The organism is Blautia sp. 1033sp1_1033st1_G9_1033SCRN_220408, from assembly GCF_040929965.1.
Taxonomy (GTDB): domain Bacteria; phylum Bacillota; class Clostridia; order Lachnospirales; family Lachnospiraceae; genus Blautia_A; species Blautia_A ammoniilytica.
Genome location: NZ_JBFKZO010000001.1, coordinates 57,672 through 173,014, shown reverse-complemented (window position 1 = coordinate 173,014; position 115,343 = coordinate 57,672). Strand labels below are relative to the sequence as shown.

The window sequence follows — 115,343 nt, the reverse complement described above, 5'->3', positions numbered from 1 at the left end:
ACCTTACTCTGGCTCATCCCAGGAGCATTCCTGGCAATCTGGGGAACCAGTTCCTTAATGGCCTTAAGCTGCAGTCCTCTTTTCTTAAGTTCCTGAATATTCATAAACAACTGAATATCATATCCGGTGTAGTATCTGTGTCCAAGCTCATTTCTTCCGATCCTCAGATCCAGTTCTTCTTCCCAGTATCGAAGAACATATGGCTTTAAGCCTGTGATCTGGACGGTCTGTGCTACCGTATATCGCTTATCCACGCTACCCCTCCTTTTTGTAATGCACCTGTGTCCAATATGGTTTGTATCGCACACCTGCATCTTGTTTTAATTATAACAAAGGGGTAATAGATTGCAAGAAAAAGCGATTGACAAAATCCGCCTTACTTTTTCATATTTACAAACTGTGTATATCTTGGCAGCCATACCAGTTCAACCGTACCAATAGGGCCATTTCTCTGCTTGGCAATAATGATCTCAGCAATATCCTTTTTCTCTGTATCTTTGTGATAATAGTCATCTCTGTAAATAAACATTACCACATCCGCATCCTGCTCAATGGCTCCCGACTCACGCAGGTCAGAAAGCATTGGTCTGTGGTCAGGTCTTTGCTCTACTGCACGGCTTAGCTGTGACAATGCGATCACAGGCACTGACAGCTCCCTGGCAAGAGCCTTCAAGGATCTGGAAATATCTGAAATCTCCTGCTGTCTGGAATCTGTTTTGCCGGATCCGCTCATCAGCTGAAGGTAGTCGATCATAACAATCCCAAGATTATGCTCCAGTTTATATTTCCTGCACTTGGAACGAAGCTCTGCAATGGAAATACCAGGCGTATCATCAATGATCAAGTTGGATCGTCCGATAATGTCTGCGCCTTCCACAAGCTTTGTCCAATCCTCATCTTTCAGATTACCTGTGCGCAGATTCTGTGAATCCACATGAGATTCCATGGCAAGCAGACGGTTCACCAGCTGTTCCTTTGACATCTCAAGGCTGAAAATAGCTACTGTTACATCCTTGCGAAATGCCATATACTGGGCAATATTCAATACAAAAGCAGTCTTTCCCATAGAAGGCCTAGCAGCGATCAGTACCAGATCTGACCCATGCATGCCAGAGGTCTTGTAATCCAGGTCTACAAAGCCGGTAGGAATACCGGTAACAGTACCTTTCAGCTTAGACGCCTTCTCAATATTGCTGATAGAATTAAGCACTACCTGCTGGATAGGCACAAATTCTTCACTGGTACGCCGCTGCAAAATATTGAACAGCTTTTTCTCTGCTTCCTCCAGAATAGTCTGTGTGCTGTCTTTTTCCAGATAGCAGGCATTCTCCACCTCTTCATTGGCTTTGATCAGACGTCTGAGAACCGCTTTCTCACTGACGATATTTGCATAATATTTAATATTCGCAGAGGTAGGTACTGCAGTCAGAAGATCACGCACATATTCCATGCTGCTGATATCCGGCGGCAGTTCTTTTTCCTTGAGACGATTCTGCAGGGTGATCAGATCTACCGGCTTTCCTTCATTGCAAAGTTCTACCATTGCATCAAAAATAATCCCGTACTGCTTCTGATAAAAATCATCGCTTGTCAGGATCTCAGAGGCAACCAGGATCGCATCCCTGTCAAGGATCATGGAGCCAATCACTGACTGCTCTGCCTCAATACTGTGCGGAAGTATCCGTTTGATCAATGCTTCTTCCATGAAATACTTACTGCTCCTCTTTTACCCATACTTTCAGGCTTCCTGTTACCTTTGGATGAAGGCGCACCGGAACATTGGTAACGCCAAGGTTACGAATGGGGGACGAAAGCTGCAGTTTCTTTTTATCGATTTCAAGATTCAGCTGCTTCTTAGCCGCTTCAGAAATCTCTTTACCAGAAATAGAACCAAAGGTTCTTCCACCTTCTCCTACTTTCAAAGTAAGAATGATCTCTTTTGTTTCAAGCTCCTTTGCAAAAGCCTGTGCTGCCTCGAAATTTTCCTGTGCAACCTTTTCTGCATTGGCTTTCTGAAGCTTCAGGTCATTCAGATTCTTAGGTGTCGCTTCTACTCCAAGCTTCTTTGGAAGGATCATATTTCTTGCATATCCGTCACTTACATTTACGATTTCGCCCTTTTTCCCAAGGGACTTTACATCTTCCAGTAAAATTACTTTCATGATTCCTTAAATTCTCCTTCTTCGTATAATTGATCTATGATTGCTTTCAGCATCAGCTCCGCCTCGTCAAGACTTTCCTTCAGCTGTGCGCCGGCAATATTCAGATGACCGCCTCCGCCCATCCGCTCCATCATGATCTGTACATTCACTTCATCAATGGCACGGGCACTTACATATACTTCTTTGTTGTATGGAGTAAGTACGAAAGAAGCCTTTACTCCTGCAATATTCAGAAGCTCATTAGCAGCCTGTGCCCCTACAACGGTAGGGCTTTCCAAGCCTTCGCTTGGGCATTTTGCAATGGCAAAGCATTTCCTATAAATGCTGGCAGTACGCACAACCTCTGCCCTTGCCTTGTAAGAATCAATATCATCCCGCAGCATCTTACGCACTCTGGTAATATCTGCTCCATTCCTTCTAAGAAACGCTGCTGCTTCAAAGGTACGTACACCTGCTCTGGTGGTAAAATTGTTGGTATCGATCACAATTCCGGCATACAAGCAGTCTGCCTCCATGCTCCGCAGGCGAAGATCGTCTGAAAAATATTGAAGGATCTCAGCTACCATCTCACAGGTAGAAGAAGCATACGGCTCCACATAAGAGAGTACTGCATTCTGTATTACTTCACTGCCCCTTCTGTGATGATCCAGTACCACAATGGTCTTTGTAAGGTATAAAAGATCCTCACACTCTGTATAACTTGGCTTGTTGGTATCTACAACAACCACAACTGTGTTATTATCCACAAGATCCTTGGCCTGATCTGCATCTACAAACATAGATGGCTCATAATCCGGACTTCCCACATAACCTGCCATCAAAGGACGAATGGATGTGGTAGGATCATTCACCACAATATGCACCGGCTTTCCAAGTGTCTTCCCGGCACGGTATATACCAATGGCTGCCCCTAATGCATCCACATCTGTGATCTTATGTCCCATAACCACAACACGGTCCTTGGTACTCATAAATTCCTTAAGGGCCTGTGCCTTTACCCGTGCCTTCACTCTAGTTGCCTTTTCCATCTGTTGTGCCTTACCGCCAAAGTATGTGATGGTATTGCCATTCTTGATCACCACCTGATCGCCTCCACGGCCAAGTGCCATTTCAATGGCAATCCTGGAATACTCATAATTCTGCAGATAAGTAGATCCGTTCAATCCAATACCGATACTTAAGGTAACAGCCATTTCATTACCGATATTAACCGTTTTTACCTCATCCAGAATATGGAATCTCTGTTCCTTTAATGCTTCGAGGGAACTCTGACGCATGATCAGGAAATATTTGTCTTTTTCCAGCTTACGAACAACGCCATCAAAATTTGAAAAATACTTGGTGATCTTCCTGTCGATCAACGCGATCAAAAGAGAACGGCGTACATCCTCCACGCTATCCAGCGCTTCTTCATAATTATCCAGATACGCCAAGGCTACAACCAGCTTGTCATCTTCATTCTTCTGGATATATTCCTGCAATTCTGTCTCGTCATAAAGATACAGGGCAATCAGACTCAAATCATTCTGCAGCTTCTCCAGAATATCTGTATGCTCAACCACATCCTTCATGGTGATACACTGCATAGATACCCTGTAGATCTCGTTCCCTAAGCCGGTGGTTACTTCTGTTATGTCCTTCTGTCCCGGCACTGGCAGCTTCTCCTGAGTAATATCCGGAAGAAGGGTAGCTATATTCTTATTGTACAACTGGTCTTTCCCCATCAGGCTTGCAAACAGCCGATTGGACCAGACCATCCTGCCGTTGGTATCCATAATGGCAAAGGGCAGTGCCAGATCCTCCAGCATACGTTTCTCCAGGGCATTGTATTGTGTGGTAAATGCAACCAGGGCGTTGAGGATCATTGGCTTGTGGTGAATATAGATCAGCAGAACGATCAGTAAGTACACAGCCAGTCCCAGGGATACTAAAAGTCCTGCCCTGATATTAACCATATATACCAGAATATTCAGTCCAAGAAGCAGAATTGCCAGGTACATAGGGGTCCGCATATATTGTTTCAATGGCCCTCTGAATTTTAATTTTTCTTTCATGATTTTTCCCATTCTATTACATAGATAAAACCAATTTTACGTGGATCTATATATTATACCAGATTCATGGAAATATTTCCATACCCAAGTAAAATAAGAAAAAGCCCTCAAATGCTCATAAAATAAGCATTTGAAGGCTTCCAAACATCTGCATTGCTGCATTCAGGAAATTAGTCCTGGATGTATGGCATTAATGCCAAATGACGTGCTCTCTTAACTGCTACAGTAAGAGCTCTCTGATGCTTTGCACAGTTACCTGTAATTCTTCTTGGAAGGATCTTTCCTCTTTCAGAAACATACTTTCTTAACTTTGCTACATCTTTGTAATCGATCTCGTTATTCTCTTTACCACAGAATACACAAACTTTTTTTCTTCTGCGTCCGCCTCTTCTCTTCATGGGAGAATCCGGTCTTTCGCCTCTATTGCTGTAAGCCATGATTAGCTTCCTCCTATCTTCTTGTTATCATCCGTTTGTTCATCTGAGAAATACCTAATTAAAAGGCAGTTCCTCGTCAATTCCATCAGGGATGTTCATAAATCCGTCTGCACTTGCCGCACTTGGTGTAGGCATAGATGGTGCCGCAGCACTGTTCTGAGGATGAGATGCTGCATAGGAATCGCTGGAAGATTTACTCTCTGCAAACTCCTGCTCCTCAACTACAACCTCTGTTGTATAAACCTTCTGGCCGTCACGGTTGGTATAACTGCCGGTCTGAATACGGCCTGTAACCGCAATCTTCAGTCCCTGTCTGAAATACTTCTCAGCAAACTCTGCTGTACGTCCAAAAGATACACAGCTGATAAAATCAGCGGATGCCTCGCCATCACGGCGAAACCTCCTGTCTACTGCCAATGTATATCTGGCAATTGCCAGTGCATTCTCCCCTGCGGAATATCTTACTTCAGGGTCTCTTGTTAAGCGTCCCATTAAAATTACTTTGTTCATTCTATTTACCTCTTTCGATGATCGGTTGAACGGGTTCTTAATGGTGCTTTCTGATTAATTGCCAAAAGCTTATGCGTCTTTTCTGACAACTAAGTATCTTAATACATTGTCCATGATACGCATATGTCTTTCTACTTCTGCCGGACACTGAGCATCTGCTTCAAACTGAATGAAGTAGTAGAAGCCTTCATGCATTTTCTGAATCTCGTAAGCTAATTTCTTCTTACCCCATTCTTCAACTTCTGTGATTGTGCCATTGTAACGTGTGATGTAGCCTTTAGCTTTCTCAACAACTGCATCACGTACTTCGTCCTCAACTTTTGCACTCACAACTAATGCTAACTCGTACTTGTTCATGCCTGTCTTACCTCCTTATGGTCTATTGGCCCTTTGCCTGTCAAAGAGCAAGGATATGAATATATCACGATTGTTGATTTTAACACATTTTCCCGGCTATGTAAAGCCCTATTTTTCTTTTTCTAATGATTTTTATTCTCTTTATAATTATTCTTATGCTTTTTATGCTTTATGCTATTTTAGTTTTCCCTGTGTCATTGATCTTGTGATTTTTTCTGCAGATTCCTGGTATTTTTCTCCACCATCTTCCGCGGCACCATGATCTGGTGGCCGCATCCTGTACATTTCAGCCTGAAATCCGCCCCTACACGAAGGATCTCCCAGTCTTTGCTGCCACAGGGATGTGTTTTTTTCAGCGTGACAATATCTCCCACTTCATAAAGAAGTCCCATGACTATGCTCCTTTACCTGTAATTGTGAAAACACCTGCCCAATCGGCTCCTGGATCAGAAGATCTGCATACCGGTCTCTCGGTGTAGGTGACTTGTTGATCACTACCAGATGATCTCCCTGAAAATAATCAATCAGTCCTGCTGCCGGATATACAGCCAGAGACGTCCCGCCGATAATCAGTACCTGTGCCTGGGAAATAGCCTTCACTGCCTCTTCAATGGTATGTGTATCCAGCCCTTCCTCATAGAGGACAACGTCTGGCTTAATAATCCCGCCACAGCTGCATCTAGGCACTCCTTCTGAATGTTTCATATAAGAAAAATCATAAAACTTCCGGCATTTCATGCAGTAATTCCTATATACACTGCCATGAAGTTCCAGCACATTCCGGCTTCCAGCCATCTGGTGAAGATTATCAATATTCTGGGTGATCACAGCCTTAAGCCTGCCAGCCCTTTCCAGCTCTGCCAGCTTCTGGTGAGCTGCATTTGGCTTTGCAGTATCACACAGCATCTTATCTCTGTAAAACCTGAAAAACTCTTCCGGCTTTCTCATAAAAAAAGTATGGCTTAAGATCGTCTCCGGCGGATAATCATAGGTCTGATTATACAGCCCGTCCTGGCTTCTGAAATCCGGGATCCCGCTTTCTGTGGAAACACCCGCTCCGCCAAAGAATACAATATTATCATACTGATCCACAAGCTCCTGCAGTTTCGCTATCCCATTCTCCATCACTACAGCCTCCTCATACTAATTATCCTTTTCTACATCCAAAGTATCAACTCTTTTACCCTGTACCACATATCTGGTGGATTCGTTGCCTGTACAGGTAGAAAGTGTAACGATCTTGTCCTGTATGGTAAGCGTACCTGGTGTGGTCTGGATCTCTGAAAGAGTTGGCATTTTGTCCAGATAATCCTGAAATTCCTTACCAGGTCCTTTAAACAATGTATATGTATCACTATTTACCGCTGTAACATAAGCGGAAATAATCTCATACCGATAATCCTCATCAGGTGTAAAAATCCAGAAATATTTGCTTTTCTTGTATGTTTCCGGGTCTTTACTGAATTTTTTCAGCTGTCCGAACATAGAACCATTCTTCATATTGTGTCCGTATACCAGTGTATTACAATCGTTAAAATCTCCGGAATTCTCATAGTCAATAAAAATCGTGCCTGCAAAATTGTAATTCTTCTCATAGGTCATGTGAAGATAAGTACTGTTATCCTTTCCCTTCACAATAGGATAACTCACATTATCCAGTGCTTCCACATAAATCCATCCAATCACGTCCGTATTCACACTGCGAAGAGTATCAAAATCAATCTTCATAGGTGCTTTCAGATCAGATTTCTTTTCATCGTCTGTCTCCATGTCGATTGGATCCTCATCAGGATCACGCTCTGTCACTGCCATCTGTGCGATCTGGTTATATTCGTCAGAGCCCTTTTTGTACTCTGTGTAAATGTGGTACAAATTAAAGGCTGCATAACAAAAAACGCCCACAGCCAGAAGCAGTACCAGAGTAAGCACCACATCACCGGCGGTTTTCTTTTTTTTCTTTTTATTATCCTTCATAGCGCGCCTCCTCTATAATTATAGTAATCCCTCCCGGAAGTTGCAAGTATTATCTTGACTCCAAAGCCTGCTCACAGGCCTGTAAAAGCTGCTGCTGTTTTCCCGGCAGAAGCTTGTCACTGTACTTAAAATAGGGTGCACAGCCATGCTCTGCAATAAAGGCAGACGCCAGCGGATTCCCAGTAAGCCTGGTTACCATAAGCATCATCTCTGCTCCATCCCCAAAGGCCTTTTCCATAAAGTCAAAAGCTCTTAAAAGGGCATGTCCTGTCTGGGTACAAAGAACTTCTGTTTTCTGCTTCTCTTCCTGAAAGAATATCTTTATTCTCTCAAATTGCTCTTCTCTTTTGGTAATATGAAGTTTCCTCAGTTCCAGATCATATCTTTCCATGCATGCAATCGTCTGTCTCTCCAGCAACGCTTCCTCCATGGAAAGAAGACCTGACGTTTTTCGTACTTCAAAGCTTTTCTTCTGATCCTTTATATACTGTCCAAACCAGCTATCTGCTTCGGACTTTGCGTTCTTATCTGTTATGGGGTTATTTTTCAGTGCATACAGTTTATCATAAAGAAGAGACAGCCGCTTTTTGCCTGTATCTGCACACATCAGCCTTTCATTCAGATCTTGCAGAAAAAGCCCGGTAACAGTAAGCCGTTCTTCTGCCGATCCATTCCCGGCCATATCCAGCTTTTCTTCCTCCATGTGCTTTGAAAGGCTTCCGTCCAGAATCTGGTGGATTCCATAATCTGTGCCATACTTTTGATAAATCTGGTAATAAGAAGCGAAATCCCTGCCAATTTCCTTTTCCTGAATGAACTGACAGATCAGATTCTCAGTCACTTGGATATCCAGATCTTCGTAACTTTTCAGGATCCTGGACAAATCCTCCCATCCTCTTGCTGTAACAAAGGCTTTTTCCTCCCGGCTGCTCCTTATGTAGTAAAAACTGTCCCTATGGATATTAAGATAAGAAAGCACTGCTCCATGGATCTTATTTTGCCAGGCATATTCCATCCAAGCCTCCAAATCCGGCTGGATCTCCATCTTCCGGACCCGGTCCAAAGTTACAATATCAAACTCCCGGACAGACTTGTTATATCCTGGTGGATTACCTGCTGCTACGATCAGCCACCCTGCCGGTACCTTATGTCCGCCAAAGGTCTTATTCTGAAGAAACTGAAGCATGGCTGGTGCAAGTGTCTCAGACACACAATTGATCTCATCCAGAAACAGAATTCCTTCCTTCTTTCCTGTACTTTCCATCTTGGCATATACAGCTGCAATGATCTCACTCATGGTATATTCCGTAACATCCATGGAAATGCCCTCATATTCCCTGGAAACGATTTTTGGAAGTCCTACTGCGCTCTGACGGGTATGATGTGTCATTGTATAAGAAACAAGACCTATATTTTCTTCCTTCGCTACCTGCTCCATAATAGCGGTTTTACCAATGCCAGGTGCCCCTATCAGGAATAAAGGTCGTTGATGTACCAACGGATATGTATAATTCCCTTCTTCATCCTTTTTCAAATATGCATGCAGTGTATTCACAATTTCTTGTTTTGCCTCTTTAATATTCATCATCTTTGCTCCCTGCAGACAGCTGCTTGCCGTTTTCCCGATTATTCTCTGTTAAGTCCACACCTTTAATACGTAAGCCCAAGATGGAACCATTTTCAAGGAATCTGTATCCTTCAAAAATACAAAGGCTGTATCATAGTCCGGCCTTTCTTCCGGATAGACTCCGTCCCCATCTGTAAAATAGATCAAAGCCCCCAGATCCTTAAGCTGACCTTCCTTCCGAAGCTGATCCACATAGCGGAAAACCGGACAAAAATCTGTTCCTCCACGTCCCTGGATCTCTATTTTGTCTTCCAGTTTTCTCCAGTCCTCTTCTCTGCGGATCACATCTATTTTTTGGATACAGCAGTCACACTGGATCAGATATACCTCCATCTCACTAAAAAAGTTTTCTTTGCTGCTTAAAATACTATATGTTTCCTCCAGAAACCTTTGTACGACAGCAGCTGAACAGGAGCCTGAGGTATCAATGGCAATCACCAGCTGGGAAAGCCGGCTGGCTTCCTGATATTCCAATGGTTCGATCAGTGGAACATCCCCATAGTACTCCATACCATAGTTATAAAATATATAATCAAAGCTTTCCGTATCCAGCTTTACTTCTTCCCGTATATGAAAATATTTCTGAAGAAAATCCCGGTAGTCATAATCCTTCCTGCCTGCAAGCCTTATTTCCTCCTGGCGCATGCCTGGAGACATACCAGCCCACAGTTTCTTTTTCTCTTTTCCTCTGGACATGGACAAAAGAATCTCTTCCCATTTCTTCCAGATTGCCTTAGCACCTGTCTGCTTTTCTCTCCATAAGCTGTGATCATCTATTCTTATACTTTTTTCCAGTTTTAACTGCTCTTCTTTCTTAAGACAGCACAATGTGTCATAGATCCGATAAGGAGAAAGCTCCTGCTCTTGATGTCCCCCAGCCTCATTCCCGGTAATGGATGTGCAAATCCTTTCTACGAACATGTCACAGGCAAGATCCCACAGATTTTCCTGCTCCTTCCCTGCCAAAAAGGGATGCAGATAAATACAGTGCAGGATCATATGCAGATAAGCCTTTGTAACAGTCCCTGGATCCTCCTGATATTTCTGTAGAAGCCATACAGGGGAAAATAATATTTTTACTCCATCCGTCCCTATCCCGGCAATTCTGTCATCTGCTTCCCACTGTAAAATAAACAGTGCCTGTTCAAAAGAGGGATACGATAAAAACAACTGATTCCGACAATATTCAAGAATCTGTATGCCGATCTGTGCCTGGCTGCTATCATAAGCACGCTTCCAGGGAGCTGTCTTATAAATCATATTCTCTGTCTTCATATCCGTATCTGTCATTTTTCTCCTTCATCAGCCAGACCAGGGCTTGTAATCTGCCTTCTTCCCTGGCAGTCCGTATGAAAGTCTCCAGTTCCTTTTTGCCATACCAGCCCTGTTCAGCCAGTATTTCCATCTGTTCAATCTGCTGGCTCCTGATCAGCGCTTCCATTGCCGGACGGATCCTTTTTTTCAGGTAAATACCATATTCCTCCTGCCGTTCATCTTCTCCATCAAAAGCAAAAAAGCCGTCCAGTGCTGCCTGCAGCCGGACCGGCTCTTGCCTGGCACTTCGGAACCTGTGGTATGTTTCATCTTCCATAACCAGCGTCCTTTCCTGTCCCTTTGAGAGTACCATAACCTATAATGTCTGTCATCAATATCTATACCGTTTCCTGTATTTCAAAAGAAAAGCCACAGCCATCACAGCTCCCATCCCTTCTGCAACTACAACTGCGCCCCAGATACCATTCAATCCAAATAGCAAAGGCATCAGGATCACCAGACCACCACGTAGAAGGAAAGATCTTGTGAAAGAAAGCAATGCAGAAACCATTCCATTACATAGTGCAGTAAAAAAAGAAGAAGCATAAATATTGATCCCGCAAAACAGGTAGCCCAATGCAAAAATACGAAAGCCTCCAACCGTCATGTCAAGCAGCTGCTGATTGTATCCTACAAAAGCAACAGACAGCGGATGACTGACGCCTTCTGAAACAGCCACCATTGCCACAGAAGTAATGCCGATCACAGTCAGGCTTTTCCTGAAAATATTGTGAAGTTCCTGATGATTTTCTGCCCCATACTGATAGCTGACAATCGGTGCGCTGCCAGCCGAAAAACCCAGAAATGCTGCTACAAATACAAAATCCACGTACATCATAACCGAATAAGCAGCCACACCACTCTCGCCGATGATCCGCATCAGCTGGATATTATATAAAATACCGATCACAGATGCTGAAATATTACTTAAAAGCTCAGAAGAACCATTGGAACAGGCCAGAAGCAGCTGTCTTGGATAGAAGCGAGTCTTCGTAAGGTGAAGGGCACGTTCCCTTTTCTTAAGGAAAAAGAAAAGAGGCAAAATACCGCCTACCACATAGCCCATCACTGTAGCAAGGCCTGCACCAGTGATCCCCAGGCCCAAAACTGCAATAAATACATAATCCAGAACCATATTGGTGATCCCGGACAGTATGGAAAGCACCAGTCCTAGCATTGGCCGTTCGCTGACCACAAAAAAATTCTGGAAACTGGTCTGAAGCATAAAGGGAACACTTCCTGCAAGTAGAACTGCTCCATAGCTGATACAGTCATCAATCAGAAGTTCACTGGCACCGGCAGCCCACATAATAGGCTCAACAAGCAATACTGTGATAATGGAAAGCAGACCTCCCACAATCATGATCGTATAGATGATCATGGAAAAATACCTGTCTGCCAGTTCTTTATTGCCTTCCCCTAAGGTTCTGGCTACCAAAGCGCTGCCGCCGGTACCCAGCATAAAGCCTATGGCTCCTATGATCATGGCAATGGGAAAAGCAATATTTACTGCAGAAAGTGCCATATCTCCAACAAGATTAGACACAAACAGTCCGTCTACCACACTGTATAACGATGCTATTACCATTGTCACTATAGAAGGAAGTGTAAATCTTAACAGTCTTCCATAACTAAAATGATCGGATAATCTGATCTTCATAAACAAAAGCCTTTCTTATTTTCTATATGCGAAAAGAGGAAGGCCATTATCATCCAATGGGAGGGAAACCACTCCCTGGATCAAAGGCATTGCATACTGTATAAAGTCATCTGTCATATCATTGCCTGATTCTGAAATCCATGAAACAGGAACCGGCTTTTCTTTATTGCAGATCTCATTTACATCTTCCAAACCATAATTCAGTACATATTCATCTTTTTCGCTGTTTCGTATAAAGGACACCATCTTTCCTGTTTCACCCTGTACAGCAGCCTTTACGCCAAATGCTCCGGCCTCCATAGCCTCTTTCTGGTCTGCAGCAGAGAGCATAGCTGTAGAGCATCTCTGATTTACATTCAGTTCTACAGACCTTACCTTTACCTGAAGACGGCTGCGTACCAGATTTTCAAGATACTTTCCGCAGCCTGTAAGCATTTTGTGTCCAAAATTATCAGTGCATACATCATTCTCATATTCGCAGATAAAGGTTCCTTTTTCATCCCTGATCCCTTCGGATACACATACCACCACATTACAGTTCTTATCAAAAGCATGCTCCACATCCATCAGGAATTTTTCTGTGTCAAAAGCCTTTTCCGGCAAATATACTAGAAGCGGATTATCTCCTGAATATTTCCTGGCAAGCACGGAAGCAGCAGTCAGCCAGCCTGCATGACGGCCCATGATTTCAACAATTGTAACAGATTTTTTCTCATAAACATTAGCATCAATAACAATCTCCCGCACTGTGGATGCCACATATCTGGCAGCACTTCCATATCCTGGTGTATGGTCTGTCTTCACCAGGTCATTATCAATGGTCTTTGGAATCCCCAGGATCCGCACATCACTGCCGATTCTTTCTCCATACCGTGACAGCTTACTTACTGTATCCATGGAATCATTGCCGCCTATATATACAAAGTAGCCAATATTCATATCATGAAAGCTGGCAAAGATCTGCTTATATGCCAGATCATCCAGATTTTCAGGAAGCTTATGTCTGCAGGAGCCAAGATATGCCCCTGGTGTATATTTCAATGTTTCCAAATCTTCCCCCGGAAGCGCCACGTCAAAATCCATTACCTGCCCCTTCAGAAATCCCTCAATTCCATTTACCATTCCATAAATACGGTCAACTTCAGCCTGATCTCTTCCCCCTTTAACAATGCCATAAAGACTGCTGTTGATTACAGCTGTCGGTCCTCCTGACTGTCCTACGATCAGATTTTTTCTGTCCATATCATAGCCCTCCTTCTTAAGATCTGTAAATCAGTCCTCTCATTATATATGAAAATCTCTAAAAAGTAAATGTGATATAGCCATTCATTGCTTTACTATATCCTTTTTATCCCTTATAATTGAAATAATGATACGCATTACACAATAACATAAAAAGAAGGTTTTACATATGGACAACAAACTTAATCTCCCTTTTCTGGATACACCGGATCCAGAAAGATTTATCAAAAATGCTGCTAAGTTCAGTGATCTTATGATGATGTACCGCTGCACCATCCGGGAACTCCAGACCAAACTGGAAGTACTGAATGATGAATTTTCCATTGAAAATAAAAGGAATCCTATTTCTTTTATTAAGACAAGAGTAAAAAAACCTGAAAGTATTTACCGGAAGCTTCAAAAGCTTGGCTATGAATTTTCTGCAGAGAATATTCAGGAACAATTGAATGATGTAGCTGGTATCCGGGTGGTCTGTGCATTCATTGACGATATTTATACGGTTGCAGATCTGCTGGCCAGCCAGGATGATATCAAGATACTGAAGATCAAGGATTATATAAAGAATCCCAAACCCAATGGCTATCGCAGTTATCATATGATCGTTGAGGTCCCTGTTTTCTTTTCCCGTGGAAAAACACCTATGCGGGCGGAAATCCAGATTCGTACCAATGGCATGGATTTTTGGGCTACTCTGGAGCATCAGCTGCGTTACAAAAAGGGCATCGAAGAGATGGAAGGCTATGATCAGATCAGTGCAGAGCTTTTAGAATCTGCTCATGCCATGATCGAGATGGATAATGAAATGCAGCATATCAAAGACATGATCGGACAATTTCACGATTTATAAGGCTTTCATTTTATCAAAAAGAGTGTGCTGCACATTTCTGTATCAGCACACTCTTTCTTAATTCGTATTTAGTTTTTACTTTTATTCACCGAATTCTTTGTGATCTTCATCCAGCTTATGTTTGATTTCAATCTTTTGTTGTACCTCTTCCTTCTCTTCTTCCCGTGTCTTTGGAAGGATAATGTTCATGATCACCGCTATAATCGTTGCCAGCACCACCGGGGATTTCCCAAAAATGGTGGTAACCCACGCCGGAAAGCCAGCCAGTGCTGCAGTTGCCTGAGACACTCCCATTCCCAGTGCTGCTGCAAGACCAACGATGGATGAATTCCGGTAATCCATTTCTGCTGAAGCTACCAGCTTCATACCTGTCATAGCAATGGATGCAAATACAGAAACTGTAGCACCTCCAAGAACACACTGGGGAATCGTAGTAAGAATGGCCGAAAACTTGGGAACAATCCCTGCAATACCAAGGATCACAGCCGCCAGTCCCAGTACCCACCGGTTAATTACCTTTGTAGTAGTAACAATTCCCACATTCTGACTGTATGTGGCAGTGGGCAAACCTCCAGCCAAGGCTCCCACAATATTAGAAATACCGTAGCCGATAATTCCTTTCTGCAATTCCTCATCCTTCGGAGTTCTGTCCATAGCACCGATGGTCGTTGCTGAATAATCACCAATGGCCTGGATGGAATTGATAGCAAACAAGATACCGATGGCAATACAAGAAGATGGCTCAAACTCAATGCCAAAATGAAGCAGAGACGGAAGCTGGCAGACTCCTGCTTCTCCTATACTTGAAAAATCAACCATTCCAAAAGGAATCGCCACCAGGTATCCTGCAATGATGCCGATCAGAATAGATGCCAGCTTCCAGATCCCTTTCCCGAAATGATTCAGCACGGTTACTACGATCAATGTAAAGAATGCAATCGCCCAGTTCTGCCAGGAGCCATAGTCCGGACTACTGACCCCGCCAGCCATGTAGTTAATGGCAGTAGGATATAATGACAGACCAATGGTAAATACAACCGTTCCAGTGATCAATGGTGGAAAAAAGACCCTGATCTTCTTTACCAACAATCCCATTACCACAGCCACAAAACCGCCTGCCAGTTCTGCTCCCATAATAGCTGCAATCCCATAAGACTCTGCGATTGCCTGCATACTGGGAACATAAGCAAAGCTTACTCCCATGATGATGGGCAATCCTGATCCAATAGCAAACCTGGCTTTTCCTCCAATTGGAAAAAGCTGCAGCAGCGTAGACAACGCTGCCATCACCAATGCAGACTGAATCAGAATTACCTGTTCTTCTCTGGAAAGACCCCCAGGAATTGCTCCGGAAATAATAATTGCCGGCGTAACGCAGCCTACGATCATAGCTACTACATGCTGCATAGCAAGCGGAAACGCTTCCGTAAGACGTGGAATCCCATCTGTTTCAAAAATACTGCCCCTCTTCATCACAACCTCCCAATGTGTTTTTGAATACTTTCAGCATTCTTGATTCAATCATACCATCTCATGTACAAAAAAGCAATTCTTCTTCCTTTTCTGATGCTGCTACGTCCTAAGCCAAGTAACTAAGCCAATTCTTCTATTCTGATACAGATTCATCCTGAGCTAATTCTTCTTCATCCTGGATCTCGTCCAGCATCAGGTCATCTCCCTCACCGATCTCCTCATCTGTAGCTTCAGCCTCTTCAGCGGGGGCTTCTGTAGATGGTTTCTCAGTGATCCTTGCAGAATCATATAACAATTCTTTTACCTTTTCATCATACAGATTCTCTACCAGATATTCTCTGGTATAACCGACCTCAAAAGAAGCCGCATCCTCTCCGTAATAGTCTGCATTCTTTGTTACATAATCCTTGTATTCCTCTCCGTCTGCAGTAATGTCATTGGCTTTACAGTATGCACTGATAAACAGATATCTGTTTACAAGCTTCTCTGTTTCTGACTGTACATCCTCATCAGTAATGCCAAACATCTCCAGCACATCATCAATAGTATTATCCTCTCCTACAAACATGGAATAGCTGGAAAGGATCTCTTCTTTGCACTGATCATACAGCTCCTGTGGATATCCGTCGAATGTAGCATTTGCCATCGCTGTCTCCAACAGGGACTCTGTTACATCATAATAGCTTCTGCTGGTATATTCCTCCTCCAGATATTCCCTAATGGACTGCTCATACTCTTCAAGAGTTGTATATTCTGTATTTTCTTTTACATAATCCAGGTTGTACTCAGGTACTTCTACCTGTACCACATCAGAAATCTCAATGGAAAAATATACCGTCTGTCCGGCCCATTCCTCCATCCACATATCTTCATCATAGGAAATGGAAAAGTCCAGCTTATCCCCCGCGGATACGCCTGTAAGCTTCTCATCGAATTCAGCGCCATAATCCTCCTGACCAAGGATCACTGAAGAATCCTCTTCCTCACCATCCTGAGAATCATCCCCTTCTACTTTATAAGTCATTGTAAAGTATACGGTATCTCCCTCTACAGAAGGCTTGTCTGTGGAGATCTCCTCAGATGCCTCGGAAAGTTCAGAATCAATCTCATCCTGTACCATATCATCGGTGATCTCATATGTGTACTGAACAGCCTCCAGATCCTTGGTTTCCCCAAGAGTCACATACTTGTCCGCATCCTGGACCAGATAATCTGCCGGAACTACCTTAGAAAGATCTTCCTCCTCCAGTCCGGTATCCTCATCTTCCTCCGTATCTGTCAGATCCTGTTCGTCCTCATCTGTACTATCATCTGCTTCACCACTATCATCTGCTGCAGTTTCATCCTGTGCATCCTCCTCAGAAGCAGACTCCTGATCTGGTGCATCTGTTGCTTCTGCTGTCTTTGTCTCTTCTGTTGTTTCTGTTGTTTCTTTCTTTTCTGCACTGTTACTGCCACAGCCGGCCACAAAAAGGGCTGCCACAAGGCATGCCGCAAGATATTTACGCTTAATCATTCACAGAATTCCTTTCTTGAATACACATAAAAGCATGTAATTCACTAAATCCATCAATTTCTTTGTTACTGTACTACTACCGTATGGTTACTATAGCATAAAAAAAAGGAGAATGTAAACATTCCCCCTTTAAAAGTCACAAAGATTTCACGTTTATCGTTCTTCGCGGAAATAAGAAAGTCCAAGACTTTCCGGCGGCTGATTCTCCTTCTTCTTCCGAAAACTTACAACCACCAACACAATAATGGTCACTACATAAGGCACCATTTGTACAAGATCCGTCACATATCCGGCCACCTTCACTCCCAGCATATTGGGAAGGAACTGATACAGCCAGTACAGCATACCGAAAAGATAAGCTCCCCAAATACCATTTAAAGGCTTCCATGTAGTAAAGATAACAAGTGCTACTGCCAGCCATCCAAGAGCCTCAATCTGCCCGGTAGTTGCCCAGATCCCCTGATTGTAATCCAGCACATAATAAAGACCGCCGATACCAGACAAACCTGCCCCGACACAGGTAGCCAGATATTTGTATTTTGTTACATTAATACCTGCTGCATCTGCAGTTCCCGGATTCTCGCCAACTGCACGCAGATTCAGTCCTATCCTGGTCTTATTCAGAAAATAATGAAGCACAATGGCAACAATGATAGCTGCATATGCAAGGAATCCATAAGGAAATACTACCTTGCTTACGATCCCAAGCTTGGAAGAAAGGAAGGGGATCTTCTTTGAAAATGCAGAATAGGCAAGAGGTGCAGCTGTATAGCTGGCTCCATTTAAAATAAATACGCCAAAGAAATTGGCAACTCCCATACCAAAGGTAGTAAGAGCAAGACCTGTCACATTCTGGTTGGCACGCAGGGTGATGGTCAGGAAGCTGAAAATCAATCCTCCAAATGCAGAAGCAGCAATGGCTGCAAACAGGGCAATGATCACGCAGATCCAGCCCTTTGGATCTGAGGATAATTTCTCATAGTAATAAGAACTTGCAAATCCGGCAAAGCCTCCCAGATACATGATCCCAGGTACACCTAAGTTAAGATTTCCTGATTTTTCTGTGATTGTCTCACCCATAGATCCAAACATAATGATCGTTCCAAAAGGAATCGCCCGGATGATCCATGCAATTAACGTACTCATTCCTGCACCTCCTTCTGTTTTGAACCACGAAATACCATTTTGTAATTAATGAAAAACTCACTTCCCAGGATAAAGAACAAAATAACACCTTCGATAATACTTGCAGCATAATCATTCAGGCTGTAAGCAGAAGCGATCTCAGCAGCTCCTCTGGAAAGAAAAACAAGAAGGAAAGAAATCAATGCCATGTAAAAGGTATTAAACTTAGCCAACCATGCAACAATAATAGCAGTAAATCCCTGTCCTCCGGCAGAGGATGTTGAAATCGTCTGATCCCTTCCTGCCACAACCAAAAAACCTGCAAGTCCGCAGATTGCACCGGATATCAGCATGGTACGGATCGTTACCCGTTTAACATTAATACCAGCATATCTGGCTGTATTTTCAGACTCTCCAACAACAGTGATCTCATATCCCTGCTTGGAATATTTCAGATAAAAATACATTACAATCATCAGGATAAACACAACCAGGATATTAATGTTGTAACGCTGTCCGAAAAACTGGGGAAACCAGCCTGCCTGAGTAGACATATTCAGTTTTCCAAGGCTGGATGCCTTTCCACGCATAATGTTGGTCATACAGGCAACGATACTGGTTGCCACATAGTTCATCATCAAAGTAAACAAAGTCTCATTTGTATTCCAATATGCCTTAAAAACTGCAGGGATCAGTCCCCAGATACCTCCTGCAATAATGCTTGCAAGAAACATAACCAGAAGCAATGCAGGTGTTGGAAGACTCTGTCCGCATTTTACCATAACCAGTGCTGTGGCAAGACCGCCTGCAAGAACCTGTCCTTCTGCACCAATATTCCAAAATTTCATTTTAAATGCTGGTGCCAGTGCAATACCAATACAAAGCAGGGTTACCAGATCACGAAGTGCCCATGAAAAACGAATGGATGTCATAAAAGTTCCGTTAAACATAACCCCGTATACGGAAATGGGATTCAGCCCTGTAACAGCAAAGATAAAAATTGCATCCACTACAAGTGCGAGCACAATGGCAAGCGCACGGATCAGCACTTTATTCCCTATAGAAGCGCCATCCCGCTTGATGATACGTACAAAAGGCTCTTTTATTTTCTTAGTTTCACTGCTCATTCCTGTGCACCAGCCTTTCTCAGATTTGTCATAAGAAGACCTACTTCTTCCTTTGTGATTGTACGTGCATCTACCATTCCGTTTACTTTTCCATCACACAGAACAAGGATCCTGTCACACAGGTCGATCAGTACGTCCAGATCCTCACCTACGTATACCACTGCCACACCATGGCGTTTTTCTTCATCCAACAGATTGTAAATAGTATAAGAAGTATTTATGTCAAGTCCACGCACTGCATAAGCGGTCATAAGGACTGTAGGCTCTTCTGCAATCTCACGGCCGACAAGAACCTTCTGCACATTACCACCGGACAGTCTGGATACCGGAGTATTGATGCTTGGTGTAACTACTTCCAGCTCTTCACGGACCTTCTCAGCCATCTTCTTAGGTCCTTTCATCTCTGTAAGGAATGAACGGCCTGCACCATAGGTCTTCAAAAGCATGTTTCCGGTCATGCCCATAGAGCCAACCAGTCCCATTCCCAGACGATCCTCCGGAACAAAAGCAAGATGAACTCCTGCATCACGGATCTTCTTTGGTGTTTTGCCGATCAGCTGCAGCGGCTTATCTTCTTTTCCTTTTTCGTAGAACTTTATGCTGCTTCCCTCGGCAGTGACCTGAAGACCTGCAATGGACTCCAACAGCTCTTTCTGTCCATTCCCGGAAATACCGGCAATGCCAAGGATCTCACCGCCATAAGCATCAAAGCTTACATCATCCAATACCTTTACGCCTTCCCGGTTATAAACAGTAAGATTAGAAACAGAAAGACGTTTTACTGTATCCTTCGGCTGGGTACGTTCAATATTCAGCTCTACCTTTTTTCCTACCATCATCTCCGTAAGAGACCCTTCAGTAGCGTCTTTTGTCTCAACTGTATCCACATATTCCCCTTTTCTCAGGATCGCCACCCGGTCTGAGATAGCCAGCACTTCATGCAGCTTATGTGTAATAATGATCACAGACTTGTGATCCTTCTTCATATTGCGGATCACAGCGAACAATCTTTCTGTTTCCTGTGGGGTAAGTACTGCAGTAGGCTCATCCAGGATCAGGATCTCTGCACCTCTGTACAGAACCTTGACGATCTCCAGGGTCTGCTTCTGAGATACACTCATCTCATATACTTTCTGGTCCAGATCCAGATCAAAGTGATACTTTTCACAGATGGCCTTTGCCTTGGCCCTGATAACTTTCATATCAAATTTTTCTTTTTTCTCAAGTCCAAGGGCAATATTCTCAACTGCTGAGAACACATCGATCAGCTTAAAATGCTGATGGATCATTCCGATGCCAAGATCGTAGGCATCCTTGGGAGAACGTATCTCCACAGGTGTTCCGTTCACACGGATCTCTCCTGAATCCGGGAAATAAATACCTGCGATCATATTCATAAGTGTGGTCTTCCCGCTTCCGTTCTCGCCCAGCAGGGACAGGATCTCACGCTTCCTTACGTTCAGTGTTACGCCTTTATTGGCAATCACCTTACCGAATGTTTTAGTAACATTCGTCAACTGAATTGCATATTCCAAACTCCTATGCCTCCCTTCTGTATATCTGTCTGTATGCGGGGGCTTTTGCATCCCAGACAAATAAAGAGGGCTGCCGCATGAACCTTGCAGTCTATGCAGCAACCCCTTTGTATACCAGCTAAATTACTCTACTGCTTCTGCGTCCTCTGTGATTCCATCAATACGAAGTGTGAAATATGGTGCGCTTCTGAAGGTAGACTCTGCAAAATGTCCATCCTCAATGGCTTCCACTGTATCTCCCTGGTAAATAACAGATGCCGGATCTGTGGAGAAATCCATGAATGAAAGATCACAAGGTGCACTTGTAACTTCTTCACCGTCAACTGTAAACGTAGATGTATCAAATATCTGAAGAGAACCATCTTTGATCTTATTCTCAACATCCTCTACGTACTCTGCCGTGCCTTCTGCACAGGACTCACCAAGATCTGTAATGCCTACAGCATTATCTGCAAATCCCTTGGACCAATCCTGCTCAAGATCGCCGCCACTCATAACGGTAGCAATTGCATATTTGTAATATGCTTCCCAGTTATTGGTTGCAGATGTAAGAGCCGCTGTAGGAGCAGTTGCGATCATGTCGATGTTATAACCAACAGAATAGCAGATCTTACCACTGTCAAGAAGCTTCTGGGTAGCCGCCGGAGCACCTGTGGAATCTGCATGCTGTCCGATGATCACAGAACCATTTGCGATGAGTGCCTCTGCTGCTGCACCCTCTTTGTCAATATCAAACCAGGAGTTAGTGTATTTTACTTCCATTACCACATTAGGAACTACACTGCGAACTCCGAGGAAGAATGCTGTATAACCAGATACAACCTCTGCATAGCTGAATGCACCTACGTAACCGATCTTAACATTGCCATCTGCATCAAAGCTGTCCGGCTGTGTCTCTTCTGTAAGTGTTCCGTCGTCCAGAAGCTGCTGCAGCTTCAGACCGGCAACAACGCCAGACACATAACGTGCTTCATAAATGTTTGTGAATGCATTCTTTAAGTTCTCGCATCCGCTGATGGCTGCGAAATCACCTGTCATGGAAACAAATGTAACGTCCGGATATTCCTGTGCTGCCTGTGCCATGAATGTCTGATGTCCATAGCTGTTTGCAACTACCATGCTGCATCCCTGCCCTACAAGGTCAACTGCGGAATCATAACAGGTCTGGTCTTCCGGTACTTTGTACTTCCAGATAATCTGGCTGTCATCAAGACCAAGCTCTTTGGCTGCTGCCTTGATACCTGCGATGTGAGCTGCGGAATAACCCTCTGTCTCATCACCGATGAGGATCACACCCATCTTAAAGTCCGGATCCACTTCTACGCTGTCGTCAGCGGCATAAACAACAGAAGTAAAGGCGATCATAGAAATGACCATTACTGCTGCAGGAAGAAGGCTGACAACTTTTTTCATGCTTTTTTTCATAAAATCTTCCTCCTTTTTAAGTGGTTTGGTAAATTTCAACTTTATTTTATTTTTTTTATTTCTGAATGTCAACTATTTCTACCAAAAAATAAGTTTGAATTTTCACCAATTTTACAGCCTTATCCAACCATTTTTTTGATTTTTTGTTCTGAATTCCTTCGGTGTCATACAATATCTATTTTTGAAAACCCTGTGAAAATAGCTGCTATTTTCATATCCCACTGCTGCAATAATATCGCTTACAGACAGGTCTGTATCACACAAAAGCTCTGCTGCCTTATTCAGCCGCTTTCTCTGAAGCAGATCCTTGAAATTAAAGCCTGTAGTCTTCTTGATCATTTTGCTCAAAACATGAATGGGAAGCTTCAGCATTTCACACAGCTCAGTAAGAGTAGCTGTCCTATACTGTTGCTCTATATAATTCAGGGTAGTCATGAAGATCATATTTTCATAAGGATTTGGGATCCGCATCTCCACATACTGGACAGAATCCAAAAGATACAGGAAAATCAGTCCCATGGTGGTCTGGTTGATCCGGTTGTCCTCCCCTTTCCCGGTAACAATGGAGTATATCATATTTTCCAGAAGATTCTGGATCTGCAGATTTTCTGCCACCTTAAAATGAAGATATTCTCCTCTTTCCTCATCACGACGCAGCACATTTACAAGAAAATCAGCAAGAAAATTTCCTGCTCCTGCCATAGAATATGCCACATCAAAAAACTGGGGCAAAACCATAAAATTGATCACGATGTCATCCACCCCTGCTGGAAGAATCTCATGACTAGTATACTGATTCAGAAAAAGAAGCTCTCCTGTTTTAAGTACTACTTCCCTGCCGTCAATAATATTGGTCACAGATCCCATGCATACATACAGCACCTCCACATAATTATGCTTATGAGGCGGGAAGTGCACAAACCTTGTATGGGTCCTTACAGTGATCAATTTACCTTCTTCAAGCATTTTTCTGCTGTCTACAATAAAATCCCTGCCTGAAGTATACAGATCCTTGTCTACTTCCTGTCCTTCAAGAATCTTCTTCTCTTCTTCTGTGATCTTTCGCAGCTGTTCCAGCAATTCCTTTTGCATGTTTTCTCCTTATAGTTGTTTACGAAATCTTTTTCTTCTGAAATGTGCACCGCCCAGGCACGCATATAAAACAGCAGGCTGCTGCAAAATATCTTTTTAAGATATTCCATGCAGCAGCCTGCTGTTTTATATTATCATTCTTTCTTATGGATAGCAACCGTTTCTATAGATTAGTACAGTTTAGCCATTTCTTCGATGTTATCAGAGTTGAACTCCAGAGGCTGTCCAAGGAAAAGCTGGATACCATCCTGACTGGGACAGGCTTTTTCTATGTGAATATATGTAAAACAAAATCAGAAGCTTAATTAATTTCTACTGGAAAGAACTTCCTTTTCATACTTCTCAACTTCGGTAAACCAGTCAAATCCAACCGGCACACCACAGCTTTCGCAGAAATAATCCCATACATCTCCAAATGGGAAAGTTTTCATTTCTTCCTGTACAGTCATAAGTTTTGTCAGGTTATTAGTATCCTGAAGTTCTTTTAGCTGTGCATTAGGCTGAAGAAGAGCAAACAGCAAAGACTTGGACATATTGCGAAGTCCTGTGGTCCATGCTGAAATACGATTGATGCTTGCATCAAAGTAATCCAGTGCAATATATACACGGTCAAGTGCATCATTACGGACGATCTCTTTTGCGATCTCTCTTGTTTCATCATCAAACAGTACAACATGGTCAGAATCCCAACGTACAGGTCTTGTTACATGCAATGCGATCTCAGGAAAGAAGCAAAGCAGTGACGAGATCTTATCAGATACCACTTCTGTAGGATGATAGTGTCCGTTATCCATCAGCGGCAGGCATTTATCCTTATGCTCTGCTGCAAAGGACAGTGTAAACTCTGCACTTCCTGCTGTATAGGATTCCACACCGATACCAAATACTTTAGACTCTACACAGGGTTTTACCAGATTGAAATCGTATGGCTCGGAAAGGATTTCCTCGATAGATTCTTTATAACGCATTCTTGGTCCAAGACGGTCTCCAGGAATATCCTTATATCCGTCACCTGTCCATATGTTCATAACACATGGGATGCCTGTTTCTTCAGCAAAATACTGAGAAATACGGATACATGCTTTGCCGTGGCGGATCCAGAATTTTCTGGTTTCTTCATCCGGACTGCTTAAGGTAAGTCCATCTTTCACTTTCGGACTTGAGAAAAATGTTGGATTGAAATCAATGCCCACACCTTTGGCTTTTGCAAAATCTACCCATTTTTTGAAGTGCTTTGGCTCCAGCTGATCTCTATCTACCCACTGGCCTTCTTCAAAAATCGCATAGGATGCATGTATATTGATTTTTTTCTTACCAGGAGCCAGTAACATAACCTTTTCCATATCTGCCATCAGTTCTTCCGGTGTCATTGCTTTTCCAGGATAATTTCCTGTTGTCTGGATACCACCTGTTAATGGACCGTCCTGATCAAATCCTTTTACATCATCCCCCTGCCAGCAATGAAGAGAAATAGCCACATTTTTCAGAATCTGGATGGCTTTGTCTGTGTCTACTCCAACCTTGGCATATCTGGCTTTTGCAGATTCGTATCTTTCCTTTGTGGACACTGTTGATTCCTCCTTTAAATAATCTCTTCCCAATGGATTTTGATTACATCATTTATATATTTTAATATCAAAAGACTGGTGGATCGCAGTTCTTGCTTCCTCTACAGATCTAAACTCTCCAGCCTCCAGCATCTGTGCTGTAATATTTCCAATAGCTGTAGCTTCTGTGGGACCTGCATGAACTTCTTTTCCTGTTGCTTTCGCTGTCAGTTCATTTAAGTATCCTGCATTTGCGCCACCACCTACAATGTGGATCCTACTGTAGGTTCTGCCTGTCATTTCTTCCAAGCTCTTTGCTGTACGTGCATAGCATTCTGCAAGGCTTGTATAGATCACAGTTGCGATCTGGCCTAAGGTTTCCGGAACCTGCTGACCTGTCCGTCTGCAGTAATCCTGGATTTCTTTCGTCATGTTCTCCGGAGAAAGGAAGCACTGTGCATTTGCATCCACCCGGGACGGGAAATCTTTCGCCTCTTCTGCCATCTGGCAGATCTCGCCAAATCCGTATTTATCCTGGAATTCATGGCGTACAGACTGGATCATCCAAAGTCCCATAATATTTTTCAGATAGCGGAATCTTCCTCCGTATCCTCCTTCATTTGTCAGGTTCATACCGCAGCTTTTCAGTGAACAGTCTGCTTCTTTTCTTTCCAGTCCCATCAAAGACCATGTACCGGAGCTGATATAAATAAAGTCATCATCATTTGCCGGTACTGCCAGAACAGCAGAGCCTGTGTCATGAGTCGCGGGAGCTACAACTTCCAGATCAAATCCTACCTCTTCCTGTACTTCTTTTGTGAGATGGCCGATGGGTGTGCCTGGCATGATCAGCTTCTGGAACATTTTTCTTGGATATCCCAGCATATCGATCAATTCATAATCCCAGTCCTTTGTCAACGGACTTACAAGCTGTCCTGTGGTTGCTTCTGTGTACTCGCAGGTTTTCTTTCCTGTGAGAAGGTAATGAAAATAATCCGGTACATGAAGCAGAGTGTCTGCCTTTTCCAAATATTCTGGATGTTTTTTCTTTACCGCCATCAGCTGGTATATGGTATTAAAGATCTCTTTCTGGATACCTGTACGCTCATACAGCTTCTCCTGTGGAATGATCTTATATACTTCTTCATCCATACCCTCTGTGCGATGATCTCTGTAGCCAACGGTATTGCCAAGAACCTGTCCAGCTTCATCCAGAAGGACATAATCAACTCCCCATGTATCTACTCCCATGCTTACCGGGATCTTGCCCAGCTCTTTACATTTTTTCAGTCCGTCCTTGATTTCTACGAAAAGCCTGTCAAATTCCCAGCAAAGCTCTCCGTCCTTTTTTACCATCCCATTTTCAAAACGGTGCACTTCTTCCAGCACCATCTTTCCATTTTCCAGATGTCCCAGGATCAGTCTTCCGCTGGATGCCCCAATGTCTACTGCCAGATAATACTTTGTCATTTTTAAAACCTCCTCAATATTTGTACGTTTCCTCGTATTTTGTCTGAATCTATGTAGGAATACCTTCATATTGATGATACCATATTACTACATAAATCAGTAATGCATAAGAACCTGGTTTGCCATAAAAAAGGTTCTTATTTGCAAACTGTGCATAGTTTCTAAAAAGAAAACCGGAGGGTAGCCTCCGGTTTTCCTGATAAGTTTCGTTAGTACATTATCGCGAATGCCATCTCAAGATCTTCGGTCTTTCGATGTTCGCTGCACTCATATGAATCTTTCCGTCTGCAAGCAGCCGAAAGCTTCATATTTCGAGTCTGCATTCGCTTTAGTCGTACAGGTTCTGTGCGATTTCTTCGTCGTTCATGTTCTCAGCTGTGTACCACTGGCATCCACTGTCAACGTCTTCTACAGTCTCACCTTTTGCTGCTTTGCAAGCAAGTTCAACTACAGATGCACCCATTGCTACAGGAGCCTGTGTGATAGCGCCGATGAATGTACCGTCAGCAACTGCTGCTTTGATGTTTGCGCCGGAGTCAAATCCAACACCAACAACCTGATCATCACCAGAGCCAAGTTTCTGAAGGTTCTCATTACCTGTGATCATAGCCTCTGCAGAGTGCTGGTTGGAGCCGTATACGCAGATTGTATCATCTTTATTTAACAGTGTCTGGCAGTCGATTGCGGACAGCTCAGATGTTACCTGTGAAGGAACAAGGATCTCGATTACAACATCACCGTCGTCTGTAGCTTCAACCTTAGAATCTCCAACGTATCTGTCATTTCCTTCAAGAGAAACTGTTTTGCCGTCTGCGATGATCAGCTCGCCCATCTTATCGATAAATCCAAGACCTCTGTTTACGATAGACTCGGAAGTAGCATCCTGGCCCATAACACCGATTCTTACTTTGCCATCAGCATTTGCGATTCTGTCCTTTAATACTTCATATGTTTTCTCTGCTGCAAGAGCACCTGCTGCATAGTTGTCTGTAGAAGCGTTTGCAACTACTGCGCCTTCCGGAGCATCCGGAACACCAGAGTCAAAACCGATGATCGGGATACCTGCATCCTGAGCCTGTCCGATTGCATCCAAGCATGCGCTTGTATCAAGAGCAGCAAGTCCGATAGCATCTGGTTTCTGGTTGATTGCGGAGTTCAGTTCCTGAACCTGCTCTGCAATATCAGACTCGGAGTTTGGTCCTACGAAATTGATGGAGCATCCTAATTCTTCTGCTTTTTCCTCAGCGCCCTTTAAAACTGCCTGCCAATACTGATGCTGGAAGCCTTTAGATACGATCTCAATCTTCAGTCCTGCATAATCAGACTCAGCATGAACTGTAACTGCACCAACCATAGTTCCAACCATTGCAGCACATAATGCAACGCTCATTAATTTCTTTCCTGCCATTTTTAAATCCTCCTTGATTTGAATTATATAGTTTGTAGTTTCTGCATACCCCTTATGCAGTTTTTTTATTTTTCAGTACATCTATGAAGATTGCCAGAACCAATACCAGACCTGTAAAGATCTGCTGCCAGTTTGCCTGCAGTCCGATGTACGGAAAACCTGTTTTCAGCAGTGACATTACGAAAACACCTAACAGAGTTCCTGTAACTGTCCCTACTCCACCATTCATGGATGTTCCACCAATGATCGCTCCGGCGATAGCATCCAGTTCCAGTCCTGCTCCGGTTCCTGGCGGAATCGCCTGGAATGTAGCCGCATAGGCGATACCTGCAAGTCCTGCGAAAAAGCCGGAGATCAGATAAGCCAGAGACTGATATTTTACTACATTTACACCTGATAATCTTGTTGCTTCTTTGTTGCTTCCAATAGCGATAATATATCGTCCTGCTCTTGTTTTATTCAGGAAGATGGACATCAGGATCACACAGATCAGTACCAGAATAAATCCTACCGGGATCATCTTTCCGTTCATTTTCAGCTTGAAAATGCTGCGGAACCAGCCGTTTTCAGCTGCAGCCGGAGGCCAGGTAACACTCATGGCTCCAGTAAGAAGAGAACCAAGACCTCTGGTGATCATCATAGTGCCAAGTGTTGCGATAAAGGGAGGCAGATCCATCACTGCAACCAGTAATGCGTTTAACAGACCGATCAAAACTCCCAGTGCAATGGCTGCCAGCATACCAACCACTACAGGCATTCCTACCTTTGTGATCAGATGACCGCCAAACAATGCGTAACAGATCATTCCTGTTCCTATGGAAAGGTCTACACCACCTGTGATCAGGCAGAAGGTAACACCAATTGCCATGAAGCTGATGTAATATGAATAATCAAAAATACTAACTAATGTAGAATACTGTCTGAAAGCCGGACTTCCCACTGAAAACATGATCGCCAGGAAAATAATTACCAGCACAACCACGATTTTCTGGGTTCCAATAGCTTTTACAATAGGGTTATTGGTAAAAGCATTCCCCTTTTTTTCTCTATCTGCCATTTTTCCTTCCTCCTCTTATTCTCTTCTGGTAGCCGCATGCATGATATTTTCCTGTGTTGCCTCTGAGATATCAATCTCACCGGTCTTCTTGCCTTCACACATTACCACGATACGGTCACTCATTCTCAGAATCTCTGTCATTTCAGAGGAAATCATAATGATCGACTTTCCTTCTGCCACCAGCTCATTCATCAGGTGATAGATCTCACTTTTAGCACCTACATCAATACCTCTGGTAGGCTCATCAAAGATCAGGATGTCACAGTTTCTTACCAGCCATTTAGCAATAACTACTTTCTGCTGGTTTCCACCGGAAAGATTTACTACCAGCTGATCTACGCCTGGTGTTTTTGTTTTCAGGTCATTTACATATTTCTTTGCAATCTCATTTTCTTTTTTCTTGTTAATGAAGATTCCATTCATGAAATTCTCCATGCTTGCCATGGTAGAATTCTCTGCCACACTTTTGGCTACAACAATTCCGTAACGCTTTCTGTCCTCTGACAAATAACCGATTCCACATTTTACAGCATCCATAGGGCTCTTGATATCTACTTTTTTACCATTTACGTAAATATCACCGCTTTCTTTAGGATCTGCTCCAAAAAGTGCTCTTGCAGTCTCTGTACGTCCTGCACCCATCAGGCCGGAAAAACCAAGGATTTCTCCTTTGTGAAGTTCAAAGCTTACATCCTGTACCATCTTCCCTGCATTCAGGTGTTCTACCTTCAGAACAACCGGTGCGTCTGGCGCCACATTGCTTTCTGTCTTCGGATCTTCATAGATCACACGGCCAACCATCATATTGATGATATCATCTTTTGTACAATCCTTTGTGATCAGTGTTCCTACATAACTTCCATCACGCATAACTGTTACACGGTCTGTGATCACCTTGATCTCATCCATACGATGGGAAATATAAACGATTCCCAGCTGCTTATCCCTCAGATCACGGATGATCTTGAACAGTTCTTCGATCTCTGCTTCTGTAAGAGCTGCAGAAGGCTCATCAAAAATGATAACCTTTGCCTCATGAGAAATCGCTTTGGCGATCTCACACATCTGCTGCTTGCCAACAGTAAGATTTCCCATTTTTTCCTTTGGATCAATATCAATGTTCAGCTGTCTGAAAAGCTTTGCTGCTTCCTCATTCATCTTCGCATCGTTGATCAGCTTGCCATTCATGATCTCACGGCCGATAAAAATGTTCTGAGCCACTGTAAGATGATTCAGCATGTTCAGCTCCTGGTGCACGATCACAATACCTGCATCCTGTGCATCCCTTGGGCTTGTAAACTCTACTTCTTTTCCTTCATATGTAATCGAACCGGAATCCTTGGAATAAATACCTGTCAGAACTTTCATCAGAGTGGATTTACCGGCTCCGTTCTCTCCCATCAGAGCGTGAACTTCACCTTTTCTGATCTCCAGGTCAACATGGTCCAGTGCATGAACACCGGGGAAAGACTTATCTATACCCTTCATTGTTAAAATGACTTCACCCATATCTCTATCCTTTCTCTCTACTTTATTGTAGTCACACATCAGTTCTTTCTCTTCTTACTCCGAACATCTGCATACACAGCCAGAAGAACGATGATACCGGTAATTACATACTGATAATCTTTCTGGAAGCCCATTGCAAGGATACCTTCCTGAAGAAGTGATACGATCAGAACACCAATAATACTTCCTCCGATAGAGGCCACTCCACCTGCCATGGAAGTTCCTCCCATAACGCAGCTTGCAATAGCATCATTGTTGAATGTATCACCAAGTCCCGGCTGAACTGTTGTATAGGAACCAACATAGGCGATTGCTGCAATTCCTGCCAATGTTCCGCAGATCACATATGCCAGCATTTCCCATTTCTTAACATTAACACCGGATAAGCGGACTGCTTCTTTGTTGCTGCCCAGGCACAGGATATATCTTCCTGCTTTTGTATTATTCAGGATGATTGCGCAGATCACTGCGATCACAAGCAGGATCAGAAGACCAGTTGGAACATCTGTGTTTCCGATCTTCATCCTTACCAGGCTTCTGTACCAGCCGGATGCATCACTTGACTGTGGCCAGCTGATGGTCTGTGTCTGTGTAAATACAGAACCGATTCCCTTTGCCAGCATCATGGAAGCCATGGAAGAGATAAATGACGGAAGTCCCATGTAGGCTACCAGGAATCCATTCCAGATACCAAACACAAGGCCTACCAGAACACATACCAGAAGAGCTGCTCCTGTAGGTATACCGTCTTTTGTTAAGAGTCTTCCTGCGATCAGTGCTGCACAGAACATTACCGGACCGATTGAGAAATCAATACCGCCGGTGGCGATCACAAAGGTAACTCCCAATGCCAGGAATCCTAGAAAGTACGCATAGTTCAATGCACTCAGGATTCGGGAATAGCTTAAAAACGTAGGGCTGATGATCGCAAATGCAATGTACATAACAAGAAGCACACCACATAATACAATCCTGTTAAATCCAACCTTTTTTACAAATGGGCTGTTTTTGAAATTTTCCATTTCCGTTCCTCCTCATTTCATTTCCCTTCAACTGTGATTATTATATCCTGTGGCCATCTGGATTTTAATGGAATATATTCTTGAAAAAGGTTAAAAATTTACGGTAAGGAATTTTTTTACCTTTTTTTCCCAAATGCAAAAAGAGAACGGATCACTCCGCTCCCTTTTTTGATATTTATGTATTCTTTTTTGTATTAAATGGAAATAACAGCTTTTCCATCTCACTGTTGTACATGTTTTCCGGAGTGATCAGTTCACAGCCAGAATCAATGTTCTTTTCCTCCTTTTTCCCTTCCAAGTGAAGAACCGTTTCTTTTACTCCAAGATATCCCATCTTAAAAGCTTTCTGTACAACAAATGCTTTAAATACACCCTGTTCCATCAGCTGCACTGCTTCCTGGGAACTGTCAATGCCAACTGTGGCGATCCGGTCCTTTGCTTCCGCCTCCTTCACCGCCCTGGCTGCACCTACAGAAGAATACTCATTCATGCCTGCGATCATCTTCAGATCCGGATACTTTTCCATCAGTTCCTTTGCCAGATTGTAAGATCTGTCAAAAAGAGAATTGCAGTACACCACTTCCACAATATTCTTCTCATAATCTCCCAGGCCTTCGCGGAATCCCTGCTCACGTTCCACAGCTGTGGAAACCCCTTTCACATGACTGATCACTGCAATCTTATCATCCTTGCCTACGATCGTCCTTGCATATTCCCCAAGCCTGCGCCCTGCTTCCACATTGTCTGTGGCTACAGTCAGATCCTGCAATTCCTCTGTGGTACAGGAATCAATATAGGTAATGCAAATGCCTTTTTCTTTTGCTTTTTTCAGATCTTTATTGGCTGCGCTGTTACTGGATGTAGAAAAAAGGATCCCATCCGGATTTTGTTCGATTGCTTTTTTAAGAAGACTGACCTGGCCTTTAACATCCTGTTCATTTTTCGGTGCCATCACTTTCAGCTGAACTCCATATTCACTGGCAGCCATCCTGGCTCCGGAAATAAGAGAAGACCAGAAATCACTGGTTCCGTCTTCGGTTTTAGGAATATAGATCAAAGACAATGGTGTGCTGCTCTTCTGCTTCTGCAGGATATAGCCTGTAAAAAAGCCAAGAAATATCAGGAAGCCGATCACACCCATAGCGATCCATTTTTTATATTTTTTCATGATCTGCCTCCTGTTTCATGGGAATCACATTCATAGGAATTACAATAGAAGCAGTGGTTCCTTCTCCTTGCTTACTGCTGTATGTAATGCCGTAATCCATTCCGTAATACAACTGAAGTCTTTTCTGTACATTATAGACTCCCACTCCGTTTGACCGATAATTCACTTTGTGTTTTTCAAAAATATGAGACAGCGTCTGTTCATCCATGCCTGCTCCGTTGTCCTTGATCTGGAGCACCGCATTTTCCCCTTCCCTGTATCCTCTCACAATGAGAAGGCCTTTGCCTTCTTTATATTTCAGTCCATGGTAGATCGCATTCTCAATCAACGGCTGAAGCACCAGCTTAATGATGGGCACTCTCATGATCTGGGCATCAACTTGGATCTGAAACTCCAGCTTATCCTTATAACGCATTTTCTGGATCGTCAGGTAGCTTCTTGCATATTCCACTTCCTGGCCAATAGGCACCTGTTCCTCTTCATTGCTGATGCTCTGTCTGAGAAGCCTTGCCAACGAAGCAGTCATAACCACTACTTCTTCATTTTTCTTCCCTTCTGCCATCCAGATGATAGAGTCCAGGGTATTGTACAGAAAATGCGGGTTGATCTGGGACTGCAATGCCTTCAGTTCACTTTTTCTTTTCTGTTGCTGCTCATAAATATTCTGCTTCATCAATTCCTGAATCCTGCTGGTCATCACATTGAAGGATCTGGTCAGGCTGCCCACCTCATTCCGAGATGTCACTTCTACTTCCGCTGCCCCGAAATCTCCTTCCTGTACCCTTGCCATAGAATCCCGAAGCTGCTGAAGCGGCCGTGTAATATTCCTTGCAATAAAATTGGAAAGAACTAATGCTACAACCACCAGGATTGCCGCTACCAACACATAAATGCTTCTGGCCTTTTTGCTGTCTTTCAAAAGCTCTGCTACATTCGTACAGCCAACTACCGTCCAGCCGGTTTTCTCAGACCGGGAAATCGTATAGATCCTGGCATTGTCCCCACTTCCATCCATCAGCGTTTCCTTGTCTGTATTCATGACAAGATCGATATTTTCGGTCTGAAGTTCATTATAAAGCTGCTGCTGTTGGGGATGATAAACAACATTTCCATCCTGGTCAAGAAGGAAAACGTATCCCTTGGAACCAATACTGTTCTGGTCACACAATTCGCTGATGGCACTGTAATTCAGGTCAATAAATACAACCCCTTCTCTGTTGCCGCTTCCTGTGAAATTACGCACTCCACGGCTTACTGTGATCACCCAGGGGCGTTCTCCCCTTATCACATGCTGCACATGAGACGAAGTAAGTACGGAACGGTTACTGGTTATAGCATTTTTATACCATGCCTGTGTGTCAAGATCCAGATAAGCATTCTTCTGCTGACCTCCATTATTAAAAAGCCGGTTCCCATCTTTTTGGATCAATCCAATGTTACGAATATCGTTACGGCTTTTCAGGATCGTGCGAAACTGCTCTACCAGACGCTGTCTGCATTCCGAAACCTGAAGTGTTTCTTCATCCTTATTATACAGAAATGTCTGTGTGTCCCGGCTGCCTGACACCATAGTTGCAATATTGTCCATGTAATCAATATAGGAATCGATATTCTGGTTGGTCTGGCGCACAATCGTCCTGGTATAAACCACAGCATTATCAAATACAGAAGTTCTGGTAAAGCGCAGGGAAATTGCTACCACAATAACTACAGCGCACAGCACCATTACAGATATAGCAGCAAAAAGTGCACTCCTTACACTTTTAAAATGCCGGAGCACGTCCCTGTTTTTCTTCTTCTCTCTCATCTGCGTTTCTCCCGGGCATATTCGGTAGGCGTTTTCCCAGTCATTTTCTTAAAACAGATCCCGAAATAATGGGGATCTGCAAATCCTACCTTTTCTGCAATCTCATAGTTTTTCAAGGTCGTACTCTCCAGAAGCTCCATTGCCTTTTCAATCCGCAGCCGTCCCAATACTTCGATAAATGTCTCACCTGTCAATTCTTTAAAAATAGTGGAAAAATAGCTGGTACTGATATTCAGATAAGAACATATCTGATTCAGATTCAGATCCGGCTGCATATAACGGGTCTTTATGTAGTCCATAGCCAGGGCCGCCTGTCTGTGTCCGCTGGAGCTATTCATCATCTGAAGTTCCTCAAAGGACTTTTTTGCATATTCTTCTACCAGTGTCACCGCTTCCTGGAAGGTGCGCTGTTCTGGTATTTTTGCCTGCAGTGACTCTCTTTGCTTTAATTCTTTTTTATGATCCCCGGTAACAGATCCAAGACAAAGGCCAATGGTACGTATGATCTGCTGCAAATAGCCGCATGCCCGGGTTTTCCCCACCCTTGCCTTCTGAATAAGTTGTACAATCTGATCCAGATTGCTTTGTACCAGGTTCCATTCTCCTGTTTTCATGCCTTCTGCCAGATCCTCCAGAAACACCTGAATGGAAAGTCCGCTTTCCTGTTCTTTTTCATCTTCCATATTAATAAGAAGATTACCTCCAAGAAGATATCTGCACTCAATCCCTTTCTGTGCCTGCTCATGGGAAAAATGCAATTCTGTCAGACTTCTCACCCAGCCACCGATGCCAACGGATACTCCCATGCCGATGGCCTCTCCGGCTTTCTCCTGGATTTCTTTACATACTGCCTGGATCCGGCTTTCAAATTCTTTATTCTTTTCACCAGCAAAAAGAACACAGACCCGGCTGCTGCCTTCCTGGTATGCAATGCCTGCATTCTCACGGCTTACGATCTCATCACTGATATTGAAAAGCACAAAGGTCATCAGCTGGCTTTCCTGTCTCTGGTCTGCTTCAATCTGGAAGAGCTGGGAATAGGCATCCAGGTCAATGATCGCTACCCTGTAGGACTGGGCATCCAGATGAATCCCCAGCCTTTCCAACTGATAAAGGCTTTCCTGAATATCCCTGGTGCAGGACACAAGCCCCTCGATAGCTCCGGACCGGATCATCAGTGCGTTGTCCCGATAATCCTCAGAGGTACGAAGCAACGAATCCATCTGCTCCCTGGCCCCACGCTTCTCATCAATCTTCTCTTTTACTCTGCCGATCACTTCCCGCAGTTCCATAGCAGTAACAGGCTTAAGAAGATATTCACTCACACCATACTGGATAGCCTTCTGGGCATATTCAAATTCTCCAAACCCGCTAAAAATCACAATAAAAATATCCGGATATTTTTCATGAAGAAACTTACTTAATTCCATGCCATCCATATAGGGCATACAAATATCTGTAAGAACAATATCCACCGGATGCTCTGTTACAAATTCCATAGCCTGCCTGCCATTCTCGCAATCCCCCACCAGCTGGCAGTCCATGGCTCCCCAATCAATATTCTCCCGAATAGCGTCTCTTACCAAGATCTCATCATCTACTAATAAAATACGATACATTATTTTTCCTGTTTGTAAAAGCACCTTATACATTCCCCAGTCTTCTGCCCGCCGGTACTTTTTACGATCTCCCTCTCCAATTCTTTTCTAATATAGTATCATATTCGCCCCTTTATTACAACGGAACTCCTGAATTTTGCACAAAAAGCATTCCTATTTTCAGCTGTGGGTGGTATAATCTGAATAGTCAAATATCATTTTCAAGGGAGGAAATTAGTTTGAAAAGAAAAAACATTGCCATCCTTCTGGCTGCTGCCATGGTCTGCACTCCTGCAGGTCCGGTCTGGGGTACAGAAGAAGCTTATACAGATGATGCCAGTCTTTTTGAAGAAGCTTCCAATAATTTTTCTAATAGCATTTCCGATGACATGTTTCAGGATGTAACAGATGAATCTTTAGACAATACAGATGCTTCTGACGAATCAGAAAATGCAGACTTCCAGGATGTGGCTTCTGCAGACTCCACGGACCTGGATACACCGATAGATATAGCCCATGAATCTTCCGTGGAAACAGATGTTTTCGGTGCAGATGCAGACGATGTTTCACTTTTTTCGGATGGGGACCCATCTCTTAAGAATGAGGATGTGACAGCAAGTACCAGTATCCAGGCTGCTTTTGACATAGATACAGGGATCCTGACTCTTTCCGGTACAGGCAGTACAGGAGACTTCAGCCAGAATGTACGTCCTTCCTGGGACTGCTATCGTGACCAGGCTACACAGATCCAGATCACTTCAGGGATCACCCAGATTGGATCCGCTGCCTTTTACGGATTTTCTAAAGTAACTTCTGTATCCCTTCCGGATACATTGGAAGGGATCAGTGATGGTGCCTTTGCAGAATGTACCTCCCTGACTTCTGTTTCTTTGCCAGATTCAGTTTCAAGGATTGGTAATTTTGCTTTTCAGGCAACCCAGATCACTTCCCTGACTCTTCCGGCTTCTCTGGCCACGCTTTCTGACAAAATGCTTTTTGGCTGCGAATGGCTGCAGGAGCTGCTTGTTTCCCCGGAGAATCCTTCTTACCAGAGCGTGGACGGTGTTGTTTTCACAAAAGACATGACCACTTTATGTCTTTACCCACCTGCCCGCTCAGCGCAAAGCTACCAGGTACCTGATTCGGTAAAGACCATTGGCGTGTATGCTTTTTATGCAGCCAATCTGCAGACTGTGGATCTGAACCAGGTATCCAGGCTTGGACTTGCCAGCTTTTATAAAAGCCGCCTGACCTCCATCAGGATCCCTGACACCGTAACGGAAATGGGAACCAGTGCTTTTTCCAGCTGCGGACAGCTGGCAGATGTTACCATCGGCAACGGATTGACCCAGATTCCTACCCAGTGCTTCCAATATTGCGGCAGTCTTTCCAGCATAATATTCGGTACAGGGATCCGCGAATTTGGCAACAACAGTTTCAGCTATTGCAACTCCCTGGAACGGATCCAGATCCCGGAAGGTGTTACCTTGATCCCTAACGGATGCTTCGGACAATCTGCTTCCCTGAAAGAAGTGGTATTTCCTTCTTCTCTGAAGGAGATCCGGTATCAGGCATTTATGGGTTGCCCTTCTCTTACTCAGATTACGCTTCCGGAGGGCCTGATTTCTATTGGTAGATATGCATTTTATAATACAGGCATCACCTCCGTAGTTCTGCCCTATGCCTCTGTAACAGTAGGCGACCATGCTTTTCCGGATACAGCCTCTGTATCTATTCGTCCAGATACCCGGGTGAACCCTGCAGATGAGCTTCTGAAAACAGCCAGCAGGATTCCCATTAATATTACTTATGATTATGAAAGTGCGTCCCAGCTGGTTGCCCTTGTAAATCAGCAGCGTTCAGCCAAAGGCCTTTCCCCGCTTACCATGGACACAACTCTGTTGGATGCAGCCATGAAGCGTGCCGGTGAGCTTTCGGTGCTTTATTCCCATACACGGCCTATTGGTGTTTCCGGACTTACAGCCTGCCTGGATGCTTCTTACGAAAGCATTTCTGCAGGACAGGGAACCGCTTCTGAAGCATTGGCAGTGTGGATGAACGGAGATGATCAGGCAGGTATTTTTAATGCCGATTACACGGCTGCAGGTGTTGGAGCCATCACTGCCGGAGGTGTAAGCTATTGGGTACTCCTTTACGGAAAGCAGGTTACCACTCCCGCTGATATGAACGCTTATACCAGCAGTACTGTTTCTGCAGAAATACCCTTTATTTCTTCATCCGGTATCCCGTTTAAATTTTATGCAACCGGCAATATGAAGCTTGGCCTTAGCGAAAGAAAAGAAGTTGAGTTTTTTATTGACAATGGCTTTTCCCATGTACAGATCTCTCCATCTGCCCTTACTTTCGCAAGCGCCAGCCCCTCTGTGTGCAGAGTATCCTCCAGCGGGATCCTGACCCCGAAGCGTGCCGGAAAAGCCAGGATCACCATAACCCTGAAGGGGGACTCCCAGGTCACCACTGCTTTGACCGTTACAGTGGATTCGCGTCTGCGTACCCCGAAGATCCATACTGTGAAGGCTACCAGTTCCCGTTCCCTTCGGATCATGTGGGACAAGATTCCTGGTGCCGCTTCTTATACTCTCTATTACAAAGAGGGCAATGCCAAATCATGGAAAGTCCTTCAAAAAGGCATCAAACGAAATGGTTACAATCACCGTTATTTAACGCCTGGAACCACTTATACCTACACAGTACGTGCTGTTTCCAAAACAGGAACCAGCCGATATGATTCAAAGGGAAAGAAAGGAATCCCAAAAGCCATTGCACCAGCCTTAAAAAAAGTATCTTCTCTTTCTGCAAACAGGAATCTGATTTCCTGGAAAAAGGTAGCCGATGCAGATGGATACCGTATTTACATTAAAAAAGGAAAACGCTGGAAATTATTGGGTTCCACAGATGCCAGCACCACTTCCTTTATCCATATAAGCTCACGCTCCTTCCCGGTTGCTCCCGGAAAAATAAACACGTATACAGTAAGAGCTTTTACAAACACAGGCAACCGACAGGTGCTTGGCTCCTATCTTACCTCCGGCATCACGGCTGCCACTCCTCTGCCCAGAGTAACACTGAGAATCCCCCAGTCTGTTTCCCAGAGGATCCGCCTCAGCTGGAAACGGTGCAGCGGTGCTACAGGCTATGTGATCTACCGCTATGAAAATGAAGGCTGGAAAAAGGTGGGAGTAAGCCGCAGTCTTACCTATACAGATACAAAAGCTGTAAAAGGCAGCACTTATCGTTACAGGGTACGTGCTTACAGCCGTTCCGGTCAAAATGTTGTATACGGCCGCAGCTCCAGCACCAAATCCATAAAACATATATAAGATATCACCTCACATCTCTTCTAAGAATATCTCGTCATTTTGGCTATCTGATGTGGGGCATGTAACATATGACAAAATTGAAATGCGAAAGGAGATTTATAACATGCAAATCAAAGATTATGCTACCGGTATTCAGCACATCGGCATTCCTACAACCGACATGGCAGAAACCCTTTTATTCTACTCAGAGCTTGGATTTGAAATTGCCTTTTCCACAACAATGGAGGATACCGGTAAGTCTGTAAACTTTTTAAAACTTGGTGATCTTGTAATTGAAGCCTATGAGTGTGATTCTACGTCTATGTCTTACGGTGCTATAGAGCATATTGCCATTAATGTTACAGATATTGAAGCTGTATACAACCTGGTATGCAGACATGACCTTAACACCTTAAATGACCAGATCCATTTCCTGCCTTTCTGGGACAATGGAGTGAAGTTTTTTACCATTGAAGGCCCTAATAAAGAAAAAGTTGAGTTCAGCCAATTTCTTTAAATAAGCTGCGAATATTTCCAATGTTACGGTTGCTTGTGTTTTTTGCAGATTTTCCGTACAGCTGTTCACAGTAACTTTTCCGTAACTATTTCATCTTTTTCAGTAAAATATTGCCTTGCAATCTCTCCTGTCTCCATGTACTCTATAAAAAAAGAACAGAAGGGAGAGCAAACAATGTTATTGGGAGTTCCTGAAATTTTATCACCTGAATTATTAAAAGTATTATGTGAAATGGGTCATAGCGACCGTCTTGTAATTGCAGACGGTAATTTTCCTGTAGAATCTATGGGTAAAAATGCAGTGATCGTACGGTGCGATGGCCATGGTGTACCTGAGATCCTGGATGCCATTCTTACTATGATCCCACTGGATACTTATGTAGATCATCCGGTTAATCTGATGGAAGTCATGCCAGGAGATCAGGTGGCTACACCTATCTGGGATACTTATAAAGAAATTGTTACCAAGCATGATTCCCGTGGTGCTTCTGCTGTGGGCAATATTGAACGGTTTGCATTTTATGAAGAAGCCAAAACTGCTTATTGCATTATTGCAACAAGTGAAAAGGCTGTATATGCCAACGTAATGCTTCAGAAAGGCGTTGTAATCAACAAATAATCTTTCATTACAAAGTTATTTCATAGTACATAAAAAACGGCCATATATCCTCCTGTTTCATCAGAAAGATATATGGCCGTTCTTTTTGTATTCTGATTTAATTCTTCTTGTTCTTTTTCATAAGAACCACTACTATGATCAACCCTATCACTACAGCTGCCAAAAGTATCCATAAAGCCAAATTACCAATCCCTTTTTCAGCCTTTGTTTCCTGGGAAGAAGCTTCCTTTGCCATTGCATCCTTCTCAGCAGAAGCTTTATCCGTTGGCGTAACTGCCTCCTCTGTAGGTGTCACCGCCTCTTCGGTAGGTGTTACCGCTTCCTCTGTAGGTGTTACTGTCTCTGGTTCCTTTGTTGGCGTAGCTTCAGGCCTCTTAGTAGGTGTTGCCTCTGGTTCCTTTGTTGGTGTAGCTTCAGGCTTCTTAGTAGGTGTTGCCTCTGGTTCCTTTGTTGGTGTAGCTTCCGGCTTCTTAGTCGGTGTAGCCTCTGGCTTCTTAGTAGGTGTTGCTTCCGGCTTCTTAGTCGGTGTAGCCTCTGGTTCCTTTGTTGGTGTGACTTCCGGCTTCTTAGTAGGTGTAGCCTGTGCCTTCTTTGCAGGTGCAGCTTTCGACTTCTTTACAGAAGCTGCCTCCGGCTCCTTTGTTGGTGTAGCTTTCTCAGTTGGATTTACAGTCTCAATAATCTCTATCCCATCTGCGTCCTCTCCCTTGGAGTCTTCGCCTTTGGCCTGATGAATATTTACCCAACCTTCCAATCCTTCATAGTCCGTCTTTCCCCACAGGCCATCCTCGCCTGTATCTGCCTCTGCTGTAATATGCAGCACCTGTCCATTTGGTATCTGGTCTGCGCCGGACACTGTGTCATACTTCTCTCCAGGGCCATGGTACAAAGCAACGCTGCCATCTTTTGCTGCAACCGTAAGGTCATAATCTGCATCCTTACCACCATACAAATAATACTCAGACTGTACAGCCTGTGAACGGGTAACCGGCTTCAGATCATCTGTAGGAACAAATCCATACATGCCATGATATTTGGTATAACCCCATATACGCTTATCTTCTGTTTGCTTTTCACCTTCTATATGAAGGGCTGTCCCATTAGGAATCAGCTGATCATTCAGCTTCTGGCTAGAAAGATCCGGCTCAGCATATATATCAATACCGCCTTCTTTACTTTCCACGATCATATAATAATCTGTGGGATAATCTATACTCTGTGTATTACCTGCATCTGCCCATACTGTAATGGTAAACAGAACAGTAAACACAGCTCCCAAAAATCCTTTTAGAATATTCTTCATATGGTTCTTCCATTCCCTTTCTTTCTGCTAATGCAACTGTCCATTTCCCTCATAAGATACATTGATTGGAAAATTGTCTATTATTTTTTATTCTATCATTTCCATGGAAAGTTTCAATCTTTTTTTGTCATTTTTTGCAGAAAAAACGCCTGACCATCCATTCAGACGGTCAGGCAGGTGAATACTACTATTTATAAAGTCAGGATACAGGATGCAGTCTACGATACCTGCAAATTACTTCTTGTCTGTACTCCCACACTCATCCCATTATTTGTATAATGGTCCGTAATTCTTGCATGCACGGTAATCAGCGCCTTCTTTATCCATACCGAAAGCATTCCATGCTGCCGGACGGAAGATCTGATCTTCAGATACATTGTGCATACATACAGGAATACGAAGCATGGAGCACATAGTGATCAGGTCTGCACCAATATGTCCATAGGAAATCGCACCATGGTTAGCACCCCAGTTGTTCATAACGTCGTATGCAGATTTGAATGCGCCCTCTTTGCCATCGCATCTTGGTACGAACCAAGTACATGGCCATGTATAATCTGTACGTTTCCAAAGAGTATCAGATACATCCTCAGGAAGCTCTACAGTCCATCCCTCTGCAATCTGAAGAACCGGTCCAAGACCCTTTACAAGGTTCAGGCGGATCATTGTTGCAGGCATGGTTGCCTTTGTAACAAATCTGGATGAGAATCCGCCTCCACGGAAATATCCGTTATCAGCTGCATTCCATGTAGTAGCAGCCATGATTGCTTTCTGATCTTCCTCAGTAACATTCCACCACTCTTTCATGACTGGTGTGCCGTTCTCATCTTTTGCCTCTCCGCTTGCATCCAGACAGCATGCACCGGAATTGATCAGGTGGATCAGACCGCCATTTTCTTTAACCAGGCCTTCTGCATCATAACCTGTCACACGCTTGATCGCGCTTGGGCTCCAGAAAGTACGTACATCCGCAAACATCTGTGCACGTCCTGTCAAAAGTTTCATAAACATCATTCCAAGACCATTCAGAACATCATTCTCTGTAGCAAGGATGTATGGCTCTCTTGCTCCATTCCAGTCAAAAGATGTATTAAGGACTGCCTCTGCAAAGTCTCCATTGGGGTAGAAGTCTGTCCACTGTCTCTGTCCCTGGAATCCAGCTCCAAGTGCATTATGGCCAATCGCTTCTTCAGAGAATTTCGGATCCAGCTTATCGCATCCGTTCATCAGCTCCTGAACGATAACTGCCATCTTAACAACAAATTCAAACTGCTCTTCTTTCTGTTCTTCTGTCATCTGCAGTTCCGGTGGGTTCTTATCAAATCCGATGGTACATGTTTCTTTTGCCCATTTCAGAGCCTTCTCAAACTCTTCGTGATCATAAATGCCTTCTGTCATACGACGGATGATCTCTACCTCATCCACAGACTCTACACGCATTCCAAGGTAGGACTCGATGAAATCAGAGTCAATAATGGAACCGCCGATACCCATACAGATAGAACCGATCTGCAGCCAGGATTTACCTCTCATAGAAGCAACTGCAACTGCTGCACGTCCGAATCTAAGCATTTTTTCTTTAACATCTTCAGGCATCTCCATGTCATCTGCATCCAGAACCTCATGTCCGTAAATACCAAATGCAGGAAGTCCTTTCTGTGCATGTGTAGCAAGAACAGATGCCAGATATACAGCTCCCGGTCTTTCTGTTGCATTAAAGCCCCAGACTGCCTTAATAGTCTGTGGATCCATATCCATTGTCTCAGAACCGTAGCACCAGCATGGAGTAACAGTAAGGGTAATGTCTACGCCCTCTCTTCTGAATTTATCAGCACATGCTGCTGATTCACCAACTCGTCCGATGGTAGAATCTGCGATTACAACCTTTACCGGCTCGCCATTGGAATATTTCAGATTTTCTTCAAATAATTTTGCAGCAGCCTTTGCCATTCCCATGGTCTGTTCTTCCAGAGAACCTCTTACGTCCAGAGTGCCTCGTCTGCCGTCAATCGTAGGACGGATACCGATTACTGGATATTCACCGATCAGTCTGCTCTTTGCCATAATATTAAATACCTCCCATAATAAAATTTAGAATGTGTATCTGTCTTAGTCAATCCCCTGACAGATACATATGTACAACCTTCTCTGATTTTCATTATACCGTTGTGTGCACATTATTACTTGTGTTATAATAGCAAATAATAGCATAATATTCACTTTTTCTATTTTAATGAAAGGAGATGTATTTTTTGCACGGATTGGATCAGAATGAAGACCGGCCAAGAGGTACGTATCAGTTTCCTTTTGAATTTCATCACATTGACAGCAGCCACCCACGCTATGAAATGTCTTATCATTGGCATGTAGAATACGAGATCATGCGAATCCTGCGCGGAAGCCTTACTGTCACTTTAGATGAAAAAAGCTTTACTGCACAAGCAGGTGATGTTATTTTTGTCAACAGTGGTATTCTTCACAGTGGCATACCAGACAATGACTGTGTATATGAGTGTATTGTTTTTGACATTAATACATTTATCAAGCAAAACACCCTGTGTGGAGAATACATCCAGAAGATTGCCCATCAGGAATTAATGGTATATCATCATTTTACAGGAAAATACCCGGATATTGTAGATACTGTGAACGATATCTTTCAGGCTATCCTGGAAAAAAGCATAGGATATGAAATGACAGTTATTGGACAATTTTATCATTTTTTCGGACTTGTTTTTGGTAAACAATTATATCTTGACCGGATTTCCAAAACAAGACGTGACTATAAGAGACTTCAGCAGCTGAAGCAGGTGGTCGAATTTATTGAACAGAATTATTCCAGTCCTCTAACCCTGCAGCAGCTTTCTGCCTCTGTTTCCATGTCCCCAAAATATTTCTGCAGATTTTTTTCCGAAATGACCCACCAGACCCCGATGGACTACCTGAACAGACAACGGATTGAGGAGGCCTGCTACCAGCTTTCTACCACAGATGACTCCATTACTGAGATTGCCTATCGGACAGGCTTTAATGATTTAAGCTATTTTATCCGTACCTTCCGTAAATACAAAGGTACCACGCCAGGAAAATATAAAAAATTATAGACAAAACCGGAAGTCTTCACTGTTTATCAGCCTGACTTCCGGTTTTTAGACAAAAAAATAAAAAGATGGGAGATTTTCGCTGTTCAGAACTGACAGCAGACATGTTTTTTACTTATTCCCTCTTTCGTTTCCTCCATTCTATCAAAGCATCTGCCAGAATACAACCAAAAGAAAACCCTCTCATTTTGCATATTTTGACAGGTTACACCTGTTTTCCCTTCTGATCCTGTCTTTTTTTCCAACATAAAGATATATTTCACCGAAAGTTTGCAGGATGTTTATATCCACCCTATTTTCATTTTCATCAAAAAAAGACATCTTACATGAAAAAAAACGCAGGTCTGTTTCCTTCATAAAATAAAATGTCTTTTCTAAAATTTCAAGTCGAACGCACGTGAGACTTGATGCACAGTTCTAAAGATGGCTGCCCAAAACTGCACCATCACAACTTTATCATAGTACCTGATCCAGAATGCTCAGTCCATACTCTGCCAGAGAATGGTCTTCCTCTCCGGTGCCGCCGCTAACACCCAATCCTCCGATAATAGTATCCCCTACTTTCAGGGGTACACCACCACCAAAGATCACAATCTTCCCATTGTCCATTTTATCCAGTCCATAGAAAGTCCCTCCTGGCTGGGCAAGTGCTGAGAGTTCCATTGTTGTCATTTTAACAGCTACAGAAGTATATGCCTTTTTGATAGCTACATCAAAGCTTACCAGAAATGCGCCATCCATCACATGAACTGCAATGGGATTCCCATCCGGACCGCAGACGGCGATCACAGCCTTCTTTCCTCTTCGCTGTGCCTCCTGCTCTATGGCTTCGATCAGCCTTTTGGCACTGTCCAAAGTGATCTTTCCCTGTATTCCCATTCTTTTCAAAACTTCCTGTATCACAGCCTCACTGACTGGCATTTCCTTCTGTCCCATAATACTTCCTCTGTTCTGCAGATTTTTCTTATCTGCAAATTCTTCTTTTCCTGATGCACTATCTTTTGAATGTCCCATTTCTCTGGCATCTATATACCTTGCCAGTACATAAAGATAATCTGCCAGACGATTCATATATTTTTTTGCACCATTGTCTGCCCCGAATTTCACACTGACAGCAGCCAACACCCGTTCTCCCCGCCTGGCCACAGTACGTGCCACATCCGTCTCTGCTGACAGACGGCTGGCACCTGGAAGAATAAACTCCTTTGGTCTGTCAAACAAACCTTCCAGCCGATCAATTTCTGCTTCCAGAAAACTGGTTTCCTCATCACTGATCCGATAATCCCGTTTATAAGGATCGGCGATCCCAGCCATTAAAGTGATCAGTGTAGACTGGATCTTTTCCAGATTCTGTATCATATCCGGATCCGTTAACATGGATTTTACCAGACCAATGTGACTGGTCAGCTCATCAATGGTGCCAACCAGCTGAATCCTGTCATCTGACTTTGACACATTTTTTGTATGTACAAGACTTGTTGTCCCTTTGTCTCCGCCTTTCGTATAAATATTCATAACAGTGATTCCTCCATTTTTCCGGTTATTACAGATTTAAAGGGCATCTTCTTTACAGCCCTTGCGCTATTGGCTCCCAAATTACGACACTGCCAGAATCTGGGACAATTCAATTCAAAAACATTTTTTCCTTTAGGAAGATGCTGCATCTGCATGGCAAGCTTGCTACCTGTGATCCCGATCCCACAGCCTAGCATAGAGACAGCTGCTGCTTCAAAAGCCAGTGTATCCAGATCTCCCTGACGGCTGTATATACGATATAATACGCCTTCTTCTTCGATCCCGGCACAGACTTCCTTCAGATAATCCTCATCCGGCCTGCAGGTATACAAGATGATCTCCGGCCTGTTCACAACCATTGCCTCTTCTCCTTCCTATTCTTACTTTACCCTTGGTGTTTCTCCCCAAGATAGGACATCAAAAGCCCTGTTGCTACTGCATTTCTTGGACCTTCTGTCCCTCTGATATTTCCTCGTCCGCATACGATCCTATATTCCGAAAGAGCCGCCATCAGCATCTCTGGTATCTCAAAATCCTCTGCTGAACCGCCAACTAAAACCACATTGGGTATATTTTTAAGGTCATTCCCCGGTGCTATTGTCCTAAGTGCACGAATCGCATTTCTCACAAATACCTTTTTCTTGGCATCCTGCCGCACCTCTAGGATACGTTCCATAGGAATGTCTTCTTCAATCTTCAGCATCTCGCCTGGTGCAAGCAAAACCACATGACCAAAATATCTTGGATCTATGGATTCCGGGAAGAACTGCATAGCTCCATTTTCCAAACGCATATGAAACAGACTTTCCACCTTTCCCATAGGATACTTCTTGATCTGTTCTGCTGTAACCCGGCTGCCAAGACCAAGTTCTGTCTGTATCAGCATGGAAACCAGTTCACCGGCACCTGCCTGATGGGTAGTCCTTACAGAACCATCCGGTTCAAGGACAGCTGCATCTGTAGATCCTCCTCCCATATCCAGAATTGCCAGCGGAAGCCTGGTACCAGGTGTAGTCATTGCACCAAGGGAAGCCATCACTGCCTCCACCCCGGCAACTGATGCCTTTACGTGGAGCTCTTCCTCTAATCTGTCTGCGATCTGCTGCATAGGCAGATGCTGGGTCTTTACCATAGCTGCAATGCCAACCGCCTTCTCCATACAGGTTTCTCCAGCCAGAGATCCGCTGATCTCTACAGGCGCCAGGGTGTCCACAGCCAGGATGTCTGTGATCCGTATCTCATCTCCTTTGCTGCCAGCTACCTCAGCCATACCATTCTTGATCCGTTTCAACATATTTCCCACATTGGTATTATCCTGTCCTGTAATATCCTGGATCTCCCCTGCCTGGGCAACTGCTTCCATGATCACATCTGCACCTGCATCAATATTCACCTGCAGATCTTTCTCCCCTTTTAAATGGATCTCCCCTGCCGGCAGAATATTCTCTCTCATATTTCCATGAGGTGTGCGGATCACTACTGCACTTCTTTTTCCCACAAGACTTTTGGCAATAGGAGTAATGGCTTTTGTTTCCTGTGCATCCAGCCCGAGAAGGGTTGCGATCCCATAAGGGTTGGAAAGCATCCTGACAGATGTACCTGGCAAGGCAACCTCAATAGCAGCCAGCTTTCCTTCTGGAATCCTGGTGATATGTTTCACTTCATCCACAATGGGCATCTTGCGGTTCAATCTATTTTCCACAAGTACAGCCTCATCTGCCTGAAGGATCAGTCCTCGGATATCCAGTTCCGGCAGAAACTGGTTCAGCCTGGCGGCTGCTTCTTCATATGAAAATCTGTTAGACACAGCTACTATATAGGCTGCTCCTGCCTCGCCCTTCCATAAATTCTCAAGAAATATCAGACGGCCGACCGCCTCTCCTGCACCTGCTGGTGTAGAAGGATTATGTCCAATCATGGAAGACTCTGTAATGATCGTCTCTGTAATGGTTTCCATTGCAGTATCCCCGATCACAGGTGCAGCCTCATTCAAACGAATAAGGGCAAGCCGCTCCACAGGCTCATGGATCCGCTCCATTGCTTCTGTAAGAGCTGCCTTGATCCCGTGAACATTAGGCAATGTTCCCTTGGTACCCGTGGTCATCCTGGAAGCACTGGAAAGAAAGCGGAATCTGCCATTGTCTTCTATCGCCCCAATACATACTTCAGTTGTGGAATTTCCTATATCAACACCAGCAATCAGTTTCAAAGAAGAATTCCCCTTTTTTCATATATTTCTGCTGCTTCCAGTACAAGCTTTGCACAATGAGGCGCCTGGTATTTTTCCAGAAGCTCCTGTGCCATCAGCACCAGTTCCTTTTTCGAAGAACGATTAGGTCGCAGCTTGTTGTACATATCTAAAATCACATCATCCGGAACATTCACCAATTCTGACGCTCTCTCAAAATTTGCAGTCATTTGAGGATTATCTGCTTCTTGGGCTACTTTTCCCTGACGTTTCAGCATTTCAGATGAAATCTTAATGTCTTCAGCTGTTACATTTCCTTTTTTAACTTCTTCCAGAGTGATCTCATTTAACTTTTTCCCTGTCTTAGAAGTTATGGTATCTGCTTCATTTTGTCCAAGAGGATAATTACTCATCATACTCCCTCCCAACTGATCATCCCTTTTTCCGGATCCAGCTGTTCTGTCTCCACAATATGCATCAGAGCTGCCTTGACCTGATATTTGGCCCGCACCATAGGGTCATTGGTACATTCAATAGGTGTTACTTTCTCCCCTTTTGCATATTTGGCAGCATTTCTGCCAATCTTCCTGTAAGTATCCAATGACATAAGCGGTGCCTGCGGAAATAGTTCCAAATTAGATAAGGGATATAAATCCTTTTGATGGATCACAGTGGTACCTTTTGACTGGATCCCTATACCAATCCCTGAACCGGAAAGCTTGGCAGCCTGAAGTGCCATAAATCCAACGTCTGAAGTGTCCAGAACCTTTACAACTCTGGAAACCATGCCTTCTTCCTCAATCCCAGCCTGTACATTCTGCAAAACCTTATCTAAAGGAATCCCACAGATCGTAGAGCGAATCTCTGTCTGAAAAGCAGCTCCCACACCGATTACGATCTCTTTTGGATCAGTGCCCTGTTCTGCTTTTACAGTGTCCTTATAAGAATGCTTTGGCTTCATCCGTGTTCTTCCGGCAAGTTTATAGCCTTCTTTGTTGTTTGTTGTATCTCTTACTGTATCCAAGTGGAGCTGCCCGTTTTTCTGCAACTGTTCCACTACTGCTGCAGTAACAGCACGTATCAGTTGTTCATCTATTTTCATAACACAGCCTCCTAAAATTCGTCTACATTGATCCTATGAGGAATGGCTTTGATTTCTTCCCAACGCTCTCCTGTTACACGATAACCGGTTCCCGGTCCCATATAATCATTAGGTGTATTAACCCCGGACATTACCTGAAAATGTTCATCCAGGATAGCAGCTGTGTGCATATAATCACCAATCACTCTTTGCTTCAGCATGTTCAGGATACTTTGTGCCAGTTCCTCAAATCCGCTTTCTGCCAATGCTTTCACCACATCAATCCCTGTGATCCCACGCTTCATCAGATCATCCGCTGCCATAATATCTGCCGCAGAATCTCTGTTCAATGTATCTTTACTTCCATGTGCATAGGTAACTGCTTCCACCTGTTCATCGGTAATCTCAGTAAGCCCCAGGTATTTAAATACTGCCTGAACTGCCTTTCCTGCAGTGTGGCGTACACGGATCACTTCATCCTCAGTAACCGGCCTGAGCCCGCCATCCACCTGCATATCTCTTTGCATTACATTGTAATCATCAAAATCCTCAGCATCAAAATTGGAGCCTGCAAACATATTATCGTAATTTGGCTCAGCTGCGTAACCTGAAAAAATAAAATCCGTTCCAGGCATAAACTGAAGCATAGTTCTTGCTGTCCTTCTCATGTCTGAGTTAGAAAAGCTTTGGTCATTGGAAGATGCACATTCCAGTCCCAAAAGTGCTGCCACAAGATTTTCTCCCATAACCTCACGGATACCAGCCGGAACGCCGGCCGCAACACCAATACAGCTTACAGACCCATTCTGGATTCCCTGGGAACCAGCGCCTTTGGTTACATAAAGGCATCTGCATTCCAGATAAAGCATGGATTTCTGTTCACTGCTTCCCATCAATACTTCGGAGCCTGCACCTGAAGTAAATCTGACTTTTAGACCTCTGGAGGCATAAGCTGAATTAAGAAATGCCTTTGAATAAGGAGTATCATCCCCATCAATAAAGACTTTCTCGGTTCCATATACAGACAGTGTCTCTGCGTAGGTAGTAAACCCACGAATCCCCAGCTCCAACTCTGTGGCCTCTTCTGCAGAGCACTGAGTCAGAACTCCTTTCTTGCCAGCCTGTGAGCCAATCAGAAGTGCTATGGCATTAAAAGGCGCATATCTTGCCACACCCATGGTGGTTTCTTCTTCCCTGAATCCACGAAGTGCACCTTCAGCAGCATCTGCTGCAATCTGTACCGGATCGTCCTTCAGATTTGTAATATGTGCCTGATTGCCTGGCACCTTTCTTGCACGCATTTTCTGCATGCCCATCATCATTTCCACCACGTTCAGATGATTGATCACTTCTGCCATTTTTGCAGGTGTGATCCCTGATACGATCGAAAGGATTTCTTTTCTGGATACGGAAATATCTACGATCTTCCGTGCGATCTCAAGAGAAGGCACCGCCATGGACGCTTCTGCCCGATCCACCCGAATTGCATAATCTGCAATGAACTGATCCAGAAAATCAAAATCTCCTCTTTTCTTTCCGTCCAGTTCTGTAATCATTCCATTCTCTACCTTTACCGATGGTTTGGGATCGTAAGGACTGTGCATTGCCACAAATCCCATCTCCGGCCACTCATCAATAAAACCATCCAGATTTACTGCCCGCTTGTCTAAAGCTTCTATTCTTTTTGATCTTTTCATAGTATCTACCTTTTCTGATAAAAAGACTTTTTAAGTGATACGTCCCTGCATTCCGCATAACAGAAACGTATATATTCATTAGTTAAGCGGATATCCGTGACCCGCCTGGCTAATTAATTAGGTCCAAAACTGTATATATTTACAGGACAGTTATGGAACTGTCCTGCTGCTTGCTCATTTAAAAAGACCAGAGTTTTGTATAGATCTTTACGATGTCTTCTTTGGTAGGAACTCTTGGATTAGTAGCTGTACATGCATCTGCCAAAGCTGCCTCGGCCATCCGGTCGATTGCTGCAAAATAAACATCCGGTGTGATCGTTTTCATTTCCTGAATGGTCAACGGTATGTTCATCTCTTTTTGCATAAACTGGATCCAGTTCACAAGAGAACGTACACTCATCACTTTATTATAATTGCTTAGTCCAAGGACGTGTGCAATATTAGAATATCGCTTCACAGCCGGAAGGTATTCCTTCTGGCTCTTGCTGTGTTTATTGATATTTGCATTGAACTCCACAATATGGGGAAGAAGCATTGCATTCGCCCTTCCATGGGGAATATGGAACATAGCACCTAGCTGATGTGCCATACTGTGGGTAATCCCCAGTCCTGCCGTGTTAAAGGAAAGCCCTGCAAGGCAGGAAGCTACATGCATCTTCTGGCGTGCATGCATATCATTGCCATCCAGATAAGCACGAAGTAAGAATACACCACATATCTCAATTGCCTTCTCAGCCAATGCTGCTGAAAATTCATTGTGATCCGTGCTTACATAAGACTCCAGTGCATGGGTAAATACATCCATTCCTGTATCTGCTGTTACAGAAGCAGGTACACTGCGAACCAGTTCTGCATCCAGGATGGCCTCATCCGCCGTAAGGCTGTCAGATACAAGCGGGTATTTTACCTGGGCATCTGTATCATTTACAACCGCAAAGGAAGTCACCTCTGAGCCAGTCCCACTTGTGGTAGGAATGGCAATCAGGCCTACCTTTCCATAATTATTGATCTTTAAAGCGAATTCACGGATGGCTTTGGAGGAATCAATGGCAGATCCGCCGCCCACAGCAATCACTGCTTCCGGCTGATACTCCAGAAACTTTTTCACTCCTTCAGCAATCTTCCCTATTGGTGCATCCGGTACTACATCTGTAAAAAGATCATACTGTATCCCTCCGCTTTTCAGTGGTGCTGTGATCAGATCGATCATATCCCCATTTGCAATAAAAGGATCTGTAATGATCAGCACTCTTTTATAAGGAATCACCTTCAGCCGCTCCAGTGAATTATCACCAAAATGGATCACTGTTTTCATTTCAAATGTTTTCATAACCACATGCTCCTTATTCTTCTGATTCGCAGGATGGGTACAGGCACTTTATATCCCATTCATCAAAAAGCTGCATCCACTCATCAGCTGGTCTTACATCTGTCACCACAATATCCACATCTTTAAAAGAACCTGCTATGCAAAAAGCTGACTGGTCAAATTTGCCATTATCCAGCACAAGAATCTTCTTTCTTCCCGAAGCGATCATTGCACGCTTGGCACAGCCGAATGCTTCCTGGGATTCCATGATCCCTCTATTTCGATCCAGTGCTTTGCAGGAAAAAATAGCAGTATCCACATAATAAGACCTGAAAGCTTCATCGGTCTTTGAACCAAGAAATGCCAGATATCCTTCTTTCATCGTCCCACCAGTAGACAGGATGTTCCAGCCTGACACATCAGTCAATTCCAGGAGGATTTCCATGGAATTAGTTAAAAGAGTGAGTTTCTCTTTACTTTTCAATGCTTTTGCAATGAATACATCTGTAGTACTAGCATCCATGGAGATTGTTTCTCCCTCATGGATCAGGGAAGCTACAATCTCTGCCATTCTCTGTTTGCCGATCACATTCTGATTCTTACGGATGTTAAAAGGCAGATCAATACTTACATTCTCATTGATCACCGCACCACCGTAGCTTTTAATGGCAAGCCCTTCTTTTTCAAGCTTATCCAGGTCACGGCGTATGGTTTCCTCAGAGACGTTATAAAGCTGGCTGAGTTCGCTGACCACAACCCGCTTTTCTTCCTGCAGTTTTGTTAAAATCAAGTTCCGTCTCTCTAATGCGAGCATTAATCTGCCTCCTTTTTCTTTTTTTGTTGTAAATTACAAGATACTGTCGATCATTCTCCTGTCCGGATGTGCAATAACGGAGGAATCAAGGTACATTCCCTTTTCCGCAACAAGTTCCTTTGCTCTCTGGATAGATGCTTCCACAGCAGAAACCTCTCCTGTAATCATCATATAGGACTTTCCGCACATACCTTTAGCAATACGAAGTTCGATCAGATCTACGATAGCTGTCTTAGCAGCCTGGTCAGCAGCTTCAATAATGGAGGCTGCGTCATAAGTTTCAAGTATTCCCAGGGCACTGATTTCTTCCACCTGTGTGGTACCGTAAATAGCCGGGAAAATAGATTCATGAGGATTGCCAAGGACAAAACTGTCAATACATTTATCCTCATAAGTAGTTACTGCTGTCTCAACAGCAGCTTTTACTGCGCTCAGATCTCCGGTTATAATTGCAATATATTTGCCCGGACATACGGTCTGTGCCTCCACGATCTCCACTTCCGATGTTTTTACCATAGCATCTGCAGCGGTTACACCTGTGGATGTGGTTTTAAATTCAATCATCCCGATTGCTTTGCTCATGTTCTGTCCGTCCTTTCTACATCTTTGCAATTACAATATAACGATCTGTTACTTCTGTTACCTTACCTGTGATTGATGCATGGATCCCTACACTTAAACCATTTGCAGGTGCTCCGATCATCTGACCCCTCTCAACCTGATCTCCTGCCTTTACAATTGCCTGGGCAGGGGCTCCGATATGCTGGCTTAAAAGGATCCGAACTTTTGGTACAGGTACGAGAGTTTCATCCAGTGGTGCATTCTTATCATATCTGGTAAGTCCAAGCCTTGCCATCAATCTTTCTTCAGGCACCTTACGATACTCTCTGGATTCTTTTACCGGCACCGGCTGAACCCCCTGCGGAGGTCTGATCCCGGCATTACGTAACCCGCCTTTCATGTCTGCCAGCAAAGTCCTTGGTGCCAGACTCTGTGGACATGCATACATTTCACAAACACCGCAGGAACTGCAGAAACTTGCATTTATGTATGGATTCAGATCCTGAAAATCATGATTGGATGCTGCTCTCATAAAGCGTGCCGGATCAATCGGATGTCCCAGATTATTTCTCGGGCACAGATCCGTACAGGTATTACACTGGCAGCAAATTGATGCTGCTCTTTTCAAATCTATAGAAGAAGTCCTCTGCTTCTTCTGCACGATCAGATGATCCTTAGGCAGGATCAGGATCGCATTTGTCGTCTTTGTCACCGGATCAGAAGGCTGCCCAATACGTCCCATCATCGGTCCGCCAACAAAATATACCGGATCTTTTACTGTAATACCGCCTGCCTGCTCCACTACCTCTTCCAGTGTACAGCCAAGAGGAACTCTTACAGTTACTGGTTTATTTACCTCTGCAACAACAGATACATATTTGTCTGTTACAGGTTTTCCTGACTCTACAGCCCTGTATACGTTATACAAAGTCTCTACATTAAAAACGGCCACACCCTGCTCAATAGGAAGTCCGCCAGGTCTTACGACTCTGCCGGTAGCTTCATAAATCAGCACTACCTCGTCTCCCATAGGATAAACTTCGTCCAGAAGATGAATCCTCATTCCCGGAAATTCTTCAATATGCTGCTTCAAAGCATTTACCGTCTGTGTATAGGACCTTTTGATCCCGATAATCGCTTCTGACGCTCCCACAGTCTCTGCAACCATATGGAAGGTCTTCATGATCTCATATGCGTGCTTCTCTAATAACTGTCTGTGTAATTTCAGTAATGGCTCGCACTCTGCACAGTTCATGAGAATCGTATCCGCTTTATCGGTCAGTTTCATGTATGTAGGAAATCCGGCACCGCCGGCACCAACTACACCATTCTCTTGAATAATTTTCTGTAACTCTTTAATTTCCATGGCGTTACTCCAATCCTGCACCATCGTCTACAATACCTACAATAGCTGCATCCACCGGTGCTGTTTCTACGCCGCAGCCGATTCTTGCTGCGCTTCCCTGTGCCACCAATACATATTCTCCGATCCCTGCACCGATAATATCAATGGCAACGATCTGACTGAGGTCACCTTTCATATGATGGACAGGCTCAACGATCATAAATTTATTGCCTACCAGTTTTTCACTTTTCCGTGTAGAAACCACGCTGCCAACTACTTTGCCTATAATCATATGAACCTCCAGTGTTCTAAATCCACCTGCAGGAACTGTCCAGATATCCTGTTGGATCCCTGTGGAACAGTCCCTGCAGGAGAAAAACTATTATTGCGTTCTTTACCAGATCTTACTTGATAATCGTTACGGTATTACCAGTAGCGATCTGTGCCGCATTCGCCTCATCTGTATCGATGTGCATCTCTAATGTAAAGCTGTCATCCACACGGATCTTAACATGATTGAAAATCGTTCCACGTTCATTGTCTGCCTTCACAGAAACAATGTCACCGTCCCTGACTCCTGCTGCCTGAGCATCCTTTGGAGACATATGTATATGACGCATTGCCACAATACATCCCTCTTTCAGATAGATGGCACCTTTAGGTCCAACAATAGCAATAGGGGCACTGCCCTTCACATCACCGGACTCTCTTACAGGCACCTTCATGCCAAGCTTAATAGCATCTGTGGCAGAAACCTCTACCTGAGATGCTTTACGCACAGGTCCAAGAATACGTACATTCTCAATCGCACGAAGCTTCAATCCAACAATTGTCACTGTTTCATTAGAAGCAAACTGTCCGCCCATCAGCTCTTTTTTCTTTGTAAGCTGATATCCTGAACCAAACAGTGCCTCTACATGTTCCTGTGTCAGGTGGATGTGTCTTGCAGAAACTCCGATAGGCACCATAAAACCATTGCCTTTTTCTTCTTTTTTATTGATTGCATTGATCACCATTTTCGTGATCAGCTCAATGTTATTGGTTTCCAAGATTGCACCCGCTTTCTTTCCGATTGTATTCTATCCTGTGGATTATTTTAAAACCGGAAGGATCTTTTCTACATCGTTATGTGGTCTTGGGATCACGTGTGTAGCAACCAGTTCACCAAGTCTGGATGCTGCTGCGCTTCCTGCCTCAACAGCAGATTTAACAGCTCCTACATCGCCACGAACCATAACTGTTACAAGTCCGGATCCGATCTTCTCTGTTCCAACAAGTGCAACATTTGCTGCTTTGCACATCTGGTCAGCTGCCTCAATTGATGCTGTAAGTCCTCTGGTTTCAACCATTCCTAATGCTTCCTGTGTCATTCTTTTTTCCTCCTTATGATCTGTCTGTGATCTTTCTACAGGTTCTTTTTTGATTGTTGTTTTCGCCGTTCTTCTCCTGGGAGCGGCAGCCTTTTTCGGGGCTTCATTTTCCGCTGTATTTTTCTCGTCAGCCATTATTCATCCCCCTGTACTTCAGATTTTTTCCATCGGCTCGCGCTTAATTCCACTATCTTGACAATCTCTTCATGGGGTCGGGCGATCACTGCATAACTGACCGGTTTCTTGATAGCCTTTGCTACAGCAGTCTCTACCGCCTCTGTTACAGCCGCCACATCGCCTTCTACGATGATCGTCACCAGTCGTCCGCCCAGCTTGCGTTCCCATGACGCCAGCTGAACATCTGCGGTTTTACACATAATGTCCAGGGCATCCATAGCCGCCACAACACCTGTGATTTCGATAAAGCCATATGATTTATTCATGAGCGAACTCCTTAATTACCTGATTCTTTTCAGATGGTAGGAAGGATCTTTTCTACATCATTGTGCGGTCTTGGAATCACATGTGTAGCAACCAGTTCTCCAAGACGGGATGCTGCTGCGCTTCCGCTCTCTACTGCAGCCTTAACAGCTCCTACATCTCCACGAACCATAACTGTTACCAGTCCGGATCCAATCTTCTCTGTTCCGATCAGAGATACCTCTGCTGCTTTGGTCATTGCATCTGCTGCTTCGATTGCTGCTGTAAGTCCTCTGGTCTCAACCATTCCTAAAGCTTCCTGTGCCATTTTTTAATCCTCCTGAATTATCTAAGTAAACTGTATTATTATCGTCTGTTGCTTCTGTCTTGTATTGTATAGTATCTTTTTTATTTCTGCAATGTCTATTGCCTATCCAGGGCACTAATCTTTAACATTTTTTCTGTACCGGTATCCGGATTTGGAATCACATAATGCTGAACCACACCGGTCATGCTCTTTGCAACTTTCATACCTGCTTCTACAGCTGCTGTCACATCCGATACGCTGCCCCGATATTTAATGCAGACAAGAAGTGGTACTGGCAGGCTGTCCGCATTGGCAGGTTTGTTCTTATCAAAAACCTCCAGATGGACATTTGCTGCCTTACAACCGGCATCGGCTGCCACGAAAGCCGTTGTCAATCCGAACACCTCTAAAATTCCTACAGCTTCTGCCATCTCTTCTCTCCTTTATCCCGCCGGTTATTTATTAATGATCGCAATCTTCAGTCCTGTCATTGCAAGATTGGTCTTATGCGCTTCGTTGATCTCTTCCAGTGGAAATCTGTCTGTGATCAGATCTGACATTGGAAGACCGATGCCTTTTGCCCTCTTCAGGAAATCAAATGTAGTTGCATAATCTCTCAGTGTATATACCCAGGAGCCAACTGTTGTGATCTCTTTGGAGCAAATATCAAAATGAGGATTAATGGTAGCATCTCCTCCATTAATGAAGAATCCCAGCTCGCATAAGCCACCGCCGTTGCGGATAAACTTATAAATATTGGAATGTGCTACCGGGGATCCTGTACACTGGAAAGCAAAATCAGCAAGATGTCCACCGAATGCATCTTTTACTGCACCTGCAAGTGCCTCAATACCCTTGTGGTCTTTAAAGTTTACAGTCATGCTTGCGCCCATTCTCTTGGCAAAATCAAGACGTTTCTGTTCTCCATCTACTGCACAGATATTTTCAATACCCATGGTGCGAAGTACTGCGATACAGATCAGACCGATAGGGCCGCATCCCTGTACAACAACTCTGCTGTTAAACCGAAGGATGCCTGTTGTCTTCGCTCTTTCTACTGCGTGCACCAAAACTGCACTTGGCTCGATCAGAATACGGGAATCCAAATCCAGATCGCTTACATTAAAGAACGTAGATCCGAAGCTGCCGCCTCTGATATAGATATAATCAGAAAACCATCCATTCAGATGAATATCATCGTCAGGAAGCAGTCCATAAACATCTGCGCCTCCTACATTCTTCTTATTCAGATCATACATTGTAATGTCAGGATCATCTTTAAAAATCATACAGGTAACAACCTTATCACCGATCTTAACAGGTTTTCCGGCTGTATCTGTCTTTACATTCTTACCCATGGCAACGATCTCACCAGTTCCTTCATGTCCCAGTGCAACCGGGATCAGGCTGAACGGATCTCTTTTAAACTCATGAGCATCTGTACCACAAATACCACATCCTTCTACCTTTACAAGGATGTCATCATCTCCAACAGGAGGAATCGGGAACTCCTTAATATCGTAATGCTCAAGTGCTGTCAACATAGCAACCCTTGCTGTTTTCGGAATGCTGCCTGTTGAAGGTGCAGGTGCTGCTTTGGAAGGAGCAGGGGCATTTCCTGACATTCCTGCAAGTACCTGTTTTACTATTTCTTCAATATTTACATTATTCATATCCATTATCTACCATCCTCCTGTCAGCGAATGCAAAGGCTGTCTGCCATTACACAACGTCTTCTCTTTGTAAAGGTGCTTGCGCTTGTAAGACCCTCGCCTGTACGGCTGGCAATGGTAAAGGTACAATAGCCTTCTCCGCCAAAGCCAAGAGCAGCATAAGACGGTGCATTCTTTACAAGAATTGCTGTATCGATTGCTTTCGCATACTTGGTAATGTTATCAATATTTTTAGAATGAATGTGAGCAGAGTGACGATTGCCATGTTCAAGCCATACAGCCTGTTCTACTGCATCATCAAAATCTTTTGCTCTTACTACACCAAGAATCGGCATCATAAGCTCTGTGGTGATCAGCGGATGCTCCTTTGGTCCTTCAAATACGATACACCGGATGTTTGCAGGTACATTTACACCAATCATGGAAAGTAATGTTCTGGCATCACGTCCCACACATTTACGATTCAGCTTGCCGCCTGCAAGTACAACCTCTGTAAGTTTATCCTGTTCTTCTTTAGAAGCAAGATAACAGTCATTCTCTGTCACAAGGTAATGCATCAGTTCATCTACGATAGAAGAAACTGCAACGATCTCCTTCTCTGCAATGCAGGGAAGATTGTTATCAAATGTACAGCCATTCACAATATCCTGTGCAGCCTTGCGCACATCTGCGGTCTCATCCACCAGTGCTGGAGGATTGCCGGCACCTGCACCGATCCCTCTTTTACCGGAAGAAAGAACTGCTGTTACAACACCAGGACCTCCAGTGGCTGCGATCAACGGAATGTCCTTGTGCTTCATCATGATCTCACTTGTATCCAGTGTTGGTTTTTCTACGGTTGCAGCTATATTATCAGGCCCGCCTGCTTCCAGAGAGGCCTCATTTAAAAGATTGATTGCATAAATCGATGTTTTGATTGCTGCCGGATGAGGGTTAAATACAACTGTATTTCCACCTGCCAGCATGCCTATTGTATTGCAGAGAATTGTTTCACTTGGGTTGGTACAAGGAGTAATCGCACCGATCACACCAAAAGGTCCCATCTCAATAAGTGTCAGTCCTCTGTCCCCGGACCATGCAGTTGTGCTGATATCCTCTGTACCCGGTGTTTTATCTGCAACCAGATGATGTTTCAGGATCTTATCTCCTACATTTCCCATTCCGGTTTCATCCACACCCATTCGTGCAAGAATTTCTGCATTTTCCTTTGTTTTCCTGCGGATGCAGGTAATAATCTTCTCTCTCTGGTCCATTGACATTGCACGAACGATCTTCTGTGCTTTTTTTGCAGCTTCGATCGCTTCGTTCATATCTTTAAAAACGCCATGTTTTCCGGACGGAGCATCTGCAATCTGCATTTTTGCCATTACTTCCTGTACAATATCCTGTACCATGCTTTCGCTGATTGGCATGAGATTGTCCTCCTAACTTTTCTTACATTCCCAGCTGTTTCATTACCTGTTTAGTGATCTGTGCTACCAGATCTGCATCTCCTGCTACGTCTTTCTTCGCTTCAGAAGAACCACATCCACCACCGCAGTTATGGCAGTTTACGCCATCTTTGTTCAGGCACAGATTTGCAGGATGTTTGCCCGGAAGGCCCATTTTTCTTCTGATCTCATAAAGCTTCTGAACAGTTTCTTTATCAAATTCCTTTGGTCCGCCCAGCATCTTGGACTGGTACAGAAGCTGTGCATAAAACTCAACAGATTCCATCTTCATGTATGCAGCAAGAAGGTCTGTTGACCAGGTAAGTGCGCCATGGCTCTCAAGAAGAACTGCATCATAATATGGAAGATATTTCTCAAGTCTATCCGGAATCTCATTGGTAGATGGAGTACCATACTCAGCAATCGGAACACATCCTAATGCGATAACTGCCTCTGGCATAATCGGCTGTGTAAGAGGAATACCTGCAATTGCAAAAGATGTTGCATATACAGGATGTGCATGTACAACAGATCCTACATCCGGTCTTTTCTGATATACTCTCATGTGCATCTTGATCTCAGAAGAAGGACGGAATCCCGGATTTGCCTGGATCACATCTCCCTTAGCATCTACCTTACAGATATACTCCGGAGTCATAAATCCTTTGGATACACCAGTAGGTGTGCAGAGAAATTCATTGTCATTCAGTTTTACGGAAATGTTACCATCGTTTGCTGCTACCATGTTACGGTTGTAGATACGTTTTCCGATTTCACAAATCTGTTTTTTGATCTCATATTCGTTTACCATGCTTTTTTATCCTCCTTAAGCATATATAGCGTTTCCTGCTCCCTTTTTCGCAGTAACATTTTGTTTCTATTGTGATTCTACCTCATTCCACACAATAAGTCAAGGTATATCTGTTGTTTTATGTTGTTTTTAAAGGTTTTATTATGTTGTTTTTATTGTTTTTTCAGGAAATCACCTGTTTTTTTCATTGACAAAGCTTTTCACGCTGTGTCATACTGGTAGCAAAGGAGTTGTTTAATTATGTTTTTATCAGATATACACACTCATTCTATTGCCAGTGGCCATGGCACCTCCTGTACCATTACCCAAATGGCAAAAGCAGCTTCATGCAAAGGACTTTCTCTTTTAGGGATCACCGACCATGGTCCATCTACTATAGGCGCAGGTACTGTTTCTTATTTTCGCAGCCTGTCCGCAGCCCCCAGGAAGCGTTTTGGCATTCAGCTGCTTTTAGGTGCAGAGGTTAATATCCTGGATGAACAAGGCCGGATCGACCTTCCAGCAGATGTCCTTTCAGGCCTTGATTATGCGATTGCCAGTATGCATGTCCAGAACCTTCGTCCCGCAGACAGACAGAGCAATACACTTGCACTGTTAAATGTGATGCAGCATCCCTGTGTAAAGGTTCTCGGCCATATTGATAATACTCAATATGATCTTGATTATGAAGCCGTGATCCGGTCTGCCGCACATAGCCAGGTTCTTATGGAGATCAACGAGGCATCTCTTGCGCCTTATGGATACCGCGGCGATACCAGGCCTAATTGCCGCAGGATTTTAGAACTGTGTCTCCAATATCAGGTTCCTGTGCTCCTTTCCAGTGACAGTCATGGGATCTCTCACATCGGTGATTTTACTTATGGGGAAGCTTTTGCAAAAGACTGTAATTTTCCACCGGATCTGATCCTTAATAGCCAGATTCCCAGACTGCTTTCCTTCCTTATGAAAAGATAGGTTTTTATATAACAGGAGTATTAGATGGGTATTTCCATTACATTTTTTTACTTTATTGGAACATTACGGAGTAATTTCCTATAAAAAAAGCTGCTGTATGGATTCTCCTTTCAGAGATTTTCCGTACAACAGCTTTTCTTATTTATATCTTTATTACTCTTATCTTTGTTATTCTTGTCACTATTATTCTTGTTTTTATTACTCTTGCCTTTATTATTCCTTTTTATCATTAGCTTTCACGCTTCTGATCTCATCCATCAGTTTTGCAAGTTCCTGATACTTACCGGTTACGTAACCATAATTTCTGCGCTTATGAGGCAGTAAACACCCTGTACAATCTTTCAGGCCTTTTTCCGTATATTTAAAATTCCCTCCGCACTTATCTCCCAGGGCATATAATGGACAATAACAAAACAGGCAATTAAAATCCTGTGGGTCTGCACCTTTGTGGCACGGAAAAAACTCACATTCTTTATGACTGAAAAAGGAATATTCTTTGCCTTCCCAATATTCACCGGCCATTCCATCCGCCTCCTGTTTTTCTTGTAAAAAAGAGGGAGCGATGCTACTTCGGGGTAGAAAATGAACCGTTCATAAATACGCGGAGGGAACGGACATCCGAAGTAGTATCGCCTGCCATTTAATCGGTATAATTCTCATGAACAGGCGCATTCCATAAAAAATGTCTGCTACCATTAAAGAGCAGACAACACTAAGGGGCTGCGGATTCCCCGAAGTTGGTTGTTACACTTTACACGGAAGTTTAACCTCGCCATACTAAGCAGGTTTCCTGACTTCAGGATCATCGCTTCCTCTCCCCTTCTCATGCATCAGCACAATGGGATATTGAGATTGGCTTCCCTGTTACAGTGACCGGATCGCTCAGGACTTTCACCTGATTCCCTCTTCTGTCATCTTCTAGAAATGATCAGCACTTAATATGTTCAATATGGAATTATACTGGTATCATAATACCCTTTTACTATATATTTGTCAATGTTTATTTTTGCATACAAGTTTCCAAAGCGCCCCTCCGGAATTTACGCATTCAAGTCGAGCATCTGTTACTCACACCTGAAAGAGGTGGGAGTCTTCTCGACTGAGATAAAAATCCCTGAGTTCCGGAATGCATAAATAAATACATACCAGACTCAGGGGATATGTTCTGAATCTCTTACTATTTGCTATTATACAAGACGTCTTACAGAGGTAATGGTTCTGTAAGCTGCATTATTACTGATCTTAATGCCATCCTTCGCATTGGAAGCGTGTACGATCTGTCCATTGCCCATATAAATTGCCACGTGACCGCCATAACAGATCAGGTCGCCTGGCTGTGCATCTGCATAAGAAACTTCTGTTCCAGCATTCTGCTGCTCATAAGAAGTTCTTGGAAGGCTGACGCCAAAATTAGCATACACACTCTGTACGAAGCCGGAGCAGTCTGCACCACCAGTAAGACTGGTGCCACCCCATACATATGGATTACCTACAAACTGAGTAGCATAATCTACAACAGAAGATCCTGAACCAGAGCCAGAAGATGAAGAACTGGAACTGGAAGAAGAACTTGACTCAGAAGAACTCTGATATTCACTTGGATCTACTGTATTCTCAGAATCTATCACATTACCATACTCATCATACTGAGTCTCTCCAGATCCTGATGATTCAGAACTGCTTACTGCATTTCCTTCTTCATCATACTGGGTAGAATCATAATCACCATCATTAGATGCCTGTGCAGCAGCTGCTGCTTCTGCCTGGCGTCTTGCCTCTTCTTCTGCTGCGATACGCTCTGCCTCCAGCTGCTCGATCTCAGCCTGCTGTGCTGCAAGAAGATTTGCGTACTCAGTAGCCTGCTGCTGTGCATATGCGATCTCATTCTCACAGTCTGCGGAAGTAGCTCTCTTCTCATCCAGCTGTGCCTGAAGATTCTGTGACTCAGCTTCGTACTCCTGCTTCATGCCTTCTAATTCAGCCTTCTCACCAGTGTACTTTTCCTCCAGCTGCTTTACCTGCTCAATAGTATTAGAATACACTTCCAGGCTCTTTCTGTCCTGCTCATACATCTTCTGTGTATACTCTGCTCTTGTAAGAAGATCTGCAAGATTGTCTGCATTCATCATCATCTGGAACCAGGCATCACTTCCGCCTTTTTCGTATAGATACTGAATACGCTTTTTCATTGCATCGTACTGTTTTTCTTTTGCTTTCTGTGCTTTGCCAAGGTCCTGTTTTGTTTTCACGATCTCAGTCTCTTTATTGGAAATATCTGTCTCTAAAGTCTGTATATTGACCATCACATCTACAAGATTGGCATCCAGTGTTGCAATCTCGCCCTCCAGCTGCTGCTTCTGATCCCAGAGTGCACTCATGCGAGCATATGTAGCATCCAGCTGCTGGCTTGTCCAAGCCTGTTCTTCTCTCAGATCATCTTCTCTGGAAGCGCTTACGCTTACTACCTGTGTACCACACATCATTAGTGCAAGTGTGAGACATACGATTCTTTTCTTCATGATTATCACCCTCGTAACTTTATTGTTTTAATACGTAATATTTCTGCAACATTATTTTTAATTCTTATACATATTAACATATCGTTACCATCATTGCAACCCCTAATTTTAATAAATTTAATTTTTTTGTAACAAATAGAAATTAAAGTGCAATAAATATCAAAAGCACTCCCAGCTGATATAAAAAAAACCACACAGGCCGGTCTTCCCTGCGCCTGCGTGGCTGTATCCAAGAATGCCTTCTGCATTCCGGTTCAATCTTAATATCCAAACAGATTCAACAGAATCTGGTCAGCAGTCATATTCCCATACCCATCCGGATCGCTGAGTACGCTGCTCTTCCATCTAAGGTAATTACCATTACGGATGTAATTGCCGCAAGATGGATGGTAATTAAATTTAGTAAATCCAGAATATTTAGCCATATACTTGTTGGCAAGAACAACTGCCTCACTATTTGAATTACCAGTAGGAGTGGTAGTACCTGCAATCTGACATCCTGCCTGAGGCGTCGAATGTATGATCACTAAACTCTTATCACTGCACTGTCCAAGAACGATCCATGTATGGCCACTATTATATCCGATGTCACCCGGCTTCATTTTCCATTCGGTCTTTGACAGATAAGACTGATTCACAATCGTACCCCATCCAATACTCTTATAATAAGAACCGATCTCACCGGATACAACTGTATAGCCTGATCCTACATTAGACTGGGACTGCATAACCTGATAAGCAGACCAGCCCACAAAGCCGGAACAGTCAAGACCCTTTGCTCTGTTGACAGCTGTCAGGTCACGGTAATTGTTATAATCATATCCGGACGGATTGGATAACCACTTATTATACCACTGTTTCCATTTAGGACTTACACCCTTACGGGTAGAATCATTCCAGCCGCCGCCCCATACATACAAAGCCTGCCCTACAGGCTGAAGAGCACCTGCCAGATAATTCTTGATGGTCTTTGTGCCAGTGGAAGCTGTAGCATTAGGATCATTCACAGCCTGTCCTATATAAATACCATCTGCACCAAATTCCTGCTGTACCCCGTCCACTGTCTGTATTCCTGTATACATCACACCGGACGAAGGATCAAAATAATACTTATTAGTCTTCTTTCCTACCTTAATATCATTCCATCCGGTAGCCATCTTACCTGTACCGGAAGCAAAATAATATGTAGCCCCATTGATCTGGGTAAAGCCAACTGCCATGATCCCATCCAAAGAGGACTTCTCAGAAGACTGGAAATATCTCACAGTACCTGTTGACGCACTGACCCATCCAACAGCCATAGCACCGCTGGGCTTGTAGAAATATCTGGTATTTCTCTTAGAATCTCTTAAAAATCCTGTAGCTGCGATCCCTGACTTTGCGAAAAAGTAATATTTATTATTATTCAAAGTCAGCCATTTGGTCTGCATGTAGCCAGTACGTGGATTAAAATATCTGCGTTTTCCCTTGGATACTTTCACCCAGCCAGTGACCATAACGCCAGTTCTTTTTGTAAAATAACGTTTACGTCCCTTGCGATCCTGTGCCCAGCCCTTGACCTGAACACCAGTCTTACGGTTAAAATAATATTTCTTACCATTCAGGTTCAGCCAGCCCTTGTGCTTGCTTCCATCTGAATCAATGTAGTATGTCTTCCCGCTATACGTCCGAAATCCGGTTTTAACAGCAGCTTCAACTTCTGTTTGGGACTTATGGGCAGAAAATCCTGCCGCAGCCAGAATCAGCAGCAAAAGCACTCCCCAAATCTTAAATTTCTTACATACGTTTCGCATACATAATCTTCCTTTTCTTATTTAAACATGATATCGCCTTTAATCTTTTACAAAAATGTTACAGCTTTATGTAATAGATTATACAACGGTATTTTTTAATCGTCAATACAAAAGTACAAGTATGTAAACTTTTCACAATAATCATTTTCTTTTTCTTAGCAAAAAAAGAGCAAGATTGATAATAATCTTTGCTCTTTTTTAACAATTGTGACAATTTTATATTATAATTTTTGTAACATTTTCCAAAGCAATGAATATCACAAAAAAGCCTTACAGAAGATGCTTCCTTAGTTCTTCTCCGCTCATAGCAGAAAGATAGGCTGGTGCCACATCAAAAACTGTTTTACATCCTTTCTGTCCTTCCTGATTCATCCGATACGCAGCCCGTGCATAAGCAACCAGTACGGAAGAAGTAAATTCCGGATTTGAGTCCAGCTTCAGGCTATATTCGATCACATGGCTGTTTTCATCATTCCATCCGGTCTTTCCGGTACGGATCACAAAACCGCCGTGAGGAATACCACTGTGGTTCTTCTTTAATTCTTCTTCTGAAATAAAATGAACAGTTGTATCATATTCATCAAAATAATTTGGCATGGTCTTGATCTCACGTTCAATACGTGCAAGATCTGCTCCTTCCTTGGCAACCACAAAGCACTCTCTGGTATGTTTTTCCCTTGTGGAAAGCTGAGGATTCTCACCATTTCGTACTGATTCAAGTGCAGCTTCTACCGGGATGGTATACTGTCTGGCATCCTTCACACCTTCGATCCTGCGGATAGCATCAGAGTGCCCCTGGCTTACTCCTTTGCCCCAGAATGTATAATCGCAGCCTCCAGGAAGAATTGCGTTGGCATACATACGGTTCAGCGAAAACATACCCGGATCCCAGCCAACAGAAATGATCCCCACATGTCCATTTTCTGATGCGGATTTATCCACTGCCGCAAAATGCTCCGGGATCCTCTTATGTGTATCAAAGCTGTCGATCACATTAAACCACTGTGCATATTTTGGTGTCTGTATAGGAAGATCTGTAGCACTGCCTCCGCAGATGATCAAAACATCGATCTGATCCTTCATTTTTTCTGCATCATTAACAGAATAGACTTTGGCTGTTTCTGTGAGAATAGTCACATCCTTCGGATTACGGCGCGTGAATACTGCCACAAGCTCCATGTCCGGATTATGTTTGATGGCACATTCTACTCCACGGCCAAGATTTCCATAACCTAAAATACCAATTCTAACACTCATTATTTTTTCTCCTCTTTATCTCTATTATAACCGTCTGTTCCGAAAATCCTGCCTTTAACAGCAGATCACACCACTTCCCGGACAGCACAGATTACAAGCTGTACTGGCTAAACACATCTTCAAGCACATGTCGCCGCCCTCCATAGGCATACCTCCAAATGGATCCTGTTGCTGCCGATACCAGGTACCGCCCCCATCCATCCGGTTCTTCAGCATCTGATACTGGGCATTGCCAGGATCCAGACGAATCGCCTGCTCTATATCGTTTCTGGCATTTACATTATTACCAAGTCCCATATTGGCCATAGATGAAAGATAATACCATTCTCCGTTTCTCTGGGAAAGGGATCGCAGTACATTCACAGCTTCCTGATAATGTCCGCTCTGGATAAAATTAGCCGCAGCGCGCCTGCGGATGCTCTCCTCGTCTTCGTACCCGCCGGATTGCTGACCGAAACCTCCAAAGCCTCCATAACTACCAGCCCCTCTGCTTCCATATTCCCGTTCTTTCATGATCTGGTCATAGGCCTGCTGAACTTCCTTAAATTTCTCTTCAGCCTTGTCTTTGTCAGGGTTATTAATATTCGCATCCGGATGGTATTTCCGGCTTAAACGTCTGTATGCCTTTTTGATTTCCTCGTCTGAGGCATCCTGTGATACTCCCAGAACACTATATGGATCAAACATGTTCTTTCTCCTGTTCTTCTCTCCTTTTTCTGGTAATCGCCTCAAACCTTACCCATACCCCGGAATACAGAATATTCCTCAGAATATCTCCATATATTATAATAGGTAGTTTTTCAAATTCACGACAGGCTTCTGCAAGCATCATGATCAGAAGCTGTTGTACCTCATCCTCAAACCCTTTTATTTTAAAGCGCTTTGAAAAAGGATTATAATTTCCATTTTTCAGATCTGCTTCCACATCATCATACGCATCCAGAATATAAATAAACTTTCCAAAATAGAAACCCATCTTCCGAAGAGTATCTGCCCACACATCTTCCTGATACACAAAGATCTCAGCCATGATCTTTCCAAAAATACCGGATACCTGATCAATATCCTTCTCATCTTTCTTCTCAAGATCCGATAGCTGTTCCAGCAGCTGGATGATCCTGTGCACCTTTTTATCGTATTCGACAGAAAGCCTTCGGTTCTTACCCTTCAGGGCCTTTGCATATGCAAGCTTCAAAAGATCCCTATCGTCTTTCCAGTCATCCACACACTTATAATAGGTAAGGATGATGTTCATATCTGCTGCGTATTCTGTAAAACGGTTCTTCCGTACTGTCTCTTTGTGAACAGGATGCAGGATACAATGGGTGGTTCCTTTCTTTGTCTCAGGCTCATATAATCCGCTAAGTAAAAGTGCCACAAAGGTCATATCATAGGTAAGGGACAGCTGTCCGAAAACCCCATATTTTCTTTTCAGTTCCCTGCAAAGCCCACAATAAAAGGATTTGTATAAAGCGAAATCTTTAATTTTTAATTCCGGCTTATTTACCACAATATATCCGAACATATCAGCTCCTCTTCACAAATTTGCTATGACACTTTGGACAGCTGATCTCTATCTTTCCTTTTCCTCTTGGAATCCTGACTTTCTGTCCGCAGGAAGGACAAGTATAAATATGGTAGTCCTTTCTCTGTTTCATCATATTCTTTTCTTTGTTCAGTCTCTGACGCAGCTTGGCAGTAGCTGACAGGTACTTCTGATTCTCCTGTGCTCTTTTGGAAATATTTCTGGAAAAAATCCTGAAATATGTATACACAATGGCTACAAGGCCTAACATATCCAAAAGAGAACCTGCGCTGCTTCCTGTGTTTACAAAAATCGCCAGCACAATAGAAACCAGTGCCACACCCATGGTAAACTTTGCAAACTGGTCAACTCCGTAACGTCCCTGCATGAACCTGTAAAATTTGTCTTTCATGAAATCCTTCTTTCCTTATTCAGTCTGTCTCTTTCCCTGATCCCAGCCTGTGAAGGTCTATCTGTCACTGCATACCTGAAAAATGTAAAACTTAAGATAATAGGACTCATCTGCTGCCCACAGAATTGGATGATCCGGGGCTTGTGTCCTGTATTCTACCTGACGCAGCCGCTTATGAGCACTTCGTGCTGCCTGCCCGATCGTCTGTGTAAAAAGCTCATAATCCATAAAATGGGAGCAGGAGCAGGTGGCCAGAAAACCGCCTTCCCTCACCAGCTTCAACGCACGCAGGTTGATCTCTCTGTATCCCTTCACTGCATTCTTTATGGAACTTCTGGACTTTGTAAACGCAGGTGGATCTAGGATCACCACATCAAACTTTTCTTCCTTTTCCTCCAATTCAGGCAGTAACTCAAACACATCCCTGCATAGAAACTGTACCCGATCTTCCAGACCGTTCAACCTGGCATTTGCAGCTGCCTGATCCACGGCAAGAGCTGATGCATCCACCCCTAATACACTGGAAGCACCTGCGATCCCTGCATTTAATGCAAAAGAACCTGTATGAGTAAAGCAATCCAGCACTTTGGCATTCTTGCAAAGCTTCTGGATTGCAAGCCTGTTATATTTCTGGTCAAGGAAAAATCCTGTTTTCTGACCATCCTTTACATCAACCTGATATTTTACCTGATTTTCTTCAATTTCCACAAGAGTTGGGAATTCCGGTCCAATAAAGCTTTTTACAAGTTCCATCCCCTCCTGGCGACGAACCTTGGCATCACTTCTCTCGTATACGCCACGGATCTGGATACCATCTTCTTTCAGAACCTTTTTCAGAAGCTCTATGATCATTTCTTTATATCTGTCAATTCCCAGTGCCAGGGACTGAACCACCAGCACGTCAGAAAACTTATCAATTACAAGTCCCGGGAAGAAATCTGCCTCGCCAAAAATCACTCTGCAACTGCGGGTATCTACCACTTTCTTACGGTATTCCCAGGCATCCCGTACTCTTTTTTCAAAAAACACTTCATCGATTACCGTCTGTTCATCCCTTGACAGCAGCCGGACTGTGATCCTGGAATTGGTATTGATAAATCCCTTCCCTAAAGGATATCCGTCAAAATCATGAATCAGTACAATATCGCCATTCACAAAACTTCCCATGATCGTAGCAATTTCATTGTCAAAAATCCACATCCCACCGGATTTTAACAGCCTGCCCTCTCCTTTTTTCAAACTGACAACAGCAAGACCCATATATATTCTCCTTTGTGTAATTCGTAACTGTTCAGTACTCTCGCAAAATACTTTCTGCTAAATAATTACTGTAATCATGCTTGTGGTGTTTTCACACCAAACGCATATTTATTGAAACATTCTATCACACTCTTTTTCTTTTTTCCAGTATTTCGCATAAATAAGAAAAAACTGCCACACCTGTAAGATGTGGCAGTAAACAAAGCATAACTGCTCAGTACCCTCATAAATTCTTTCCTACTGAATAGTTACTAAAATACTTAGTTTGCAGAAACTGTCTTATCCTTCTGTACCGGATGGATCTGGATCAGATTCATCTTGATCAGTGCCGGACGAAGTGCATTGTATATGAACACAACCAGGATCACAGAAACAACTGCATTCACAAAGGTAGTCACTGCACTAAGCTTGGCAAGAACGGCAGCCATCTCCTGTGGCTGTCCCAGTATATACTGTTTGTAGAAAAATCCTACAATCGGATCTGCCACAACATTAAATGCCAGACCAGCAACGGAAGCAATCAGACTCCATTTAAATACGTATGACTTATCTGTACTCTCATTGATCTTTGCAACCTTATGTGCCACCAGACCGGTGATCAAACCAATACATAGTTTCAGAACAAATGTTTTCGGAGCTCCTGTAATATAAACCGGATCCATCAGATCTGCGATAGTCATGCCCACAGCACCGGCCATACCGCCGTAAACACCTCCAAGAAGCAATGCTGCAAGTACACAGAATGCATTTCCGATGTGAAGAGATGTAGCATCGCCACCCGGAACAGGGATCTTAATCTGTAAAAATGTGAAGGATACGTAGCAAAGTGCTGCAAGAATCGCAGTCTCTGCAAGTTTCATGATTGTTGATGTCTCTTTGTTATTCATGTTAGTCACTGCCTTTCCTTTTCCTTTATATGCCTCCCTTACAGGGACTGACTGGATCAACCTGAATCAGTTCCTTCCGGTCTGGCAACATATTACCTGGAAACTGTGGATTTGGCAATGGTCAATTTTAACTATTTTTAAGGGGACAGTTATTCATTGATGGTTTCATCGTAAACCATATCGTCTCCTTCAGCAGGAGTCATATCAGATTCATCCATAGTAGTATCATCTGTATTATCCATGGCTGTGTCTGTTCCTTCTGTATCGTAAGATGCATCTGTATTATCCGGTACTGCTGCATCTGTATTCTCAGTTGTCTCTTCCATGCTGGTCTCACCATACAGCTGCTCAAAGAACTTCATGGTATCTTTATACAGGGTGTTCTTATCGTCAGAAGAAACATTATCGCCAAGGATGTCTGCCTTATCACCAGCCTCTGCCTTCTGGTCATCTGTCAAATCAATACCGAAGATCACCTTCAGGTCTTCCTGAAGCATATTAAGCTCAGTAGTCAGATACTCTTCATTACCAGTAGGAACATAAGATCCTGTACCATTACCAAGGATCTCCAGATATTTGGTAAGAACGGCATTATACAGCTTCTCACCCTGATCACTGTCAAGAGTCACTGTGCATACAGCATCTGATCCCATAGCCTCCTGAAGTGCCTCTGTATCACCTTCATACTCTCCCTTGCCAAAAGTCTTGGCTTTCTCAAAAAGTGCTTTGGTATCGTCTGTCAGGAAATCTGTATTCACTTCAGAAATATTCAGGATCTCATCCCCGTCAGGAATATCTGAAGAATTTACAGAATCACCATTTACATCGGTACCGTTATCTGTGCTGCTATCTGTACTATTGTCTGTACTGGTGTCAGCACTATTGTCTGTGGTGCCGTCTGTGGAAGCATCAGTATTGGTATCCTGTGCAAAACCGTCATCGCCAGTCTTCTCAGCAAGGGAAGGATCCTCTGTGGAATCAGCGATCACATCATCACCAAGCACGCTCTCATCTACGTTATTCACAATACTGTCCGGATCATCATCAGAAGTGGTATCTCCCTGGCCGGTAACATTATCATTGACACGCTCCAGTGTCTCTTCCATATCGCTGTAATCATAATCCTGCTGTGCAATCTCCTGAAGCAGGCTTACGATCGTCTGAAGCTGATCATCAGAGAGAGCAACTCCGTTCTGATCTGCAATATTCACAACAATGTTATAAATCTGATCCGCATCCTGGATACCGTCTGCAATGATCTGGGTCTTCGCCTGATTGATCACAGCAGTGGCACTGTTCTGTCCGATATCCTCAGCCAGATTACCTGTAACAACCATCTCCTCTGTAGCGATCTGCTTCTTGGTGGAATCCAGTTGTTCACCGCTGGCTGACTCATAGGCCATCTGGATCCCCGTAAGGGCTCCTGTACCGGATACCTGGAACGGACACGCAGCAACTACTTCACAATTCTTCACCCCGGAAGTAGAAAGGCTGGTGGCGATCATATTACAGGTAACCCAGTTCAGATTAGCAGTACGTACCTTGATTCCTCCGGAAGTGGTAGGCTTAACGTAAGCACAGCTGACTGTCCTGGTACCAATCTGCTCGATGGGAACATAGGCACTTAAGTGCTCTCTCTCATCCTGATTAGTAACATTGATGATCTGAACAGAATCAGCACTGACCTTAAAATATTTCAGCATGGTGTTCTTCTGATCCTGTGTCAGGTCTGCTCCAAGTGTAACAACATTCATGCCATCTGCCATAACCGGTACGGAAGGAGCAATGCTTCCTGTAACAAGGCATGCGGCACATAATAATGTTCCTAATAATTTTACTTTCTTCATAACTTTTCCTCCATAAACTCTGTGTGAGTTACAGCTTAAACAGTTTTTCTGTTTCGTTGTTTTATTATAGCATATTCTTTGCTGAATTTGTAATCTAGAATAATTTTACATTTATTGTAAGCCCAGGGTCTGGTCCAGCACTTCTTTGATTTTCTTTACCGGACAGATTTGAATCTTTTCTTTCACTTCTTCTGCCACATCTTCCAGATCCTCTATGTTGTCATATGGAATAAACACCTTCTTAACTCCGGCTCTTTGGGCTGCCATTAGTTTTTCGGGAAGACCTCCAATAGGCATAACACCGCCTCTCAAAGAAATCTCTCCGGTCATGGCTATCTGTGGATCCACAGCCTTTCCAGTTACCAGGGATGCAAGTGCAATTACCAGCGTAATCCCCGCTGACGGACCGTCTTTTGGCACAGCACCAGAAGGAACATGAATATGGAGATCATTCTTTTCAAATTTCTCAGCGTATTCCGGGAAAAGTGACTTCACATAAGTAACTGCAATCTGTGCTGACTCCTTCATCACATCTCCCAGCTGCCCGGTGATGATCACCTTGCCGCTGCCTTTTGTAAAGGAAGTTTCTATAAAAAGGATTTCCCCGCCTGCTCTGGTCCAGGCCAGTCCGGTTACAACTCCCGGCTGCATTTCCTCCTGGATCTTTTCATGATAGATGCCTTTCTTCCCAAGAAACTCCGGCAGTCGTTTCTCGCTGACAGTAATGCTTTTCTGCTCACCCTTTACCAATTTTACAGCAGCGCATCTGCAAAGAACATCGATCTGACGTTTAAGGCCTCTTACTCCCGCCTCCGCCGTATATTCTTCAATGATCTTTAATATGGCTTCGTCTGTCACTTTCAGGTTCTGATTACGCAGTCCCATACTCTTCATTGCTTTTGGAAGAAGATGTTCCCTGGCAATATGATATTTCTCGATCTGTGTATATCCGGGGAACTGAATAACTTCCATACGGTTCAGAAGAGGTTCCGGTATAGTATCAGTAGAATTGGCTGTACATACAAACAGCACATTAGACAGATCATATGGTACATTCATATAATGATCTGTAAAGTTGGAATTCTGCTCCGGATCCAGAACTTCTAAAAGTGCACTGGATGGATCTCCGCCATAATCTCTGGTCAGTTTGTCCACTTCATCCAACACCATAACCGGATTCTGCGCTCCGCTTCTTCGCATTCCCTCCATGATACGTCCCGGCATAGCGCCCACATATGTGCGTCTGTGTCCACGGATCTCCGCTTCATCCCGAACACCTCCAAGACTGATCCTTACATATTTTCTATGAAGTGCTCTGGCTATGCTCTGACCTATACTTGTTTTGCCTGTACCAGGTGCACCTACAAAAAGCAGGATGGATCCAGCCTGTTTTTTATTAAGCGCCATAACCGCAATCTGCTGGATGATCCTTTCTTTTACCTTTTTCAGGCCATAATGGTCTTCATCCAGTATCTTTTCGGCTTCTGCCAGGTCTATAGAAGGCATTTCTTCTTCCTTCCAGGAAAGACTGGTAACAAAATCCAGGTAATCATACAAAAGTCCGTATTCATGACCATCTTTTCCTTCCTGTTTCATCCGGTTCAGAACCTTTTCGGCTTCCTTCCTTGCCTCCGGATTCATGCCAGACTCCTGGATTTTCTTCTCAAATCTGCGTACATCCGAGATATTCTCAGGATGCATCTCATCCAGCTGTCTCTGAAGAAATTCAATCTGTTTTTTCAGGGCAGACTCACGGTACATCTGTTCATTAGAATTCTTCTGGGCGCTTTCTGCTTCCTGGCTGACCCGGAAGATCTCCAGAAGTTCATATACAGTTTCTTTGATTTTATGGATACGTTCACTTCTGGACTGCTGTTCAAGAAAACTATATTTTTCTTCCCAGGAAGATGCAAAGTAGCTGGAAAGGGCACAGGCCATCTCATCAAAGCTCTGCCAGTGATAGATCACACCTCTTGCCCAGATCCCCCACTGCAGATCCTTTGCAAAGCTCATCAATTCTTTTTTCATGTTCTTGAACTGCTCAGCCTCTTCATCTGGATCAATATCTTTCTCTTCCGGATATGGAACGGAAGTGGCTGTAATCCCGATCTCTGTAGCCTGGATCTGACTCAGCATTACCCTTTCTATGGTAGTGATCTTAACAGTGTCATCCTCTCCTAAGGCCTCAATCTTCCCCAGCACTCCAATCGGATAGATGTCTTCCGGTTGTATCTGATGGGGCTTTTTATCTGTTTTCAGCATCAGAAAAAGTATATCTTCCCCAACATTTTCCGTGGTTATTTCATTTCCGGGAAACATATCTTTTTTAAAGTAAAATGTAACCTCTGGCAATACCAGTAAATCATAAATGGGTATGCTAATCATACATGTTTCCTCCTTATGGCCTTAATCATGCAAAATCAAGCCTTATTTTATCAGCACTCATTCGCATCGAGTGCCAATCTGTATTTAAACGAAAAGGCGAACTCTTCGGAATCCGCCTTTCGTCCGTATCTTATTTTACCACGATTTTCTGATTATGCAAGTCTTTAAAGCCGTGGATTATCATTATATTTCTCAAATTCCTTTTCCATCTCTTCAAGAGTATTGGAATATCTGAGTAATTCTTCCACTCTCTGCGCTTTATTAGCATATGCCTTTTTGTAAGATACCCTGTGCTCCATAGCTGCCCAGAAGTCCATTGAAATAGTACGGAACTGTATCTCCACAGGAAAGTATTCCACTGCATCCAGACAGCAAACATTTACTCCAAAAATAATATGGTAACTTCTGTATCCATTAGGCTTAGGATTCTCAATATAATCCCGCTCTCTTATGAAGATCAGATCCGGCTGTTTCTTTAATATGTTCACCAGATTGTGGATGTCTCCAGTAAAATAACAGACGATCCGCACACCTGCAATATCCTGCAAAACATTCTTGGCATTATCAACTGTAGGCTCCAGCCCCCGATGCATCAGCTTTTCCTCAATGCTTGCCTTCTTCTTGATGCGAGACTGAACGGTATGTACCGGGTTACTGGCAGCAGATGGATAAATCGTATGGTTTAACACTTCCAACCTGGTAAGTAAAAGCTTCATTGCATCATGATACGGCTGGACCAAGTCATAGTATTCTTTATCAGTCATGATAACCTCCCTTTACATACCTGCTATCATAAAGAAAAACTGTGATTATCCTGTGACCGATTTCTAATATTTTTCAAAAGAATCTTCCAAAATCAAACTTGATTGTTTTGAAATCCAAACCATTTTATTCATTATGTTTGAATGAAATATTCAGGATAGATGCTACTGCTCCGTAAAGAACACCTGCAATAGGCCAGATGATCCAACTGCTGCCTTTATAGCTGCTTTTAGCAGGCAGTATAGCTGCCAGAAATACTGCAGTCACGATCAGCCAATAGCTTACCGAAACAGCACTGATCAATCCTTTCTTTGCTTTTCTGCTGCGTGTATAGTCCCCTTCTTCCAGCAGCTTTTCCATTGCACTGTTTCGTGTGCCTCCATACACAAACGCATAACAGCCACATGCCACCATAAGTAAAAGCAGACAAACTGCATTTATATAGAAGATATCTTTGTCTGCAATGCTCATAACAGCAAACAACGGTACTGCTGCAAGAATACAGAATACGGTTCCTATAAGATTCAGGCGTACATAGGTTGGATGATACTGATTTTTCTTTTCCTTTACCATCCCAGTCACCCCATATTCCGTCTCAAAAGGCTCTTTTTCCAGAAAGTCATAACATTTCTCTTTTGCACTGCAGGATATGAAAATCCCTGTAGCTGAAGCAACCAGCAATAAAAGGACACATAATCCAATTCCCCCAGCAGAATTTTGGGTTAGTTTTATGATTTTTGTTTCACTTAATCCACCCAAAAGCAACAATGTAATAGGGGATATAACACATAAAAAAGTAGCAAAAGCAATTTTAGGTGCTGATTTCTTGCTACATTCCAAATATTCAGAGGCTTCCTCCATAGTCACTTTACGCAGTGGCTGTTCTGAAATGACCTGTACATTGTCTTCCGGATTATCTTCTTCTATTTCATCTTTCAGGAGATAGTCCGTACTTACACCAAAAATACGGCTCATCTGTACTACCTTTTCCATATCCGGAACTGCTCTTGCCCCCTCCCATTTAGAAACGGATTGTCTTGTTACATTCAGCTGTTCTGCCAGTTCCTCCTGGGACCAACCTGCCTTTTTTCTCAGATTCATTATTTTGTCTGCCAGAATCATCTTTTTTCTCCTTCCTGCCTTCCATTATGGGAAAGCATTTCTTTTTTGACGTTCTCAGCATACAATATCCATCGGTTGCACACCAGATACCCGGCTTTAAGATTTGTCAACCTGCGGTTGCATGTGTAGGATTTCTTGTATTATTTCATATTTATCGCTATAAAGCCATCTTTTCTTCATGTTTTCCTGCAAAAATATTGGAAATCTGCAACAAATGAATTATACTTAAAAAGACTTAAGAAAATTCTTCATTTTCTTTTCATTTAGCATACCAGGAGGTTTGTATGAAACCAGGCAAAAATAATCGCAAATATAAATTTATCTTTCCGCTTGTTACAGCTGCAGCAGTAACAGCAGGGAGCTTTTCTGCAGTCAATGCTGCAGAAGTGCAGGGACCGGTGGCACCGAGCACAGGTTCTGCAACAGCCAACCAATCAGAACCGGCTCCGGACACTAATGCGACAGCTTCCGACCAGGCGGAACCGGCTCCGAACACTAATGCGACAGCTTCCGACCAGGCGGAACCGGCTCCGGGCACCACATCTGCGAATCAGGCTTCTGATGGACAGGGCACATTATCTCCGCCATCCGACAATTCTAAAAGCAGTGTATTTGGACAGGCTTCTTCTGTAGAAGCACCTACAGATGAAAAACTTTCCTCTCTCCTTACCCAGCTGCAGGAACGTCTCCCTGTTTCCAATGGAAGCTGGTCCGTTTATGTGCGCGATCTTTATAATGAGTCAGAAGGCTCTGTCAATGACCATTCCATGCAGGCGGCCAGTCTGATCAAGCTGTATATTATGGGTGCTGTCTATGAGAATTATGAAACTCTTATCAGTCAATATGGCCAGCAGCAGGTAGATTCCAACCTTTATTCCATGATCACAGTCAGTGACAATGATGCTGCCAATGCTCTTACCAGCTATCTAGGCGGAGGTGATTCTTCTGCCGGCATGACTGTTGTAAATGATTTCTGCAGTACACACGGCTTTAATAACACACATATGGGACGACTTCTTCTTCAAAGCAATGCATATGACGACAATTACACTTCTGTGGCTGACTGTGGTCATCTGCTGTACGGGATTTACAGTGATAATTCCTCTGAATACCCATATGCAGATTCCATGTTCGACCTGTTGGCTGCACAGACACGCCGGAATAAGATCCCGGCACAGATGCCATCAGATGCAAAAACTGCCAATAAAACCGGTGAACTGGACAATGTGGAAAATGATGCAGGGATTGTTTATGATGTGGATAATGAACTGATCCTGGTTTTTATGTCAGAGAATCTTAGTGAGTGCGGCTCGGCACAAAATACTATTGCCAGCCTGAGCAGGCAGATTTTTGATTACTATAATCCAGCCTCATAAATTTAAGGCTGGAAGCAAATTCTCTGGTTATGATACCTTTGTATTGCTTTGTGATATGTACTCCCATGATTTGCAATAGGCAATTTGCAAATATTGTGACATTATAACAATTAAGAATACAAATATATCTTTCAATCTGTTATAATAAACAATAATAAAGATGATATCCGGCAGGATTGTTGGAGTGCGTAGCACGAAGCAATCTTAAGATATCATAATTGGGGGCAGTTGCCTCCAGTATCAAATAAAGATAGCTGGAGTTCAATTGTCTGCCTGCCAGGTTTTTTGCCCCCAGCATCTGAGAATAACGTGCACGAAACTGCATGTAAGCCTGCCACAGCAGGCGAAAGGAGGATCTATGAAAAATAAGAAATGCAACTATCTTTCGGCCTTTTTGAAATGGGCCGCACTGCTGGCTGTAGTATTTGCACTTTCTGTTCCCTGGATGAGCAGGAACTGTCAGGCATCTGCCAATACCTATATGGTAAGTGTTCCCAGTGGCTATCTGGCTCTTCGCACGCAAATGCTTTATGACAGCCGCAATGAGATCGGACAGCTGTATAGTGGCGATACTGTAGAGGTCAATGATTACAGCGATTCAACATACTGGTATGCTTATTCCCCCAAGTATGATTCCTATGGCTATGTGAATAAGAATTACCTGATCTCAATGAATTCTGCCGCCTGGACAGTAAGTGTTTCCAAGGGTTATCTGGCTCTTCGTAATGCCAAAGCCTATGATGCTTCCAATGAGATCGGACAGCTGTATAACGGAGATACTGTGCAGGTAAATGACACCAGCGATCCTACTTACTGGCTGGTATATTCTCCCAAATATAACTGTACCGGCTATGTAAACAAAGATTATCTGGTAAGCAGCAGCACTGTTTATGCCTGCGAATCCAGAGCTGTCAAAGTAGACAAAGGATATCTGGCTCTTCGTAATGCCAAGGCTTATGATGCTTCCAACGAGATCGGACAGCTGTACACAGGAGATACTGTCCAGCTTCTGGACACCAGCGATCCTACTTACTGGCTGGTATATTCTCCTAAATATAATCTGAACGGTTTTGTAAACAAAGACTATCTGGTTGGAGATTCTATGTACACCGGTGCTGTAGCAAGTTCAGATTTCACCAGAACAGTCAGTGTTTCCAAAGGATATCTGGCTCTTCGTAACGCCAAAGCCTACGATGCATCCAATGAGATCGGCCAGCTGAATACCGGAGATACTGTAAGTATCCTAGATACTAGTGATCCTACTTACTGGTTTGTTTATTCCCCAAGATTGAATATGAACGGGTACGTAAACAAAGATTATCTGGTTGGCAGTACTGCACCTGTTTATCCCACCTGGACAGTCAGTGTTGCAAAGGGTTATCTGGCTCTTCGTAATGCCAAAGCTTATGATTCTTCTAATGAGATTGGCAAATTAAATAATGGAGAAACAGTACAGGTGATCGATTCCAGTGATCCTTCTTATTGGTATGTATATTCCTCCAGCCTGATGAAATACGGATATGTAAACAAAGATTACCTCTACTAGATCGATATAAGATCATGAACAGCGTATAACACAAAGGATGCAACAAAATCCCAAAAGAGAAATTGCTGCATCCTTTTTTAATGCTCTTATTTGAAATATGCAACACCAGACTCAAAGATCTTCAGATCCTGCTGTCCGTAAATGTTAATAGCAACGCCATCGTCACGGCGCTCACTATGAGCCATCTTACCAAATACACGTCCGTCCGGACTTGTAATACCCTCAATGTTGTAATAAGAACCGTTAATATTCCATTCCTCAGACTGGTCAAAGTTCCCTTCCGGATCTACGTAACGAGTAGCTACCTGTCCGTTGGCAAGAAGCTTTTTGATCCACTCCTGATCTGCTACAAAACGACCTTCACCATGGGAAGCCGGATTGCAGTACACTCCGCCCAGATCAGCCATCTGAAGCCATGGGGATTTATTGCTTACAACCTTCGTATAAACCATCTTGGAAATATGTCTGCCAATGGTATTGTAGGTCAAAGTAGGTGAATCCTCTTTCTGGCCACAGATCTGACCGTAAGGCACCAGTCCCAGCTTGATCAGTGCCTGGAAACCATTGCAGATACCAAGTGCCAGACCATCACGCTCATTGAGAAGCTTCATAACTGCTTCTTTGATCTTTGCATTCTGGAAAGCAGTTGCAAAGAACTTAGCAGATCCATCTGGCTCATCACCTGCGGAAAAACCACCTGGGAACATGATCATCTGTGCCTGATCAATGGACTTTTCAAAGATCTCCACAGAATCACGAATGTCTTCTGCACTAAGATTCTTAAATACTTTTACATCTACTTCTGCACCTGCGCGCTCAAATGCTTTTGTACTGTCATACTCGCAGTTCGTTCCAGGGAATACCGGAATAAAGACACGAGGCTTTGCAGTTTTGTGCTTGCAGATATAAATCTTCTTTGTATTATAAAGGCCATTTTCCATGACAGCATCCTTATCCTCTGGATTAACCAGGATATCCGATGCTCCCTTGACTTCCTCACCGGAAACGGTTTTAAATACTTTTTCCAAAGTGCCAGTCCATGCTTTATAAGCTTCTTCAAGAGTGATCTGGGTATTGCCATAAGAGAATCTGCCATCTGCTGTAACCTCACCGATCAGTGTATACTGTACAGACAGCTCCCCAACCTTGCCATCCGGAACCTCAAGGATAATATCACCAAATCCTGGTGCAAAGAAGTCTCTTGGATCCAGATTGTGCTCGATCTTAACACCCATAGCATTACCAAATGCCATCTTGCTCACTGCAGCTGCAATTCCGTGACGGTCAAGCGCATATGCAGAAACAACTTTACCATCCAGAATATCCTGATGCAGTTTGCCATATGTATCCATAATCTTATCATAATCCGGAAGATCATAGGTATCTCTTGGAGCACGTACCCATACAAGCTTATTGCCTGCCTTTTTCAGCTCCGGTGTGATCACATCCTGGATCTTAGCCACGTCTACAGCAAAGGAAACAAGTGTAGGCGGAACATCAATATCATTAAAGGTACCGGACATACTGTCTTTGCCGCCAATAGAAGGAAGGCCAAAGCCAAGCTGTGCTGCATAAGCCCCCAGAAGAGCAGCAAACGGCTGGCTCCATCTCTTTGGATCTTCAGTCATACGACGGAAGTATTCCTGGAAGGTAAAACGGATCTTTCTGTAGTCACCGCCGGAAGCCACGATCCTTGCCACTGACTCAGTCACTGCATAAGCAGCTCCATGATATGGGCTCCAGGAAGACAGATATGGATCAAATCCGTAACTCATCATTGTAACTGTATTAGTCTTGCCATTTTGTACCGGAACCTTGGCAACCATGGTCTGTGTCTCAGTAAGCTGATACTTTCCGCCATGAGGCATAAATACGCTGCCTGCGCCAATAGAACCGTCAAACATTTCCACAAGCCCCTTCTGAGAGCAAACATTCAGATCAGCCAGCATTCCCAGCCATTTTGCTTTTACATCACTTACTTCCGGACGCTCTTCCAGGATATTTCCCTCTTTATTCGGGATCTCCACCTCTACGGAAGTTTCCTGATGGGCACCATTGGTATCAAGGAAGGCCCTTGAAATATTAACGATCTCTTTTCCTCTCCATGTAAGGACAAGTCTTGGCTCCTCAGTAACAACAGCTACAGGAACTGCTTCCAGGTTTTCTTCATTTGCATATCCAAGGAATTTATCCACATCTGCAGGAGTAACAACTACTGCCATTCGCTCCTGAGACTCAGAAATAGCGATCTCAGTCCCATCCAGACCTGCATATTTCTTGGGAACTTTATCCAGATCCACACGAAGCCCTGCTGCAAGCTCACCAATAGCAACGGAAACACCGCCAGCACCAAAATCATTACATTTCTTAATAATATGGCTGACCTCTTCCCTGCGGAACATGCGCTGGATCTTACGCTCGGTAGGTGCATTTCCTTTCTGTACCTCAGCGCCGCAAACCTCAATAGAAGCCTCTGTATGTACCTTGGAAGAACCGGTAGCACCACCGATACCATCACGGCCGGTACGCCCGCCAAGTAGGATAATGATATCACCTGGATCGGAATTCTCACGGATCACTGCCCGCCTTGGAGCAGCACCCATAACAGCACCGATCTCCATACGTTTTGCCACATAATCCGGATGATAAATTTCTTTTACATAACCAGTAGCCAGACCAATCTGGTTGCCGTAAGAACTGTAACCATGTGCTGCACCTCTTACCAGCTTCTTCTGGGGAAGCTTGCCCTTTAAGGTATCTTTCACAGATACGGTAGGATCTGCTGCACCTGTTACACGCATTGCCTGGTACACATAAGTACGTCCGGACAATGGATCACGGATAGCACCGCCAAGACAGGTAGCTGCTCCACCAAAGGGTTCGATCTCTGTAGGATGGTTGTGGGTTTCATTTTTAAAATTGATCAGCCATTCCTCTTCTTTGCCGTCAACATCTACAGGAACTACAATACTGCAGGCATTGATCTCATCTGATTCTTCCTGGTCCTGAAGCTTTCCTTCGGATTTCAGTTTCTTCATAGCCATCAATGCCAGATCCATCAGGCATACAAATTTGTCGTCTCTTCCCTTGTAAAGTACCTCTCTATCCGCCAGATACTGGTTGTAAGTATTTACAATAGGAGCCTTATAATCTCCATCCTGGAACTTCACATCTGTAAGCTCTGTGGAAAAAGTGGTATGACGGCAATGGTCGGACCAGTATGTATCCAGTACACGGATCTCTGTAACAGAAGGATCTCTCTTTTCTTCGTGAAGGAAATAATTCTGAATATGAAGAAAATCCTTAAAAGTCATTGCAAGATTCAGGGATTTGTAAAGTTCTTCCAGCTTGCCTTCTGGCATCTGGGTAAAGCCCTCAAAAATCTTTACGTCTTCCGGATCGCTGAATTCTGTCACCAAAGTCTCAGGCTTGATCATACCTGTCTCTCTGGAATCTACAGGGTTGATGCAATGGTTCTTAATAGCCTCCAATTCGTCCTCTGTAATGGCTCCCTGAATCACATAGGTGGTAGCAGAACGGATGATCGGCTGTGCATTCTCATCCAGGAACTGGATACACTGCACTGCAGAATCTGCTCTCTGATCAAACTGTCCAGGCAGATATTCTACAGAAAATACGGACGCATCCTCTGCCATATCAAATTTTTCAAGATAAAGGTCGTCTACAGGCGGCTCTGAAAATACAGTCCTGCATGCTTTTTCAAAAACATCATCCGAAATATTCTCTACATCATAGCGGATCAGCTCTCTTACTGCAGTAACCGTCTTAATCCCAAGGTAACTGCTGATCTCATGCTTCAGTTCTTTTGCCTTAACTGCAAAAGCCGGTTTCTTCTCCACATACACTCTTCTTACGTTGCTCATAGCTTTTCCTGTACTCCTTTCATTGATCCAGGTAATATTAGATACAGCAAAGCATTTAACGTCTTGTAATGCTGTATCCGTAATGTATGGTACTCTTGCTTATTATCTTCTGATATGGTAACATACTTTATATCATTAGTAAAATTAATATATCTTATATTTTTTATTATCAACACTTATCGTTAAAACATTACAGGGGTATATCAACATGGACATTAATCTGGAATTATACAAAGTATTTTATTTTGTAGCAACCACCTTAAGTTTTTCCCAGGCTTCCCGCCAGCTCTATATCTCCCAATCTGCTGTCAGCCAGGCCATCAAAACTCTGGAAAAGAAACTGGGGCACACCCTTTTTATCCGCAGCACCAAGAAAGTGATCCTGACTGCTGAAGGTGAACTGCTTCTTCAGCATGTAAAGCCTGCACTGGAAATGCTGGGGGAAGGAGAAGCTCTTCTTTCTGATGAAAAGCTGCTCACCGGTCATCTTCGGATCGGAGCAAGTGACACGATCTGCCGCTATTTTCTCATCAGCTACCTGCAGAAATTTCATCAGGATCATCCTGATGTACGGATCAAGATCACAAACAGCACTTCTATTGGATGCGTAGAGCTTCTGGAAAACAGGCAGGTGGATCTGATCGTGTGCAATTTCCCCAATTCCCGGCTTACCACCAGCTTCCAGCAGAAAGTCCTTTGTAATTTTCATGATGTTTTTGTTGCAAATCCTGATGCCTTTCCTATTGGGAACACTGCCCTGACCCTGGAGAAGCTTCTGAATTACCCTATTATGATGCTGTCCCCCCACAGCACCACCGGCGAATATCTGAACCGGGTATTTTCCTCCAAAGGGGTTAATCTTTCCCCTGAAATCGTACTGAACAGCAATGATCTGCTGCTGGATCTGGCCAGAATCGGCCTTGGGATTGCCTGTGTGCCGGATTACATGGTACCAGATGCATCCCTTGTATGTGTGCCTTTAGAAGAAACGCTGCCTCCAAGACAGATTGTCCTTGCAACACAAACAGGGCTGCCTCTTTCCGAAGCAGCCCGTACATTTATTGATTATTTATAACTGTGAGAACAAGAAACAGATACGATTATTTCGGCATTACCTCATAAGCAGCCTCTACATAAGGATTATCTACCTGATCAAAAGCTCCCTCATCAGCCTTTGCTGCATAAGCAGGATCAATGGGCATTTTCCCAAGTACCGGAATATTTAATCCTGCAGCGATCTGATCAATATGGCTTTCGCCAAAAACATAGATCTTCCTGCCACAATCCGGACATTGTACATAGCTGTAATTCTCTACCAGCCCAAGTACCGGTACCTTCATCATACCAGCCATATTATAGGCTTTCTTTACGATCATCTGTACCAGATCCTGTGGAGATGTTACGATCACGATCCCTTCAAGAGGAAGAGACTGAAAAGCAGTCAGCGGTACATCACCGGTTCCTGGCGGCATATCTACAAAAAGATAATCCACATCTCCCCAGATCACATCTGTCCAGAACTGCTTCACCATATTGGCAAGGATCGGTCCTCGCCAGACAACCGGTGTTTCCTCTGTAGGAAGCAGCAGGTTAATAGACATAACCTTGATCCCATTCTTCGTCTCCATAGGATAAATCCCCTTGTCATCTGCCTGTGCGGCCCCCTTAAGACCATACATCTTAGGAATAGACGGTCCGGTAATATCTGCATCCAGGATACCTACTTTATATCCTTTCTTTGCCATCTGGTTCGCCAGAGAAGCGGTAACAAATGACTTACCTACGCCGCCCTTACCGCTGACAATACCGATCACATGCTTTACATCTGAACAGGCATTCATTTTCTCCTGAAAGCTTTTGGGATTGTTCTTCTGGCTGCATCCCTCACAGCTTGTTTTGTCACAGCTTGAATTGCTGCATTCTTTTGCCATTTTTCTGGTTCCTCCTGATATTTACTCTATTCATAATGCTACATAATAAACTGACAGCTCACACTATTTCATAAAACGATCAATAGCTTTTTCAAGTTCTTTGATTGCATTCCTGTCTCCATGCTCTACTGCATCCACAATACAGTGCTCTATATGATCCTGCAAAATGATCTTTCCTGTATTATTGATAGCTGACTTGACAGCAGATAACTGGATCAGCACCTCGCTGCAGTCCCTGCCGTCCTCTACCATTCGTTTGATAGATTCCAGATGTCCAATGGCTCTGGATAAGCGGTTCAGCACAGCTTTGGTCTGTTCGTGGCTGTGGGTGTGTCCGTGGGTATGGCTGACAACTGTTCCATCCTCCAGCACATGAGTATGTGCGTGTTCTATATGATCACTCATAGTCCCTCCTGTATCACAGGCTTTTCTGTATAAAAAGCCTATCTTGCATTATAACACCTGGATCAGATCTCTGTAAAGGAACATCTTTGTTTGATTCCTGAGGTAATAATATCAAAGATCTCTGTGCCGTCTGCAAGAACTGATTTTTCATAGGTGACTTCTTTTCCCTGAAATTTCTGTTTTACATACTCTTCCGGGTCTTCCAGCTCTATCTCCTCCACAAACACATCCCGCATCTGATTTCTGGGGCATTTATTAAAAATCTCCCAGATCACTTCATATTCTTTCAAATAAAGTCCCCCTTTACCCAACTTCCTTTTAGTATAACACAAGTTGGCAGAGGATTCCAGGATTCCCGCTTTTGTTTCCCTTTAAATACACCTTGTGGGATACCATCTGATGAATACTATTCTTTTATTATTTTAATATCATCTGCTAAATACTCTTCTTTTAATATTTTATCTTCAGTGTTTTCAAATATGTTTTCTGCTTGGATGTGATCCGGTAGCTTTCCACTGCTTTCTGGATCGTTTTATTGTGTGTCCACACATCCAGACGCTTTTCCAGAAGAAATGGCAGGATCTTATCATACTGTTTGGCCAGTGCTGTAGCAAAATACCAGGCACGCATCATATTTACATAGTACTCCTGAGACTGTACCTTTGCTACGCTTTCTGCATATTCCTCCTGAAACCTGTCGTCCAGATAATAACGCATCAGCATACCGATCCCCAGTCGGATGGTATACGTCCTGTCTGACTGTATCCATCCATAAACTACTTCAATAAACTGATCCAGATGTTTTTTTACCACATTTAATGAAAGCATGTCACAGGTGGCCCAGTTATCAATATACGGGAGAAAACGCTCCATTTCTTTCAGACATTGATCATAATCCCTGATCTGCTGGATCAGAAGGCTGTGAAGATTATTTTCTTCATAATACCGATGAGGAAGCACCTGCATAAATATCTGTGCTTCTTCTGTTTTGCCAAAACTCTTAGCAAACTGACGAAGCTGGGGCGTTCTTACTCCGATCACTTTCTTTTTGTCAATCGTAGGCATCAGGCTGCTGTGAAAATCCCTGTATTTCAGGTCCTGCATCAAAAAAAGCTGTGCCTGCACATTTTGTACCACCTGTTCTTTATCCATATGTCCATAATCTTCTTTCTTTCAAATCTTTCAGGTTCCATTGTAGCAGTTCTATCCTGGATCATCAAGCCCGCAGCCCGGTTCACTACTGCGTTCACTACTGCTGGTTACTGTTAAGTCCGATCCTGCTCTCACCCTACTGTATGGCAACCTGATAATAATCTGTATCCTGCCCTTCTGCTGATCCCTCCAGATTTTTCGGGATCAACACAGCAGCCACCTGATCCGGATCGATCACACGTTCAAAAGCATAAGTACAAATATACTTACTGCCATCCATTCCAGATGAACCAGGACCTCCATATACACCCTCAAGCTTTGTACCGTCTTTTAAAACCAGCCCTGTGGGCATAGGCACCTCTTCCACCTGGGCTTCCTGATCCGCATCATAGGAAACACGGATGGATACTGGAGAAAGCTCCACACTGGTAAGAGTGAGGCCTGTATCGCCAATCTTTTCATCTGTCTGGATGATCGTCGAAGTGTCAGCTCCTCCAAGAGTCATATCCAGATCCCATTTCCCGATAATATCCGGAAAATATTCTGCCTTAGCCACAGTTCCCAGATTCTTGAACTCTACATGCAGTTTTTTGCCGATAAAGTATCCTTTCTCATCACTTTTCGCAAGCACCATATGATACTCCATGCTTCCGTCATCCATTACATAATGCTGGATAGTACTTCCATCTGCCCTGGTTTCCAATGCTGATCCGTCTGCATATACGCCCATACCGTCATTTCCTGCAATGATCCCATTGTAGAAGCTTGAACCTGAATTAAAATCCTCTTTCCCATCCACTGTCACAAAAACATTTTCAAAATCCGGCTGTTTTCCATCCTCCAGATGATACCCCTCTACCTTAAAAGACAGATAGGTATAATAATTATCTGTAATGCTCTGCTGAGCCGATACTGTGATTCCTGCATCCGTTACAGATGCATCTGCAAAAGCTGCCATACCATTTTCCTGCAGACTTTCCTGCTGCTCCTGTGTGATCTGAAGTTCTTCTTTCAGCCCTTGGCTCCAGTTGATATATGCGGCATAAACAGAAACTGTACCTACAGCAAGCACTGCAGTCATTGCCAGCACTGCGTATTTTTTCTTTGAGCTTCTGATCTTTTTATCATAAACAATGATCTTCTCATCTCCTGTTCTTGCTTCCCTTTGTATCCTTGCAAAGGTCTGACTTGCTTTCGTCTCCACAATATCCGGAATCTTAACATCCTGCTGTAATGTATACATCGCCTTATTTTTCTTCATTTAATTGCCCTCCCTGCACAACTTGAAAGAATCTGCCAGATATTCCCTTCCCCTGGCCAGTCTGCTTTTTACTGTTCCCTTTGGCATATCCAGCATCTTACTGATCTCATTGATCTTAAATCCTTCCACATAATAAAGGATCATCACCAGCCGATACCTTTGGGGAAGTGAATCCAGTGTCTGTGTCCACTCGATATTCTCGTATTTATTTTCCCAATATCCATAGTCCGGAACCTGATCCTGCACAAAAACCGGCTTGTTTTTCCTGATCTGCTCATAGCATTTGTTGATCAGGATCCTGGTCATCCAGGTGCGAAAATACCCAGCCTGTTTCAGGCTTCCCAGATGCTCCCAGCACGCCAGGATAGTATCAGATATGGCATCTGCCACATCCTCATCCCGGTTCAGAATCGCTCTGGCAGCCTTGTACATATTCTGCATCTGAGACCGCATCAGTTCTGTAAATGCATCCGGATCTCCTCTTTTTGCTTGATTTACTAATTCATTCACCTGCTTGTCCCTTTTATTCCTTTCTGAAGATCTGTACGTACAGGAACATGTTTTTCATGCTCTGTGTACAAGGGAATATGTCTGATGTTCTCTTTGTTCAGCAGCATGTTTTCTTCACGTTCTGTACATTAGATGCTAAGATCAGGCAAAAGGTTCCATCCTGTACAATATATTTTTCGACCGAAAAAAAGAAAAGCCGAAAGCCTGTTAAAAAGCTTTCAGCCTATCCTTTACATGCCTTTAATATCAGCAACCACATATTCAGATCTGCATCTGGTTTTAAATTTAATAGCCCAGTCGGAAATCCCAGAAGTTACAATAAAATTGGTATTGTCTCTTTTTTCGTATCCGTATACCCGGTCATCACTGGTCATTCCTGTAAGATTTTCAATATTCATAAGAGGGAAAAGCTGGCCTCCATGGGTATGTCCGGATAATACAAGATCCACTCCTGCTTCTTCCTGTGCAGCATAATCTGCAGGCTGATGATCGATCACAATGGAGAATTTCTCAGGATCCAGATCATTGGTAAGCTCTGCCATAGACGCTCTCCCATTTCCTCTGCCTGCTTTCATTTCCTCGGATCGATCCTGACGCCCTATGATATAAAACCGGTTATCAATCAGCACATTTTCATCCTGCAGCACGGTTACTCTATTCTTTTCCAATTCAGCGATCAGATCATCTCCATCGTATCCCCTGTAATCTGGATCATAGTAGCCTTTATCATGATTTCCAAAGGAAAAATATACGCCGTAAGTAGTTTTCAATTCCCTTAATGCCTGACAGCAGCGGATCATATCTTCCTTGGAGCTATCATCATCCACATAATCTCCGGCGATCAGCACCACATCCGGATTAAGATCCTGGATTTCCTTCATATGCTGTGCAAATCCTTCTCCATGGAAAGTAGTTCCCACATGGGAATCTGCAAACATAACCACCCTGAGATCTCCTACGCTTTTATCCGTTTCAATGGTATAATCCTTTTCCCACACATGGTGTGCCTGATACCAGCCGACAGCCAGATACCCTGCTGTAAACAAAATGGCAAATGCTCCTGCATAATATCTTTTGAATGTTTTCCCGGAAAATCTGCGGATCAGTCCAAAGATTCCGTCACTGCATGCCCAGAATACCATCAGATGGAGCACACAGATGACTGCATTCATGGATCCCCACAGCTTCCATAATACAGCAATCACTGCAGCGATCAGCAATAACCCCAGAAAAAATCCCTTCTTTTTACTTCCTTTTGACAGTTTTTCAATAAACTGAAATTTCCTTACCCTGCCTGCCAGGTATAAAGTCCCGGCTGCTGCCCCTGCAAACAGTGCTACAAATAACAGCATCCATAACATATTTTAATCCTCCTGCTTATAATAAATATTTCCGAAGCCATTATACCATACCGTATATGTAACTGTCCGGTGCTCTCACAGTTACTATCTGCTGAATAGTTATCAGTATACCATATACTGATATATATGTAACATAAAATATATATTGTCTTTCCTGGCAGCAAAGCCTATAATATTTTGGGGGAGGAAATTATAATGAGTGTAAAAACAAATGAAAATAAGCTGATGACTGAGGGAAGCATTGCCAGGCAGATTTTTTTCTTTTCTGTACCTTTGATCCTTGGAAATCTTCTGCAGCAGCTTTATAACACTGCAGATTCTATTATTGTAGGAAATTATGTTGGCAGTAATGCACTGGCCGCAGTAGGCTCCAGCACATCTTTGATCTGCCTTCTGATTGCATTTAGCCAGGGTGCTTCTGTAGGTGCAGGCGTAATCGTATCACAGTATCTTGGTGCCAATAACAAAAAAGAAGTACAGAACGCAGTGCATACAGCACTTGCCATTGCCTTTTTCCTGGGACTGATCCTGACAGCAGGCGGCATGCTCCTTACCAAGCCTATCCTGTTGCAGATGCAGACACCCAAAGAAGTGCTTGGTAACTCTGTTACCTATCTTCGTCTGTACTTCGGCGGTGTTGTCTTTAATGTAATTTATAATATGGCTGCCGGGATCCTGAATGCTGCAGGCAATTCCAAACGATCCCTGCTTTATCTTGGCTGTGCATCTATCATCAATATTTTTCTTGACCTGCTTCTGATCCGCGGATTTCACATGGGTGTTGCAGGTGCTGCCATCGCCACAGACATCAGCCAGTTCATGGCTAATTAAAGGGAACAAAAAAGAAAGGAAAACCAATCCAGACGGTATCAGCGGCAGGATACAAGAATAAATTGTGATTTCACAAGATTGGTGCTATAATAAGAGAAAAGTTCCTGCCGGGGCAGCCGCCCCGGTGGTATGGATAGAAAGGCAGGAAAACAATATGCACATCAGCTATAAACCACTCTGGCACACACTGTTAGAGCGTGATATGAGGAAAGAGGATTTAAGGCTTGCTGCTGGTATGACAACAAATATGATTGCCAACATGAGCAAAGAGGGAAAGCACATCAGCATGGATACATTAGCCCGTATCTGCGAAACGCTGAATTGTGAGATTACCGATGTGATTGAGTTAGTACCAGACGAGCCTGCTTCCACAGGAGGTAAGGAACATGAGAGAATTGAAACCAAGAATAACGGAAAACGGAATTGATTATATCCTTGTCGGAGATTACTACATCCCGGACTTGAAACTGCCGGAGGAACACCGCCCTATCGGAAAGTACGGACGGATGCACCGGGAATATTTAAGGGAAGTCCACCCAGCCAGATTGAATACATTGATACTGACCGGAGAATTGTGGACATATCTTGCAGACCTGAACGAACAGGCACAGGAACGGTTAGACACTATCATGGAGCAGATGAAAGCCACCGAGGGCGTGACAGAGGAATTGAAGCGAACTCAACAAATGGAATGGGTGCAGCGTTGTAATAACATTCACAACCGGGCAGAAGAAATTGTTTTGCATGATATAATTTATTCATACGGGAGTAATTAAATCGGAGGTATATAAGATGATTGAAATTGTATTTGGTGAAAGTGCCTGTGGAAGTTTGAAAATTGCCCAAACTTACGGTAAGGGAAAGTATAGAGGAAGTGCAGTTTCGGTCTTTATGAGGCACGAAGATGGGAGTGTTCCATCTTCAGATGAAATGAAAGAAGCACAAATTCAAGCACAGGAACAAGAACATATTGCTTGGGAGAATGCTATTCCATTGGGAGGCAAGAGCAGTGATGTTTATTGTTTTGATATGGCTCTTAGTGTGGGAGATATTTCTGATAATGGAATTGGCGAACAGCGGAAAAATGTTCTCAAGAAAATGCTGTCTGTCTGGTTTGTAGAGGATTTAGACTATCAGGTTGAAGAAAAAATACAGAAAATTAAAACTACATTGTCTTCGGTTATTGAACGATATGTAGCTGGGGAAGAAGTTCGTATTTGGTATAACTATAATCCGGATGAACTTTGCGGTATGTACTGGCTTATGAAACAACTTCGACCATTAAACTGTCAGACAACAATTTATTTGGTTAAGTTACCTGCCTGGGAATATGGAAAAGAAAATACTATGACATCCAAAATAGCATGGGGTGAGGTTTCTCCTGGCGAATGGGGAAAATATATAACTCTACAAGAAAAAGCTAAGCCTGTATTTCTTTCAGCTTGTGCTATGAAATGGAATCAACTTCAAAATGAAAATGCACCTTTGCGTGCAATGCTAAATGGTAAATTGCAAAGTGTTTCAGAAGATATATATGATAGTTTCATTCTTCGTGAAATTGCGGAACAGCCAGAGCAATTCAAAATGGCTATTGTTATAGGTAATGTTTTAGGAAAATATCAACTTGGAATTAGTGATGTATGGATTTCTAATCGCATTGATAAAATGCTTGAAGATGGTGTGTTGGAAATTATACAGGACGCACCAAAGGGAGAAACAAATTATCGCCGGATATTAAGAAAACGAATGAAATAATAACCACAGCAAGAACCGCTGCTACATGGAAGGCACCCCAACCATGCAACAGCGGTTTTTTTTACCGTTTTTTCCTCTGGCTGATAGGCGTTCCCATTTTCTTTGATTTTTTGAGAATCCGAATCAGCCAGCGAAATTCTTCGTCTGACAGATTTTTATAGTTGATACCGAGCTGCTTGCAGTAAAGGACAACCAGCTTTTCATCCCGGCTGCCCTTGAAATTTTCGACTGCTTCGAGATTTTCTTTCAATTCATCGGCAACGGTGGTCTGGGGCGCACTCTCACTGTCCTTTTTGTGGGCTTCCCGAATATCCCGGATAATCAGGTTGAGGTCATCCAGAACCATGTGACTGAAATACTCATCATCACTGATATGGGCGGCTTGCAGCACTTTCAAATGCGGGTCATCTTCGCCTGGGCGATACCGTTCAATGATTTCATGCCGGACGGTATCGACAAGTGCATTGAGGTTTTGAATCTGCATGGTAGCAATCCCGTCCACATAAATCTCAATGTCTGCAAGAAACTTGATAAAATCTTTATGTGTAGCAAGCTCACAGAGCAGACGGTTGTTAATCCGACCGCTTTTCAGCAGTGCCACCATCTCATCATTCAAATGCAACTCCGTCAATGGTGTGTTGATCTGCTCCCTGTTCTCTATCCGGCACAGTAGATAATCAACAGAGACCCCATAGAAGTCTGCCAGCGTGATAAGGTTGCCATGATTGATTTCCTTAAAATCCTCTTTTTCATAACTTCCAAGAGCTGATTTGGAAATGCCTGTCAGCTTTGATAGTTCTTCCAGATTTAAGCCTTTGTCCTTGCGGAGTTCCCAAAGGCGTTCCTGTATGCTTGTTGCTCCTTTCATGGGCGCACGCTCCTTTCCAATGGTTTCATTGCTGTCGCTTATCTGGATTATATCACACTTTCCGCAATCGTGGAAATTTCTGATTTTTACCCCTAATTCCTACTTTGTGGACATACGGCACAGGGCACAAAAATGTTCTATGATACAGGTAGTTCATCGATGGATTATTCCAATCGAATGACCAGCCTGTGTGGGATATGCTTCCCCGGCGATGTAGCGCCATGACTTTTGGCAGGGATGTGGAGGAACCCTGACCGAAACGAGCGTACCAAAGGGAGCGATACGCCGCTGTGAGATTCAGGGGAGGAACGACACCGGGGAGAACTGGCGAACTGACACCGAAATGATACCGAAACACGACAATCTGATAGGGGGATAGTCTACCCTATCGCTGATACTTCGGGAGATTTTAATCGGCTCTATGACCGTAATTTTGCCGAAAATCGCCCCGAAACCATACACTAAAACGGGAGGAAATACAATATGCCGAGAATGAGCAAAAAGAGGAAGCATGAGCTTTCCTTTTACCTCAATGACCGGGGGCGTGTCACTTACAACGAATTATGCCGGAAATGCCAGCATGGGTGCAAGCAGAGCTTCCGGGCGGTTGTGATTGACTGCCCCCGTTATTTATCCAAACGAGCAAAGAAAAAGGAGGAACACACAGAATGAATTTTGAATTTATGACGATAGACACACCATTGCCGCCCTGTATGCCATTTCCCAGAGCGTTGACAGGATTTCCAGTCAGCAGCACCGCAAAGGTCATGTACTGCCGGATGCTGGACGCTATGCTATCCAAAGAGCAGGAGGACGAGAACGGAATCCTGTTTGTCTGCTTCCCTGTCACAGCCATTGCCGCAGTCCTGTCCCGCAGTCCCATGACGGTCAAGCGTTCTCTGAATGAACTGGAAAACGCCGGACTTATCATGCGGGTGCGTCAGGGCGTGGGAGAACCGAATAGGATTTATGTGCTGATACCGGGAAAGGAGGACGCTGCCCTTGCCTGATACCTCGAAGCTGGAAAAGCTCAACCGGGAGCTGGAGAAAAGCGAAAAGAAACTGCGGAAAGCCATCAATGATGAAAAGGCATTGCAGCACCAGTTAAAGCAGCTTACCCGAAAGGAACGGACGCACCGGCTCTGCACTCGTGGCGGTATGCTGGAAAGTTTTCTGCAAGAGCCGGAACGCCTAACAGATGATGATGTCATGCTGTTGTTGAAACTCATTTTTCACAGGCAGGACACGCAGGAACTATTGAAAAAAATGCTGGAACGGGAGAAGCCGGAAACCCCTTAGTTTACTAAGGGCGCAATTATACACCACCCAGAGGTTGGTGCATTGCGTTCTCCGAAGGCTCCTCGCCGGAGAGCTGTGATTTTCCGCAGTCATGGTCTGCTCCAAATCAAACAGGGGACGCTACACTTCCCCTGCGCTGGCTGCAGCCAGCTACCCTTTTGTGGACTTGCCTGTTGGGGACACCTTGCGGTGCAAGCTGTTCCCAGCCGACAAGTTTCATAAAATATGCTATCTTTTCGATAATCGATGAAGTATAATAAAGTCAGAAATAAATCAGGAATTTGAGGTCAAGGCTTAAACGTGAGGTTTATATGAAAAAATACCAATGTCCTTGCTGCGGATATTTTACCTATAATGTTCCGGCAAATGAAGATTGTGGGTATATTTGCCCCGTTTGTTTTTGGGAGAATGACCCGTTCATTGCTTCTGATAACGAACCAAGCGACTCTAATCATGGAATAACGCTAAAAGAAGCGAAATCCAATTTCTCAAAATTTGGTGCTTGTGAAAAAGAAATGTTATGTTATGTCCGACCACCAAGAGATGATGAAAAAGAAATTTCATAGCGACAACTTCCAACTTGTAGAACTGAAAAATTAGAAGTTGTAAAGGAGTGTGATAAAATGGAAACACTTTTTGACCAATACAAAGAACTGAATATAAATGGCTCTTTGATTTGTCTTGAACAAGTTGAAGATATTTATTCTTACTTCTGCTATCCGACCAATGCAAAGGCAATAGGTTTTGAAGGAAGTATTATGTATTGCTTTATTGAGCCGTATGGGGAAATGGTTTTTGCCTGCAATCCTGATACTTGTGCAGATGTTTTTGTTTATCCACTGGCAAGAACCTTTGAGGATTTTATGAGACTTATTCTTGCTTGTGGTTCTACTAATCCTATTGAGCAGATTATTTGGATGGACAAAGACAAATTTGAAAAACACCTCAAAGAGGAAGAAGCAATCCGCACAGAGGAACAGAAAGCGACATTAAGTTATCTTGAAACAGAATTAGAAATTTCCCCTATTGATAACCCTTATGACTATGTAAAAGAACTGCAATCTCGCTTTGACAATAGTGGCATTGAGTATAGTGATGAATACTATGATGTTTTGGGGATTGATAGAAAATAACAACAAATAAATTCCAGTTGATATTTCACATATTTTAGGAAATTTAATAACTGTTATATTTAATTATCAAATTCTTCGCAAACCCTTGAAAATACTAAGTTTGTAGCAAGTGAGCTTTCCCTTACTCTTTCCCTTGTGTTATATTCTCACATTGGTTTTCATGAACCTTAATATGGGAAAAAATAAGGGAAAGAAAATTTCATAACACAGTATAACAATAACGACATGGTGAACTGATTGAAATGTTTTCGATATTTAACTCTATAACTGATTATTAAAAGAAAATGGAGATAAGATACGATGAGAACAATTTATGCAGAATACAACATAAATCACGATAGTATTGATGTTTACACAAGTGCCGGATATATGCTTCGCATTGATTGCTGGAAAGCTGAAAAAAATCTAAAAACCACATACGGATCAGAATGTGCGCTTACTTCATTGGCTGTGGATGAGCCTTTGGAATATGCAAGATTATATCTTGAGGGTAATTTACAGATGTGGGTAGATGCAGAAGACTCACTAGAGTTATAATCCTTATCCATATAAATAATATGCAAATATATATCCCATCAATATAGCGAATATACTGAAATAAAAGTATCTTTATAATCAATTTTAACCAAAAGAATATGTTCTTAGAGGAGGTGTCTCCCGAAAGAACATATTCTTCTATTATGGGTAATTATAAATATAGAACATGCTTTTCTTGTGCTACAATTTCTTCACTATGAGTTACAACAATAACTGTTTTTCCCTGTTCACTTAACTCATGCAATATATTCATAACAATCTCACTATTTTTTTTGTCTAAGGAACCAGTTGGTTCGTCTGCTAATACAATCGAACATTTCTTTAGCATTAAACGAGCTAACGCAACTCTCTGCTGTTCGCCACCAGATAATTGATAGACTTTTTTGTTAATTACTTTCTGTAAACCAACTTTTTCAAGAGCTTCATTTATTGAAATATCCGTTCTACCTGATTTTTTTATTATTTCTAGATTTTCTTTTACTGTTTTGTTTTCCAAAAGGGCAAAATTTTGAAATAAAAATCCAACAACTTCTTTGAAATATTTCTGCTTTTTTCCTTTTTTTGCCACATCAAAACCATTCACAATAATAGAACCTTTGTCAGGAGTTTCAATACCTCCAATCATATTAAGTAAAGTACTTTTTCCGCATCCACTTTCGCCACTAATTACCAAAAAACGGCTATCTGGAATTTCCAAATGAAAATTTTTGAACAAAATTTTATCATTATATGCTTTGCATAGATTTTCAATTGTTATCATAAGCAACCTCCTTTTAATGATTTCGGTATGTTTGTTTTTTCAACAATTGTGATATTAAAGAAAATAATTGTAAATTCTATTAGTGCCATAAATGAACTAACAAGAATGCTAATTCCTACTTCAGTCTGTACCGATAATAAAGAATAGATAAGCATACCTACTAATATCACAAAATTTTCCACTACAATCATTTTAAGAAGTGTTTTGTGCCGTTCAAATAAACTATATCCAAAGATTTTCATCAAGGAAATTTTCATTGCATTTTCTCGGAACTCTAGTCTACTTACTGTAACAATAATCATAATATTTAAAAGCAATACAATCGTACAAAGAGAACTTAAAAATCCCACGAGTTTTATTAAAAATGTGTGATTATATAAATACTGTTCATGTACGTTTGTAATTACTAGCTGATAATTTCCAAGCATATCTTCATACTTTTTGCTGATATTTCTTAGCTGTTTTTCATCACATTGAAATAAAACTGCTCCTGCTTTATAGCTTTCAAGATACCCACCATTGACTGCTAAATCTTTGTTTGCCTGATAAATAATTATCGGATTTTTGCTTTTTTCGATACCATTTATTCTACTTGTATCTAAATAGGAAAAGTATTCTGTTTCGCTATACTCTATGTACTGAATATTTAATTGTTGTAAATTATCATGATTTAAAACATGGCTCAAGGAGTCATAGGCTAATTGCTTGTTTTTAGCAAAATATCTATTCTTTGGAATGAAAATAATCAAATCAGAAGATTCATTCTCTACTGCATTTATCTGCTTCGTAAAACCTTGTAACATATCTTTTGCATGATTATTTACATATATCACATCATTTTTATCATTTAAAATATTCAAGCATATTACAGGCTTTAATGTGTTATATTCATTCTTGTATAGTTTATTCCAAAAAGCTTCTTCTTTTTCAGCATTAAAATCAGTAGTCTTTACGGTAAAATAATTTGCATCATAATATTCTTCTAACAAATGTTCATTTGTAAATAGGTTATTATGAATACTACTAATATTAGTGGTAATTGTAAAAACAGCGGCTACCCCTGCTATAAATTTTAACGAATAAATTAAAAAATCCACTCCTCTTTTGTGTGTTGCATTTGCGAATGCCTTTCTAATATCAAAAAAGCAAAAAGAACAATATGGAATAGTGGAAAGAATAATTCCAATGGAATATAAAATTGTGACGAGTCTATTCTCATATGCTCCCGATATATAATTTGACAGCAATATTTTTGCAACAATAAATAATGCAATGTCAAAAGTTACATCGAATAAAGCAGCCTTAAATGCTATGAAACCAGCACTTTCTCCTAAGGAAACTCGTACAACAACCTCTTTTTTTCGCCTAACCACTTCAATTACATTTAGAACAATCATCAATGCAATAATCATACCCCATATAATAAAAATCATGTCCTTTTCCGTAGAATTCCAATATTCTGGATAAGTTAAGCTATATTTTTCTGATAATTTCTGATATGCAGAGATAATATTGTCCTCATTTCCTATGTATGAGATAAAGTTTTCATAACCCACAGAGGTACTTTGCAATTCTGAGAGATTATGAAATTTTACTTTCGTAATTCCGGAAACTAAAGCGGTATATTCTGATTCTTCTATGTTTGCAGTATTTTTTAATGTTTGTCTGATTACTTTATCATCGCCATAAATATGAAGTGTTGAAAGGTATTTATTATTGATTTCATTGTACTGAGAAAAAATATGTACATCATTCTCCGTTGCAGTTTCTGATACATCTTTCAGAAACTGCGACATATCTTCACTAGCAACTTCATAGCGTGATGACGTAAAATATGCTGTAGAAAAGTTCCAAAGCTGATCTTGAAATATTTCAGATTGCATAAGTATTCCAAAAATCAGGAAACAAAACAAACATAAGTTTTTAATTGCTTTCATTTATTTCAACCCCAGATTCCATACTTTATTTGCTTTTTCAAATATCGTAGTCAATATTGTGCTATTTTCATCAACAATCCATTGATCTTCTTGATCTTCAGCTTTTTTGCTACTTGACAACATAATTTGAGTATTCAAATCCTTATAGTCATTAAATAGCACGCCTTGACTTATTCCTTGGTGAAATGGTTTTATCCAAATAATTAGTGCATATCGAACATCTGACTCAGCTATCGCAAGATTTCCATTCCAAAGCAAATAATCAGGGACAGACACACTATACTGGAATCCATCTTTATCTGTGTAAATTTTTACTCCAGATTCTTCTATTTCAGGGAAGTCTTTCTGAAATTCGTTATATGGTTTATAACTCCCGAAGTACCAAAATAAATTATAGCAACAGAACAAAATAACCAAAACAATTCCTATATATTTTATTTTTTTCTTCATTTATATACACTCCACAAAAAAGAGTGGTTGGAATTCCAACCACTCAGCCATTATCCCGAACCTTTGTTTAGTAGCTATTACCGTAGGTAATACTATTTCCTTTATGAGCAACCTCAATTTTAGACCAATTACCTTTACCAACATTTGAACCCGAAAAAGAACCATTTCCATTCTTGACATATGCGTAATGATCTTTAGTTGAATGATATGCGTGTGCATAATCTTCATTAATAGCAAGAGTATTATAACCATAAGTCAAAACACCTTTTCCGCCATCAGATGTAGTGCTCAATTCCCACTTTTTATCAAATGTCTTATTCCCGTTTGTAACAGAAAATGCCATTACTGGAATTGATGAAGAAATTAACATTGCACTAATAGCTACCCCTACAATCACTTTCTTTGCTCTCATAAGTTTTACCTTCTTTGATCTGCTGTATTTCTATTTATATTTTATCAAATATTTTGTATCTAGTCAATCAGTATCTTGACTTATATAGCGTCGAATTGTAAGATATATTCCTTGTAAAATTAACCAAAAGAACAACAGATTTATTGATAATGCTTTTTTAATTACTTCTCCAAAATAAATGATGACAGCCGCACTTGTCAGTATCATCAGTAGGGTAATAACATCCCAACAGTTTTTCTTATATAATTCTATAACCTTTATTTCTATCAGTATTGCCAGTATCCCTGTCCCTGCCACACATATTCCAACAACCAATATCATCAATAACCAATATATGATTCCGGCTATAATCTCATTTGGAATTTTTGTGCTGATTTGTGCCACAGATTGCCCGGCATCAATCGTCCAACCGATAAAAGTTTGTATGAATGATGCTGCATCATGGAAGAATGATTTGCAATCGGAAAGGAACACATCTGACTGTACTGCCTGAAAAAGAGTGGTTGTCAGCGAATACCATGCAAGAAGGAACAAGGTTGTTTGGAACATTACCGTTTTTGCTTTATATTGTCCTGCAAGTTGCTCTTTTTGTGTTTCGTATCTTGCTTTTGCATTCTGATAGGCTGTCCGGTCACAGGCTTCGCATTTTTTATAGAGTACCGGCTTTTCTACCGGTATCTCTACGATTTTCTGATGTGTCCGGGCATAATCCCGTTGTTGTGTTAAGCATCGTATTTTATCTTGACATTCCTCTATCGTGACGTTTGCGCTTCGCAGCTTCTCTTTCTCGCTCCGCAATGCTCTGTCTGCCAGCTTCAAGTCGTTCTTTAATGCTTGAATATTCCCGGCTCTGTTCTCTTTGTTTAATTTCTCGTTCAAGGTCAGAGATTCGTTGAGCTGCGTCTTCAGTTCCACGATAAGCTGGTCTTTCTGTTCCAACTCTTCTTGTATCTCCTCGGTCAAGAGCAGAAGTTCTTCCAACTGTTCGGCGTTCTTTAATTCTCTGGATTCGTTCATCTATATCACGTCCTTTCTCTACCTGCTGTTCCAGTTCAGCAATTCGGTGTTCTGTTTCAGTAATAAACTGTTTTCGCTGTTCAGCTTCTGTGCCAATATCTGCCATTGCTGATTTTCGTTTTCCAAAAGTTCTATCTTCGTTTTCTGTTCTTCCATCTTGGAAAGTAGTTCCTCGGTATTTGGCAAAATGTTGAGCAGCTCGGATAACTCGCTGTTTAATTTTTGCAATTTCTGATTCTGTTCCTGCATAAGAGAGAGTTGGGTGTCCCGGTTCTGCATTTCCAGAAGCATTTCTGCCATTAAGGTCTGCTGTTCTTCGATTTGCCCAATCATGGACTCCATTAAGGGTATAATTTCCCGGCTTTCTTCTAATGTCATTTAATCGCTCCTTCCATAATGATAATGCACCTGATACTTTCCCAAAGGTGTCCAGTATCTTTTGCAATAACGTGTTTTGTTGTTTTATGATTTGATTTTCCGCTACTTTCCACGAACCTTTTATTTCCTGCCCGGCAAGAAACTTTTGTTCAATCTTTCTTGCGTCAGCACCTTCATGGATGGTAGGAATCTGGAGTTTTCCCTGCTTTTCGTAAGAACGGTGATCGACCTGATTATGCAAAGGCAGATGTTCATTACACACCTTTGCCCACTCGCTCCGCCACAGTTCACAGTTTTTTGGATTGTTCCATCCCGTAGCATCGGTCAGTACCCGTTTCCATTGCAGGCGGTTTCTTGCACCAATCTTCTGGATTCCGTTTTCATCTAATACAGGGATACGGATTCCATGACGGTCAGGGTTTTTCTTATCCTGCCACCAGTTCGGATGGGATTCATCAATCACGATATTTCCGCTTTTATCTCTGACAAAATCCCAATCTTTGACTTCTTTCTTCCCCCAAGAATGATCCGGGTTAAAAGGGCGCATTGTCAGAAGCAGATGGACATGAGGATTGCCATCCCCTTTGTCGTGGATACTCCAATCAGCACACATTCCCTTATCCACAAATGTTTTTTTGATATAGTCGGCTGTATATTGAATCTGTTCCTGTCTGCTCCATTCTTTGGGGAGGGCAAATTCAAATGACCTGCCAAGTTGGGCATCTGCACTTTTTTCAATCTTCAATACCTCATTCCATAACCGTTGTTTCTGAAATGTGATTTTAAATTTTTCTAAAGCAGCTTCTTTATCTTCTGACCTTTTGTATCGGACAGATTTTTGAAAGCGTTTTATATTTTCTTCTGGTACTATCTGCCATTCAGGAGGTGCGTTTTCGCACATCATCAGACTGGTGTAGACCACTTCTTTTTTAGAAGTGTAATAACTGATTCGCCCGGTTTCCTCGTTTTTCATCACATCCCCATTGAGATATGCGGAAGCGGAGATAACAGATTTCCCTTTACTTCGTCCGACTATTTTGATTGTGTAATGAAAAATCGCCATGTCTGGATTCCCCCTTTCTGCACATCCGGCATAGATTTCCGGCAACATTGCTTTCAGTTTTAGAAAAAGCAGTATTGCCGGAACGCCCTCTGCGTAAGAGTGCCCTGCGCATAGCAGCCTGCATGGAATGCGCCCCTCTGGCGAAGAGTGCCTCCTGCGGCATGAGCAGGTCTGGCTGAAAGCCCCGCCGACGGAACGAGCCCGGCAAGCGTGAGCGAAGACCGGTTGCCACTTGTGGCAAACTTATTGGGACGACCTCTGGTTGTCCATAAGTGCGCCCTTCATGAAAAAGCAATGAAGGGAATGAAAAACTCATCCCCCCCCCCCGCCATTACACTTCCTCCATATCGGTATGTGTTTCTTTCTGCATTGCCTTTGAAAAAAATTTCCCATTGGCTTCCTGCTTTTTCAGAAAACCAATCAGCTTTGGGATGTCCTCTTCCTCGATAGGCGCACCGAGAACGGATTCCACCGCACCGCCAACCTGACAGAGCCTATGGGTTCGTTTTTTACTTTCTTCGGCTTTCTTTCGTTTCAGAAGTTCTTTCTTCTGTGCTGCATATCGTTTTGCTTTTTCAAGGCTTTCCTGTTCCTTCTTTTCCATTTCAAGCATTCGTTCTTCATAACTTTTTGTTGATTTTGCCATGATTACATTCCCCTTTCTTTTACAAACATAAGTTCTCGGTTGCGTATCAGAAGAAGCACATGGTATAATCTTCTTGCGTGTAGGTATATCATGGCTTCGGTCTGATAGAACCTTTGGCGGTTTCTTTGGAAGCCGCCTTTTTAATTTGCCGCAGTTCTTGTTACGGCTTTTACATTTCCTCTATCCCTCAAATCACGACCTTCATTCGCTTCCATAAACATTTCCAGAATATCGGTTTTAATCAGGACTTTGCGACCAACCTTTAATACTGGAAGTTTCTTCCATTCTACAAGCTGTCTTAAGGTGTTTCTGCCGATTCCCGTATAGTCAGCAGCTTCTTCGATGGATAATGCAATTTTTCTTTGCGTCATATAATCACCTCCTTATAAATTGCATTATGCAATTCTTGTGATGTAAGTATATCCTTTTCATATCTTTTTGTCAAGCGTTACGAAATATTAAAAATAATTTTTAAGTTGCATATTGCAATTACAGAAAAACAATGCTATAATTCATACATACCGAAAAAGGAGGCAGTCAGCATGAAAGATAAAGAACTACGCAAGCTGATAGGCAGCAGAGTAAAACAGCGCCGTCTGGAATTGAATCTGACACAGCCTTATGTCGCAGAAAAGATGGGTGTTACCGCTTCTACAATCCTGCGTTATGAGAATGGTTCGATTGACAATACGAAAAAAATGGTGCTGGAAGGTCTTTCGGAAGCACTCCATGTATCTGTGGAATGGCTCAAAGGGGAAACAGATGAATATGAAACCGACATTACGGATAAGAGAGAGTTACAGATTCGTGATGCGATGGGAGATATTCTGGAACAGTTACCGCTTGCCCTTACCAAAGAAGAAGATGCTTTTTCAAAAGATTTATTACTGCTGATGTTAAAACAATATGGTCTGTTTTTGGATTCCTTCCAGTTCGCCTGCAAAAACTTCAAGGGGAATGCTGGTCAGACGGATATTGCCAAAACAATAGGGTTTGAATCGAATGATGAATATAATGAGATTATGTTCTTAAGGGAAATCACTCACACCATCAATGCTTTTAATGAGATGGCAGACGTTGTAAGGCTCTATTCCAAGAAACCAAAAACAGCAGAACAAAGGCTTGCAAATCTTTTATCAGAAGTCTTATACGAAGATTCCGAATCGGTATAGTAAGACAACCGGAGTTATGATATACTTACACGCACGAAGCATTTCATCAGTTCCGATTGTCTAATATCGAAAGGAGACATACGATTATGGCAAAAGGATCTGTAAGAAAAAAAGGAAAGAAATGGTACTACCGCTTCTATGTAGAGGACGCAAGCGGCAATCTTGTTCAGAAAGAATGCGTTGGAACAGAAAGCAAAAGTGAAACTGAAAAGCTGCTCCGTCAGGCAATGGATGATTATGAGAAAAAGAAATTTGTTGCCAAAGCGGAAAATCTCACAGTCGGACAGCTTTTGGATGTGTGGGCAGAGGAGGAATTAAAAACAGGTACGCTCAGCAATGGTACGGTGGAGAATTACCTCGGAACAATCCGAAATATCAAGAAACACCCATTGGCAGAACGGAAACTGAAAAATGTAACCTCTGAACATTTGCAATCCTTCTTCGATTTGCTTTCCTTCGGGGGAGTTCATCCCGACGGAAAAGAGAGAAAGGGTTACAGCAAAGATTATATCCATTCTTTTTCCGCAGTCATGCAGCAGTCCTTCCGTTTTGCAGTATTTCCAAAGCAGTATATTACGTTCAATCCCATGCAGTATATTAAACTGCGGTATCAGACGGATGAAGTGGATTTGTTTTCCGATGAGGATATGGACGGAAATGTCCAACCAATTTCACGAGAAGATTATGAAAGATTGCTTGCTTATCTGCAAAAAAAGAACCCAGCCGCAATACTTCCAATCCAGATAGCCTATTATGCCGGGCTTCGTATTGGAGAAGCCTGCGGTTTGGCATGGCAGGACGTAAATCTGGAAGAACAATGCCTTACCATAAGACGCAGCATCCGATATGATGGCTCAAAGCGCAAATATATCATCGGACCAACCAAGCGGAAAAAAGTAAGGGTTGTTGATTTTGGAGATACACTGGTAGAGATTTTCCGTAATGCCCGGAAAGAGCAGTTAAAAAATCGAATGCAGTACGGAGAACTTTATCACACGAACTACTACAAAGAGGTCAAAGAGAAAAACAGAGTGTACTACGAATATTATTGTTTAGACAGAACAGAGGAAGTCCCGACAGATTATAAAGAAATTTCTTTCGTCTGTTTAAGACCGGATGGTTGTTTGGAACTTCCAACTACTTTGGGGACTGTTTGCAGAAAGGTGGCAAAAACATTAGAGGGATTTGAAGGCTTTCATTTCCACCAGTTACGTCACACCTATACAAGCAACCTTTTAGCAAATGGAGCTGCCCCAAAAGATGTGCAGGAATTGTTGGGACACTCAGATGTCAGTACCACAATGAACGTCTATGCTCACTCCACAAGAGATGCGAAACGAAAATCAGTTCGGCTTCTTGATAAAGTGGTGGGCAATGACTAAAAAATTTCCCTTATTTCCCTTGTGATTATCTCATAAGGGCAAAAATAAGGGAAACTACATATCATTTCACTAATGGACAGGCGGGAAAGCCTATAAAATGGGGAAAGTTAGAGGAATAATTATATAAATTTCAGTTCGTCAGCTTCACATCGGGTCAACTTGTCCCGAACTTTTACAACTAAATACCCGCCGCCCACACAGCGGCACACCGAGCAGGAAATCTGAAAGAAAGGTTTCCTGCTTTTTTTCTGCCCAAAATGAGGTGGTAAAACGCCACCCCGTCCACCAATTAGCGAAAGGAGGGACACGAAATGCCCTGTCCACACAACGAAATCACGATTGTTCAGCGCAGTCAGCGGCAGTCTGCGGTTGCCGCCGCTGCTTACCAGAGTGGCGAAAAACTGTTCTGTGAATATGACCAGCAAGTGAAGCACTACCCGGAAAAGCGTGGTATCGTCCACAATGAAATCCTGCTCCCACCTAATGCCCCACAGGAATATGCAGACCGCAATACTTTGTGGAACGCCGCCGAAGCGGTGGAAAAACAATGGAACTCCCAGCTTGCAAGGCGGTGGGTGCTTACCATCCCCAGAGAGATACCGCCCGACCAGTATGCTGTCCTTGTCCGGGAGTTTTGCCAGAAGCAGTTTGTTTCCAAAGGCATGATTGCTGACTTTGCCATCCATGACCCCCATCCGCCGGGACACAATCCCCACGCCCATGTCATGCTCACTATGAGGGCAATGGACGAACATGGAAAATGGCTTCCCAAGAGCCGCAAGGTTTATGACCTTGACGAAAACGGGGAACGGATAAAACTTCCGTCCGGCAGATGGAAAAGCCACAAGGAGGATACGGTGGATTGGAACGACCAGAAGTATTGCGAAATCTGGCGGCATGAATGGGAGGTCATCCAGAACCGCTATCTGGAAGCCAATGACCGTCCGGAGCGTGTGGACTTGCGTTCCTATGCCAGACAGGGGCTTGATATTGTCCCCACTGTCCATGAGGGGGCTGCTGTCCGGCAGATGGAAAAGCGTGGTATCCAGACGAATATCGGAAACCTGAACCGGGACATCAGAGCCGCCAACCGCCTGATGAAGTCTATCCGGCAGCTCATTCAAAACCTCAAAGGCTGGATTACCGAGCTGGGAGAAAAACGAAAAGAACTGCTTGCACAAAAGGCGGCGGAGGAAGCGACACTTCTTCCCAATCTGCTGATGAAGTATATGGAGATACGAAAGGAAGAACGGAAGGACTGGACAAGGGCTGGACAGAACCGGGGGACTTCACAGGACTTAAAGGCAGTCAGCGAAGCCCTGTCCTATCTCCGTCAAAAGGGGCTTTCTACTGTGGAGGACTTAGAAGTATTTCTGGAATCTTCCGGGAAATCAGCCGCAGATTACCGCAATCAGATGAAGCCAAAGGAAGCCCGAAGCAAAGTGATTGACGGGATTCTTGCCAGCCGGACAGACTGCAAGGAATGTAAGCCTGTCTATGAGAAGTACCAGAAGATATTTTTTAAGAAAACAAAGGAGAAATTCAAACAGGAACACTCGGAGGTTGCCCGGTATGAAAAAGCCGCCGCCTACCTTGCCAAGCACCCAGATGATAAGGACAGTACCCAAAAGGAGCTGCAAGAGGAGCAGGAAACGCTTCTGGAAGAAATCGCAGAGTTGAAAGTACCACTGACCGAGGTACAGGAGGATTTGAAGAAGCTGCGGGACATCCGCTACTGGGTACGGAAAGCCACACCCGGCACAGAGGAAAGTAAAGAGCCGCCTAAGAAGCAGCCCATCAAGGAAGTCTTGCAGGATAAGGCAGACGAGAAAAAGGCTCAAAGAACCGCCCCGGCACAGGCGAAACACAGACAACAGGATATGGAACTTTAACAGGCACTTGCCATTTTCAATCAGAGAATGTCAGGTGCTTTTCTTATTTTCAAGGAGGGATAGATTTGAATGTATTTGAAGCTGTGAAGCAGTCCGTCACAACAAGACAGGCTGCGGAGCATTATGGAATCCATGTAGGTCGGAACGGGATGGCTTGCTGCCCGTTCCATAATGATAAAACCCCAAGCATGAAGCTGGATCGGCGTTACCACTGCTTCGGCTGCGGTGCGGATGGGGATGTGATTGATTTTGCCGCCGCCCTGTATGGGCTGGCAAAGAAAGAAGCCGCCGTACAACTAGCAAATGACTTTGGGCTTTCCTATGAGGACTGGAAACCGCCGGGAAAGGCAAAAAAGCCCAAGCCCCGGCAGAAATCCCCGGAGGAACAGTTTCAGGAAGCAAAGAACCGCTGCTTCCGTATCCTTGCCGATTATCTCCACCTGCTTCGGGCATGGAGAACGGAATATGCCCCGCACTCCCCAGAGGAAGCCTTTCATCCCCGGTTTGTGGAAGCCTTACAAAAGCAAGCCCATGTGGAATATCTGCTGGATGTGCTGCTGTTCGGGGAGACAGAGGAAAAAGCGGCTTTGATTACGGACTACGGAAAGGATGTGATACAGCTTGAACAGCGAATGGCAGAGCTTGCAGCCGCAGACGCAGCAAGAACTAAAAAACACCATGAACGCCATGCAGCCGCCCCAGAGCGTTGAGGAAATCAAGGCGGGGCTGGAAACTACCGAGAAAGGCGGTGTCCGTCAGAGCATACGGAACTGCCTGACCGTATTCCAGCGTGACCCGCTGCTTTCCGGGGCTATCGCATACAACATCCTGACCGACCGCAAGGACATCATAAAGCCCATCGGCTTCCACAGGGAAAGCACAGCCCTGAACGATACGGACATGAAGTATCTGCTTCTTTATCTGGAAGAAACCTACGGGCTTACCAATGAGAAAAAGATTGATAACGCCATCGGGATTGTGGCGAATGAAAACAAGTACCATCCCATCCGGGACTATCTCAATACCCTTGTGTGGGACGGGACGGAACGAATCCGTTTCTGCCTGCGGCACTTTCTGGGGGCTGACGCAGACGATTACACCTATGAAGCATTGAAGCTGTTCCTGCTGGGTGCAATCTCACGAGCCTTTCAGCCGGGGTGCAAGTTTGAAATCATGCTCTGTCTGGTAGGCGGTCAGGGGGCTGGCAAGTCCACCTTCTTCCGTCTGCTGGCAGTCCGGGACGAGTGGTTCTCCGATGATTTGCGGAAGCTGGACGATGACAATGTGTACCGCAAGCTGCAAGGTCACTGGATTATCGAAATGTCAGAAATGATGGCAACCGCCAACGCCAAGAGCATTGAGGAAATCAAGTCATTTTTAAGCCGGCAGAAAGAGGTTTACAAAATACCCTATGAAACCCACCCGGCAGACCGCCCCCGTCAGTGCGTGTTTGGCGGCACTTCCAATGCCCTTGACTTCCTGCCCCTTGACCGTTCCGGCAACCGCCGCTTTATCCCCGTCATGGTGTACTCGGAGCAAGCCGAGGTTCACATTTTAGAGGACGAAGCTGCTTCCAGAGCCTATATCGAGCAGATGTGGGCAGAAGCGATGGAGATTTACCGAAGCGGCAGGTTCAAGCTGGCTTTCAGCCCCGCCATGCAGCGGTATCTCAAAGAACACCAGCGGGATTTTATGCCGGAGGACACCAAAGCCGGAATGATACAGGCGTATCTTGATAAGTACACCGGGAGCATGGTCTGTTCCAAGCAGCTCTACAAGGAAGCCTTGAACCATGCCTTTGACGAACCGAAGCAATGGGAAATCCGGGAAATCAACGAGATTATGAACCAGTGCATTTCCGGCTGGCGGTACTTCCCGAACCCAAGAATGTTTTCAGAATATGGCAGACAAAAGGGCTGGGAGCGTGAAAACCCGGCAACGGACTCCGGCAACCCGTCTGAAAAAACGATGGACGGTTTTGTGGAGGTCACAGAACAGATGGAGCTTCCATTCTGAAAATGACAGCCCGTTGCACCCTCTGTTGCTATCCCGTTGCCGAGCCGGTTGCCGGGGAAAACCCCTTATTTCCGGGCTTTTCTCCCTTATAACAACCAAAACAACAGAAAAATAAAAGAAAAGTATAAATAGTAACCATCGCCAGATTGAGATTGTTTGCAAGGTCTTTTGAAGCCCGTTGCCGGACTTCGTTGCCGACACCCTCTGTCTGGCTATTTTCATGTATGGAGGATAACTGCCTATGGCAAAAAACAAAACAGAGATTCATGTGACCACTGTATTTGACGGGGAGCTGGACGCAACCGATGTGTTCGTCAGCCTGATTTCCCAGAAATACGGAAAGACAAATACGAAAGAATATCTTGCTAAAAAGAAAGATTTGAAGTATAATGAAGATGAAGTTCAAAAGAGCCAGATACCGTCTGGATTGTGTGGGTAAATGGCTATGATGAATGAAATGGAATACAGAACAATAGGTTCGGCACTTGCCAGGGGTTATCGTGCAGCGGTCTATTGCAGACTGTCAAAGGACGATGACCTGCAAGGCGAAAGTGCCAGTATCGCAAACCAGCGTGATATGCTGGAAAAATACTGCGAAAAGCAGGGATGGGAGGTTGTGGCAGTCTATCAGGACGATGGCTTCACAGGTCTTAATATGGAGCGTCCTGATTTACAGAGAATGTTGAGAGCCATTGAGCGCAGGCAAATCAACCTTGTCATTACGAAAGACCTCAGCCGACTGGGGCGTAACTATCTGCAAACCGGGCATTTGATTGAGGACTTTTTCCCAAGAAACGGTGTCCGCTATATCGCCATGAATGACGGTATCGACACCCTGCGTGATAACAACGATATTGCCCCGTTCAAGAATATCCTGAACGAGATGTACAGCAAGGATATTTCCAAGAAAGTCCATTCCTCTTATCTTCTGAAAGCGCAGAAAGGACAGTTTACCGGGTGTCTTGCCCCGTTCGGGTATCGGAAAGACCCGGAGGACAAAAACCATCTGCTCATTGACGAGGAAACCGCCCCGATTGTGCGGCTGATTTTCGGATATGCCCTAAACGGTCATGGTCCGAACTATATCCGCAGACGGCTGGAGGAAGAAAAAATCCCCTGCCCCACATGGTGGAACCGGGAACGGGGGCTTCGCAATACCCGCACCAAATGGGAAAAGAAAGACCCGGAAAACGGGCGGTATATGTGGGACTTCTCCGTTATCAAAGACCTTTTGATGAATCCCGTCTACACCGGGGCGATTGCTTCCCAGAAAAAGGACTACCGTTTCAAAATCGGCACGATTGGGGAAAAGAAGCCGGAGGACTGGATTGTGGTGGAGGGACAGCATGAACCGCTGATTGACCGCATGAGCTTTGACATTGTGCAGAACAAGCTGAAATCCCGCCAGCGTCCGGGGCAGACCAATGAAATCAGCCTGTTTGCCGGACTGATAAAATGCGGTGAGTGTGGGAAGTCACTGACGATACGCTACACAAACGCAAAACATCCCCAGCAGATTTACTCCTGCAAAACCTACAATGCCTTTGGAAAGAACCACTGCACCCAGCACCGGATTGATTATGACACCCTTTACAGCCATGTGCTGCGGAAAATCCGGGAATGTGCCAGAGCCGCCCTGATGGACGGGGAAGCGGTTGCCGACCGCTTGACCAATACCTGTGAAGCCGAGCAGCGGGAACAGCGGGAAGCAATGGAACGCTCCCTCACAAGGGACGAGGAACGGATTGAGGTTCTGGACAAAATGGTAATGCGGCTTTATGAGGATATGATTGCAGGGCGTATCAGTGAACAGAATTTCAACACCATGCTGGAAAAGACACAGACCGAGCAAGCGGAGCTTAAAGCAAAAGTGTCCGAGGGCAGAAAGCGGCTGTCCGATGAAGTCCAGCTTGCCAATGACGCAAAACAATGGGTGGAAGCCATTCAGGAATACGCCAATATCACAGAGCTGGACGCAGCCACCCTCAACCGCTTAATCAAAGAAATCGTCGTGCATGAGCGCATTGACGAAGATAAAACAAGACACATTTCTATCGAAATTCATTTTAATCTCAAACCCATCCCAGAGGTGGAACAGGTCACTGCCTGACCTGTCCCGCCGGGACGGTTCTCTTAAAAACACCATATAGATTTTTTGTACGCCGCCGCCCGCCATCGAGCAGAGTTTTACACCTAATTGGGTATAAAACAGCTTATATCCGGTGTGCTGGCCATCCTCTATCTAATCCGTGTACAGTCCGATTATCAGGTTAGTCTTAAAAAGATCCGGCTGCACAAGCATATGGTGAAAAGGATCATCCAGGTCGGACTTCCTACCGGAATCCAGAACATGGTCATTTCTTTTTCTAATGTATTGGTACAATCCAGTGTAAACGGATATGGTGCTTCTGCAATGGCAGGTTTTGGTGCTTATATGAAAATTGACGGTTTTAATATCATGCCGGTTATGAGTTTCAGCATGGCCGCTACTACCTTTGTAGGGCAGAACTATGGTGCAGGTAAGATCCAGCGTGTAAAGAAAGGTATCTGGGTCACTCTCGCCATGGAGATTCTTTACACCCTGACTACAGGCTTCCTGCTGATGACCTTTTCGGATCCTCTGTTAAAGATGTTCTCATCCGATCCTTCTGTGGTAAACTTTGGAAAGCTGGCCATGAAGTATTTCTGCCCCTTCTATTTTCTGCTGGGGATCCTGCATGGGCTGGCAGGAACAGTACGTGGTACAGGTAAAACTATTCCTCCAATGGTGATCCTTCTGATTTCCCTGTGCCTGTTCCGTATCCTCTGGGTACAGTTTATTCTTCCATGCTTTGGTTCTATTGAGGGCGTATTTATTTTATATCCTGTATCCTGGGCGTTTGGAATGGTGCTTATGATCCTTTATACATGGAAAGGCCACTGGCTGAAGGGTTGATCCCTTTGCCAATGGCCTTTTTTCTTAAAGTGTACTCATAGTCTTGCCTTTTCCGGTAAGTCCTTCAAAATCATTTACAAAATCATTTACAGCTCCCATGATCTCCCGGTTCTTTACAAATCCTTGGATCACATCCGATGCTACAGTTACCGCTCCTACGCCATATGCACAAAGTTCCAGCACCTGCTGGGTATTCTTAAAGCTGGCAGCAACCACTTCTGTCTCCATGTGATTATTCTTTAAAATATCATGAATCTGCTTTGCCACTCCGATTCCATTATATCCCATATTATCAATCCGGTTAAGAAAAAGGCCTGCAGAATTTTATTCCCGAATTCTGCAGGCTACTTTATTATACATATCCACTTATCTTTTACTGCACCTAATATTTTTAGAAGATTACTACCAGAAGCATTTTGAACTGCTCCTGTCCAGACACTGCATGAGAATGTTTGGCAGGCATTACGATAGACTAGCCCTCTTCAAGGATGTATTCCTTCCCGTCAATGGTGATCTTCCTAACTCCGACCAGGCAGGTAACAAATGCCTCTCCACCAGACTCGTGAGCACTGATCTTCTCATCCTTGTCAAGGGCAAACAGAGTAACGCTCACATGCTCGTTCCGAGCCAGTGTTTTACTTACAACCTGCTGTGTTCAGCAGGTCGCCCCGTCAAAATAAGGTGCTTTTACAGGAACCAGGCGGATCTAATATGTACATTGTGCCAGATTTGACTTTGTCCGCATATTTTCTTGCTCATTATAGCAATCCCCCAGAGTGAGCATTTACCGGCTCTCCAATGCCCATTTGCGATTTAAAAAAGCTTTTTCCGTTACTACATATCAATATTTTTCAGTTGTTTTATCTGGTCCCTTTTTTTGTAAATCACTGCTGTTACCTGAACTTTTTTATGTTCATCATCTACCCAGTAATACACCAGAAAATTCTTCACAACAGTCTTGCGTACTCCTTCGCTTCTCCATGGTTCTTCTTCTATCAGTGGATGTTTCTTTGGTAAAACAGACAGTTTCAGCATTGATGCTTTTAAATCATCCAATAAATTATCAGCAGCTTCCGGAGCCATAAGGTCAAATGAAATATAATGTGCAATTGCCATCATCTGCTCTAATGCCTGTCTGGTCACTTTCACTTCATATTCATTGTCCATACATTAAATCTCCGTTTTCAACTGACTGAAAGCCTCATCAATGGAAACAGAATCATCACATTTTGCCTGTGCCAGACCATCCTGCATCATCGTATCAAATT

Annotated in this window: 114 protein-coding genes, 2 pseudogenes and 1 riboswitch (2 of these 117 cut by a window edge); of the genes and pseudogenes, 27 read left to right on the top strand and 89 right to left on the bottom strand. The window is 43.3% G+C overall.

The features are described from left to right. The 15 genes from AB5916_RS00845 to AB5916_RS00775 all read right to left on the bottom strand — a co-directional run. On the bottom strand, window positions 1–254 hold the 5' portion of the coding sequence (locus AB5916_RS00845) for a MerR family transcriptional regulator (RefSeq protein ID WP_330603157.1). It extends 301 nt beyond the left edge of the window; only the first 254 of its 555 coding nucleotides appear in the window; its start codon is at window positions 252–254; the stop codon falls past the left edge of the window. Window positions 255–376: 122 nt separating this feature from the next. Continuing rightward, window positions 377–1,705 (bottom strand): replicative DNA helicase, encoded by a 1,329-nt coding sequence (dnaB, locus tag AB5916_RS00840; protein ID WP_368188901.1) that lies wholly within the window; start codon window positions 1,703–1,705, stop codon window positions 377–379. 7 nt (window positions 1,706–1,712) lie between these two features. Next, window positions 1,713–2,162: a 50S ribosomal protein L9 gene (rplI, locus tag AB5916_RS00835; RefSeq protein WP_158420089.1), complete on the bottom strand. Its 450-nt coding sequence runs from the start codon at window positions 2,160–2,162 to the stop codon at window positions 1,713–1,715. Next, the gene (locus AB5916_RS00830) at window positions 2,159–4,216 is read right to left on the bottom strand and encodes a DHH family phosphoesterase (protein ID WP_158420088.1); all 2,058 of its coding nucleotides are present in this window, start codon (window positions 4,214–4,216) and stop codon (window positions 2,159–2,161) included. Before AB5916_RS00830 ends, rplI begins: the two co-directional genes overlap by 4 nt. Before the next feature lie 170 nt (window positions 4,217–4,386). Continuing rightward, window positions 4,387–4,653 (bottom strand): 30S ribosomal protein S18, encoded by a 267-nt coding sequence (rpsR, locus tag AB5916_RS00825; protein ID WP_158420087.1) that lies wholly within the window; start codon window positions 4,651–4,653, stop codon window positions 4,387–4,389. 54 nt (window positions 4,654–4,707) lie between these two features. Next, a complete protein-coding gene (locus AB5916_RS00820) occupies window positions 4,708–5,163 on the bottom strand; it encodes a single-stranded DNA-binding protein (protein WP_158420086.1) in 456 nt (151 codons plus the stop codon). Between the two features lie 69 nt (window positions 5,164–5,232). Continuing rightward, window positions 5,233–5,520 (bottom strand): 30S ribosomal protein S6, encoded by a 288-nt coding sequence (rpsF, locus tag AB5916_RS00815; protein ID WP_158420085.1) that lies wholly within the window; start codon window positions 5,518–5,520, stop codon window positions 5,233–5,235. A gap of 194 nt (window positions 5,521–5,714) precedes the next feature. Next, window positions 5,715–5,912, bottom strand: a complete 198-nt coding sequence (locus AB5916_RS00810) for a DUF951 domain-containing protein (RefSeq protein WP_173729033.1) — start codon at window positions 5,910–5,912, stop codon at window positions 5,715–5,717. Beyond that, entirely contained in the window at window positions 5,896–6,645 is a 750-nt protein-coding gene (locus AB5916_RS00805; RefSeq protein ID WP_158420083.1) for an NAD-dependent protein deacylase, read from the bottom strand. Before AB5916_RS00805 ends, AB5916_RS00810 begins: the two co-directional genes overlap by 17 nt. 18 nt (window positions 6,646–6,663) lie before the next feature. Next, window positions 6,664–7,494, bottom strand: a complete 831-nt coding sequence (gene srtB / locus AB5916_RS00800; RefSeq protein ID WP_368188900.1) for a class B sortase — start codon at window positions 7,492–7,494, stop codon at window positions 6,664–6,666. A 49-nt stretch (window positions 7,495–7,543) separates the two neighbouring features. Beyond that, the gene (locus AB5916_RS00795) at window positions 7,544–9,082 is read right to left on the bottom strand and encodes an ATP-binding protein (protein ID WP_368188899.1); all 1,539 of its coding nucleotides are present in this window, start codon (window positions 9,080–9,082) and stop codon (window positions 7,544–7,546) included. A gap of 48 nt (window positions 9,083–9,130) precedes the next feature. Next, on the bottom strand, window positions 9,131–10,411 hold the full coding sequence (locus AB5916_RS00790; RefSeq protein WP_368188898.1) for a VWA-like domain-containing protein: 1,281 nt from the start codon (window positions 10,409–10,411) through the stop codon (window positions 9,131–9,133). Beyond that, complete coding sequence (locus AB5916_RS00785; RefSeq protein WP_368188897.1) at window positions 10,371–10,712, bottom strand: hypothetical protein; 342 nt, start codon at window positions 10,710–10,712, stop codon at window positions 10,371–10,373. The genes AB5916_RS00790 and AB5916_RS00785 overlap by 41 nt, the downstream gene beginning before the upstream one ends. 54 nt (window positions 10,713–10,766) lie before the next feature. After that, window positions 10,767–12,095: an MATE family efflux transporter gene (locus AB5916_RS00780; RefSeq protein WP_368188896.1), complete on the bottom strand. Its 1,329-nt coding sequence runs from the start codon at window positions 12,093–12,095 to the stop codon at window positions 10,767–10,769. Window positions 12,096–12,110: 15 nt separating this feature from the next. Then, entirely contained in the window at window positions 12,111–13,337 is a 1,227-nt protein-coding gene (locus tag AB5916_RS00775) for a 6-phosphofructokinase (protein WP_368188895.1), read from the bottom strand. Window positions 13,338–13,506: 169 nt separating this feature from the next. On the opposite strand from AB5916_RS00775, the gene AB5916_RS00770 reads away from it, so the two are divergent. Beyond that, entirely contained in the window at window positions 13,507–14,184 is a 678-nt protein-coding gene (locus AB5916_RS00770) for a GTP pyrophosphokinase family protein (protein WP_173729029.1), read from the top strand. An 81-nt stretch (window positions 14,185–14,265) separates the two neighbouring features. Here AB5916_RS00770 and AB5916_RS00765 read toward each other — a convergent pair whose 3' ends face one another. From AB5916_RS00765 to AB5916_RS00690, 16 genes are all read right to left on the bottom strand, one after another. Further along, window positions 14,266–15,657, bottom strand: coding sequence for a uracil-xanthine permease family protein (locus AB5916_RS00765; RefSeq protein WP_368188894.1), 1,392 nt, complete (start codon window positions 15,655–15,657; stop codon window positions 14,266–14,268). Window positions 15,658–15,790: 133 nt separating this feature from the next. Further along, window positions 15,791–17,173, bottom strand: a complete 1,383-nt coding sequence (locus tag AB5916_RS00760) for a hypothetical protein (protein WP_368188893.1) — start codon at window positions 17,171–17,173, stop codon at window positions 15,791–15,793. A gap of 153 nt (window positions 17,174–17,326) precedes the next feature. Further along, window positions 17,327–18,319, bottom strand: a complete 993-nt coding sequence (locus AB5916_RS00755; RefSeq protein ID WP_368188892.1) for an ABC transporter permease — start codon at window positions 18,317–18,319, stop codon at window positions 17,327–17,329. Next, window positions 18,316–19,425, bottom strand: a complete 1,110-nt coding sequence (locus tag AB5916_RS00750) for an ABC transporter permease (RefSeq protein ID WP_368188891.1) — start codon at window positions 19,423–19,425, stop codon at window positions 18,316–18,318. The genes AB5916_RS00755 and AB5916_RS00750 overlap by 4 nt, the downstream gene beginning before the upstream one ends. Next, window positions 19,422–21,011, bottom strand: a complete 1,590-nt coding sequence (locus AB5916_RS00745) for an ABC transporter ATP-binding protein (RefSeq protein WP_368188890.1) — start codon at window positions 21,009–21,011, stop codon at window positions 19,422–19,424. The genes AB5916_RS00750 and AB5916_RS00745 overlap by 4 nt, the downstream gene beginning before the upstream one ends. Window positions 21,012–21,083: 72 nt before the next feature. Next, window positions 21,084–22,385, bottom strand: coding sequence for a BMP family ABC transporter substrate-binding protein (locus AB5916_RS00740; protein ID WP_368188889.1), 1,302 nt, complete (start codon window positions 22,383–22,385; stop codon window positions 21,084–21,086). Between the two features lie 111 nt (window positions 22,386–22,496). Then, the gene (locus tag AB5916_RS00735) at window positions 22,497–23,477 is read right to left on the bottom strand and encodes an AraC family transcriptional regulator (protein ID WP_368188888.1); all 981 of its coding nucleotides are present in this window, start codon (window positions 23,475–23,477) and stop codon (window positions 22,497–22,499) included. Between the two features lie 305 nt (window positions 23,478–23,782). Next, window positions 23,783–25,045 (bottom strand): L-rhamnose isomerase, encoded by a 1,263-nt coding sequence (locus AB5916_RS00730; protein ID WP_368188887.1) that lies wholly within the window; start codon window positions 25,043–25,045, stop codon window positions 23,783–23,785. A 48-nt stretch (window positions 25,046–25,093) separates the two neighbouring features. Then, window positions 25,094–26,494, bottom strand: coding sequence for a rhamnulokinase (rhaB, locus tag AB5916_RS00725; RefSeq protein ID WP_158420064.1), 1,401 nt, complete (start codon window positions 26,492–26,494; stop codon window positions 25,094–25,096). A gap of 328 nt (window positions 26,495–26,822) precedes the next feature. Beyond that, complete coding sequence (locus tag AB5916_RS00720) at window positions 26,823–27,902, bottom strand: substrate-binding domain-containing protein (RefSeq protein ID WP_158420063.1); 1,080 nt, start codon at window positions 27,900–27,902, stop codon at window positions 26,823–26,825. Window positions 27,903–27,954: 52 nt separating this feature from the next. Continuing rightward, the gene (locus AB5916_RS00715) at window positions 27,955–28,959 is read right to left on the bottom strand and encodes an ABC transporter permease (protein ID WP_158420062.1); all 1,005 of its coding nucleotides are present in this window, start codon (window positions 28,957–28,959) and stop codon (window positions 27,955–27,957) included. Between the two features lie 15 nt (window positions 28,960–28,974). Beyond that, window positions 28,975–30,468, bottom strand: coding sequence for a sugar ABC transporter ATP-binding protein (locus AB5916_RS00710; protein WP_173728350.1), 1,494 nt, complete (start codon window positions 30,466–30,468; stop codon window positions 28,975–28,977). Window positions 30,469–30,506: 38 nt separating this feature from the next. Beyond that, complete coding sequence (locus AB5916_RS00705; RefSeq protein ID WP_158420061.1) at window positions 30,507–31,490, bottom strand: ABC transporter permease; 984 nt, start codon at window positions 31,488–31,490, stop codon at window positions 30,507–30,509. 175 nt (window positions 31,491–31,665) lie between these two features. Then, window positions 31,666–32,658, bottom strand: coding sequence for a substrate-binding domain-containing protein (locus AB5916_RS00700; protein WP_368188886.1), 993 nt, complete (start codon window positions 32,656–32,658; stop codon window positions 31,666–31,668). Continuing rightward, window positions 32,645–34,465, bottom strand: a complete 1,821-nt coding sequence (locus AB5916_RS00695) for a sensor histidine kinase (protein ID WP_368188885.1) — start codon at window positions 34,463–34,465, stop codon at window positions 32,645–32,647. The genes AB5916_RS00700 and AB5916_RS00695 overlap by 14 nt, the downstream gene beginning before the upstream one ends. Further along, the gene (locus AB5916_RS00690; RefSeq protein WP_368188884.1) at window positions 34,462–36,084 is read right to left on the bottom strand and encodes a response regulator; all 1,623 of its coding nucleotides are present in this window, start codon (window positions 36,082–36,084) and stop codon (window positions 34,462–34,464) included. Before AB5916_RS00690 ends, AB5916_RS00695 begins: the two co-directional genes overlap by 4 nt. Before the next feature lie 218 nt (window positions 36,085–36,302). Here AB5916_RS00690 and AB5916_RS00685 point away from each other — a divergent pair, with 218 nt between their 5' ends. The 3 genes from AB5916_RS00685 to AB5916_RS00675 all read left to right on the top strand — a co-directional run bounded on the left by AB5916_RS00685 (window position 36,303) and on the right by AB5916_RS00675 (window position 40,518). Further along, window positions 36,303–39,404 carry a leucine-rich repeat protein gene (locus tag AB5916_RS00685; protein WP_368188883.1) on the top strand — a complete coding sequence of 1,034 codons (3,102 nt, stop codon included), beginning with the start codon at window positions 36,303–36,305 and terminating at the stop codon, window positions 39,402–39,404. A gap of 103 nt (window positions 39,405–39,507) precedes the next feature. Then, on the top strand, window positions 39,508–39,900 hold the full coding sequence (locus tag AB5916_RS00680; RefSeq protein WP_158420056.1) for a VOC family protein: 393 nt from the start codon (window positions 39,508–39,510) through the stop codon (window positions 39,898–39,900). A 174-nt stretch (window positions 39,901–40,074) separates the two neighbouring features. After that, window positions 40,075–40,518 carry an RbsD/FucU family protein gene (locus tag AB5916_RS00675; protein WP_158420055.1) on the top strand — a complete coding sequence of 148 codons (444 nt, stop codon included), beginning with the start codon at window positions 40,075–40,077 and terminating at the stop codon, window positions 40,516–40,518. Between the two features lie 97 nt (window positions 40,519–40,615). Here AB5916_RS00675 and AB5916_RS00670 read toward each other — a convergent pair whose 3' ends face one another. Beyond that, window positions 40,616–41,821 carry a hypothetical protein gene (locus AB5916_RS00670; RefSeq protein ID WP_368188882.1) on the bottom strand — a complete coding sequence of 402 codons (1,206 nt, stop codon included), beginning with the start codon at window positions 41,819–41,821 and terminating at the stop codon, window positions 40,616–40,618. 267 nt (window positions 41,822–42,088) lie between these two features. After that, the gene (locus AB5916_RS00665) at window positions 42,089–43,885 is read right to left on the bottom strand and encodes an L-fucose isomerase (RefSeq protein ID WP_158420053.1); all 1,797 of its coding nucleotides are present in this window, start codon (window positions 43,883–43,885) and stop codon (window positions 42,089–42,091) included. 188 nt (window positions 43,886–44,073) lie between these two features. On the opposite strand from AB5916_RS00665, the gene AB5916_RS00660 reads away from it, so the two are divergent. Further along, entirely contained in the window at window positions 44,074–44,925 is an 852-nt protein-coding gene (locus tag AB5916_RS00660) for an AraC family transcriptional regulator (protein WP_158420052.1), read from the top strand. A gap of 180 nt (window positions 44,926–45,105) precedes the next feature. Here the strand turns inward: AB5916_RS00660 and AB5916_RS00655 are convergent, their stop codons facing one another. From AB5916_RS00655 to AB5916_RS00560, 20 genes are all read right to left on the bottom strand, one after another. Further along, complete coding sequence (locus AB5916_RS00655) at window positions 45,106–45,279, bottom strand: hypothetical protein (protein WP_262582558.1); 174 nt, start codon at window positions 45,277–45,279, stop codon at window positions 45,106–45,108. 99 nt (window positions 45,280–45,378) lie between these two features. Further along, the gene (locus AB5916_RS00650; RefSeq protein ID WP_158420051.1) at window positions 45,379–46,437 is read right to left on the bottom strand and encodes a cob(I)yrinic acid a,c-diamide adenosyltransferase; all 1,059 of its coding nucleotides are present in this window, start codon (window positions 46,435–46,437) and stop codon (window positions 45,379–45,381) included. Further along, a complete protein-coding gene (locus AB5916_RS00645) occupies window positions 46,434–46,796 on the bottom strand; it encodes a glycerol dehydratase reactivase beta/small subunit family protein (protein WP_158420050.1) in 363 nt (120 codons plus the stop codon). The genes AB5916_RS00650 and AB5916_RS00645 overlap by 4 nt, the downstream gene beginning before the upstream one ends. A 26-nt stretch (window positions 46,797–46,822) precedes the next feature. Beyond that, entirely contained in the window at window positions 46,823–48,646 is a 1,824-nt protein-coding gene (locus AB5916_RS00640) for a diol dehydratase reactivase subunit alpha (RefSeq protein WP_368188881.1), read from the bottom strand. Beyond that, entirely contained in the window at window positions 48,643–49,041 is a 399-nt protein-coding gene (locus tag AB5916_RS00635) for a diol dehydratase small subunit (RefSeq protein WP_244092998.1), read from the bottom strand. The genes AB5916_RS00640 and AB5916_RS00635 overlap by 4 nt, the downstream gene beginning before the upstream one ends. Then, window positions 49,038–49,727, bottom strand: a complete 690-nt coding sequence (locus AB5916_RS00630) for a propanediol/glycerol family dehydratase medium subunit (RefSeq protein WP_158420048.1) — start codon at window positions 49,725–49,727, stop codon at window positions 49,038–49,040. Before AB5916_RS00630 ends, AB5916_RS00635 begins: the two co-directional genes overlap by 4 nt. A gap of 11 nt (window positions 49,728–49,738) precedes the next feature. Further along, window positions 49,739–51,403 carry a propanediol/glycerol family dehydratase large subunit gene (locus AB5916_RS00625; protein ID WP_368188880.1) on the bottom strand — a complete coding sequence of 555 codons (1,665 nt, stop codon included), beginning with the start codon at window positions 51,401–51,403 and terminating at the stop codon, window positions 49,739–49,741. Window positions 51,404–51,581: 178 nt separating this feature from the next. Beyond that, window positions 51,582–52,733 carry a 1-propanol dehydrogenase PduQ gene (locus tag AB5916_RS00620; RefSeq protein ID WP_158420046.1) on the bottom strand — a complete coding sequence of 384 codons (1,152 nt, stop codon included), beginning with the start codon at window positions 52,731–52,733 and terminating at the stop codon, window positions 51,582–51,584. 13 nt (window positions 52,734–52,746) lie between these two features. After that, on the bottom strand, window positions 52,747–53,526 hold the full coding sequence (locus AB5916_RS00615) for a DeoR/GlpR family DNA-binding transcription regulator (protein ID WP_158420045.1): 780 nt from the start codon (window positions 53,524–53,526) through the stop codon (window positions 52,747–52,749). Between the two features lie 33 nt (window positions 53,527–53,559). Beyond that, a complete protein-coding gene (locus AB5916_RS00610; protein ID WP_158420044.1) occupies window positions 53,560–54,108 on the bottom strand; it encodes a BMC domain-containing protein in 549 nt (182 codons plus the stop codon). A gap of 16 nt (window positions 54,109–54,124) precedes the next feature. Beyond that, entirely contained in the window at window positions 54,125–55,453 is a 1,329-nt protein-coding gene (locus tag AB5916_RS00605; RefSeq protein ID WP_158420043.1) for a 4Fe-4S dicluster domain-containing protein, read from the bottom strand. 4 nt (window positions 55,454–55,457) lie between these two features. After that, window positions 55,458–55,724, bottom strand: a complete 267-nt coding sequence (locus AB5916_RS00600) for a EutN/CcmL family microcompartment protein (RefSeq protein WP_158420042.1) — start codon at window positions 55,722–55,724, stop codon at window positions 55,458–55,460. A gap of 112 nt (window positions 55,725–55,836) precedes the next feature. Then, window positions 55,837–56,481, bottom strand: a complete 645-nt coding sequence (gene pduL, locus AB5916_RS00595; protein WP_158420041.1) for a phosphate propanoyltransferase — start codon at window positions 56,479–56,481, stop codon at window positions 55,837–55,839. Between the two features lie 42 nt (window positions 56,482–56,523). Then, the gene (locus AB5916_RS00590) at window positions 56,524–56,802 is read right to left on the bottom strand and encodes a BMC domain-containing protein (protein ID WP_158420208.1); all 279 of its coding nucleotides are present in this window, start codon (window positions 56,800–56,802) and stop codon (window positions 56,524–56,526) included. 134 nt (window positions 56,803–56,936) lie between these two features. Further along, entirely contained in the window at window positions 56,937–57,245 is a 309-nt protein-coding gene (locus tag AB5916_RS00585) for a BMC domain-containing protein (protein ID WP_158420040.1), read from the bottom strand. Between the two features lie 29 nt (window positions 57,246–57,274). Further along, a complete protein-coding gene (locus AB5916_RS00580) occupies window positions 57,275–57,550 on the bottom strand; it encodes a BMC domain-containing protein (protein WP_158420039.1) in 276 nt (91 codons plus the stop codon). A 95-nt stretch (window positions 57,551–57,645) separates the two neighbouring features. Next, a complete protein-coding gene (locus tag AB5916_RS00575; RefSeq protein ID WP_158420038.1) occupies window positions 57,646–57,960 on the bottom strand; it encodes a BMC domain-containing protein in 315 nt (104 codons plus the stop codon). 24 nt (window positions 57,961–57,984) lie between these two features. After that, complete coding sequence (locus tag AB5916_RS00570) at window positions 57,985–59,208, bottom strand: zinc-binding dehydrogenase (RefSeq protein ID WP_368188879.1); 1,224 nt, start codon at window positions 59,206–59,208, stop codon at window positions 57,985–57,987. A 17-nt stretch (window positions 59,209–59,225) separates the two neighbouring features. Next, window positions 59,226–60,614 carry an aldehyde dehydrogenase family protein gene (locus tag AB5916_RS00565; protein WP_368188878.1) on the bottom strand — a complete coding sequence of 463 codons (1,389 nt, stop codon included), beginning with the start codon at window positions 60,612–60,614 and terminating at the stop codon, window positions 59,226–59,228. 22 nt (window positions 60,615–60,636) lie between these two features. Next, a complete protein-coding gene (locus tag AB5916_RS00560) occupies window positions 60,637–61,443 on the bottom strand; it encodes a class II aldolase/adducin family protein (RefSeq protein ID WP_173728344.1) in 807 nt (268 codons plus the stop codon). Window positions 61,444–61,683: 240 nt separating this feature from the next. Here AB5916_RS00560 and AB5916_RS00555 point away from each other — a divergent pair, with 240 nt between their 5' ends. Next, on the top strand, window positions 61,684–62,397 hold the full coding sequence (locus tag AB5916_RS00555) for a phosphatase (protein WP_368188877.1): 714 nt from the start codon (window positions 61,684–61,686) through the stop codon (window positions 62,395–62,397). A 213-nt stretch (window positions 62,398–62,610) separates the two neighbouring features. Here the strand turns inward: AB5916_RS00555 and AB5916_RS00550 are convergent, their stop codons facing one another. The 13 genes from AB5916_RS00550 to AB5916_RS00490 form a co-directional block, all read right to left on the bottom strand. Continuing rightward, entirely contained in the window at window positions 62,611–62,919 is a 309-nt protein-coding gene (locus tag AB5916_RS00550; protein WP_173728348.1) for a cysteine-rich small domain-containing protein, read from the bottom strand. Window positions 62,920–63,159: 240 nt separating this feature from the next. Further along, window positions 63,160–63,351, bottom strand: a riboswitch (cobalamin riboswitch). 233 nt (window positions 63,352–63,584) lie between these two features. Beyond that, window positions 63,585–64,916 (bottom strand): NlpC/P60 family protein, encoded by a 1,332-nt coding sequence (locus AB5916_RS00545; RefSeq protein ID WP_368188876.1) that lies wholly within the window; start codon window positions 64,914–64,916, stop codon window positions 63,585–63,587. 260 nt (window positions 64,917–65,176) lie between these two features. Next, window positions 65,177–66,709, bottom strand: a complete 1,533-nt coding sequence (locus tag AB5916_RS00540) for an N-acetylmuramoyl-L-alanine amidase family protein (RefSeq protein WP_368188875.1) — start codon at window positions 66,707–66,709, stop codon at window positions 65,177–65,179. Window positions 66,710–66,979: 270 nt separating this feature from the next. Then, entirely contained in the window at window positions 66,980–67,966 is a 987-nt protein-coding gene (locus AB5916_RS00535) for a diaminopimelate dehydrogenase (protein ID WP_368188874.1), read from the bottom strand. A 54-nt stretch (window positions 67,967–68,020) separates the two neighbouring features. Further along, window positions 68,021–68,653, bottom strand: coding sequence for a DnaJ domain-containing protein (locus AB5916_RS00530; protein ID WP_368188873.1), 633 nt, complete (start codon window positions 68,651–68,653; stop codon window positions 68,021–68,023). Then, a complete protein-coding gene (locus tag AB5916_RS00525; protein ID WP_368188872.1) occupies window positions 68,646–69,491 on the bottom strand; it encodes a DUF5685 family protein in 846 nt (281 codons plus the stop codon). Before AB5916_RS00525 ends, AB5916_RS00530 begins: the two co-directional genes overlap by 8 nt. A 1-nt stretch (window position 69,492) precedes the next feature. Then, entirely contained in the window at window positions 69,493–69,903 is a 411-nt protein-coding gene (locus AB5916_RS00520; protein ID WP_158420027.1) for a hypothetical protein, read from the bottom strand. Window positions 69,904–69,960: 57 nt separating this feature from the next. Continuing rightward, complete coding sequence (locus AB5916_RS00515) at window positions 69,961–71,163, bottom strand: class I SAM-dependent rRNA methyltransferase (RefSeq protein WP_368188871.1); 1,203 nt, start codon at window positions 71,161–71,163, stop codon at window positions 69,961–69,963. 260 nt (window positions 71,164–71,423) lie between these two features. After that, window positions 71,424–72,050, bottom strand: coding sequence for an ECF transporter S component (locus tag AB5916_RS00510; RefSeq protein ID WP_173728115.1), 627 nt, complete (start codon window positions 72,048–72,050; stop codon window positions 71,424–71,426). Between the two features lie 149 nt (window positions 72,051–72,199). Beyond that, window positions 72,200–73,897, bottom strand: coding sequence for a DUF1002 domain-containing protein (locus AB5916_RS00505; RefSeq protein ID WP_368188870.1), 1,698 nt, complete (start codon window positions 73,895–73,897; stop codon window positions 72,200–72,202). 111 nt (window positions 73,898–74,008) lie between these two features. Continuing rightward, window positions 74,009–76,282, bottom strand: coding sequence for an endopeptidase La (lon, locus tag AB5916_RS00500; protein WP_368188869.1), 2,274 nt, complete (start codon window positions 76,280–76,282; stop codon window positions 74,009–74,011). Between the two features lie 164 nt (window positions 76,283–76,446). Then, window positions 76,447–77,046: a GTP pyrophosphokinase family protein gene (locus AB5916_RS00495; RefSeq protein ID WP_173728121.1), complete on the bottom strand. Its 600-nt coding sequence runs from the start codon at window positions 77,044–77,046 to the stop codon at window positions 76,447–76,449. 124 nt (window positions 77,047–77,170) lie between these two features. Further along, window positions 77,171–78,145, bottom strand: coding sequence for a helix-turn-helix domain-containing protein (locus AB5916_RS00490; protein ID WP_368188868.1), 975 nt, complete (start codon window positions 78,143–78,145; stop codon window positions 77,171–77,173). Between the two features lie 305 nt (window positions 78,146–78,450). Between AB5916_RS00490 and AB5916_RS00485 the strand changes: the two genes are divergently transcribed. Then, a complete protein-coding gene (locus AB5916_RS00485) occupies window positions 78,451–79,542 on the top strand; it encodes a serine hydrolase (protein ID WP_368188867.1) in 1,092 nt (363 codons plus the stop codon). Between the two features lie 139 nt (window positions 79,543–79,681). Here AB5916_RS00485 and AB5916_RS00480 read toward each other — a convergent pair whose 3' ends face one another. Continuing rightward, the gene (locus AB5916_RS00480) at window positions 79,682–79,867 is read right to left on the bottom strand and encodes a hypothetical protein (protein ID WP_368188866.1); all 186 of its coding nucleotides are present in this window, start codon (window positions 79,865–79,867) and stop codon (window positions 79,682–79,684) included. A gap of 33 nt (window positions 79,868–79,900) precedes the next feature. Between AB5916_RS00480 and AB5916_RS00475 the strand changes: the two genes are divergently transcribed. After that, a complete protein-coding gene (locus AB5916_RS00475; RefSeq protein WP_368188865.1) occupies window positions 79,901–81,088 on the top strand; it encodes a hypothetical protein in 1,188 nt (395 codons plus the stop codon). An 86-nt stretch (window positions 81,089–81,174) separates the two neighbouring features. Here AB5916_RS00475 and AB5916_RS00470 read toward each other — a convergent pair whose 3' ends face one another. Then, window positions 81,175–84,972: a phosphoribosylformylglycinamidine synthase gene (locus AB5916_RS00470; protein ID WP_368188864.1), complete on the bottom strand. Its 3,798-nt coding sequence runs from the start codon at window positions 84,970–84,972 to the stop codon at window positions 81,175–81,177. A 208-nt stretch (window positions 84,973–85,180) separates the two neighbouring features. Here AB5916_RS00470 and AB5916_RS00465 point away from each other — a divergent pair, with 208 nt between their 5' ends. Then, entirely contained in the window at window positions 85,181–86,047 is an 867-nt protein-coding gene (locus AB5916_RS00465) for a LysR family transcriptional regulator (RefSeq protein ID WP_368188863.1), read from the top strand. 25 nt (window positions 86,048–86,072) lie between these two features. Here the strand turns inward: AB5916_RS00465 and AB5916_RS00460 are convergent, their stop codons facing one another. From AB5916_RS00460 to AB5916_RS00430, 7 genes are all read right to left on the bottom strand, one after another. After that, window positions 86,073–86,903, bottom strand: a complete 831-nt coding sequence (locus tag AB5916_RS00460) for a P-loop NTPase (RefSeq protein WP_368188862.1) — start codon at window positions 86,901–86,903, stop codon at window positions 86,073–86,075. A gap of 63 nt (window positions 86,904–86,966) precedes the next feature. Next, window positions 86,967–87,308, bottom strand: a complete 342-nt coding sequence (locus AB5916_RS00455; protein WP_368188861.1) for a metal-sensing transcriptional repressor — start codon at window positions 87,306–87,308, stop codon at window positions 86,967–86,969. Between the two features lie 62 nt (window positions 87,309–87,370). Beyond that, window positions 87,371–87,598: a hypothetical protein gene (locus AB5916_RS00450; RefSeq protein ID WP_158420016.1), complete on the bottom strand. Its 228-nt coding sequence runs from the start codon at window positions 87,596–87,598 to the stop codon at window positions 87,371–87,373. 160 nt (window positions 87,599–87,758) lie between these two features. After that, on the bottom strand, window positions 87,759–88,460 hold the full coding sequence (locus tag AB5916_RS00445; RefSeq protein ID WP_368188860.1) for a DNA alkylation repair protein: 702 nt from the start codon (window positions 88,458–88,460) through the stop codon (window positions 87,759–87,761). A gap of 136 nt (window positions 88,461–88,596) precedes the next feature. Then, entirely contained in the window at window positions 88,597–89,721 is a 1,125-nt protein-coding gene (locus AB5916_RS00440) for a DUF4179 domain-containing protein (RefSeq protein ID WP_368188859.1), read from the bottom strand. Then, window positions 89,722–90,231: an RNA polymerase sigma factor gene (locus AB5916_RS00435; protein ID WP_368188858.1), complete on the bottom strand. Its 510-nt coding sequence runs from the start codon at window positions 90,229–90,231 to the stop codon at window positions 89,722–89,724. It abuts the gene before it with no gap. 230 nt (window positions 90,232–90,461) lie between these two features. Further along, a complete protein-coding gene (locus AB5916_RS00430; protein WP_368188857.1) occupies window positions 90,462–91,592 on the bottom strand; it encodes a metallophosphoesterase in 1,131 nt (376 codons plus the stop codon). Window positions 91,593–91,787: 195 nt separating this feature from the next. Between AB5916_RS00430 and AB5916_RS00425 the strand changes: the two genes are divergently transcribed. From AB5916_RS00425 to AB5916_RS00410, 4 genes are all read left to right on the top strand, one after another. Beyond that, on the top strand, window positions 91,788–92,423 hold the full coding sequence (locus tag AB5916_RS00425) for an MATE family efflux transporter (protein WP_368188856.1): 636 nt from the start codon (window positions 91,788–91,790) through the stop codon (window positions 92,421–92,423). Between the two features lie 154 nt (window positions 92,424–92,577). Further along, the gene (locus AB5916_RS00420) at window positions 92,578–92,850 is read left to right on the top strand and encodes a helix-turn-helix transcriptional regulator (RefSeq protein WP_002593556.1); all 273 of its coding nucleotides are present in this window, start codon (window positions 92,578–92,580) and stop codon (window positions 92,848–92,850) included. Continuing rightward, complete coding sequence (locus tag AB5916_RS00415) at window positions 92,810–93,199, top strand: TnpV protein (RefSeq protein ID WP_009296082.1); 390 nt, start codon at window positions 92,810–92,812, stop codon at window positions 93,197–93,199. The genes AB5916_RS00420 and AB5916_RS00415 overlap by 41 nt, the downstream gene beginning before the upstream one ends. Window positions 93,200–93,215: 16 nt before the next feature. Next, window positions 93,216–94,178: a DUF3658 domain-containing protein gene (locus AB5916_RS00410; protein ID WP_368188855.1), complete on the top strand. Its 963-nt coding sequence runs from the start codon at window positions 93,216–93,218 to the stop codon at window positions 94,176–94,178. A 61-nt stretch (window positions 94,179–94,239) separates the two neighbouring features. On the opposite strand, the gene AB5916_RS00405 is transcribed toward AB5916_RS00410, so the two are convergent. Further along, window positions 94,240–95,046 carry a helix-turn-helix domain-containing protein gene (locus AB5916_RS00405; RefSeq protein ID WP_006873172.1) on the bottom strand — a complete coding sequence of 269 codons (807 nt, stop codon included), beginning with the start codon at window positions 95,044–95,046 and terminating at the stop codon, window positions 94,240–94,242. Window positions 95,047–95,529: 483 nt separating this feature from the next. Here AB5916_RS00405 and AB5916_RS00400 point away from each other — a divergent pair, with 483 nt between their 5' ends. The 6 genes from AB5916_RS00400 (at window position 95,530) to AB5916_RS00375 (ending at window position 98,015) form a co-directional block, all read left to right on the top strand. Beyond that, window positions 95,530–95,718, top strand: a complete 189-nt coding sequence (locus AB5916_RS00400; protein WP_002304353.1) for a hypothetical protein — start codon at window positions 95,530–95,532, stop codon at window positions 95,716–95,718. Further along, window positions 95,715–96,056 carry a DeoR family transcriptional regulator gene (locus AB5916_RS00395; protein WP_054328106.1) on the top strand — a complete coding sequence of 114 codons (342 nt, stop codon included), beginning with the start codon at window positions 95,715–95,717 and terminating at the stop codon, window positions 96,054–96,056. Before AB5916_RS00400 ends, AB5916_RS00395 begins: the two co-directional genes overlap by 4 nt. Beyond that, on the top strand, window positions 96,049–96,345 hold the full coding sequence (locus AB5916_RS00390) for a DUF3847 domain-containing protein (protein WP_009296086.1): 297 nt from the start codon (window positions 96,049–96,051) through the stop codon (window positions 96,343–96,345). The genes AB5916_RS00395 and AB5916_RS00390 overlap by 8 nt, the downstream gene beginning before the upstream one ends. Before the next feature lie 311 nt (window positions 96,346–96,656). Next, window positions 96,657–96,911, top strand: coding sequence for a CPCC family cysteine-rich protein (locus AB5916_RS00385; protein WP_006575072.1), 255 nt, complete (start codon window positions 96,657–96,659; stop codon window positions 96,909–96,911). Window positions 96,912–96,968: 57 nt separating this feature from the next. Further along, entirely contained in the window at window positions 96,969–97,478 is a 510-nt protein-coding gene (locus AB5916_RS00380) for a hypothetical protein (protein WP_006873177.1), read from the top strand. A gap of 300 nt (window positions 97,479–97,778) precedes the next feature. Beyond that, window positions 97,779–98,015, top strand: coding sequence for a DUF6061 family protein (locus AB5916_RS00375; RefSeq protein ID WP_004843528.1), 237 nt, complete (start codon window positions 97,779–97,781; stop codon window positions 98,013–98,015). Between the two features lie 151 nt (window positions 98,016–98,166). On the opposite strand, the gene AB5916_RS00370 is transcribed toward AB5916_RS00375, so the two are convergent. From AB5916_RS00370 to AB5916_RS00335, 8 genes are all read right to left on the bottom strand, one after another. After that, window positions 98,167–98,775 carry an ATP-binding cassette domain-containing protein gene (locus AB5916_RS00370; protein ID WP_005608342.1) on the bottom strand — a complete coding sequence of 203 codons (609 nt, stop codon included), beginning with the start codon at window positions 98,773–98,775 and terminating at the stop codon, window positions 98,167–98,169. Further along, entirely contained in the window at window positions 98,772–100,712 is a 1,941-nt protein-coding gene (locus tag AB5916_RS00365) for a DUF1430 domain-containing protein (protein ID WP_005608344.1), read from the bottom strand. The genes AB5916_RS00370 and AB5916_RS00365 overlap by 4 nt, the downstream gene beginning before the upstream one ends. Next, window positions 100,713–101,162 carry a hypothetical protein gene (locus AB5916_RS00360; protein WP_004843525.1) on the bottom strand — a complete coding sequence of 150 codons (450 nt, stop codon included), beginning with the start codon at window positions 101,160–101,162 and terminating at the stop codon, window positions 100,713–100,715. It lies immediately after the preceding gene. A gap of 67 nt (window positions 101,163–101,229) precedes the next feature. After that, the gene (locus AB5916_RS00355; RefSeq protein ID WP_005608346.1) at window positions 101,230–101,574 is read right to left on the bottom strand and encodes a hypothetical protein; all 345 of its coding nucleotides are present in this window, start codon (window positions 101,572–101,574) and stop codon (window positions 101,230–101,232) included. 63 nt (window positions 101,575–101,637) lie between these two features. Beyond that, on the bottom strand, window positions 101,638–102,372 hold the full coding sequence (locus tag AB5916_RS00350) for a DUF6040 family protein (RefSeq protein WP_005608347.1): 735 nt from the start codon (window positions 102,370–102,372) through the stop codon (window positions 101,638–101,640). Beyond that, a complete protein-coding gene (locus AB5916_RS00345; RefSeq protein ID WP_040893156.1) occupies window positions 102,311–104,032 on the bottom strand; it encodes a MobA/MobL family protein in 1,722 nt (573 codons plus the stop codon). The genes AB5916_RS00350 and AB5916_RS00345 overlap by 62 nt, the downstream gene beginning before the upstream one ends. A gap of 331 nt (window positions 104,033–104,363) precedes the next feature. Further along, window positions 104,364–104,678: a hypothetical protein gene (locus AB5916_RS00340; protein ID WP_005608351.1), complete on the bottom strand. Its 315-nt coding sequence runs from the start codon at window positions 104,676–104,678 to the stop codon at window positions 104,364–104,366. 140 nt (window positions 104,679–104,818) lie between these two features. Further along, window positions 104,819–105,049: a helix-turn-helix domain-containing protein gene (locus tag AB5916_RS00335; RefSeq protein ID WP_004843519.1), complete on the bottom strand. Its 231-nt coding sequence runs from the start codon at window positions 105,047–105,049 to the stop codon at window positions 104,819–104,821. A 171-nt stretch (window positions 105,050–105,220) separates the two neighbouring features. Here AB5916_RS00335 and AB5916_RS00330 point away from each other — a divergent pair, with 171 nt between their 5' ends. The 5 genes from AB5916_RS00330 to AB5916_RS00310 all read left to right on the top strand — a co-directional run bounded on the left by AB5916_RS00330 (window position 105,221) and on the right by AB5916_RS00310 (window position 111,140). Continuing rightward, on the top strand, window positions 105,221–105,850 hold the full coding sequence (locus AB5916_RS00330) for a helix-turn-helix domain-containing protein (protein WP_005608353.1): 630 nt from the start codon (window positions 105,221–105,223) through the stop codon (window positions 105,848–105,850). 86 nt (window positions 105,851–105,936) lie between these two features. Next, window positions 105,937–107,232, top strand: a complete 1,296-nt coding sequence (locus AB5916_RS00325) for a tyrosine-type recombinase/integrase (protein ID WP_005608354.1) — start codon at window positions 105,937–105,939, stop codon at window positions 107,230–107,232. A gap of 311 nt (window positions 107,233–107,543) precedes the next feature. Further along, a complete protein-coding gene (mobQ, locus tag AB5916_RS00320; protein WP_343274645.1) occupies window positions 107,544–109,124 on the top strand; it encodes a MobQ family relaxase in 1,581 nt (526 codons plus the stop codon). A gap of 65 nt (window positions 109,125–109,189) precedes the next feature. Then, a complete protein-coding gene (locus tag AB5916_RS00315) occupies window positions 109,190–109,834 on the top strand; it encodes a CHC2 zinc finger domain-containing protein (protein ID WP_117567768.1) in 645 nt (214 codons plus the stop codon). After that, window positions 109,803–111,140 (top strand): virulence-associated E family protein, encoded by a 1,338-nt coding sequence (locus AB5916_RS00310; protein WP_117567769.1) that lies wholly within the window; start codon window positions 109,803–109,805, stop codon window positions 111,138–111,140. The genes AB5916_RS00315 and AB5916_RS00310 overlap by 32 nt, the downstream gene beginning before the upstream one ends. Before the next feature lie 28 nt (window positions 111,141–111,168). On the opposite strand, the gene AB5916_RS00305 is transcribed toward AB5916_RS00310, so the two are convergent. Then, window positions 111,169–111,408 (bottom strand): hypothetical protein, encoded by a 240-nt coding sequence (locus AB5916_RS00305; protein ID WP_021682886.1) that lies wholly within the window; start codon window positions 111,406–111,408, stop codon window positions 111,169–111,171. On the opposite strand from AB5916_RS00305, the gene AB5916_RS00300 reads away from it, so the two are divergent. The 3 genes from AB5916_RS00300 to AB5916_RS00290 all read left to right on the top strand — a co-directional run bounded on the left by AB5916_RS00300 (window position 111,382) and on the right by AB5916_RS00290 (window position 114,075). Next, complete coding sequence (locus AB5916_RS00300; protein ID WP_004612761.1) at window positions 111,382–111,579, top strand: hypothetical protein; 198 nt, start codon at window positions 111,382–111,384, stop codon at window positions 111,577–111,579. The two genes, AB5916_RS00305 and AB5916_RS00300, sit on opposite strands and share 27 nt — an antisense overlap. Further along, window positions 111,580–113,250 carry a recombinase family protein gene (locus AB5916_RS00295; RefSeq protein ID WP_343274644.1) on the top strand — a complete coding sequence of 557 codons (1,671 nt, stop codon included), beginning with the start codon at window positions 111,580–111,582 and terminating at the stop codon, window positions 113,248–113,250. 87 nt (window positions 113,251–113,337) lie between these two features. After that, a complete protein-coding gene (locus tag AB5916_RS00290) occupies window positions 113,338–114,075 on the top strand; it encodes an MATE family efflux transporter (protein ID WP_368188854.1) in 738 nt (245 codons plus the stop codon). A 24-nt stretch (window positions 114,076–114,099) separates the two neighbouring features. Here the strand turns inward: AB5916_RS00290 and AB5916_RS00285 are convergent. The 4 genes and pseudogenes from AB5916_RS00285 to AB5916_RS00270 all read right to left on the bottom strand — a co-directional run. Then, a pseudogene (locus AB5916_RS00285) lies at window positions 114,100–114,375 on the bottom strand (transaldolase family protein); the annotation flags it as partial. Window positions 114,376–114,466: 91 nt separating this feature from the next. Then, window positions 114,467–114,724, bottom strand: a pseudogene (locus tag AB5916_RS00280) (cupin domain-containing protein); the annotation flags it as partial. 185 nt (window positions 114,725–114,909) lie between these two features. Continuing rightward, window positions 114,910–115,242, bottom strand: a complete 333-nt coding sequence (locus tag AB5916_RS00275; protein WP_368188852.1) for a type II toxin-antitoxin system RelE/ParE family toxin — start codon at window positions 115,240–115,242, stop codon at window positions 114,910–114,912. A 3-nt stretch (window positions 115,243–115,245) separates the two neighbouring features. Next, a protein-coding gene (locus tag AB5916_RS00270; protein WP_368188851.1) for a type II toxin-antitoxin system RelB/DinJ family antitoxin crosses the window boundary here: on the bottom strand, window positions 115,246–115,343 show its 3' end. Its footprint extends 202 nt past the window's final position; the window shows 98 of its 300 coding nt (coding positions 203–300); its start codon lies beyond the right edge, outside the window; it ends in the stop codon at window positions 115,246–115,248.

What these genes read in the sequence shown, in the direction of transcription:
- dnaB (WP_368188901.1), bottom strand. Translation starts at nt 1,705, where the DNA reads ATGGAAGAAGCATTGATCAAACGGATACTTCCGCACAGTATTGAGGCA.
- rplI (WP_158420089.1), bottom strand. Translation starts at nt 2,162, where the DNA reads ATGAAAGTAATTTTACTGGAAGATGTAAAGTCCCTTGGGAAAAAGGGC.
- AB5916_RS00830 (WP_158420088.1), bottom strand. Translation starts at nt 4,216, where the DNA reads ATGAAAGAAAAATTAAAATTCAGAGGGCCATTGAAACAATATATGCGG.
- rpsR (WP_158420087.1), bottom strand. Translation starts at nt 4,653, where the DNA reads ATGGCTTACAGCAATAGAGGCGAAAGACCGGATTCTCCCATGAAGAGA.
- AB5916_RS00820 (WP_158420086.1), bottom strand. Translation starts at nt 5,163, where the DNA reads ATGAACAAAGTAATTTTAATGGGACGCTTAACAAGAGACCCTGAAGTA.
- rpsF (WP_158420085.1), bottom strand. Translation starts at nt 5,520, where the DNA reads ATGAACAAGTACGAGTTAGCATTAGTTGTGAGTGCAAAAGTTGAGGAC.
- AB5916_RS00810 (WP_173729033.1), bottom strand. Translation starts at nt 5,912, where the DNA reads ATGGGACTTCTTTATGAAGTGGGAGATATTGTCACGCTGAAAAAAACA.
- AB5916_RS00805 (WP_158420083.1), bottom strand. Translation starts at nt 6,645, where the DNA reads ATGGAGAATGGGATAGCGAAACTGCAGGAGCTTGTGGATCAGTATGAT.
- srtB (WP_368188900.1), bottom strand. Translation starts at nt 7,494, where the DNA reads ATGAAGGATAATAAAAAGAAAAAAAAGAAAACCGCCGGTGATGTGGTG.
- AB5916_RS00795 (WP_368188899.1), bottom strand. Translation starts at nt 9,082, where the DNA reads ATGATGAATATTAAAGAGGCAAAACAAGAAATTGTGAATACACTGCAT.
- AB5916_RS00790 (WP_368188898.1), bottom strand. Translation starts at nt 10,411, where the DNA reads ATGACAGATACGGATATGAAGACAGAGAATATGATTTATAAGACAGCT.
- AB5916_RS00785 (WP_368188897.1), bottom strand. Translation starts at nt 10,712, where the DNA reads ATGGAAGATGAAACATACCACAGGTTCCGAAGTGCCAGGCAAGAGCCG.
- AB5916_RS00780 (WP_368188896.1), bottom strand. Translation starts at nt 12,095, where the DNA reads ATGAAGATCAGATTATCCGATCATTTTAGTTATGGAAGACTGTTAAGA.
- AB5916_RS00775 (WP_368188895.1), bottom strand. Translation starts at nt 13,337, where the DNA reads ATGGACAGAAAAAATCTGATCGTAGGACAGTCAGGAGGACCGACAGCT.
- AB5916_RS00770 (WP_173729029.1), top strand. Translation starts at nt 13,507, where the DNA reads ATGGACAACAAACTTAATCTCCCTTTTCTGGATACACCGGATCCAGAA.
- AB5916_RS00765 (WP_368188894.1), bottom strand. Translation starts at nt 15,657, where the DNA reads ATGAAGAGGGGCAGTATTTTTGAAACAGATGGGATTCCACGTCTTACG.
- AB5916_RS00760 (WP_368188893.1), bottom strand. Translation starts at nt 17,173, where the DNA reads ATGATTAAGCGTAAATATCTTGCGGCATGCCTTGTGGCAGCCCTTTTT.
- AB5916_RS00755 (WP_368188892.1), bottom strand. Translation starts at nt 18,319, where the DNA reads ATGAGTACGTTAATTGCATGGATCATCCGGGCGATTCCTTTTGGAACG.
- AB5916_RS00750 (WP_368188891.1), bottom strand. Translation starts at nt 19,425, where the DNA reads ATGAGCAGTGAAACTAAGAAAATAAAAGAGCCTTTTGTACGTATCATC.
- AB5916_RS00745 (WP_368188890.1), bottom strand. Translation starts at nt 21,011, where the DNA reads ATGCAAAAGCCCCCGCATACAGACAGATATACAGAAGGGAGGCATAGG.
- AB5916_RS00740 (WP_368188889.1), bottom strand. Translation starts at nt 22,385, where the DNA reads ATGAAAAAAAGCATGAAAAAAGTTGTCAGCCTTCTTCCTGCAGCAGTA.
- AB5916_RS00735 (WP_368188888.1), bottom strand. Translation starts at nt 23,477, where the DNA reads ATGCAAAAGGAATTGCTGGAACAGCTGCGAAAGATCACAGAAGAAGAG.
- rhaB (WP_158420064.1), bottom strand. Translation starts at nt 26,494, where the DNA reads ATGACAAAGTATTATCTGGCAGTAGACATTGGGGCATCCAGCGGAAGA.
- AB5916_RS00720 (WP_158420063.1), bottom strand. Translation starts at nt 27,902, where the DNA reads ATGGCAGGAAAGAAATTAATGAGCGTTGCATTATGTGCTGCAATGGTT.
- AB5916_RS00715 (WP_158420062.1), bottom strand. Translation starts at nt 28,959, where the DNA reads ATGGCAGATAGAGAAAAAAAGGGGAATGCTTTTACCAATAACCCTATT.
- AB5916_RS00710 (WP_173728350.1), bottom strand. Translation starts at nt 30,468, where the DNA reads ATGGGTGAAGTCATTTTAACAATGAAGGGTATAGATAAGTCTTTCCCC.
- AB5916_RS00705 (WP_158420061.1), bottom strand. Translation starts at nt 31,490, where the DNA reads ATGGAAAATTTCAAAAACAGCCCATTTGTAAAAAAGGTTGGATTTAAC.
- AB5916_RS00700 (WP_368188886.1), bottom strand. Translation starts at nt 32,658, where the DNA reads ATGAAAAAATATAAAAAATGGATCGCTATGGGTGTGATCGGCTTCCTG.
- AB5916_RS00695 (WP_368188885.1), bottom strand. Translation starts at nt 34,465, where the DNA reads ATGAGAGAGAAGAAGAAAAACAGGGACGTGCTCCGGCATTTTAAAAGT.
- AB5916_RS00690 (WP_368188884.1), bottom strand. Translation starts at nt 36,084, where the DNA reads ATGTATCGTATTTTATTAGTAGATGATGAGATCTTGGTAAGAGACGCT.
- AB5916_RS00680 (WP_158420056.1), top strand. Translation starts at nt 39,508, where the DNA reads ATGCAAATCAAAGATTATGCTACCGGTATTCAGCACATCGGCATTCCT.
- AB5916_RS00675 (WP_158420055.1), top strand. Translation starts at nt 40,075, where the DNA reads ATGTTATTGGGAGTTCCTGAAATTTTATCACCTGAATTATTAAAAGTA.
- AB5916_RS00670 (WP_368188882.1), bottom strand. Translation starts at nt 41,821, where the DNA reads ATGAAGAATATTCTAAAAGGATTTTTGGGAGCTGTGTTTACTGTTCTG.
- AB5916_RS00665 (WP_158420053.1), bottom strand. Translation starts at nt 43,885, where the DNA reads ATGGCAAAGAGCAGACTGATCGGTGAATATCCAGTAATCGGTATCCGT.
- AB5916_RS00655 (WP_262582558.1), bottom strand. Translation starts at nt 45,279, where the DNA reads ATGAAGGAAACAGACCTGCGTTTTTTTTCATGTAAGATGTCTTTTTTT.
- AB5916_RS00650 (WP_158420051.1), bottom strand. Translation starts at nt 46,437, where the DNA reads ATGAATATTTATACGAAAGGCGGAGACAAAGGGACAACAAGTCTTGTA.
- AB5916_RS00645 (WP_158420050.1), bottom strand. Translation starts at nt 46,796, where the DNA reads ATGGTTGTGAACAGGCCGGAGATCATCTTGTATACCTGCAGGCCGGAT.
- AB5916_RS00635 (WP_244092998.1), bottom strand. Translation starts at nt 49,041, where the DNA reads ATGATGAGTAATTATCCTCTTGGACAAAATGAAGCAGATACCATAACT.
- AB5916_RS00630 (WP_158420048.1), bottom strand. Translation starts at nt 49,727, where the DNA reads ATGAAAATAGATGAACAACTGATACGTGCTGTTACTGCAGCAGTAGTG.
- AB5916_RS00625 (WP_368188880.1), bottom strand. Translation starts at nt 51,403, where the DNA reads ATGAAAAGATCAAAAAGAATAGAAGCTTTAGACAAGCGGGCAGTAAAT.
- AB5916_RS00620 (WP_158420046.1), bottom strand. Translation starts at nt 52,733, where the DNA reads ATGAAAACATTTGAAATGAAAACAGTGATCCATTTTGGTGATAATTCA.
- AB5916_RS00615 (WP_158420045.1), bottom strand. Translation starts at nt 53,526, where the DNA reads ATGCTCGCATTAGAGAGACGGAACTTGATTTTAACAAAACTGCAGGAA.
- AB5916_RS00610 (WP_158420044.1), bottom strand. Translation starts at nt 54,108, where the DNA reads ATGAGCAAAGCAATCGGGATGATTGAATTTAAAACCACATCCACAGGT.
- AB5916_RS00605 (WP_158420043.1), bottom strand. Translation starts at nt 55,453, where the DNA reads ATGGAAATTAAAGAGTTACAGAAAATTATTCAAGAGAATGGTGTAGTT.
- AB5916_RS00600 (WP_158420042.1), bottom strand. Translation starts at nt 55,724, where the DNA reads ATGATTATAGGCAAAGTAGTTGGCAGCGTGGTTTCTACACGGAAAAGT.
- AB5916_RS00590 (WP_158420208.1), bottom strand. Translation starts at nt 56,802, where the DNA reads ATGACACAGGAAGCATTAGGAATGGTTGAAACCAGAGGACTTACAGCA.
- AB5916_RS00585 (WP_158420040.1), bottom strand. Translation starts at nt 57,245, where the DNA reads ATGAATAAATCATATGGCTTTATCGAAATCACAGGTGTTGTGGCGGCT.
- AB5916_RS00580 (WP_158420039.1), bottom strand. Translation starts at nt 57,550, where the DNA reads ATGGCACAGGAAGCTTTAGGAATGGTTGAGACCAGAGGACTTACAGCA.
- AB5916_RS00575 (WP_158420038.1), bottom strand. Translation starts at nt 57,960, where the DNA reads ATGGCAGAAGCTGTAGGAATTTTAGAGGTGTTCGGATTGACAACGGCT.
- AB5916_RS00570 (WP_368188879.1), bottom strand. Translation starts at nt 59,208, where the DNA reads ATGGATATGAATAATGTAAATATTGAAGAAATAGTAAAACAGGTACTT.
- AB5916_RS00565 (WP_368188878.1), bottom strand. Translation starts at nt 60,614, where the DNA reads ATGCCAATCAGCGAAAGCATGGTACAGGATATTGTACAGGAAGTAATG.
- AB5916_RS00560 (WP_173728344.1), bottom strand. Translation starts at nt 61,443, where the DNA reads ATGGTAAACGAATATGAGATCAAAAAACAGATTTGTGAAATCGGAAAA.
- AB5916_RS00555 (WP_368188877.1), top strand. Translation starts at nt 61,684, where the DNA reads ATGTTTTTATCAGATATACACACTCATTCTATTGCCAGTGGCCATGGC.
- AB5916_RS00550 (WP_173728348.1), bottom strand. Translation starts at nt 62,919, where the DNA reads ATGGCCGGTGAATATTGGGAAGGCAAAGAATATTCCTTTTTCAGTCAT.
- AB5916_RS00545 (WP_368188876.1), bottom strand. Translation starts at nt 64,916, where the DNA reads ATGAAGAAAAGAATCGTATGTCTCACACTTGCACTAATGATGTGTGGT.
- AB5916_RS00540 (WP_368188875.1), bottom strand. Translation starts at nt 66,709, where the DNA reads ATGCGAAACGTATGTAAGAAATTTAAGATTTGGGGAGTGCTTTTGCTG.
- AB5916_RS00535 (WP_368188874.1), bottom strand. Translation starts at nt 67,966, where the DNA reads ATGAGTGTTAGAATTGGTATTTTAGGTTATGGAAATCTTGGCCGTGGA.
- AB5916_RS00530 (WP_368188873.1), bottom strand. Translation starts at nt 68,653, where the DNA reads ATGTTTGATCCATATAGTGTTCTGGGAGTATCACAGGATGCCTCAGAC.
- AB5916_RS00525 (WP_368188872.1), bottom strand. Translation starts at nt 69,491, where the DNA reads ATGTTCGGATATATTGTGGTAAATAAGCCGGAATTAAAAATTAAAGAT.
- AB5916_RS00520 (WP_158420027.1), bottom strand. Translation starts at nt 69,903, where the DNA reads ATGAAAGACAAATTTTACAGGTTCATGCAGGGACGTTACGGAGTTGAC.
- AB5916_RS00515 (WP_368188871.1), bottom strand. Translation starts at nt 71,163, where the DNA reads ATGGGTCTTGCTGTTGTCAGTTTGAAAAAAGGAGAGGGCAGGCTGTTA.
- AB5916_RS00510 (WP_173728115.1), bottom strand. Translation starts at nt 72,050, where the DNA reads ATGAATAACAAAGAGACATCAACAATCATGAAACTTGCAGAGACTGCG.
- AB5916_RS00505 (WP_368188870.1), bottom strand. Translation starts at nt 73,897, where the DNA reads ATGAAGAAAGTAAAATTATTAGGAACATTATTATGTGCCGCATGCCTT.
- lon (WP_368188869.1), bottom strand. Translation starts at nt 76,282, where the DNA reads ATGATTAGCATACCCATTTATGATTTACTGGTATTGCCAGAGGTTACA.
- AB5916_RS00495 (WP_173728121.1), bottom strand. Translation starts at nt 77,046, where the DNA reads ATGACTGATAAAGAATACTATGACTTGGTCCAGCCGTATCATGATGCA.
- AB5916_RS00490 (WP_368188868.1), bottom strand. Translation starts at nt 78,145, where the DNA reads ATGAATCTGAGAAAAAAGGCAGGTTGGTCCCAGGAGGAACTGGCAGAA.
- AB5916_RS00485 (WP_368188867.1), top strand. Translation starts at nt 78,451, where the DNA reads ATGAAACCAGGCAAAAATAATCGCAAATATAAATTTATCTTTCCGCTT.
- AB5916_RS00480 (WP_368188866.1), bottom strand. Translation starts at nt 79,867, where the DNA reads ATGCAGTTTCGTGCACGTTATTCTCAGATGCTGGGGGCAAAAAACCTG.
- AB5916_RS00475 (WP_368188865.1), top strand. Translation starts at nt 79,901, where the DNA reads ATGAAAAATAAGAAATGCAACTATCTTTCGGCCTTTTTGAAATGGGCC.
- AB5916_RS00470 (WP_368188864.1), bottom strand. Translation starts at nt 84,972, where the DNA reads ATGAGCAACGTAAGAAGAGTGTATGTGGAGAAGAAACCGGCTTTTGCA.
- AB5916_RS00465 (WP_368188863.1), top strand. Translation starts at nt 85,181, where the DNA reads ATGGACATTAATCTGGAATTATACAAAGTATTTTATTTTGTAGCAACC.
- AB5916_RS00460 (WP_368188862.1), bottom strand. Translation starts at nt 86,903, where the DNA reads ATGGCAAAAGAATGCAGCAATTCAAGCTGTGACAAAACAAGCTGTGAG.
- AB5916_RS00455 (WP_368188861.1), bottom strand. Translation starts at nt 87,308, where the DNA reads ATGAGTGATCATATAGAACACGCACATACTCATGTGCTGGAGGATGGA.
- AB5916_RS00445 (WP_368188860.1), bottom strand. Translation starts at nt 88,460, where the DNA reads ATGGATAAAGAACAGGTGGTACAAAATGTGCAGGCACAGCTTTTTTTG.
- AB5916_RS00440 (WP_368188859.1), bottom strand. Translation starts at nt 89,721, where the DNA reads ATGAAGAAAAATAAGGCGATGTATACATTACAGCAGGATGTTAAGATT.
- AB5916_RS00430 (WP_368188857.1), bottom strand. Translation starts at nt 91,592, where the DNA reads ATGTTATGGATGCTGTTATTTGTAGCACTGTTTGCAGGGGCAGCAGCC.
- AB5916_RS00425 (WP_368188856.1), top strand. Translation starts at nt 91,788, where the DNA reads ATGAGTGTAAAAACAAATGAAAATAAGCTGATGACTGAGGGAAGCATT.
- AB5916_RS00420 (WP_002593556.1), top strand. Translation starts at nt 92,578, where the DNA reads ATGCACATCAGCTATAAACCACTCTGGCACACACTGTTAGAGCGTGAT.
- AB5916_RS00415 (WP_009296082.1), top strand. Translation starts at nt 92,810, where the DNA reads ATGAGAGAATTGAAACCAAGAATAACGGAAAACGGAATTGATTATATC.
- AB5916_RS00410 (WP_368188855.1), top strand. Translation starts at nt 93,216, where the DNA reads ATGATTGAAATTGTATTTGGTGAAAGTGCCTGTGGAAGTTTGAAAATT.
- AB5916_RS00405 (WP_006873172.1), bottom strand. Translation starts at nt 95,046, where the DNA reads ATGAAAGGAGCAACAAGCATACAGGAACGCCTTTGGGAACTCCGCAAG.
- AB5916_RS00400 (WP_002304353.1), top strand. Translation starts at nt 95,530, where the DNA reads ATGCCGAGAATGAGCAAAAAGAGGAAGCATGAGCTTTCCTTTTACCTC.
- AB5916_RS00395 (WP_054328106.1), top strand. Translation starts at nt 95,715, where the DNA reads ATGAATTTTGAATTTATGACGATAGACACACCATTGCCGCCCTGTATG.
- AB5916_RS00385 (WP_006575072.1), top strand. Translation starts at nt 96,657, where the DNA reads ATGAAAAAATACCAATGTCCTTGCTGCGGATATTTTACCTATAATGTT.
- AB5916_RS00380 (WP_006873177.1), top strand. Translation starts at nt 96,969, where the DNA reads ATGGAAACACTTTTTGACCAATACAAAGAACTGAATATAAATGGCTCT.
- AB5916_RS00375 (WP_004843528.1), top strand. Translation starts at nt 97,779, where the DNA reads ATGAGAACAATTTATGCAGAATACAACATAAATCACGATAGTATTGAT.
- AB5916_RS00370 (WP_005608342.1), bottom strand. Translation starts at nt 98,775, where the DNA reads ATGATAACAATTGAAAATCTATGCAAAGCATATAATGATAAAATTTTG.
- AB5916_RS00365 (WP_005608344.1), bottom strand. Translation starts at nt 100,712, where the DNA reads ATGAAAGCAATTAAAAACTTATGTTTGTTTTGTTTCCTGATTTTTGGA.
- AB5916_RS00360 (WP_004843525.1), bottom strand. Translation starts at nt 101,162, where the DNA reads ATGAAGAAAAAAATAAAATATATAGGAATTGTTTTGGTTATTTTGTTC.
- AB5916_RS00355 (WP_005608346.1), bottom strand. Translation starts at nt 101,574, where the DNA reads ATGAGAGCAAAGAAAGTGATTGTAGGGGTAGCTATTAGTGCAATGTTA.
- AB5916_RS00345 (WP_040893156.1), bottom strand. Translation starts at nt 104,032, where the DNA reads ATGGCGATTTTTCATTACACAATCAAAATAGTCGGACGAAGTAAAGGG.
- AB5916_RS00340 (WP_005608351.1), bottom strand. Translation starts at nt 104,678, where the DNA reads ATGGCAAAATCAACAAAAAGTTATGAAGAACGAATGCTTGAAATGGAA.
- AB5916_RS00335 (WP_004843519.1), bottom strand. Translation starts at nt 105,049, where the DNA reads ATGACGCAAAGAAAAATTGCATTATCCATCGAAGAAGCTGCTGACTAT.
- AB5916_RS00330 (WP_005608353.1), top strand. Translation starts at nt 105,221, where the DNA reads ATGAAAGATAAAGAACTACGCAAGCTGATAGGCAGCAGAGTAAAACAG.
- AB5916_RS00325 (WP_005608354.1), top strand. Translation starts at nt 105,937, where the DNA reads ATGGCAAAAGGATCTGTAAGAAAAAAAGGAAAGAAATGGTACTACCGC.
- mobQ (WP_343274645.1), top strand. Translation starts at nt 107,544, where the DNA reads ATGCCCTGTCCACACAACGAAATCACGATTGTTCAGCGCAGTCAGCGG.
- AB5916_RS00310 (WP_117567769.1), top strand. Translation starts at nt 109,803, where the DNA reads ATGAACGCCATGCAGCCGCCCCAGAGCGTTGAGGAAATCAAGGCGGGG.
- AB5916_RS00300 (WP_004612761.1), top strand. Translation starts at nt 111,382, where the DNA reads ATGGCAAAAAACAAAACAGAGATTCATGTGACCACTGTATTTGACGGG.
- AB5916_RS00305 (WP_021682886.1), bottom strand. Translation starts at nt 111,408, where the DNA reads ATGAATCTCTGTTTTGTTTTTTGCCATAGGCAGTTATCCTCCATACAT.
- AB5916_RS00295 (WP_343274644.1), top strand. Translation starts at nt 111,580, where the DNA reads ATGGCTATGATGAATGAAATGGAATACAGAACAATAGGTTCGGCACTT.
- AB5916_RS00275 (WP_368188852.1), bottom strand. Translation starts at nt 115,242, where the DNA reads ATGGACAATGAATATGAAGTGAAAGTGACCAGACAGGCATTAGAGCAG.